Source organism: Saccharothrix mutabilis subsp. mutabilis (assembly GCF_039521145.1).
Lineage (GTDB): Bacteria > Actinomycetota > Actinomycetes > Mycobacteriales > Pseudonocardiaceae > Actinosynnema > Actinosynnema mutabilis.
The window spans coordinates 113,690-218,073 of the sequence record NZ_BAAABU010000011.1 but is presented as its reverse complement, the minus strand read 5'-3'; the positions used below and the strand labels follow the sequence as shown (position 1 = coordinate 218,073).

Annotated in this window: 56 protein-coding genes, 1 tRNA gene and 3 pseudogenes (1 of these 60 cut by a window edge); 29 read left to right on the top strand and 31 right to left on the bottom strand. The window is 72.1% G+C overall.

Annotated features, from left to right (window positions below; genetic code table 11):
- Window positions 1-15: 15 nt before the first annotated feature.
- From ABD126_RS23810 to ABD126_RS23785, 6 genes and pseudogenes are all read left to right on the top strand, one after another.
- A pseudogene (locus ABD126_RS23810) lies at window positions 16-7,848 on the top strand (SDR family NAD(P)-dependent oxidoreductase); the annotation flags it as partial.
- The gene (locus ABD126_RS23805) at window positions 7,845-18,269 is read left to right on the top strand and encodes an SDR family NAD(P)-dependent oxidoreductase (protein WP_425542868.1); all 10,425 of its coding nucleotides are present in this window, start codon (window positions 7,845-7,847) and stop codon (window positions 18,267-18,269) included. The pseudogene ABD126_RS23810 and the gene ABD126_RS23805, both read left to right, overlap by 4 nt.
- 65 nt (window positions 18,270-18,334) lie before the next feature.
- Window positions 18,335-29,020, top strand: a pseudogene (locus ABD126_RS23800) (type I polyketide synthase); the annotation flags it as partial.
- Between the two features lie 62 nt (window positions 29,021-29,082).
- Window positions 29,083-38,169, top strand: a pseudogene (locus ABD126_RS23795) (type I polyketide synthase); the annotation flags it as partial.
- Between the two features lie 94 nt (window positions 38,170-38,263).
- Complete coding sequence (locus tag ABD126_RS23790; RefSeq protein WP_343936097.1) at window positions 38,264-39,463, top strand: alpha-hydroxy acid oxidase; 1,200 nt, start codon at window positions 38,264-38,266, stop codon at window positions 39,461-39,463.
- A gap of 38 nt (window positions 39,464-39,501) precedes the next feature.
- Window positions 39,502-40,371 carry a hypothetical protein gene (locus tag ABD126_RS23785; protein ID WP_343936096.1) on the top strand — a complete coding sequence of 290 codons (870 nt, stop codon included), beginning with the start codon at window positions 39,502-39,504 and terminating at the stop codon, window positions 40,369-40,371.
- A 642-nt stretch (window positions 40,372-41,013) separates the two neighbouring features.
- Here the strand turns inward: ABD126_RS23785 and ABD126_RS23780 are convergent.
- The 8 genes from ABD126_RS23780 to ABD126_RS23745 are packed head-to-tail and all read right to left on the bottom strand — an operon-like array spanning window position 41,014 to window position 51,907.
- Window positions 41,014-42,195, bottom strand: a complete 1,182-nt coding sequence (locus ABD126_RS23780; RefSeq protein WP_343936095.1) for a cytochrome P450 family protein — start codon at window positions 42,193-42,195, stop codon at window positions 41,014-41,016.
- A 43-nt stretch (window positions 42,196-42,238) separates the two neighbouring features.
- A complete protein-coding gene (locus ABD126_RS23775) occupies window positions 42,239-43,933 on the bottom strand; it encodes a phytoene desaturase family protein (protein WP_343936094.1) in 1,695 nt (564 codons plus the stop codon).
- Entirely contained in the window at window positions 43,933-44,955 is a 1,023-nt protein-coding gene (locus ABD126_RS23770) for a TauD/TfdA family dioxygenase (protein ID WP_343936093.1), read from the bottom strand. The genes ABD126_RS23775 and ABD126_RS23770 overlap by 1 nt, the downstream gene beginning before the upstream one ends.
- A gap of 50 nt (window positions 44,956-45,005) precedes the next feature.
- Entirely contained in the window at window positions 45,006-47,651 is a 2,646-nt protein-coding gene (locus tag ABD126_RS23765) for a condensation domain-containing protein (RefSeq protein WP_343936092.1), read from the bottom strand.
- Window positions 47,648-49,354: an amino acid adenylation domain-containing protein gene (locus ABD126_RS23760; protein WP_343936091.1), complete on the bottom strand. Its 1,707-nt coding sequence runs from the start codon at window positions 49,352-49,354 to the stop codon at window positions 47,648-47,650. Before ABD126_RS23760 ends, ABD126_RS23765 begins: the two co-directional genes overlap by 4 nt.
- 5 nt (window positions 49,355-49,359) lie before the next feature.
- Window positions 49,360-50,172, bottom strand: coding sequence for a hypothetical protein (locus tag ABD126_RS23755; RefSeq protein ID WP_343936090.1), 813 nt, complete (start codon window positions 50,170-50,172; stop codon window positions 49,360-49,362).
- A gap of 32 nt (window positions 50,173-50,204) precedes the next feature.
- The gene (locus ABD126_RS23750) at window positions 50,205-50,942 is read right to left on the bottom strand and encodes an ABC transporter permease (RefSeq protein ID WP_343936089.1); all 738 of its coding nucleotides are present in this window, start codon (window positions 50,940-50,942) and stop codon (window positions 50,205-50,207) included.
- Window positions 50,942-51,907, bottom strand: a complete 966-nt coding sequence (locus ABD126_RS23745; protein ID WP_343936088.1) for an ABC transporter ATP-binding protein — start codon at window positions 51,905-51,907, stop codon at window positions 50,942-50,944. Before ABD126_RS23745 ends, ABD126_RS23750 begins: the two co-directional genes overlap by 1 nt.
- A 242-nt stretch (window positions 51,908-52,149) precedes the next feature.
- Between ABD126_RS23745 and ABD126_RS23740 the strand changes: the two genes are divergently transcribed.
- From ABD126_RS23740 to ABD126_RS23730, 3 genes are read left to right on the top strand one after another with little or no spacing between them, the layout of a single operon-like run.
- On the top strand, window positions 52,150-53,022 hold the full coding sequence (locus ABD126_RS23740) for an FG-GAP repeat domain-containing protein (protein ID WP_343936087.1): 873 nt from the start codon (window positions 52,150-52,152) through the stop codon (window positions 53,020-53,022).
- A 1-nt stretch (window position 53,023) separates the two neighbouring features.
- Window positions 53,024-54,466 carry an amidase gene (locus ABD126_RS23735; protein WP_343936086.1) on the top strand — a complete coding sequence of 481 codons (1,443 nt, stop codon included), beginning with the start codon at window positions 53,024-53,026 and terminating at the stop codon, window positions 54,464-54,466.
- On the top strand, window positions 54,463-55,761 hold the full coding sequence (locus tag ABD126_RS23730; protein ID WP_343936085.1) for a cytochrome P450: 1,299 nt from the start codon (window positions 54,463-54,465) through the stop codon (window positions 55,759-55,761). Before ABD126_RS23735 ends, ABD126_RS23730 begins: the two co-directional genes overlap by 4 nt.
- 65 nt (window positions 55,762-55,826) lie before the next feature.
- Here the strand turns inward: ABD126_RS23730 and ABD126_RS23725 are convergent, their stop codons facing one another.
- The 3 genes from ABD126_RS23725 to ABD126_RS23715 form a co-directional block, all read right to left on the bottom strand.
- Window positions 55,827-56,804, bottom strand: a complete 978-nt coding sequence (locus ABD126_RS23725) for a zinc-binding dehydrogenase (protein WP_343936084.1) — start codon at window positions 56,802-56,804, stop codon at window positions 55,827-55,829.
- 36 nt (window positions 56,805-56,840) lie between these two features.
- The gene (locus ABD126_RS23720; RefSeq protein ID WP_343936083.1) at window positions 56,841-57,203 is read right to left on the bottom strand and encodes a MerR family transcriptional regulator; all 363 of its coding nucleotides are present in this window, start codon (window positions 57,201-57,203) and stop codon (window positions 56,841-56,843) included.
- Window positions 57,204-57,957: 754 nt separating this feature from the next.
- Window positions 57,958-59,718, bottom strand: coding sequence for a hypothetical protein (locus ABD126_RS23715; protein WP_343936082.1), 1,761 nt, complete (start codon window positions 59,716-59,718; stop codon window positions 57,958-57,960).
- Window positions 59,719-59,776: 58 nt separating this feature from the next.
- On the opposite strand from ABD126_RS23715, the gene ABD126_RS23710 reads away from it, so the two are divergent.
- A complete protein-coding gene (locus ABD126_RS23710) occupies window positions 59,777-60,340 on the top strand; it encodes an NUDIX domain-containing protein (protein WP_343936081.1) in 564 nt (187 codons plus the stop codon).
- Here ABD126_RS23710 and ABD126_RS23705 read toward each other — a convergent pair.
- Both ABD126_RS23705 and ABD126_RS23700 read right to left on the bottom strand, forming a co-directional pair.
- A complete protein-coding gene (locus tag ABD126_RS23705; protein WP_343936080.1) occupies window positions 60,317-61,408 on the bottom strand; it encodes a tetratricopeptide repeat protein in 1,092 nt (363 codons plus the stop codon). The two genes, ABD126_RS23710 and ABD126_RS23705, sit on opposite strands and share 24 nt — an antisense overlap.
- Before the next feature lie 230 nt (window positions 61,409-61,638).
- Window positions 61,639-62,013, bottom strand: a complete 375-nt coding sequence (locus ABD126_RS23700) for a helix-turn-helix domain-containing protein (protein WP_343936079.1) — start codon at window positions 62,011-62,013, stop codon at window positions 61,639-61,641.
- Between the two features lie 152 nt (window positions 62,014-62,165).
- On the opposite strand from ABD126_RS23700, the gene ABD126_RS23695 reads away from it, so the two are divergent.
- Genes ABD126_RS23695 through ABD126_RS23675 form a run of 5 tightly spaced genes read left to right on the top strand, consistent with a single transcriptional unit; the run spans window position 62,166 to window position 66,070 of the window.
- Window positions 62,166-62,450 carry a helix-turn-helix domain-containing protein gene (locus tag ABD126_RS23695; protein ID WP_343936078.1) on the top strand — a complete coding sequence of 95 codons (285 nt, stop codon included), beginning with the start codon at window positions 62,166-62,168 and terminating at the stop codon, window positions 62,448-62,450.
- Window positions 62,447-62,785, top strand: coding sequence for a WhiB family transcriptional regulator (locus ABD126_RS23690; RefSeq protein WP_343936077.1), 339 nt, complete (start codon window positions 62,447-62,449; stop codon window positions 62,783-62,785). Before ABD126_RS23695 ends, ABD126_RS23690 begins: the two co-directional genes overlap by 4 nt.
- Window positions 62,782-63,111: a hypothetical protein gene (locus ABD126_RS23685; protein ID WP_343936076.1), complete on the top strand. Its 330-nt coding sequence runs from the start codon at window positions 62,782-62,784 to the stop codon at window positions 63,109-63,111. The genes ABD126_RS23690 and ABD126_RS23685 overlap by 4 nt, the downstream gene beginning before the upstream one ends.
- A gap of 14 nt (window positions 63,112-63,125) precedes the next feature.
- Window positions 63,126-63,926, top strand: coding sequence for a hypothetical protein (locus tag ABD126_RS23680; RefSeq protein ID WP_343936106.1), 801 nt, complete (start codon window positions 63,126-63,128; stop codon window positions 63,924-63,926).
- A 59-nt stretch (window positions 63,927-63,985) separates the two neighbouring features.
- Entirely contained in the window at window positions 63,986-66,070 is a 2,085-nt protein-coding gene (locus tag ABD126_RS23675) for a cell division protein FtsK (protein WP_425542867.1), read from the top strand.
- Window positions 66,071-66,304: 234 nt separating this feature from the next.
- Here ABD126_RS23675 and ABD126_RS23670 read toward each other — a convergent pair whose 3' ends face one another.
- The gene (locus tag ABD126_RS23670) at window positions 66,305-66,622 is read right to left on the bottom strand and encodes a hypothetical protein (protein ID WP_343936075.1); all 318 of its coding nucleotides are present in this window, start codon (window positions 66,620-66,622) and stop codon (window positions 66,305-66,307) included.
- Window positions 66,619-66,849: a hypothetical protein gene (locus tag ABD126_RS23665; RefSeq protein ID WP_343936074.1), complete on the bottom strand. Its 231-nt coding sequence runs from the start codon at window positions 66,847-66,849 to the stop codon at window positions 66,619-66,621. Before ABD126_RS23665 ends, ABD126_RS23670 begins: the two co-directional genes overlap by 4 nt.
- A gap of 147 nt (window positions 66,850-66,996) precedes the next feature.
- Between ABD126_RS23665 and ABD126_RS23660 the strand changes: the two genes are divergently transcribed.
- Complete coding sequence (locus tag ABD126_RS23660) at window positions 66,997-68,157, top strand: NsdA family TPR-like regulatory protein (RefSeq protein WP_343936073.1); 1,161 nt, start codon at window positions 66,997-66,999, stop codon at window positions 68,155-68,157.
- Here ABD126_RS23660 and ABD126_RS23655 read toward each other — a convergent pair.
- The 3 genes from ABD126_RS23655 to ABD126_RS23645 form a co-directional block, all read right to left on the bottom strand.
- Window positions 68,154-69,737: a tyrosine-type recombinase/integrase gene (locus tag ABD126_RS23655; RefSeq protein ID WP_343936072.1), complete on the bottom strand. Its 1,584-nt coding sequence runs from the start codon at window positions 69,735-69,737 to the stop codon at window positions 68,154-68,156. The genes ABD126_RS23660 and ABD126_RS23655 overlap by 4 nt on opposite strands.
- Window positions 69,738-69,851: 114 nt before the next feature.
- A tRNA-Arg gene (locus ABD126_RS23650) sits at window positions 69,852-69,924 on the bottom strand.
- Between the two features lie 123 nt (window positions 69,925-70,047).
- Window positions 70,048-71,103 carry a LacI family DNA-binding transcriptional regulator gene (locus tag ABD126_RS23645; RefSeq protein WP_343936071.1) on the bottom strand — a complete coding sequence of 352 codons (1,056 nt, stop codon included), beginning with the start codon at window positions 71,101-71,103 and terminating at the stop codon, window positions 70,048-70,050.
- A 62-nt stretch (window positions 71,104-71,165) separates the two neighbouring features.
- On the opposite strand from ABD126_RS23645, the gene ABD126_RS23640 reads away from it, so the two are divergent.
- The gene (locus ABD126_RS23640) at window positions 71,166-72,347 is read left to right on the top strand and encodes an MFS transporter (RefSeq protein WP_343936070.1); all 1,182 of its coding nucleotides are present in this window, start codon (window positions 71,166-71,168) and stop codon (window positions 72,345-72,347) included.
- Here the strand turns inward: ABD126_RS23640 and ABD126_RS23635 are convergent.
- Window positions 72,313-72,882 carry a DUF3558 family protein gene (locus ABD126_RS23635; RefSeq protein WP_343936069.1) on the bottom strand — a complete coding sequence of 190 codons (570 nt, stop codon included), beginning with the start codon at window positions 72,880-72,882 and terminating at the stop codon, window positions 72,313-72,315. The genes ABD126_RS23640 and ABD126_RS23635 overlap by 35 nt on opposite strands.
- Window positions 72,883-72,962: 80 nt before the next feature.
- Here ABD126_RS23635 and ABD126_RS23630 point away from each other — a divergent pair, with 80 nt between their 5' ends.
- Together ABD126_RS23630 and ABD126_RS23625 are read left to right on the top strand one after the other, a co-directional pair.
- Entirely contained in the window at window positions 72,963-74,915 is a 1,953-nt protein-coding gene (locus ABD126_RS23630; RefSeq protein WP_343936068.1) for a bifunctional copper resistance protein CopD/cytochrome c oxidase assembly protein, read from the top strand.
- 57 nt (window positions 74,916-74,972) lie between these two features.
- A complete protein-coding gene (locus tag ABD126_RS23625) occupies window positions 74,973-75,209 on the top strand; it encodes a sigma factor-like helix-turn-helix DNA-binding protein (RefSeq protein WP_425542866.1) in 237 nt (78 codons plus the stop codon).
- On the opposite strand, the gene ABD126_RS23620 is transcribed toward ABD126_RS23625, so the two are convergent.
- The 4 genes from ABD126_RS23620 to ABD126_RS23605 all read right to left on the bottom strand — a co-directional run bounded on the left by ABD126_RS23620 (window position 75,187) and on the right by ABD126_RS23605 (window position 78,128).
- Window positions 75,187-75,585 carry a hypothetical protein gene (locus ABD126_RS23620; RefSeq protein ID WP_343936067.1) on the bottom strand — a complete coding sequence of 133 codons (399 nt, stop codon included), beginning with the start codon at window positions 75,583-75,585 and terminating at the stop codon, window positions 75,187-75,189. The genes ABD126_RS23625 and ABD126_RS23620 overlap by 23 nt on opposite strands.
- A gap of 203 nt (window positions 75,586-75,788) precedes the next feature.
- Entirely contained in the window at window positions 75,789-76,589 is an 801-nt protein-coding gene (locus tag ABD126_RS23615; protein ID WP_343936066.1) for an ABC transporter permease, read from the bottom strand.
- Window positions 76,590-76,596: 7 nt separating this feature from the next.
- On the bottom strand, window positions 76,597-77,523 hold the full coding sequence (locus ABD126_RS23610) for an ATP-binding cassette domain-containing protein (protein ID WP_343936065.1): 927 nt from the start codon (window positions 77,521-77,523) through the stop codon (window positions 76,597-76,599).
- Window positions 77,520-78,128 (bottom strand): TetR/AcrR family transcriptional regulator, encoded by a 609-nt coding sequence (locus ABD126_RS23605; protein ID WP_343936064.1) that lies wholly within the window; start codon window positions 78,126-78,128, stop codon window positions 77,520-77,522. The genes ABD126_RS23610 and ABD126_RS23605 overlap by 4 nt, the downstream gene beginning before the upstream one ends.
- A gap of 171 nt (window positions 78,129-78,299) precedes the next feature.
- Here ABD126_RS23605 and ABD126_RS23600 point away from each other — a divergent pair, with 171 nt between their 5' ends.
- The 4 genes from ABD126_RS23600 (at window position 78,300) to ABD126_RS23585 (ending at window position 89,627) form a co-directional block, all read left to right on the top strand.
- Complete coding sequence (locus ABD126_RS23600; RefSeq protein ID WP_343936063.1) at window positions 78,300-79,007, top strand: single-stranded DNA-binding protein; 708 nt, start codon at window positions 78,300-78,302, stop codon at window positions 79,005-79,007.
- Between the two features lie 445 nt (window positions 79,008-79,452).
- A complete protein-coding gene (ettA, locus tag ABD126_RS23595) occupies window positions 79,453-81,129 on the top strand; it encodes an energy-dependent translational throttle protein EttA (RefSeq protein WP_343936062.1) in 1,677 nt (558 codons plus the stop codon).
- Between the two features lie 18 nt (window positions 81,130-81,147).
- A complete protein-coding gene (locus ABD126_RS23590) occupies window positions 81,148-84,456 on the top strand; it encodes a hypothetical protein (protein WP_343936061.1) in 3,309 nt (1,102 codons plus the stop codon).
- 206 nt (window positions 84,457-84,662) lie between these two features.
- Window positions 84,663-89,627, top strand: a complete 4,965-nt coding sequence (locus ABD126_RS23585) for an NAD-glutamate dehydrogenase (RefSeq protein ID WP_343936060.1) — start codon at window positions 84,663-84,665, stop codon at window positions 89,625-89,627.
- Window positions 89,628-89,668: 41 nt separating this feature from the next.
- Here the strand turns inward: ABD126_RS23585 and ABD126_RS23580 are convergent, their stop codons facing one another.
- From ABD126_RS23580 to ABD126_RS23570, 3 genes are all read right to left on the bottom strand, one after another.
- Window positions 89,669-89,992, bottom strand: coding sequence for a hypothetical protein (locus tag ABD126_RS23580; RefSeq protein ID WP_343936059.1), 324 nt, complete (start codon window positions 89,990-89,992; stop codon window positions 89,669-89,671).
- 12 nt (window positions 89,993-90,004) lie between these two features.
- A complete protein-coding gene (locus ABD126_RS23575) occupies window positions 90,005-91,261 on the bottom strand; it encodes an amidase domain-containing protein (RefSeq protein ID WP_343936058.1) in 1,257 nt (418 codons plus the stop codon).
- 64 nt (window positions 91,262-91,325) lie between these two features.
- Window positions 91,326-92,975: a carbohydrate-binding module family 20 domain-containing protein gene (locus ABD126_RS23570; protein ID WP_343936057.1), complete on the bottom strand. Its 1,650-nt coding sequence runs from the start codon at window positions 92,973-92,975 to the stop codon at window positions 91,326-91,328.
- A 112-nt stretch (window positions 92,976-93,087) separates the two neighbouring features.
- Between ABD126_RS23570 and ABD126_RS23565 the strand changes: the two genes are divergently transcribed.
- From ABD126_RS23565 to ABD126_RS23545, 5 genes are read left to right on the top strand one after another with little or no spacing between them, the layout of a single operon-like run.
- The gene (locus ABD126_RS23565; RefSeq protein ID WP_343936056.1) at window positions 93,088-94,638 is read left to right on the top strand and encodes a glycoside hydrolase family 13 protein; all 1,551 of its coding nucleotides are present in this window, start codon (window positions 93,088-93,090) and stop codon (window positions 94,636-94,638) included.
- Window positions 94,639-94,649: 11 nt separating this feature from the next.
- Window positions 94,650-95,636, top strand: a complete 987-nt coding sequence (locus ABD126_RS23560; RefSeq protein WP_343936055.1) for a LacI family DNA-binding transcriptional regulator — start codon at window positions 94,650-94,652, stop codon at window positions 95,634-95,636.
- A 17-nt stretch (window positions 95,637-95,653) separates the two neighbouring features.
- Window positions 95,654-96,550, top strand: coding sequence for a DNA glycosylase AlkZ-like family protein (locus ABD126_RS23555; protein WP_343936054.1), 897 nt, complete (start codon window positions 95,654-95,656; stop codon window positions 96,548-96,550).
- A 51-nt stretch (window positions 96,551-96,601) separates the two neighbouring features.
- The gene (locus ABD126_RS23550; protein WP_343936053.1) at window positions 96,602-97,033 is read left to right on the top strand and encodes an acyl-CoA thioesterase; all 432 of its coding nucleotides are present in this window, start codon (window positions 96,602-96,604) and stop codon (window positions 97,031-97,033) included.
- Window positions 97,026-97,652, top strand: a complete 627-nt coding sequence (locus ABD126_RS23545) for a DUF8185 domain-containing protein (RefSeq protein WP_343936052.1) — start codon at window positions 97,026-97,028, stop codon at window positions 97,650-97,652. The genes ABD126_RS23550 and ABD126_RS23545 overlap by 8 nt, the downstream gene beginning before the upstream one ends.
- A gap of 749 nt (window positions 97,653-98,401) precedes the next feature.
- On the opposite strand, the gene ABD126_RS23540 is transcribed toward ABD126_RS23545, so the two are convergent.
- The 4 genes from ABD126_RS23540 to ABD126_RS23525 all read right to left on the bottom strand — a co-directional run bounded on the left by ABD126_RS23540 (window position 98,402) and on the right by ABD126_RS23525 (window position 103,496).
- Window positions 98,402-99,997 (bottom strand): glycoside hydrolase family 13 protein, encoded by a 1,596-nt coding sequence (locus ABD126_RS23540; RefSeq protein ID WP_343936051.1) that lies wholly within the window; start codon window positions 99,995-99,997, stop codon window positions 98,402-98,404.
- Window positions 99,998-100,067: 70 nt separating this feature from the next.
- A complete protein-coding gene (locus ABD126_RS23535; RefSeq protein ID WP_343936050.1) occupies window positions 100,068-100,451 on the bottom strand; it encodes a globin in 384 nt (127 codons plus the stop codon).
- Window positions 100,452-100,481: 30 nt separating this feature from the next.
- Window positions 100,482-101,312: a mechanosensitive ion channel family protein gene (locus ABD126_RS23530; RefSeq protein WP_343936104.1), complete on the bottom strand. Its 831-nt coding sequence runs from the start codon at window positions 101,310-101,312 to the stop codon at window positions 100,482-100,484.
- Between the two features lie 90 nt (window positions 101,313-101,402).
- Window positions 101,403-103,496 carry a prolyl oligopeptidase family serine peptidase gene (locus ABD126_RS23525; protein WP_343936049.1) on the bottom strand — a complete coding sequence of 698 codons (2,094 nt, stop codon included), beginning with the start codon at window positions 103,494-103,496 and terminating at the stop codon, window positions 101,403-101,405.
- 150 nt (window positions 103,497-103,646) lie between these two features.
- Here ABD126_RS23525 and ABD126_RS23520 point away from each other — a divergent pair, with 150 nt between their 5' ends.
- The gene (locus ABD126_RS23520; RefSeq protein ID WP_343936048.1) at window positions 103,647-104,303 is read left to right on the top strand and encodes an HNH endonuclease; all 657 of its coding nucleotides are present in this window, start codon (window positions 103,647-103,649) and stop codon (window positions 104,301-104,303) included.
- Window positions 104,304-104,316: 13 nt separating this feature from the next.
- Here ABD126_RS23520 and ABD126_RS23515 read toward each other — a convergent pair whose 3' ends face one another.
- Window positions 104,317-104,384 carry the final stretch of a DUF2345 domain-containing protein gene (locus tag ABD126_RS23515; protein WP_343936047.1) on the bottom strand. The gene runs 487 nt beyond the window's last position, so only the last 68 of its 555 coding nucleotides appear in the window; its start codon lies beyond the right edge, outside the window — the gene reads right to left on this strand; its stop codon occupies window positions 104,317-104,319.

Here is a 104,384-nt window from a genome sequence, read left to right as displayed (position 1 = left end):
CCCACCGGCGGCGCAATGCTCGCCGTACAAGCCACCGAAGACCAGATCACCGACCTGCTGTCCGACCAGGTCGCCATCGGCGCGATCAACGGCCCCAACTCCCTGGTCCTGTCCGGAGCAGAAGAAGCGGTTCTCGCAGCCGCCGACAAGCTCTCGGCAGAGGGCGTCAAGACCAAGCGGCTCACCGTCTCGCACGCCTTCCACTCCCCACTCATGGAACCCATGCTCGACGAGCTGAAGGCCGTTGCGGCGAGCATCACCCACCACGCCCCCACCACCCCCCTCATCTCAACCGTCACTGGCCAGGCGTTCACACCCACGCCCGACTACTGGGTCCGGCAGGCACGCGAAGCGGTCCGGTTCGCCCAAGCCGTGGAAACACTGCGGGACAACGGCGTGCGCACATTCCTGGAGGTCGGGCCGGACGCGGCGCTCACCGCGATGGTCGACTCCGACGACGTCGTCGCCACCACCCGCCGCGAGCGCGACGAGGCCGTGTCCGCGGTGACCGCCCTGGGCCGCCTGCACGGGCGGGGCGTGGCCGTGGACTGGTCCGCGTTCTTCCCCGGCGCGACCCGCGTCGACCTGCCGACCTACGCCTTCCAGCACGAGCGCTACTGGGCCGAGAACGCGGCGACCGCCGGCGGCGCGGGCCGGTTGGGCCTCGCCGACGCCGAGCACCCGCTGCTGGGCGCGGCCGTCGCGCTGCCCGACTTCGACGGTGTCGTGTACTCCGGCCGGCTGTCGACGGGCACGCACCCGTGGCTGGCGGACCACGTCGTCGCCGGTGCGGTGCTGGTGCCGGGCGCGGCGCTGGTCGAGGTGGCCGTGCACGCGGCGGACGCGGTGGGCTGCGCGGCGGTGGACGAGCTGACCATGCTGTCCCCGCTGGTGCTGCCCGAGGGCGGGGCCGTCCAGCTCCGCGTTCGCGTCGGCGAACCCGACGAGACCGGCCGCCGCGCGGTGGAGGTGCACTCCCGCGCCGAGCGGTCCGACCCGTGGACCACCCACGCGCTGGGCGCGGTCTCCCCGACCGCCGCCACCCCCGACCCCGTCGACTGGCCGCCCGCCGACGCCGACCGGGTGGACGTGGACTACGCCCGCCTGACCGCCCTCGGCTTCGACTACGGCCCGCTGTTCCAGGGCGTCACGGCCGTGTGGCGACGCGGCGCGGACTTCTTCGCCGAGGTCGCCCTCCCCGAGGCGGACGACCGCTTCGCCCTCCACCCGGCCCTCCTCGACGCCGCCCTCCACGCCCCGCTCCTGGCCCAGGCTGTCGGTACCCCGTGGGACGATGGAGACGGGGGCCGGAGGCCGGCCGTCCCGTTCTCCTGGCGCGATGTGGCCCTGCACGCCACCGGCGCCACCGCCCTGCGCGTCCGCGTCACCCCCACCGCGTCGGGCTGGACGATCACCGCCACCGACACCGCCGGCACACCCGTCGTCTCGGTCGGCAGCCTCGAAACCCGCCCGCTGGCCGCCCTCGACCTCCGCCCCACCCACCACGACTCCCTCTACCGCCTGGAGTGGACCCCGGCCGCCGGCACGCCCGCCGACGTCCCGGTCCACCGGGTGCCGGCGGGCGGCGAGGTCCACGCCGTGCTGCACGAGACGCTGCGAGTGCTCCAAGACTTCCTGGCGAGCCAAGCGCCCGTGCTGGTCGTCCGGACCGAGGGCGCGGTGGCCCTGCCGGGCGAGGACGTGGACCCGGTGGGCGCGGCGGTGTGGGGCATGGTCCGCTCCGCGCAGGCCGAGGCCCCGGGCCGGATCGTCCTGGTGGACGGCGAAGTCCTGCTCGTGCCGGACGAGCCGCAGGTCGTCGTGCGGAACGGTGTCGCGCACGTGGGCCGGCTGGCCCGGGTGCCGGTGACGGACGCCCCCGTGGACTTCGGGGCCGGCGCGGTGCTGCTGACCGGCGCCTCGGGCGCGCTGGGCGGCGTGATCGCCCGGCACCTCAAGGAGGAGCACGGCGTCCGCGACCTCGTGCTGGTCAGCCGTAGTGGCGCGGACGACCTCGCCGCCGAACTCGGCGCGAAGTCCGTGGCCTGCGACGTGGCCGACCGCGAAGCGCTGACGAAGCTCCTGGCCGAGCACCGCGTCTCGGCTGTCGTGCACGCCGCCGGTGTGCTGGACGACGGCTTGATCGGGTCGTTGACGCCCGAGCGCCTCGACGGGGTCCTCCGGCCCAAGGTCGACGCGGCCCGGCTGCTGCACGAGTTGACCGAGGACCTGTCGGCGTTCGTGGTGTTCTCGTCGGCCTCGGGCACGTTCGGCAACGCCGGGCAGGCGAGCTACTCGGCCGCCAACGCCTACCTGGACGCGCTGGCCACCCACCGGCGCGCGCACGGGCTGCCGGCGCAGTCGCTCGCGTGGGGCCTGTGGGACGGCGGCATGGCCGGTGAGCTGACCGCCGCCGAGAAGCAGCACCTGAGCCGCGCCGGCATCCGGCCGCTGACCACGCAGGACGGTCTCCGGCTGTTCGACGCCGCCCTGACCTGCGAAGACGCCGCCCTGGTCCCGATCGGCCTGGACCTGGCCGCGGTCGACGGCCCGGTTTACCGCGGCCTGGCCCGCCCGAAGACCCGCCGCGCCGCCGCCGGCAAGGACCTCGGCCTGGCCGGGCTGTCGGCCAAGGACCGCCGGGACCGGCTCGTGGACCTGGTGCGCACCGACGTGGCGGCGGTCCTGGGCCACCAGGGCGTCGAGGCCGTGGACCCGGGCCGCGCGTTCACCGAGCTGGGTTTCGACTCCGTCGCCGCGCTCGAACTGCGCAACCGGCTGGCCGCCGCGACCGGCCTGCGCCTGCCCGCCACCCTCACCTTCGACCACCCCAACACCCACGCCGTCGCCGACTTCCTGGCCGCGCGGATCGCCGGGACCACGACCACCGAGACGGTGACCGCCAAGGCCCGCGACGACGAGCCGATCGCGATCGTCGGCATGGCCTGCCGGTTCCCCGGTGACGTCCGCACCCCCGACGACCTGTGGGACCTGGTCGCGCAGGGCCGCGACGCCATCACCGGCTTCCCCACCGACCGGGGCTGGAACCTGGCCGAGCTGTACGACCCGACCCGCGGCCTGCCCGGCAAGTCCTACACGCGCGAGGGCGGGTTCCTGCACGACGCGGCGGAGTTCGACGCGGAGTTCTTCGGCATCTCGCCGCGCGAGGCGCTGACCATGGACCCGCAGCAACGGCTGCTGCTGGAGACGTCCTGGGAGGCGTTCGAGCACGCGGGCATCGACCCGGCGACGCTGCGTGGCAGCGACACGGGCGTGTTCGCGGGCATGATGTACCACGACTACGAGGGCAACGCGAGCACCGGCGCGGTCGCCTCCGGCCGCGTGGCCTACACGTTCGGGCTGGAGGGCCCGACCCTGACCGTCGACACGGCGTGCTCGTCGTCGCTGGTCGCCCTGCACCTCGCGGCCCAGGCGCTGCGCAACGGCGAGTGCTCGCTGGCGTTGGCGGGCGGCGTGTCGGTGATGGCCACGCCCGAGACCTACGTGGGGTTCAGCCGCCAGCTGGGGCTCTCGCCGGACGGCCGGTGCCGCTCGTTCGCGGGCGCGGCCGACGGTGTCGGCTTCGCCGAGGGCGTCGGCGTCCTGGTCGTGGAACGGCTGTCCGACGCGCGCCGCAACGGCCACCACGTGCTGGCCGTCGTGCGGGGTTCGGCGGTGAACCAGGACGGCGCGTCCAACGGCCTGACCGCGCCCAACGGCCCGGCGCAGCAACGGGTCATCCGCGCCGCCCTGGCCGACGCGGGCCTGCGACCGTCCGATGTGGACGTGGTCGAGGCGCACGGCACCGGCACCACGCTGGGCGACCCGATCGAGGCGCAGGCGATCCTCGCCACCTACGGCCGCGACCGCGAAGCGCCGGTGTGGCTGGGGTCGGTCAAGTCGAACATCGGCCACACGCAGGCCGCCGCCGGCGTCGCGGGCGTGATGAAGATGGTCCTGGCCATGCGCCACGACGTGCTGCCCCGAACCCTGCACGTGGACGAGCCGTCGCCGCGGGTGGACTGGGCGGAGGGCGCGGTGTCGCTGCTCACCGAGCCGGTGGCCTGGGCGCGCAACGGGCACCCGCGCCGGGCGGCGGTGTCGTCGTTCGGCATCTCCGGCACCAACGCGCACGTCGTCATCGAGGAGGCGGACGCCGACGCGCCGACGCCCACGCCGGACCTGCCGGCCACGCCCGTGCTGCTGTCCGCGAAGACCGACGAGGCACTCGAAGCGGTCGCGGCGCGGCTCAAGGACTTCGTCGCGGGCCGGGACGTGCGGGTCGAGGACGTGGCCCGGTCGCTGGCCGGCCGGACCCGCCTGGAGCGGTCGGCGGTCGTGGTCGCGACCGGCCGGGACGACCTGCTCGCCGCGCTGGACGGGGTGACCGGCGAGTCCGCCGTGCCGGGCCGGCTGGCCGTGTTGTTCTCCGGCCAGGGCGCGCAGCGGCTGGGCATGGGCCGTGAGCTGCGGGCGTTCCCGGTGTTCGCCGAGGCGTTCGACGCGGTGTGCGCGGAGCTGGACCGGCACCTCGACCGGCCGTTGCGCGAGGTGATCGACACCGAGGACCTGCACCGGACCGGGTACACGCAGCCGGCGCTGTTCGCGTTCGAGGTGGCGTTGTTCCGGCTGGTCTCCTCGTGGGGCGTCACCCCGGACTACCTGGCCGGGCACTCCATCGGCGAGCTGGCCGCCGCGCACGTCGCCGGGGTGTTCTCCCTGGCCGACGCCGCCCGCCTGGTCGCCGCCCGCGGCCGGCTGATGCAGGCGCTGCCCGCCGGCGGCGCGATGGTCGCGGTCGAGGCGACGGAGACCGAGGTCGTGCCGCTGCTGGCCGACGACGTGGCGATCGCCGCGGTCAACGGGCCGACGGCCGTGGTCGTGTCGGGCGCGCAGGACGCGGTGGCGCGGGTCGTGGCGCGGCTCGACGGCCGCCGGACCAAGCGGTTGACCGTGTCGCACGCGTTCCACTCACCGCTGATGGAACCGATGCTGGACGAGTTCCGCGCGGTCGCCGAGACGATCTCCTACGCCGAGCCGAAGATCCCGATCGTGTCCACTGTGGACGGCTGGGTGGCGGACCTGGCCAAGCCGGACTACTGGGTGCGGCAGGTGCGCGCGGCGGTGCGGTTCGCCGACGCCGTGCAGTGCCTGCGCGACAGCGGGACCACCACGTTCCTGGAGGTCGGGCCGGACGCCGCGCTGACCGCGCTGGCGGCGGGGGAGTTCGTCCCCACCGCGCGGCGCAACCGGGACGAGGTCCGCACGGTCGTGGAAGCGCTGGGCCGCCTGCACGTCCGGGGCGTCCCGGTCGACTGGGACGCGTACTTCGGCGGCGGCACGCGCATCGAGCTGCCCACCTACCCGTTCCAGCGCAAGCGGTTCTGGCTGGGGAGCACGAGCGCGGCCGACCCGAGCGGCATCGGGCAGAGCGGCGCGGACCACCCGCTGCTGAGCGCGGTCGTCGCGCTGCCGGACTCGGACGGGTTGGTCTTCACCGGCCGGTTGTCGCTGGACGCGCACCCGTGGCTGGGCGACCACGACGTGTTCGGGACCGTGCTGGTGCCCGGCACCGCCCTGGTGGACCTGGCGTTGAGCGCGGGCGCGGCCGTGGGCTGCGAGGTGCTGGAGGAACTGACCCTGCACGCGCCCCTGGTGCTGCCGCCGACCGGCGGTGTCGCGGTCCAGGTCGTGGTCGGCGGCGCGGAGACGCGCACGGTCCGCGTCTACTCGAAGGCCGACCAGGACTGGGTCCTGCACGCCGACGGCGTGGTCACCGCCGAGGGCGCGGGCGCCGGGGAGACGTTCGAGTGGCCGCCCGCCGACGCGACCCCGCTGGAGGTCGACTACGCGGCGCTGGCCGAGCGGGGTTACGGCTACGGGCCGGTGTTCCAGGGCGTCCGGGCGGCGTTCCGGCGTGGTGACGAGGTGTTCGCCGAGGTGGCGGTGGACGACGTCGAGGGGTTCGAGGTGCACCCGGCGCTGCTGGACGCGGCCCTGCACCCGGCGATCCCGGCCGACGGCCCGACGCGGCTGCCGTTCGCGTGGGCGGGGGTGCGGCTGCACGCGTCCGCCGCGTCCGTGCTGCGAGTGCGGCTGACGCCGACCGGGGACGACCGGATCGCGTTGACCGCCATCGACCCGGCCGGACGCCCGGTGCTGACGGTCGAGTCCCTGACCACCCGACCGGTGGCCGCCGAACAGCTGGTCGCACGCTCCCACCACGACTCGCTCTACCGCTTGGAGTGGACCCCGGCGGTCGGCGTCGCGTCGGACGCCCCGGTGCACCGGGTTGCTCGTGGCGGTGACGTGCGGGCCGTGCTGCACGAGACCTTGCGGGTGTTGCAGGAGTTCCTGGCGAGCGAGTCGGGGACGTTGGTCGTGCAGACCGAGGGCGCGGTGGCGTTGCCGGGCGAGGACGTGGACCTGGCGGGTGCGGCGGTGTGGGGCATGGTGCGCTCCGCGCAGGCCGAGGCCCCCGGTCGGATCGTCCTGGTGGACGGTGACGTGCTGCTGGTGCCGGACGAGCCGCAGGTCGTGGTGCGGGACGGTGTCGCGCACGTGGGCCGGTTGGCTCGGGTTCAGGTGACTGAAGGTTCAGTGAACTTCGGTGAAGGTGCGGTGTTGTTGACCGGTGCTTCGGGTGCGTTGGGCGGGGTGATCGCCCGGCACCTGGTCGCTGAGCACGGTGTTCGTGACTTGGTGTTGATGAGCCGCAGTGGCGCGGAGAGCCTCGCGGCGGAGTTGGGCGTGAAGTCGGTGGCTTGTGACGTCGCCGATCGGGATGCGCTGGTCAAGGTCCTCGCCGAGCACCGGGTTTCGGCTGTGGTGCACGTGGCCGGTGTGCTGGACGACGGGTTGATCGGGTCGTTGACGCCCGAGCGCCTCGACACCGTGTTGCGGCCGAAGGTGGACGCGGCCCGGGCGTTGCATGAGCTGACCGAGGATCTGTCGGCGTTCGTGGTGTTCTCGTCGGCGTCGGGGACGTTCGGCAACGCGGGGCAGGCGAGCTACTCGGCGGCGAACGCCTACCTGGACGCGCTGGCTGTGCACCGGCGTGCGCACGGGTTGCCGGCGCAGTCGTTGGCGTGGGGGTTGTGGGACGGCGGGATGGCCGGTGAGCTGACCGCCGCGGAGAGGCAGAGGCTCAGCCGGGCGGGCATTCGGCCGCTGTCCGTCGAGGACGGCTTGCGGTTGTTCGACGCGGCCCTGACCTGCGACGACGCCGCGCTGGTGCCGATCGGGTTGGACCTGGCCACCATCGACGGGCCGCTGGTCCGGGGGCTGCGCGGTGCTGCTCGGAACCGCCGGGTCGCCGCTCGGGACAACGTCGACCTCGCGGCGCGGCTCGCCGGGCTGTCCGAGGCGGACCGGCGGGACGCGCTGCTCAAGCTGGTCCGCACGACCACGGCCGGCGTGCTCGGGCACGACTCCGCCGACGCGGTCCCCGCCGAACGCGCGTTCACCGACCTGGGCTTCGACTCGCTGGCCGCGCTGGAGCTGCGCAACCAGCTCACCGCCGCGACCGGCCTGCGCCTGCCCGCGACGCTGACGTTCGACCGGCCGCACGCCCGAGCCGTGGCGGACCTGGTGCACGACAAGCTGTTCGGCGAGTCCGGCCCGGGTCTGCCCGAGGACGAGGTGCGCCGCGTCCTGGCGAGCATCCCGCTGGGCCGGCTGCGCGACGCGGGCCTGCTGGACAGCCTGCTGGAACTGGGCGGCGTGAAGCTCGCCGCCGACGAGCCCGACGACGGGCCGGGGGAGTCCATCGACGACATGGACGCCGACGCACTGATCAACCTGGCGCTCGCCGACCTCGGTGACGTGACGACGGAAACGGGGAGCTGAGAATGGCCGAGGAGAAGCTCGTCGCCGCGCTGCGCGCGTCGCTCAAGGAGAACGAGCGGCTGCGGGAGCAGAACCGCAAGCTCGACTCGACGTTGCGCGAGCCGGTCGCGATCGTCGGCATGGCGTGCCGGTTCCCCGGTGGCGTGCGGACGCCCGACGACCTGTGGGAGCTGGTCGCGCAGGGCCGCGACGGCATCACCGGGTTCCCCACCGACCGGGGCTGGAACCTGGCCGAGCTGTACGACCCGACACCCGGCGCGGCGGGCAGGTCCTACACGCGCGAGGGCGGGTTCCTGCACGACGCGGCGGAGTTCGACGCGGAGTTCTTCGGCATCTCGCCGCGCGAGGCGCTGACCATGGACCCGCAGCAACGGCTGCTGCTGGAGACGTCGTGGGAGGCCCTGGAGAACACCGGGCTCGACCCGGTCGCGCTGCGCGGCGCGGCGGTCGGCGTGTTCGCCGGGATGATGTACCACGACTACGCCGAGAACAACTCGACCGGCGCCATCGCGTCCGGCCGCGTCGCGTACGCGCTGGGCCTGGAGGGACCGGCGGTCACCATCGACACGGCGTGCTCGTCGTCGCTGGTCGCGCTGCACCTGGCCGCGCAGTCGCTGCGCAACGGGGAGTGCTCGCTGGCGCTGGCCGGCGGCGTCACCGTGATGGCGACGCCCGGCACCTACGTCGAGTTCAGCAAGCAGCGCGGGCTGTCGGTCGACGGCCGGTGCAAGTCCTTCGCGGCGGCGGCCGACGGCACCGGGTTCGCCGAGGGCGTCGGCATGCTGGTCGTGGAACGCCTGTCCGACGCGCGCCGCAACGGCCACCCGGTGCTCGCGGTCGTGCGCGGCTCGGCGGTGAACCAGGACGGCGCGTCCAACGGCCTGACCGCGCCCAGCGGTCCGGCGCAGCAACGGGTGATCCGGGCGGCGCTGGCGCAGGCCAGGTTGGCGGCGCACCAGGTGGACGTGGTCGAGGCGCACGGCACCGGCACGACGCTGGGTGACCCGATCGAGGCGCAGGCGTTGCTGGCGACCTACGGCCAGGACCGCTCGCGGCCGTTGTGGCTGGGGTCGATCAAGTCCAACATCGGGCACACGCAGGCGGCGGCGGGCGCCGCCGCGGTGATCAAGATGATCGGCGCGCTGCGGCACGGGGTGCTGCCGAAGACGTTGCACGTGGACAAGCCGAGCGACCAGGTCGACTGGACCGAGGGCGCGGTCTCGCTGCTCACGTCCCCGGTCGAGTGGCCGGCGGGCGACGAGCCGCGCCGGGCGGGCATCTCGTCGTTCGGGGTGAGCGGCACCAACGCCCACGTGATCCTGGAAGAGCCGCCCGCCGAGGACGCCGCGCCGGCCGCTGCCGAGCCGGTGGCCGGTGTTGGGGCGGCCGGTGCCAAGGACGCGCCGGCCGGTGTTGAGGCGGGCGGTGCCGAAGACGCGCCGGCCGGTGTTGAGGCGGTGGCCGCGCCGGCCTCCGGCCCCCATCTCCATTCTCCCACCGGGGTACGACAATTCCCGGGGGCGGCCGAGGTGGTGCCGTGGGTGTTGTCCGCCCGCACCGCCGAGGCCCTGCGCGCGCAAGCGGCCAAGCTCGCCGACCACCTCGCCGCCAGCCCCGCCAGCCCCGCCAGCCCCGCCGGTCCTGCCGACCCCGCCGGTCGCGCCGACGCCGCAGGCCCCACGGACCCCGCCGACCCTGCTGACGCCGCTGGTCCCGCCGGTGTCGCGGCGGCTCTCGCGGCGCGCAGTCGGTTCGAGCACCGGGCCGTCGTGGTGGGCACCGGTGCTGACCTGCGGGCCGGTGTCGAGGCCGTCGCGGCGGGGGAGCACCCCACCACCGGCGAGGCTCTGGAGGACCCCAAGGTCGTCTTCATGTTCCCCGGTCAGGGTTCGCAGTGGGCGGGCATGGCCGTCGAACTCCTCGACTCCTCGCCGGTGTTCGCCCAGCGCATGGCCGAGTGCGCCGAGGCGATCGACAGGTTCACCGACTGGTCGCTGCTCGACGTGGTCCGCAACGCCCCGGGTGCCGCGTCCCTGGACCGGGTGGACGTGGTGCAGCCGGTGCTGTTCGCGGTGATGGTGTCGTTGGCGGCCCTGTGGCGGTCCTACGGCGTCGAACCGTCGGCGGTCGTCGGGCACTCGCAGGGCGAGATCGCCGCGGCGGCTGTCTGCGGCGCGCTGTCCCTCGAAGACGCCGCCCGCGTGGTCGCGTTGCGCAGCAAGGCGATCGCCGCCGGGCTCGCCGGGCGCGGCGGCATGGCGTCCGTCGCCGCCCCGCGCGCCGACGTCGAGGCCCGCATCGCCCGCTGGGACGACCGGATCTCCGTCGCCGCCGTCAACGGCCCGTCCGCGACCGTCGTCTCCGGCGAACCCGAAGCGCTTCAGGAATTGCTCGCCGACTGCGAGGCGGACGGCGTCCGGATGCGGATCATCCCCGTGGACTACGCCTCGCACTCCGCGCAGGTCGAGTCGATCCGCGACGAGCTGCTCACCGTCCTGGCCGGGGTCGAGCCGCGCGCCGGCGACATCCCGCTGTACTCGACGCTGACCGGCGAGGTCGGCACCGCCGTGCTGGACGCCGACTACTGGTACGCCAACCTGCGCGGCACGGTCCGCTTCCAGGACGCCGTCGAGCGCCTGCTGGCCGACGGGCACGACGTGTTCGTGGAGATCAGCGCGCACCCGGTGCTGGGCATGGGCGTCCGCGAGGTCCTCGACGCCGCCGCCGGCCCGACCGCCCTGGTCGGCTCGCTGCGCCGGGACGAGGGCGGTCTCCAGCGGTTCCTGACCTCGCTGGGCGAGGCCCACGTGCGCGGCGTCGCCGTCGACTGGTCCCGGCACACCGCCGGCCCCCGCGCGGCCGTGCCGACCTACGCGTTCCAGACGCAGCGGTACTGGCAGGTCGAGCAGTCCAGTGTGGACGCGGGCGGGCTCGGTGTCTCGTCGGTCGCGCACCCGCTGCTCGGCGCGGCGCTGACCGTGCCCGAGCGGGACCTGGTCGTGCTGACCGGCCGCGTCGACCTCGACACCCACCCGTGGCTGGCCGACCACGCCGTGCTGGACACCGTGCTGCTGCCCGGCACCGCCCTGGTGGACCTGGCGGTCCGCGCCGGCGACCAGGTCGGCTGCCCGGTGGTGGAGGAGCTGACCATCACCACACCGCTCGTCGTCCAGGGCGGTGTGACGCTGCGGATCACCGTGGACGCGCCCGACGACCACGGCCGCCGCGCGCTGGGCGTCTACGCGCAGACCGACGCCGACCAGGCCGCCGGCCTGTGGACCCGCCACGCCACGGGCGTCCTCGCGGAGGGTTCCCCTCGCGCGGATCACCTGACCGAGTGGCCCCCGACCGACGCCACCCCCGTCGACACCACCGACCTCTACGACCGCCTGGCCGCCCTGGGCCTGAACTACGGCCCGACCTTCCAGGGCCTGCGGGCGGCGTGGCGGCGCGGCGACGAGACCTTCGCCGAGGTCGCCCTCCAAGGCGAGCCGGACACCTTCGGCCTCCACCCGGCCCTGCTGGACGGCGCCCTGCACGCCCTCGCGGCGGACATCGGCGACGGCCGACCGCACCTCCCGTTCTCCTGGAGCGGCGTCACCCTGCACGCCGAAGCCGCCACCGCCCTGCGCGTCCGCTTCACCAAGACCGGCCCGGACACGGCGTCCCTGACCATCGCCGACGCGGCGGGCGCACCGGTCGCCACGATCGACGCCCTCACCGTCCGCCCGGTGGCCCTGGACTCCCTCAAGGGCCGCACCGGCTACGTCGAGGACCTGTTCACCCTCGACTGGACCCCGCTGAAACTGTCGTCCCCCCGTGCGACCATGGAGACGGGGGCCGGAGGCCACCCCGACCTCCTCCGCATCACCCCCACCGACGACGTCCTGGCCGCCACCACCGAGGCCCTCACCGCGCTCCAAGCCCGCCTGGCCGACCCGACCGACGCCACCCTCGTCGTCGTCACCCACCCCGGCGACCTCGCCGGCGCGGCCGTGCGCGGCCTGGTCCGCTCCGCCCAGGCGGAGAACCCGGGCCGGTTCGTCCTGCTGGAGGCCGAGGACCCCACGCCCGACGAGATCGCCGCCGCCCTCGCCACCGGCGAACCGGTCCTCGCCATCCACGACGGCGAACTCCGCGCGCCCCGCCTGGCCCGCGTCCCCGACCCGACCGGCGACTCGCCGTTCACCCCGGACAGCACCGTCCTGGTCACCGGCGGCACCGGCACGCTCGGCGCGCACGTCGCCCGCCACCTGGTCACCACCCACGGCGTCCGAAACCTCGTCCTGACCAGCCGCCGCGGCCTCGAAGCCCGGGGCGCGCGGGAACTCCGGGCCGAACTGGCCGAGCTGGGCGCGACCGCGCACGTCGTCGCCTGCGACGTGGCCGACCGGGACGCCACCGCGAAGCTCCTCGCCGAGCACCCCGTCACCGCCGTCGTCCACACGGCCGGCGTGATGGACGACGGCACCGTGGCCTCCCTGCGCCCCGACCAGCTCGCCACCGTGCTGCGGCCCAAGCTCGACGCCGCCCGCAACCTGGACGAACTGACCGGCGACCTGACCGCGTTCGTCCTGTTCTCATCGGCGGCGGGCACGTTCGGCAGCCCCGGCCAGGGCGGGTACGCCGCCGCCAACGCCGCCCTGGACGCCCTCGCCCAGCGCCGCCGCGCCGCGGGCGAGCCCGCCCAGTCGCTGGCCTGGGGCCTGTGGGCGCAGCGCAGCGAGATGACCGCCGAGGTCGGCTCGGCCGAGCTGAACCGCATGGCCCGCACCGGCATGGGCGAGCTGTCCACCCAGGACGGTCTCGCGCTGTTCGACGCCGCTGTCAAGGCCGGTGACGCCCTGCTCGTGCCGGTCCCGCTGGACCTGACCGCGCGCGGCGACGTCCCCGAGCTGCTGCGCGGCCTGGTCAAGGCCCCGGCCCGCCGGGCGGCGAGCGGGTCGTCGCTGACCCAGCGCCTGGCCGAGGTGCCGGCGCAGCGCCGCGCCGAGGTCGTGCTGGAGGTCGTGCTGACCCGCGTGGCCGCCGTCCTGGGCTACGCCCGCGCCGAGCAGCTGCCCGCCGGCCGCACGTTCAAGGACCTCGGGTTCGACTCGCTGACCGCCCTCGACCTGCGCAACCAGCTCAGCGCCGCCACCGGCCTGCGGCTGCCCGCGACCCTGGTGTTCGACTACCCGACCCCGGACGCGCTGGCCGCCCACCTGCTCGACCAGCTCGCCGGCTCCACCACGACCGCGGTCGTCGAGGCCACCCGCCACGACCACGAGCCCATCGCGATCGTCGGCATGGCCTGCCGGTTCCCCGGCGGCGTGCGCACCCCCGAGGACCTGTGGCGGCTGCTGGTCGACGGCGGCGACGCCATCGGCGGGTTCCCCACCGACCGCGGCTGGGACCTCGACGCCCTGTTCCACCCCGACCCCGACCACCCGGGCACGGTCACCACCGACCGCGGCGGCTTCCTGCACGACGCCGCCGACTTCGACCCCGGCTTCTTCGGCATCTCCCCGCGCGAGGCGCTGGCGATGGACCCGCAGCAACGCCTGCTGCTGGAGACGTCCTGGGAGGCGTTGGAACGGGCCGGGATCGACCCGACCACGCTGCGCGGCAGCCGGACCGGCGTCTACGCGGGCGTCATGTACAACGACTACGGCATCGTGGTGAGCGGGTCGGCGGAGTCGGTCGACGGGTTCCTGTCCACCGGCAACTCCGGCGGTGTCGTGTCCGGCCGCGTGTCCTACACGCTCGGGCTCGAAGGCCCCGCGATGACCGTGGACACCGCGTGCTCGTCGTCGCTGGTCGCGGTGCACCTGGCGGTGTCGGCGCTGCGCAACGGCGAGTGCTCGCTGGCGCTGGCGGGCGGCGTGTCGGTGATGTCGCTGCCGGGCACGTTCCAGGAGTTCTCGCGGCAGCGCAACCTCGCCGCCGACGGCCGGTGCAAGTCGTTCGCGGGCGCGGCCGACGGGACCTCGCTGTCCGAGGGCGTGGGCCAACTGGTGCTGGAACGGCTGTCCGACGCGCAGCGCAACGGGCACCGGGTGCTCGCCGTGATCCGGGGTTCGGCGGTCAACCAGGACGGCGCGTCCAACGGGCTGACCGCGCCCAACGGGCCGTCACAGCAACGGGTCATCCGCGCGGCGCTGGCCGACGCGGGCGTTCAACCGTCCGAAGTGGACGTTGTCGAGGCGCACGGCACGGGCACCACGCTGGGCGACCCGATCGAGGCGCAGGCCCTGCTCGCGACCTACGGCCAGGACCGCGCCGAACCGCTGCTGCTGGGCTCGATCAAGTCCAACCTGGGGCACACCCAGGGCGCGGCGGGCGTCGCCGGGCTGATGAAGGTCGTGCTGTCGCTGCGCCACGGCCTCCTGCCGCGCACGCTGCACGTGGACGAGCCGTCGCCGCACGTGGACTGGACGGCCGGGGCGGTGCGGCTGGCCACCTCGGCGGAGCCGCTGACCGCATCCCGCCCGTTGCGCGGCGCGGTGTCCTCGTTCGGGATCAGCGGCACCAACGCGCACGTCGTGCTGGAGCAGGCGGAAGCGGCGCCGGTCGAGGAGTCGACGGAGCCGGGGTTCACGCCGTGGCTGGTGTCCGCGCGCACCGAGGACGCCCTTCGCGACCAGGTCGCCGCCTTGCGGGCGCACGTGGCGGCGCACCCCGAGCGGCCGGTGGACGTCGGTTACACCCTCGCCACCGGGCGGGCCGCGTTCGAGCACCGGGCGGTCGTGCTCGGGGACGAGGTCGTGACCGGGGCGGTCCGCGCCGGGCGGCTCGCGGTGCTGTTCACCGGCCAGGGCGCGCAGCGGCTCGGGATGGGCCGCGAGCTGCGGTCGTTCCCGGTGTTCGCGGACGCGTTCGACGCGGTGTGCGCGGAGCTGGACCGGCACCTCGACCGGCCGTTGCGCGAGGTGATCGACACCGAGGACCTGCACCGGACCGGGTACACGCAGCCGGCGCTGTTCGCGTTCGAGGTGGCGTTGTTCCGGCTGGTCTCCTCGTGGGGCGTTCGGCCGGACTTCGTGGCCGGGCACTCGATCGGCGAGCTGGCCGCCGCCCACGTGGCCGGGGTGTTCTCGCTGGCCGACGCGGCTCGGCTGGTCGCCGCCCGCGCGCGGCTGATGCAGGCCCTGCCGACCGGTGGCGCGATGGTGTCGGTGCGCGCGTCCGAGCCCGAGGTGCTGCCGCTGCTCGTCGAGGGTGTCGCCATCGCCGCCGTCAACAGCCCGGACTCCGTGGTGCTGTCCGGGGCGGAGGCCGCGACCCTCGCGGTGGCGGGGGAGTTGGCGGCGCGCGGGCACAAGACGCAGCGGCTGACCGTGTCGCACGCGTTCCACTCGCCGCTGATGGAGCCGATGCTGGACGAGTTCCGGGCGGTGGCCGAGACGATCGCTTACCGCGCGCCGGAGATTCCGTTGGTGTCGACGGCCGGCCTCCGGCCCCCGTCTCCATCGTCGCATGAGGGTCTGACAGTGCTGGGCGTGGCGGGTGCTGGGGAGTTCGGGGCCGAGTACTGGGTGCGGCAGGTCCGGGAGGCGGTCCGGTTCGCCGACGCGGTGCGGGAGTTGGCCGGTGGCGGGGTGACGACGTTCCTGGAGTTGGGGCCGGACGCCGTGCTCGCCGCGTTGGGGCAGGGTGTCGCCGAGGGCGAGTGGATTTCGGTGTGCCGCAAGGGGCATGACGAGTCCGCGACCGTCGCGACCGCCTTCGCCCGGCTCGCGGTGGGTGGTGTCGCGATCGACTGGGCGGGTGTGGTGCCCGGCCGGACCGTGGAACTGCCGACCTACGCGTTCCGGCGTCAGCGGTTCTGGCCGCGGCCGGGCGTCGGGACCGGGGACGCCGGCGGGCTGGGGTTGCGGCCGGCCGACCACCCGTTGCTGGGCGCGGCGGTTGAGCTGCCCGACGGGGGCGCGGTGTTCACCGGGCGGTTGTCGCCGGCCACCCACCCGTGGCTGGCCGACCACGCCGTCGGCGACGTCGTGCTGCTGCCCGGCGCGGCGCTGGTGGAGATGGCGGCGCACGCCGGCCGGGAGGTCGGGCGCGGCCGAGTCGGCGAGCTGACCCTGGAGGCCCCGCTCGTGCTGCCGGACAAGGGCGGCGTCCGGGTCCGGGTGACCGTCGGGGCGGAGGGCTCGGTGGAGATCCACTCGCGCGCCGAGGACGACGACGGCTGGACCGCGCACGCCGCCGGACACCTGACCGCCGACCTCGGACCCGGCGCCGACCTGCGGGAATGGCCGCCGGCGGGCGCCGACGAACTCGACGTGTCCAGCGCCTACGACGACCTGTTCGCGCGCGGACTCCGCTACGGCCCGGTGTTCCAGGGGCTGACGGCGGCGTGGCGGCGCGGGGACGAGGTGTTCGCCGAGGTGACCGTGCCGGCCGAGGACGCGGGGCGGTTCGGGCTGCACCCGGCGCTGCTGGACGGCGTCCTGCACGCCCTGGCGCTGACCGGTGACGGCGACCTGGTGCTGCCGTTCTCGTGGCGGGGCTTCGCGGTGCACGCGGTCGGCGCGGCCACGCTGCGGGCGCGCATCGTGCCGGGCGACGGCGCGGTGGCGATCACCGTGGCGGACGGGACCGGCGCTCCCGTGGCCACCGTCGAGGCCCTCGCGGTCCGCCCGGTGTCCCCGGACCAGCTGCGCACCGACCGCAACGACCTGCTCCGCCTCGACTGGACCCCGCTGACCGGCCCGACGGCCACCCGCGACTTCACCGTCCTGGGCGAGGACTTCCCGGACCTGGCGGCACTGGCGGCGGAGATCGCGGCCGGCGCGCCCGCGCCCGAGGTGGTGGCTGTCCGCTGGGCCCCGACCGGGGGCGACGCGGCGGCGGTGCGGGCGGCCACCCACCAGGCGCTGAACCTGGCGCAGGAGTGGCTGGCCGAAGAAGCGTTCGCGGCCTCCAAGCTCGCGTTCGTCACGCGTGGCGGGGTCGTCACGGCGACCGACAGCGACATCGACCCGGCACAGGCCGCGGTGTGGGGGCTGATCCGGTCCGCCCAGTCGGAGAACGTCGACCGGTTCGTCCTGGTCGACGCCGACACGACCGACCTGGCCGCCGCCCTGGGCACCGACGAACCGCAACTCGCCCTGCGCGGCAACGACATCCTGGTCCCGCGCCTGGTCCGGGCCACGGCCACGCCGGCACCGCTGGAAGGTCCCGTCCTCGTCACGGGCGCCTCCGGTGCGCTCGGCCGGGTCGTCGCCCGGCACCTGGTCACCCGCCACGGCGTCCGCGAACTGGTCCTGACCAGCCGCGACCCCCGGCCCGAGCTGCGCGACGAGCTGACCGCGCTGGGCGCGGACGTGACCGTCGCCGCCTGCGACGTGGCCGACCGGGACGCCCTGGCCAAGCTGCTCGCCGACCACCCCGTGCGCGGCGTCGTGCACGCGGCCGGCGTGCTGGACGACGGCGTGATCGGCTCGCTCACCCCCGACCGGCTGGACACCGTCCTGCGGCCCAAGGTGGACGGCGCGGCCAACCTGCACGAACTGGCCGACGTCGACACGTTCGTCCTGTTCTCCTCGGCCGCGGGCGTGCTCGGCGGCCCCGGCCAGGCCAACTACGCCGCCGCCAACGCCTACCTCGACGCCCTCGCCGAGCACCGCCGCGCCACCGGCAAACCGGCGGTCTCGCTCGCGTGGGGCCGCTGGGAGCAGGCCGGCATGGCCGACCGGATGAGCGAGGCCGACCAGCGGCGCATGGCCCGGTCGGGCATCGACGCCCTGACCCACGACGAAGGCCTGGCCCTGCTCGACGCCGCGCTCGGCGCGTCCGGCGCGCTCGCGCCGATCAAGCTCGACCACCGGGTGCTGCGCGAACGGGCCGTGGCGGGCATGTTGCCGCCGCTGCTGCGCGGCCTGGTTCGGGTGCCCGCCCGCCGGGCCGCCGAAGCCGACGCCGGCGCGGTCGACGCATTGAAGAAATCGTTGGCGGGCAAGGACGTCGAGGCCGCCACCGCGGTCCTGCTGGACCTGGTGCGCGCCCAGGTCGCCGGCGTGCTGGCCTACCCGGACGCGGGCGCGGTGCCCGCGGACCGGCCGTTCAACGAACTCGGGTTCGACTCGCTGACCGCCGTCGAGCTGCGCAACCGGGTCAACGCGGCCACCGGCCTGCGGCTGCCCGCGACGCTGGTGTTCGACCACCCGACGTCGCGGGCGCTGGCCGCCCACCTGGCCGCCGAACTGACCGGCGAGGGCGCGGAGGCCAACGGCGTGCTCGCCGCGTTCGCCGGGCTCGACCGGCTCGAAGAGTCCCTCGTGGACATCGACGAGCAATCGCGGACGCGGCTCACGCTGCGCCTGCGCGAAGTGCTGACCAGGCTCGGCGCGTCCGAAGCGCCGACCACCGACGACATCGAGTCCGCCACCGATGACGAGGTCTTCGCTCTCATCGACAGCGAACTGGGGATCTCGTGACGTTTCGAGAGGGGCGAGGGGTAGTGGCGAACGAGGACAAGCTCCGGGACTACCTCAAGCGGGTCACCGTCGACCTGCAGAAGACCCGGCAGCGGCTGCACGAGGTCGAGGCGGCGGCGCACGAGCCGATCGCGATCGTCGGCATGGCCTGCCGCTACCCGGGCGGGGTGACCGGTCCCGAGGACCTGTGGCGGCTGGTGGCGTCGGGCGCCGACGCGACGGGCGCGTTCCCGACCGACCGCGGCTGGGACCTGGCGGCGCTGCACGACCCCGAGTCGGCGCGCGAGGACACGTCCTACACCGCGCGCGGCGGGTTCCTCTACGACGCGGCGGACTTCGACCCCGCGTTCTTCGGCATCAGCCCGCGCGAGGCGGTCCGGCTCGACCCGCAGCAACGGCTGCTGCTGGAGGTCGCGTGGGAAAGCCTGGAGCGGGCGGGCATCGACCCGGCGACGCTCGCGGGCAGCCCCACCGGCGTGTTCACCGGCCTGATGTACCACGACTACGCGGGCAGCAACTCCTCCGGCAGCGTCGTGTCCGGCCGCGTCGCCTACACCCTGGGGCTCGAAGGCCCGGCGGTCACCGTGGACACCGCGTGCTCGTCGTCGCTGGTCGCGCTGCACCTGGCCATCCAGGCGCTGCGGCGCGGCGACTGCACGCTGGCGCTGGCCGGCGGCGTGTCGGTGATGGCGACGCCGTTGACGTTCGTGGAGTTCTCGCGCCAGCGCGGCCTGTCCCCGGACGGCCGGTGCCGGTCGTACTCGGCGGACGCCGACGGCACCGGGTTCGCCGAGGGCGTCGGCGTGCTGCTGGTGGAGAAGCTGTCCGACGCGCTGCGCAACGGGCACCACGTGCTCGCCGTGGTGCGCGGCTCGGCGGTGAACCAGGACGGCGCGTCCAACGGCCTCACCGCGCCCAACGGGCCGTCGCAGCAACGGGTCATCGAGGCCGCGCTGGTCGACGCCGGCCTGTCCACCGGGCAGGTGGACGTGGTCGAGGGCCACGGCACCGGCACCACGCTGGGCGACCCGATCGAGGCGCAGGCCCTGCTCGCCACCTACGGCCAGGACCGCGCCGAGCCGCTGTGGCTGGGCTCGGTGAAGTCCAACATCGGCCACACGCAGGCCGCCGCCGGCGTCGCCGGGATCATCAAGGTGGTCGAGGCGATCCGGCACGGCGTGATGCCCGCGACCCTGCACGCCGAGCAGCCGTCCGACCAGGTCGACTGGACGGCGGGCAACGTGAAGCTGCTGACCGCGGCGACCCCGTGGCCGGAGACCGGGCGTCCGCGCCGGGCCGCCGTGTCGTCGTTCGGGTTCAGCGGCACCAACGCGCACGTGATCATCGAGCAGGCGCCCGAACGGGAGCCGGTCGCGACGGCGTCCGCCCCGGTGACCTCGCTGCTGGTGACCGCGCGCGACCCGAAGGCGTTGCGGGACCAGGCCCAGCGGCTGAGCGCGCTCACCGCCGACCCCGCCGAGCTGGGCTACGCCCTGGCCACCTCGCGGGCGCGGTTCGAGCACCGGGCCGCCGTGGTCGGGACCTCCGCCGAGGAGCTGTCGGCGGGGCTGGCCGCGCTGGCGCGGGACGAGAAGGCCCCGAACGTGGTGGTCGGCCGGGTGGCCGGCGGCAAGCCCGCGATGCTGTTCTCCGGCCAGGGCGCGCAGCGACTTGGCATGGGGCTCGGGCTGCACGCGGCGTTCCCGGCGTTCGCGGCGGCGTTCGACGAGGTGTGCGCGGCGCTGGACCCGCACCTCGACAAGCCGCTGAAGGACGTGCTGGAGACCGAGGAGCTGCACCGGACCGGGTACACGCAGCCCGCGCTGTTCGCGATCGAGGTGGCGCTGTTCCGGCTGCTGGAGTCGTGGGGCGTGACGCCGTCCGTGCTGGTCGGCCACTCCATCGGCGAACTGGCCGCCGCGCACGTGGCGGGCGTGTTCTCGCTGGCCGACGCGGCCCGGCTGGTCGCCGCGCGGGGCCGGTTGATGCAGGCGCTGCCGCCCGGTGGGGCGATGCTCGCGGTCGAGGCGACCGAGGACGAGGTCGTGCCGCTGCTCGGGCCGGACGTGGACATCGCGGCCGTGAACGGTCCCCGGTCGGTGGTCGTGTCGGGTGCGGCTGAGGCGGTCGCGGCGGTGGAGGAGCACTTCGCCGACCGGCGGACCAAGCGGCTGACCGTGTCGCACGCGTTCCACTCGCCGCTGATGGAGCCGATGCTGGCCGAGTTCCGGGCGGTCGCGGAGAGCGTGACGTACCACGAGCCGACGATTCCGCTGGTGTCCACGGTCGGCCTCCGGCCCCCGTCTCCATCGTCGCACGGGGGTCTGACAGATTCAGGCGTCGAGGGTGCGGAGGAGTTCGGGGCCCAGGAGTTCGGGGCGGAGTACTGGGTGCGGCAGGTTCGGGCCGCGGTGCGGTTCGCCGATGCCGTGCGGTCGGTGGAGAGCACCACCCTGCTGGAGATCGGGCCGGACTCCGTGCTGGCCACGATGGCGGCGGACAGCGTCGAGGGTGACGTGGCGCTGATTCCTTTGCTTCGCCGGGATCGGGACGAGCCGCGGGCGCTGGTCGAGGCGTTGGCGCGGTTGGAGGTCCGGGGTGTGACCGTGGACGCCGAGGCGTTCTACGGGCGCACCGGGAGGTCTCAAGTCGACCTGCCTACCTACGCGTTCCAGCACGAGCGGTTCTGGATGGACAGCGTCGAGGCGTCCGCGGCGACGACCGACGACGACCTGGACACGTTCATCTCCGCGCTCGACATCGACCCGAACGATCCCGTGAACTCCGTGGTGTCCGCACTGGCGGAGTGGCGCAAGGGCCGCCAGGACCGGTCCCAGTCCGACGCCTGGCGCTACCGGGCCACGTGGGAACGCCTGCCCAGCGGCACCAACCGCACGCTGACCGGCACCTGGCTGGTGGTCGGCGATGGCGCGGAAGTCGCGGAAGCCCTGGCCGCCCACGGTGCGACGCCGGTCATCACGGATCTCGCCGGTGTGGCGGACGCCTTGGCCGATGACGTGACCGGTGTGGTGTCGGTGCTGGGTGCGGCGGACACGCTTCGGCTCGTTCAAGCTGTTGCGCCGCAAGGGGTTCCGTTGTGGGCGGTGACCCGAGGGGCGGTGTCGACCTCGCCCGCCGACCCGGTCACCGACCCCGACCAGGCGCAGGTGTGGGGTCTCGGGCGGGTCGCCGCCCTCGAACTCCCGCAGGTGTGGGGCGGTCTGGTGGACCTGCCCGCCGCGCTGGACGACCGCACCGCCGTCGCCCTCGCGGGCGTGCTCGCGGGCATCGGCGAGGACCAGGTCGCGGTCCGCCCGGACGGCGTGTTCGCCCGCCGCCTGCACCGCGCCCCGGTCACCGGCAACCCCCGCCGGCGGCCGGTCACCGGCACGGTCCTGGTCACCGGCGGCACCGGCACGCTCGGGATCGAGGTCGCCAAGGCCTACGCCGAGGACGGCGCGGACCACGTGCTGCTGCTCAGCCGCCGGGGCGCCGCGCCCGCCGAAGTCCTCGCCGAGATCGGCACCCGGGTCACCGTGGTCGCGTGCGATGTCGCCGACCGCGAAGCCCTCGAAGCCGTCGCCGCGCAACACGACGACATCGACACCGTCGTCCACGTCGCCGGGCTGGCCCAGTTGACGCCGCTCGCCGACATGACCGGCGAGGAGTTCGCGGACGTCCTCGCCGCCAAGGTCGAGGGCGCCCGGAACCTGGACGCGGTGTTCCCCGACGTGGACGCGTTCGTGCTGTTCTCGTCGGTCGCGGGCGTGTGGGGCAGTGGCGCGCAGGCCGCGTACGCCGCCGGCAACGCCCACCTCGACGCCCTGGCCGAGCAGCGCCGCGCCCGCGGCCGAGCCGCGACCTCCCTGGCCTGGGGTCCGTGGGCGGGCAGCAACCTGGTGGACGACGACATCGACGCCGCCCTGCGCAAGCGCGGCCTCACGCCCATGTCCCCGGACCGGGCGATCGCCGCGATGCGCACCGCCCTCGCCGCCGACGACACCGCCGTGGTGCTCGCGGACGTGGACTGGGCGGCGTTCGTCCCGTCCTTCACCGCCCTGCGCCCGAGCCGGCTGTTCGACGCGATCCCCGAGGCGGCCACCGAGGTCGAGACCCCCTCCTCGGACGACCTCGCGCGGCTGCTCGCCGGCGTGCCCGAGGCCGACCGCCTGGACCACGTCACGACCCTGGTCCGCACGCAGGTCGCGCTGACCCTGGGCTACGCCGGCCCCGAGGCCGTGGAAGCCACCCGCGCGTTCAAGGACCTGGGCTTCGACTCGGTCACCGCGGTGGAGTTCCGCAACCGCATGATCGAGGCCACCGGCGTCCGGCTGTCGGCGGCGGTCGCGTTCGACTACCCGACCCCCGAGGCCCTGGCCCGGCACCTGCTGGAGAGCGGCACGGCCGACGTGGTCGCCGCCGCCGGGTTCACCGACGAGCCCATCGCCATCGTGGGCATGAGCTGCCGGTTCCCCGGCGGCGTGGGCACGCCCGACGAGCTGTGGGCGATGCTGCGCGAGGGCCGCGACGGCATCGGCCCGTTCCCGACCGACCGGGGCTGGGACCTCGACGGCCTGTTCCACCCCGACCCCGAGCACCCCGGCACCAGCTACGTCCGCGAGGGCGGGTTCCTGCCCGGCCTGCCCGGCTTCGACGCCGCGTTCTTCGGCATCAGCCCGCGCGAGGCCGAGGCGATGGACCCGCAGCAGCGGCTGGTGCTGGAGGCGTCGTGGACGGCGTTCGAGGACGCGGGCCTCGACCCGACCTCCCTGCGCGGCACCCCGACCGGCGTCTACGTGGGCACCAACAACAACGACTACATCCGGCTGACCGGCGCGGTCGGGGCCAGCGCTGAGGGCTTCATGGCCACCGGCAACGCCGCCAGCATCCTGTCCGGCCGCCTGTCCTACGTGCTGGGCCTGGAGGGCCCGGCGGTCACCGTGGACACGGCGTGCTCGTCGTCGCTGGTCGCGCTGCACCTGGCCGTGCAGGGCCTGCGGTCGGGCGAGTGCTCGGCGGCGGTCGCGGCGGGCGTGACCGCGATGTCCACGCCGGGCGCGTTCGTCGAGTTCTCCAAGATGCGCGGGCTCGCGCCGGACGGCCGCTGCAAGGCCTTCGCGGCCGGCGCGGACGGCACGAACTGGGGCGAGGGCGTCGGCGTGGTCGTGCTGATGCGGCTGTCCGACGCGGTCGCCGCCGGGCACGAGGTGCTGGCCGTGATCCGCGGGACGGCGGTCAACCAGGACGGCGCGTCCAACGGCCTCACCGCGCCCAACGGGCCGTCGCAGCAGCGGGTCATCCGCGCCGCGCTGGCCAACGCCGGCCTCGCGCCGGCCGACGTGGACGTGGTCGAGGCGCACGGCACCGGCACCGCGCTGGGCGACCCGATCGAGGTGGACGCCCTGTTCGCCACCTACGGCAAGGACCGGGACCGGCCGCTGTGGCTGGGCTCGGTCAAGTCCAACATCGGCCACACCCAGGCCGCCGCCGGGGTCGCGGGCGTGATCAAGACCGTGCTGGCGCTCAAGCACGGCGAACTGCCCAAGACCCTGCACGTCGAGGAGCCCACCGGGCACGTCGACTGGGCGGGCGGCGTGCGCCTGCTGGCCGACGCGCAGCCGTGGCCGCGCAACGGCCGTCCGCGCCGCGCGGGCGTGTCGTCGTTCGGGTTCAGCGGCACCAACGCGCACGTGATCATCGAGGAGCCCGCCGCCGAGGTCGTCCCCGACCGGCCCGCCTCGACCGACCCGGTCGCGCTGGTCCTGTCCGCCCGCTCCGACGCGGCGCTCAAGCGGCAGGCGGCGGACCTCCTGCCCCTGCTCGACACGCAGGAGCCGCGCGACCTCGCGTACTCGTTGGCGCAACGGGCCTCGCACTCCCGCCGCGCGGTCGTGGTCGGGGACGCCGAGGCGTTGCGCGCCGGCCTGACCGCCCTCGCGGCGGGCGAGCCGTCGCCGACCGTCGTCACGGGCGGGGCCAACCCGGCGGGCAAGGTCGCGTTCACCTTCCCCGGCCAGGGTTCGCAGTGGGCGGGCATGGCCGTCGAACTCCTCGACTCCTCGCCGGTGTTCGCCCAGCGCATGGCCGAGTGCGCCCAGTCGATCGACAGGTTCACCGACTGGTCGCTGCTCGACGTGGTCCGCAACGCCCCGGGTGCCGCGTCCCTGGACCGCGTGGACGTGGTGCAGCCGGTGCTGTTCGCGGTGATGGTGTCGCTGGCCGCGTTGTGGCGGTCGCACGGCGTCGAACCGTCGGCGGTCATCGGCCACTCGCAGGGCGAGATCGCCGCCGCGTGCGTGGCCGGCGCGTTGTCGCTGGACGACGCCGCGAAGGTGGTGACCCTGCGCAGCAAGGCTTTGCTGCGGTTGTCCGGCAAGGGCGGCATGGTGTCCGTGCCGCTGCCCGCCGAGAAGGTCCGCGAGCGCATCGAGCACTTCGAGGGCCGGGTCACCGTCGCCACCGTCAACGGCCCCCGGTCCACCGTCGTCGCGGGTGAGCCGCCGGCGCTGGAGCGGCTGCTGGCCGAGTGCGCCGAGGACGGCGTCCGCGCCAAGAAGATCGACGTGGACTACGCCTCGCACTCCGCCTACGTCGAGGAGATCCACGACGAACTCCTGGACGTCCTGGCAGGGTTGGAACCCCGCGAGTCGGACATCCCTTTCTACTCCACAGTGGACAGCGGCTGGCTCGACACGACCGTGATGGACGCCGAGTACTGGTACCGGAACCTGCGCCGGACGGTGTGGTTCGAGCCGGCCGTGCGCGCCCTGCTCGACGCCGGGTTCACCGCGTTCGTGGAGTCCTCGCCGCACCCGGTGCTGACCATCGGCGTGCAGGACATCATCGACGACGCCGAGGCCACCGCGTCCGTGGTCGGCTCGCTGCGCCGCGACGAGGGCGGGCTGCCGCGGTTCCTGCTGTCGGTCGGCGAGGCCCACGCGCACGGCGTCAAGGTCCGCTGGCCGCACGGCGACGCGCGCAAGGTGCGCCTGCCCGGCTACCCGTTCCAGCACGAGCGGTTCTGGCCCGAGGCGGGCGCGGTCGTGGCCGACGCGGCGGGTCTGGGCCTGGCCGCCGCCGACCACCCGCTGCTCGGCGCGGCGGTCGCGGTCGCCGACACCGACGGGCTGCTGTTCACCGGCCGGTTGTCGGCAAGCACCCACCCGTGGCTGGCCGACCACGCCGTGGGCGGCCAGGTCCTCGTGCCCGGCACGGCGTTCGTGGAACTGGCGGTCCGCGCCGGTGACGAGGTCGGCTGCGGCAAGGTCGAGGAGCTGACCATCACCGCCCCGCTGGTGCTGCCGGAGAAGGGCGGCGTCCAGGTCCAGATGTGGGTCGGCGCGCCCGACGAGGCGGGCCAACGCCCCGTCAAGATCCACTCGCGCCCGACCGACGACAGCCCGTGGACCCGCCACGCGGTGGGCCTGCTCGGCGAGTCCGACCAGCCGGCCGCGTTCGAACCGGTCTGGCCCCCAGAGGCGGACGAACTCCCCGTCGCCGACCTCTACGACACCCTCTCAAGCGCAGGCCTGCACTACGGCCCGGCTTTCCGAGGCGTCCGCCGGGCCTGGCGACGCGGCGACGAGGTCCTCGCCGAGGTCGGCCTCCCGGAAGCCGCCGGCAAGAACGCCTTCGGCCTCCACCCGGCCCTGCTCGACGCGGCCCTGCACCCGCTGGCCCTGAGCACGACCAGCACCGGCCCGCTCCTGCCGTTCTCGTGGACCGGCGTCTCCCTGCACGCGGCCGGCGCGACCACCCTCCGCGTCCGCCTGCGCCCAGTCGGCCAGAACGCCGTGGAACTCACGGCAACCGACACCACGGGCACCCCGGTGGCCACCATCGAGTCCCTGGTCCTGCGCGAGGCAACCGCACCCACCACCCAGGCCACCCACCACGACGCCCTCTTCCGCCTCGACTGGACTCCGCTCCCCACCGAACTGTCGTACCCCGGTGGGACAATGGAGACGGGGGCCGGAGGCCACCGCTGGGCCGTCCTGGGCACCTGCGACCTGCCCACCAAGGCCGGCCTCGTCACCGACACCTACCCCGACCTGGCCGCCCTCAAGACCGCCCTCGACCAGGGCGCTCCGATCCCGGACCGAGTCGCCCTGCCCTGCCACCGCACCACCGACGACCCGGTCCAAGGCGCCTACCAGGCGGTCAACACCACCCTGGCGGTCCTCCGCGAGTGGCTGGCCGACGAACGCCTGGCCGAGTCCAAGCTGGTCATCGTCACCCACAACGCCATCAGCACCCACGACCCGGCCGACGACCTCGCCGGCTCGACCATCTGGGGCCTGATCCGCTCCGCCCAGACCGAGAACCCGGACCGCTTCGTCCTCCTCGACATCGACGACAACGACCCGCACCGCGCCCTCACCACCGCCGAACCCCAGGTGGCCATCCGCGACGGCGTGGCCCTCGTGCCCCGTCTCGCCCGCGCGACCACCACCCCGGCGCTGGTCCCCGACACCGACCGGTGGCGGCTGGACGTCACCGAGAAGGGCACCCTGGACAACCTCGCGCTCCTCCCCGCCGGCGACCCCCGCCCGCTGGGACCCGGCCAGGTCCGCATCGCCATGCGCGCCGCGGGCCTGAACTTCCGGGACGTCCTGATCGCCCTGGACATGTACCCGGGCGACGGCGTGATGGGCGGCGAAGGCGCCGGCGTGGTCATCGAGACCGCCCCGGACGTCACAACGATCACCACCGGCGACCACGTCATGGGCCTGTTCCACGACGCGTTCGCCCCCGAGGTGGTCACCGACGCCCGGATGGTCGTGCGCGTCCCGAAGGGCTGGACGTTCGCCACGGCGGCGGCCACGCCCATCGCGTTCTGCACCGCCTACTTCGCCCTGGTGGACCTCGCCGAGGTCAAGCCGGGGGAGAAGGTGCTCATCCACGCCGCCGCCGGCGGTGTCGGCATGGCCGCCGTCCGCCTCGCCCGCCACCTCGGGGCCGAGGTGTTCGCCACCGCCAGCCCCGGCAAGTGGGACGCCCTGCGCGCCATGGGCCTGGACGACAACCACATCGCCAACTCCCGCACCCTCGACTTCGAAGAGCGGTTCACAGGCATCGACGTCGTCATCGACTCGCTGGCCAAGGAGTTCGTGGACGCCTCCCTGCGGCTGCTGCGCCCCGGCGGCCGGTTCATCGAGATGGGCAAGACCGACGTCCGCGACCCGGACAGGGTCGCCGCGGACCACCCCGGCGTGGCGTACCAGGCGTTCGACCTGCTCGCCATCGACCCGGACCGGGTCAGCGCGATCCTGCGGGACGTGCTCGCCCTGGTCGAGGCGGACAGGATCACCCCGCTGCCGATCAAGCCCTACGACATGCGCCGCGCGCCCGACGCGTTCCGGTTCATGTCCAAGGCCAAGCACGTCGGCAAGCTGGTGCTCACCGTGCCGCCGCGCCGCGACCCGGACGGCACCGTCCTGATCACCGGCGGCACCGGCACCCTCGGCGGCCTCCTGGCCAGGCACCTGGTGACCCACCACGGCGTGAAGCACCTGCTGCTCACCTCCCGCCGTGGCCCCCAGGCCGCGGGCGCACCCGAACTGGCCGCCGAACTGACGAGCCTGGGCGCGGAAGTCACCATCGCGGCTGCCGACGCGGCCAGCCGGCAGGAACTCGAAACCGCCCTGGCGCAGATCCCCGCCGAGCACCCGCTGACCTCGGTCATCCACACGGCCGGCGTCCTGGACGACGGCGTGGTCACCGCCCTGACCGAGGACCAGGTCGCGAACGTCCTGCGCCCCAAGGTGGACGCCGTGGTCAACCTGCACGAGCTGACCCGCGACCTGGCCGAGTTCACCGTCTTCTCCGCCGCCGCCGGCACGCTGGGCGGCCCGGGGCAGGGCAACTACGCCGCCGCCAACGTCTTCCTGGACACCCTGGTCGCCCAACGGCGCGCGGCCGGGCTCCCGGCGCAGGCGCTGGCGTGGGGCCTGTGGGGCGAGGCCAGCGGCATGACCGCGCACCTGGACGCCAACGACCGCGCCCGCATGGCCCGCGGCGGCCTGCTGGAGCTGTCCGTGGCGCAGGGCATGGCGCTGTACGACGCGGCCCGGCGCATCGACGAGCCGCTGTTGGTGCCCATGCCGGTGGACCCGGCGGCCCTGCGCGAGCTGGGCCGGGTGGACATGCTGCCGGTGCTGCTGCGCGGCCTGGTGCGCGGTCCGGCCCGGCGCACGCTGGAGGCCACGCAGTCCGCCGGCGCGTTCAGGGACGAGCTGGCGCGCCAGAGCGGCCCCCAGCGCCGGCACACCGCGTTGGAGATGGTCAAGGCGCAAGCCGCGACCGTCCTCGGGCACGCCAGTTCCACCGCCGTGGAGCCCACCAAGCCGTTCACGGAACTGGGTTTCGACTCGCTGACCGCCGTCGAGTTCCGCAACCGCCTCAAGGCGGCCACGGGCCTCAAACTGCCCGCGACCATGGTGTTCGACTACCCGACCGCCAACGCCCTGACCGACTTCCTGCTGGCCGAACTGGCGCCGGCCGAGGTGGACCCCGCCGAGGCGCTGCTGGGCGAGCTGGCCGGGTTCGAGCGGTCGCTGGCCGGCGCGGGCGGGCTGGACGAGGCGGTCAAGGAGCGGATTACCGAGCGGTTGCAAGCGGTGCTGTCGAATTGGCGTGGGAGGTCCGACGCGGGCGCCGACGCGGTCGGACCGGACGTGGACACGGTGCTGAAGACCGCTTCGGCCGACGAGCTGTTGCGGTTCATCGACGACGAGCTCGGCGCCGCCTGAACGGGTCGCGCTGAGGAGGGCAACTGATGGCGAACGAAGAGCAGCTTGTCGAGTACCTCCGACGCGTGACGGCAGACCTCCAGAAGACCAAGCAGAAGCTGAAGGAGGCCACCGAGCGGGAGCCGATCGCCGTCGTCGGCATCGGCTGCCGCTTCCCGGGCGGCGTGCGCTCCGCCGAGCAGCTGTGGGAGGTGGTGCGGTCCGGCGCGGACTGCACCACCGACTTCCCCACCGACCGCGGCTGGGACCTCGACGCCCTGTTCGACCCGAACAGCCCGAGCGGCACCAGCTACGTGCGGCGCGGCGGGTTCATCCCCGAGGCGACCGGGTTCGACGCCGGGTTCTTCGGCATCTCGCCGCGCGAGGCCCTCGCGATGGACCCGCAGCAGCGGATGATGCTGGAGGCCTCCTGGGAGGCGTTCGAGCACGCCGGGATCGACCCCGACTCGTTGCGGGGCAGCAAGACCGGCGTGTTCGTCGGGGCCAACAGCGCCGAGTACCTGACCGCGATGCAGCGCAACATGGACGCGTTGATCGGCTACACCATGACCGGTGTGGCGGGCAGTGTGGTGTCCGGCCGCGTGTCCTACGCGCTGGGGCTGGAAGGCCCCGCGGTCACCGTGGACACGGCCTGCTCGTCCTCGCTGGTGGCGGTGCACGTGGCCGCGCACGCCCTGCGCAACGGCGACTGCTCGTTGGCGCTGGCGGGCGGGGTGTGCGTGATCTCCACGCCCGGCACGTTCGTGGAGTTCTCCAGCCAGCGCGGGCTCGCGCCGGACGGCCGGGTGAAGGCGTTCGCCTCCGCCGCCGACGGCACCGCGTTCGGCGAGGGCGTCGGCGTGCTGGTGCTGGAGAAGCTGTCCGACGCACGGCGCAACGGACACCACGTGCTGGCGATCGTGCGCGGGTCGGCGGTGAACCAGGACGGCGCTTCGAACGGCCTCACCGCCCCCAACGGCCCGTCGCAGCAACGGGTGATCCGTGCGGCACTGGCCAACGCCGGCATCTCACCGTCCGATGTGGACGCTGTGGAAGCACACGGCACCGGCACCACCCTGGGCGACCCGGTCGAGGCGCAGGCCCTGCTGGCGACCTACGGCAAGGACCGGGACCGGCCGCTGTGGCTGGGCTCGGTGAAGTCCAACCTCGGGCACACCCAGGCCGCCGCCGGCGTCGCGGGCGTGATCAAGATGATCATGGCGCTGCGCAACGACGAACTACCGCCCACGCTGGGCGTCGACAGCCCGTCCCACCACGTCGACTGGGGCGACGGCGCGGTCCAGCTGGTCACCGAGTCCGTCCCGTGGACGCCGGGGGAGCAGCCGCGCCGCGCGGGCGTGTCGTCGTTCGGCATCTCCGGCACCAACGCCCACGTCGTGATCGAGGAAGCTCCGGCCGCCGAACCCCTCGACACTCAAGAGGTCCCGGACGGCCCGGCGCTGTGGGTGCTGTCGGCCAAGACCGAAGCCGCGCTGCGCGAGCAGGCCGCCCGCCTGCGCGACCACGCCGAAGGCCTGGACACGCACGACATCGCGCACGCCCTGGCCACCACCCGCGCCCGCTTCGAGCACCGCGCCGTGCTGGTCGGCTCCCGCGACGACCTCGACTCCGCTCTCCAGGCGCTGGCCGAGGGCGGTGCCGCCCCGAACATGGTCACCGGCGCCGCCGGGGTCGGCGACCGCACCGCGTTCCTGTTCCCCGGCCAGGGCTCGCAGTGGCTCGGCATGGCCGCCGAACTGCTGGAGACCTCGCCCGTCTTCGCCCGGCGCATGGCCGAGTGCGCGGCGGCCGTGGACCGGCACACCGACTGGTCCCTGCTCGACGTGCTGCGCGGCGTGCCCGGCGCGGCGTCGCTGGACCGCGTGGACGTCGTCCAGCCCGCCCTGTTCGCGATGATGGTGTCCCTGGCGGCCCTGTGGCGTTCGCACGGCGTGGAGCCGGCCGCCGTGGTCGGCCACTCCCAGGGCGAGATCGCCGCCGCGTGCGTCGCGGGCGCGTTGTCGCTGGAGGACGCGGCGCTCGTGGTGACGCTGCGCAGCCAGGCCATCGCCGTGGACCTCGCCGGGCGCGGCGGCATGGTGTCGGTGGCCGCGCCGATCGCCGAGGTCGCCAAGCGCCTGCCCGAAGGCGTCTCCGTCGCCGCCGTCAACGGCCCGTCCACGGTCGTGGTGTCCGGCGACAACGAAGGCCTCGACCGGTTGCTGGCCGAGTGCGCGCGGGACGGCGTCCGCGCCCGGCGCATCGACGTGGACTACGCCTCGCACTCCGCGCACGTCGAGTCGATGCGCGACGAGCTGCTGCGCGTGCTGGCCCCGATCAAGCCGCGCACCTCCGACATCCCGTTCCACTCCACCGTCGTCGGCGAACCGATCGACACCGCCGGGCTGACCGCCGAGTACTGGTACCGCAACCTGCGCCAGACCGTCGAGTTCGAGGACACCGTGCGCGGCCTGGTCGCGGCGGGCGTGGACTCGTTCATCGAGGTCAGCCCGCACCCCGTGCTGGTGCCCGCGGTGGGCGACCTGCTGGCGGACGGCGGCTGCGTCGTGGGCACGCTGCGCCGCGACGACGGCGGCCCGCGCCGGTTCCTGCTGTCGCTGGGCCAGGCCCACGTCCGCGGCGTCCAGCCGGACTTCTCGACGCTGGTCACCGGCCGGCCGGCCGCCCTGCCGACCTACGCGTTCCAGCACCAGACCTACTGGCCCAAGGAGGTGGGCGCGCCCGCCGACGCCGCCGGCCTGGGCCTGGGCTCCACCGGCCACCCGCTGCTCGGCGCGACCGTGGCGCTGGCCGGCGCGGACGGCGTCCTGCTCACCGGGCGGCTGTCGGTGTCGGCGCACCCGTGGCTGGCCGACCACCGGGTCGCCGGCCGGATCTTCCTGCCCGGCACGGCGTTCGTGGAGCTGGCCGTGCGCGCCGGCGACGAGGTCGGGGCCACGGCGGTGGAGGAGCTGACCCTCGAAGCGCCGCTGATCGTGCCGGAGAAGGGTGCCGTCCAGGTCCAGTTGCGCGTCGGCGAGCCGGACGCGGCGGGCGTGCGGCGGCTGACCGTCCACTCGCGACCCGACGACGACGCGGCCTGGGTGCGGCACGCCACCGGCACCCTCACCACCGGCACCCTCACCACCGGCGTCGTGCCTTCGGCGGCGACGCGGGAGTGGCCGCCGGCCGGCGCGGAGGCCGTGGAGATCGGCGAGCTGTACGACCGGTTCGCGGCCCTGGGCATCACCTACGGTCCCGCCTTCCACGGGCTGCGGTCGGTGTGGCGGCGCGGGGACGAGGTGTTCGCCGAGGTCACCGCGCCGGAGCAGGCCGACGTGACCGGGTTCGGGCTGCACCCGGCGGTGCTGGACGCGGCGCTGCACCCGTTGGCGCTGGGCGTGTTCACCGCCGACGCCGAAGGCCCGTGGCTGCCCTTCGCCTGGCACGGCGTGACCCTGCACGCGACCGGCGCCACCACCCTGCGGGTGTCCCTGCGGACGGCCGGGGCGAACGCGGTCGCGGTGTCCGTGGCCGACCACACCGGCGCGCCCGTCGTCTCGGTGGACGCGCTGGCCGTGCGCCCGCTGCCCGCCAACGCGCTGGCCGAGCTGGGCAACCCGCGCCACGAAGCCATGCACGTCCTGGACTGGACGCCCGTCCCGGTCGCCGACGGCGAGGTCTCGCTGGTCGAGGTCACCGACGTGGCAGCCCTCACCGACGTCCCCGACTACGCGGTGCTGCGCGTCCCGACCGACGGCACGCTGGTCGACGCCACCCACACGGCCGTCAACCGGGTCCTGGAGGCGGCCCAAGCCTGGCTCGCCGACGAACGCTTCGAGGACTCCCGCCTGGTCGTGCTGACCTCGGGCGCGACGGACGCCACCAACCCGGCGTCGGCCGCCGTGTGGGGCCTGATCCGGTCCGCCCAGTCGGAGAACCCGGGCCGGTTCGTGCTCGTGGACGCCGACGACACCGCGAACCTCGGCCCCGCCCTGCGGACCGGCGAACCCCAACTCGCGCTGCGCGCCGGGCAGGTCCTCGCGCCCCGCCTGGCCAAGGCCGCCGGCGAGCCGACCTCGCCGACGCTGCGCGGAACCGTGCTGATCACCGGTGCCTCCGGCGTGCTCGGCGGCCTGGTCGCCCGGCACCTGGCGACCCACCACGACGTCGAGCACCTGGTCCTCGCCGGCCGCCGCGGCCTGACCGACGAGCTGGCCGCCCTCCGGGACGAGCTGACCGGCGTCCGGGTCACCGTCGCCGCCTGCGACGCCGCCGACCGCGACGCCCTCGCCGCGCTGGTCGCCGAACACCCGCCCACCGCCGTCGTGCACACGGCCGGCGTGCTGGACGACGGCGTGCTGTCCTCGCTCACCCCCGAGCGCGTGGCGACCGCGTTGCGGCCCAAGGTCGACGCGGTGGTCAACCTGCACGAGCTGGTCGGTGACGTCGAGGCCTTCGTGCTGTTCTCCTCCGCCGCCGGCGTGTTCGGCGGGCCCGGCCAGGCCAACTACGCCGCCGCAAACGCTTTCGTGGACGCCTTCGCCGCCCACCGCCGGGCGCGGGGCAAGCCCGCCGTCGCGCTGGCGTGGGGCATGTGGGAGCTGCGCACCGGCCTGACCGGGGCGCTGGACGACGCCGACCTGGCCCGCATGCGCCGCTCCGGCGTCCGCCCGCTGTCCACCGAGGACGGCCTGGAGCTGTTCGACCAGGCCCTCGGCGCGCCCGAGGCGGCGCTGGTGCCGATCCGGCTCGATCTGTCCGCCCTGCGCGAGCAGGGACCGGCGCTGGCGTCCGTGCTGCGCGGCCTGGTGCGCGTCCCGAACCGCCGCCAGGTCGAGGCCGGCGCCGCCGCCGCGTCCGACCTGGTCTCCCGGCTGGCCGGGCGCGGCGCGGAGGAGCGGCGCAAGGAGCTGCTCGACATCGTCCGCACCCAGGTCGCGGTCGTGCTCGGGCACAGCGACGGCAGCGCGGTCGGCGCGACGAAGGCGTTCAAGGAGCTGGGCTTCGACTCGCTGACCGCCGTCGAGTTCCGCAACCGCCTCAACGCCGTGGTCGGCCTGCGCCTGCCCGCGACCCTGATCTTCGACTACCCCAACCCGACCGTGCTCGCCGAACACCTGGACGCCGAGCTGTTCGACGGCGCGTCCGCCGCGGCCGTCGTGACCGTGTCGCGGGAGACCGACGAGCCCATCGCGATCGTCGGCATGGGCTGCCGGTTCCCCGGCGGCGTCACCTCGCCCGAGCAGCTGTGGGACCTGGTGGCCTCGGGCGTGGACACCGTGTCCGGCTTCCCGACCGACCGCGGCTGGGACCTGGACAACCTGGTCGACCCCGACCCGGAGAAGCCCGGCCGCACCTACTGCGGCGAGGGCGCGTTCCTGTACGACGCGGCCTGGTTCGACGCCGGGTTCTTCGGCATCTCGCGGCGCGAGGCGCTGGCGATGGACCCGCAGCAGCGGCTGTTCCTGGAGACCTCGTGGGAGGCCGTGGAACGGGCGGGCATCGACCCGACCACGTTGCGCGGCAGCCGGACCGGCGTGTTCGCGGGCCTGATGTACCACGACTACACCGCCCACCTCCAGCACCTGCCCGACGAGCTGGACGGGTTCATCGGCACCGGCATCGCGGGCGGCGTGGTGTCCGGGCGCGTGTCCTACGTGCTCGGGCTGGAGGGCCCGGCGGTCACCGTGGACACCGCGTGCTCGTCGTCGCTGGTCACCATGCACCTCGCGGCCCAGGCGCTGCGGCGCGGCGAGTGCACGCTGGCGCTGGCCGGCGGCGTGACCGTGCTGGCCACCCCCAACGCGTTCATCGACTTCAGCCGGCAGCGGGCGCTCGCCCCGGACGGCCGCTGCAAGTCCTTCGCGGCGGCGGCCGACGGCACCGGCTGGGGCGAGGGCGTCGGCGTCCTGGTGCTGGAACGGCTGTCCGACGCCCGCCGCAACGGCCACCCCGTGCTGGCGGTCGTGCGCGGCACGGCGGTGAACCAGGACGGCGCGTCCAACGGCATGACCGCGCCCAACGGCCCGTCCCAGCAACGCCTGATCCACCAGGCCCTCGCCGACGCCGGCCTGCGACCGTCCGAAGTGGACGCCGTCGAGGCGCACGGCACCGGCACCACGCTGGGCGACCCGATCGAGGCCCAGTCGCTGCTGGCCACCTACGGCAGGGACCGCGCCGAGCACCCGCTGTGGCTGGGCTCGATCAAGTCCAACATCGGGCACACGCAGGCCGCCGCCGGGGTCGCCGGCGTGATCAAGGTGGTCGAGGCCATCCGGCACGGGGTGCTGCCCGCGACCCTGCACGTGGACGAGCCGTCGCCGCACGTCGATTGGGCCGGCGGGGCCGTTCAACTGCTCACCGAGTCCGTGCCGTGGCCGGAGACGGGGCGTCCGCGCCGGGCCGGCGTGTCGTCGTTCGGCATCTCCGGCACCAACGCGCACGCCATCATCGAGCAGGCCCCCGAGGCGGTCGTGGTGGACTCGTCCGCCGCCGTCCCGGTGGTGCCGCTGGTGCTGTCCGGCCGGGACCGGGACGCCCTGCGCGACCAGGCCTCCCGCCTGCTGGCCCACCTGTCCGGCGACCCGGCCGACCTCGGCTTCTCGCTGGCCACCACCCGGACGGCGTTCCGCCACCGCGCGGCCGTCGTCGGCACCCCGGACGAGCTGCGCGACCGCCTGGCCGCGCTGTCCCGGGGCGAGTCCGTGCCCGGCGTGGTGGAGGGCGTGGCGGCCGACGCCGGCACGGCGTTCCTGTTCACCGGCCAGGGCGCGCAACGCGTCGGCATGGGCCGTGAGCTGCGGGTCTTCCCGGTGTTCGCGCAGGCCTTCGACGCGGTGTGCGCCGAGCTGGACCAGCACCTGGACCGGCCCTTGGCCGGGGTGCTGGACACCGAGGAACTGCACCAGACCGGCTACACCCAGCCCGCGCTCTTCGCGTTCGAGGTGGCGCTGTTCCGGCTGCTGGAGTCCTGGGGCGTCCGCCCCGACTTCGTGGCCGGGCACTCCATCGGCGAACTGGCGGCGGCCCACGTCGCCGGCGTCTTCTCCCTGGCCGACGCCGCCCGCCTGGTGACCGCCCGCGGTCGCCTGATGCAGGCGCTGCCGACCGGCGGCGCGATGGTCGCCGTGCAGGCCACGGAGGCCGAGGTGACCCCGCTGCTCACCGAGCGGGTCGCGATCGCCGCGATCAACGGCCCGTCCTCGATCGTCCTGTCCGGTGCGGAAGCCGAAACCCTGGCCGTGGCAGCGGAACTCGCTTCGCGGGGCCGCAAGACCAAGCGGCTGACCGTGTCGCACGCGTTCCACTCGCCGCTGATGGACCCGATGCTGGACGAGTTCCGCAAGGTCGCCGAGACGATCGCCTACCACGAGCCGACGCTTCCGCTGGTGTCGACGGCCGGCCTCCGGCCCCCGTCGTCATCGTCCCACGGGGGTCTGACAGATCCCGCGTACTGGGTGGCGCAGGTGCGGCGGCCCGTGCGGTTCGCCGAGGCCGTCGAGACGCTGTCCGGTCGGGGCGTGAAGGCGTTCCTCGAACTCGGGCCGGACGCGGTGCTGACCGCGATGGGCCAGGAGAGCGTGGCCGACGCCGCGTTCGTCCCGACCCAGCGCAAGGACCGCACCGGACCGGCCGTGCTGACCGAGGCCGTGGCCCGCCTGCACAGCCTGGGCGTCACCGTGGACTGGTCGGCGTTCTTCGCCGGCGCCCGCCGCGTCGACCTGCCCACCTACGCGTTCCAGCGCACCCGCCTGTGGCCGGACGCGCCCGCCGGGACCGCCGCCACCCCGACCGACGACTTCTGGGCCGCCGTGGACCGCGCCGACCTGGGCGCGCTGCTCGGCCTGGACGACTCGGCGTCGCTCAAGGACGTCGTCGCCGCCCTGGCCGCCTACCGGCGCGGCCCCGCCCCCGGCCACCAGGTGCGCTGGCGGCCCGTGCCCGCCCTGCCGACCCCGTCGCTGCGCGGGATCTGGCTGGTCCCGGCGGACGAGCCGCAGGTCGGCGCCGCCCTGGCCCGTGCCGGCGCCGACGTCCGCGGCTACGCCGACGCCACCGCCGACGCCCTGCTGGCCCTGGCCCCGGACCGGATCGTCTCCGGCGTCGTGGCCACCTCGGGCACGCCGGCCGCCCTGCTCGCCGAACTCGACCAGGCCCGCCTGGACACCCCGGTCTGGTACCTGACCCGCGGCGCGGTCGCCGTCACGCCGACCGACCGGGTCGCCGACCTCACCGGCGCGGCGGTGTGGGGCCACGCCCGTTCGGCCGCCGTCACCACACCCCGCGGCTGGGGTGGCGTGGTGGACCTGCCGGAGGCATTGGACGACCGTTCGCTCGCGGCCCTGACCGCCGTGCTCACCAAGGGCGTGGGGGAGGACCAGGTCGCCGTGCGGCCCGCCGGGGTGTTCGCCCGCCGGCTGCTCGGCGCGCCCGCCGCGACGCCGTGGACGCCCACGGGACCGGTGGCCGTGCACGGCGGCCCGCTGGCCGACCGCATCGCCGCCCTGCTCGACGACGCCGGCGTGAAGGTCACCACCGGTGCCGCGGAGACCCTGGTCGTCACCAGCGACGCCGACGACCCGATCGCCACCGCCCAGGTCTCCGACGCGGCCCAGTTGATCCTTGTGTCCACCGTGGACGAGCTGTTCGGCCTGGGCGGCTCGCCCGAGACCGCCGCCACGTTCGACGCGCTGGCCCACCAGCGCGAGGGCGCGGTCTCGATCACCGTGGACGCGACCGCGGCCGGTTTCCTGACCGCCGTCGCCCACGGCCGGGTCGCCGGCGCCCCCGACTGGGCCGGGTTCGTGCCCGGCTACACCGAGTTCCGGCCCAGCCCGCTGCTGCGCGAGCTGCCGGACGCCCTGCGGCACGCCGCCGAGGCCGACGACGGCGGGGGAGCCGACGTCGACAGCCCCGACGCGCTGCGCCGCCTGCTCGACGGCGCCGACGACGAGCGGGCGCGGGCCGTGCTCTCCCACGTCGTGCGGACGCAGACCGCGTTCACCCTCGGTCTGCCGTCGGCCGCCGGCGTGGACGAGCACGAGGAGTTCCTGGAGATCGGCTTCTCCTCGCTGACCGCCGTCGAACTGCGGCGCCGGCTCGAAGCCCTCACCGGCCTCGACCTGCCCGCCGCGCTCGTCTACGACCACCCCACACCCGCCGAGGTCGTGGAGCACCTGCTGGGGGACCGCGCGCTCGTCGCGGAGTTGCAGACCCGCGACCGGCAAGCCGCCTGACCGCCCCAGGAAGGATCGATCCCCCATGGCCAAGTCCGCCCAGCTCCGCACCCTGCTCAAGCCGCCGAAGATGGCGTGGAACCCCACCGACCGCAAGCTGCTGCGCGCGGCGGGCATCGAGGACCTGCGCAAGCTCGCCCAGAAGCGGGTGCCGCGCATGGTGTTCGACTACACCGACGGCGCGGCGGACAGCGAACGCAGCCTCAGCCGCGCCCGGCAGACCTTCGCCGACATCGAGTTCCAGCCGTCGGTGCTGCGCGACGTGGCCGAGATCGACACCACCCGCACCGTGCTCGGCAAGCGGCAGGAGCTGCCGTTCTGCCTGGCCCCGGTCGGGTTCACCCGGGTCATGCACCCGGAGGGCGAGTCGGCGGTGGCGTCCGTGGCGGCGCAGTTCGGCATCCCCTACTCGGTGTCCACGCTCGCCACGACGTCCCTGGCCGACATCGCCGCCGCCGCGCCCGGCGGGCGGCACTGGTTCCAGCTCTACTTCGCCGAGGACCGGGCGATGGTCAAGGAGCTGCTCGCGCTGGCGGAGGAGGCGGGTTTCGACACGATCCTGCTCACCCTCGACACGCCCATCTCCGTGCCCCGCCGCCGCGACATCCGCAACGGCCTGACCATCCCGCCGTCGATGAGCATCGGCACGTTCGCCGAAGCCTGGCTGCACCCGGGGTGGTGGCTCAGCCAGGTCCGCGGCGGCGCCCCGTCCCCGAAGGTGCTCGCCGCGACCAGCAACGGCTCGGCGTCCGACCTGATCAAGAAGGTCTTCAACCCGAGACTGTCCATTGAGGACTTGGAGTGGTTGCGCGGCGCGTGGTCGGGCAAGCTGGTCGCCAAGGGCGTCCAGAGCGTCGCCGACGCCGTGCGCGTGGCCGACGCCGGCGTGGACGCGGTGTGGCTGTCCACCCACGGTGGCCGCAAACTCGACCGCGCGCCCGTCCCGGTGGAGCTGGTGCCCGACGTGGTGGACGCCGTCGGCGAGCGCATCGAGGTGTTGGTGGACACCGGCATCACCTCCGGCGCGGACATCGTCGCCGCCATCGCCCTGGGCGCGACCGCGGCCTGCGTCGGTCGGTGCTACCAGTACGGCCTCATGGCCGGCGGCCGGCGCGGCGTGGTCAAGGCGATGGAGATCCTGACCCGCGAGATCGAGGTCACGATGAAACTGCTCGGCGTGACCAGCGTGGACCAGCTCGACCGCTCGCACGTCAGGTTCCGCTGACGCGAGCCACGACACGGAGGTGTGTGACTTTGGCGGAGATGATCGGGAACGGCCTGTGCCACTCGTTCAGCGGTGACGGCAGGCTCGACATCCTCGCGCGCAGCGAGAGCACCGGAGACCTGTACCTGGTGCCCCACAGCGGCCGGTTCCGCGGCACGGGCACCTACGGGGAGCCGGTGAAGATCGCGGAGAACTTCCACCACCTCCGCAACCACTACATGGTTCGGACGATCGACATAGATGGAAGCGGCCGTGCGCACGTCCTGGCCCTGAGCACCCTGAAGTACAACCCGTTCGAGGGTGTCTTCCTGTACCCGAACAAGGGCCTGAACGGCCTCGACACCCTGGGCGAGCCCATCAAGATCTCCGGCCGTCGAGCCGACCGCCGCTGGGAGACGATGGCCATCGGCAGCCTGGGCGAGGGCCCGGACGTGATGTTCGGCAGGGAACAGGACCAGGGCGGCGTGCACGCCTTCTTCAGCCAGGGCGAGGTGGTGGAGTCGGAGACCTACGACCGAACCCCGCACCCGATGGTCACGGTGGACGTGGCGGACTTCCCCTGGACCCTGGCCGACATCACCCGAACCGGCCGCCCGGACCTCCTGGTGGTGCGCGCCAACGGCGACCTGGACGCCTACGAGTTCGGCCCGGGCACACTGACCAACGGCGAGGCCTTCGCCCACCAGGGCACCTGGCACACCATCCGCCGCGACTGGGACGCCAAGGTCTTCGCGGTCACGGACGTCGACCTGGACGGCAACCCCGACCTCCTCGCCCTGACCGAGGACGGCACCCTCCTGGCCTACGTCCACAGCGGCAAGTTCGACCCGGACAACCCGGAAGCCACCTACGCGGCCGAGCCGGAAGTCGTAGCCACCGGCTGGCAGGACTTCAACTCCATCAGCTGACCCAACCCCTCCGCGCAGCGCGCCGCTCTTCGACGCGCGCAGCGCGGAGCACAGGGCCTCGTGAGGCCACAACCCAACCCGGGCTTCTTGCTTGTGTCATCTCCGTATGGCCTGCCCGAAGGGCTACCACGCTTTCCCGGGGTTGGGCCAAAAAGTTTTGCGAGGAACGAGCAAAAGTTTTTCGACCAACCCCGGGAAAGCGTGGTTGGCTCCGCCAGGCCATACGGAGATGACACAAGCAAGAAGCCCCCGCTCTTTCTTTGCTTTTGTGTCATCTTTGGCGGCCTGCCCGCCGGCGAGGCTCTTTTAAGCTTTAAGAGTGACGCTGACGCTCTCAAGCCGAACGCGCTTCGCGCTGAACGCGCGGAGCGCTTGAACGCGCGGAGCGCTCGAAAGATCAAAAGCGCCTCGCCGGCGGGCAGGCCCCCGGGGGTGGAAGGGCGTCGGTTCGTTCCCCGTACGGCCTGCCGGAGGCAACCACACTTGGGTCTTGTTCGCAACCGGTGAAGCGTGGTTGCGAACAAGACCCAAGCGCGGTTGGGCTTCGCCCAGGCCGTACGGGGAACGAACCGAGGCCCTTCCTTGGCTTGGCAGCCCGAAGAAGGGGCGCGCTTCGCGCGAAAGCGGTGGGTTGGGTGGAGGTTAGGCGGTGCGCTTACCCAAGCGGACCGGGAGTGAGCGCATGACGCGGACGAAGTAGGAGGGTGCCCACACCAGTTCTTCCTCGGGCACCGCCAACTCCAAGTCCGGGTAGCGGGTGAACAGGTGCTCCACCGCCACCTGGATCTCCGTCCTCGCCAACTCCGACCCGGGACAGAAGTGCGGTCCGCGGCCGAACGCCAGGTGGTGGTTGTCCTTCCGGTGGAAGTCCATGACGTCCGGGTCGTCGAACTGCCGCGGGTCGCGGCCGGCTGCCGCGATGCCCAGGATGACCGTGTCGCCCTTGGCGATCTTCGTGCCGGCGATCTCCAGGTCCTCCGCCGCGAACCGGCGGAAGCCGGTGTGCACCGACCCGTCCCGGCGGGACAGTTCCTCCACCGCGCGGGCGATCAGGCTCGGGTCCGTGCGCAGCTCGGCCACCTTGTCCGGCCGCTTCAGCAGCGACAGCACGGCGTTGGCGATACCGGCGACCGTGGTGTGGAAGCCGCCCAGCAGCATGAGCAGGGCCAGGCCGACCATCTCGTCGTGGCTGAGGTTGTTGCCGCCCTCGTCCGGCATCGTCGCCCAGCGCGAGATCAGGTCCTGGCCCGGGTTCTCGCGCTTGGCCGCCACGACGCCGTTGATCCACTGGTACAGCTCGGCGAACGCCGCCGCGCTGCGTTGCGGGTGCTCGGTGAACAGCTCCTTGCTCCAGTTGCGGAACGCCTCGTGGTGTTCCTCCGGCACGCCCATGATGTGGCACACCGCCAGGATCGGCAGCGGCACGATCAGCTCGTCCATCAGGTCCACCGTGTCGCCGTCGCGCACGGCGTCGACCATCTCCGCCATCCAGCGCTCGATCAGCGGGCGCATGGCCTCGATGCGGTCGCGGCGGAAGGCCAGGTTGATGAAGCGGCGGAGCCTGGTGTGCTCCGGCGGGTCGGCCAGGACCAGGTTCGCCGACGGGATGCGTTCCACGATCAGCTGCTCGCGGTAGTCCGGGCCGGCCGCTTCCGGGGCGCGGACCAGGCGCGGGTCGCGCAACGCCTCCGCCACCTCGGCGTACCTGGTCACGTACCACGCCGGCACGCCGTTGATCAGGCTCACCCGGTGCACGGGGCCCTCTTCCAGCATGCGGTCGAACAGGGTGTGCGGGTCGCGGAGGTAGCTCTCGTCGAACGGCATCTTGTGCTGGTGCGCTGGGCACGATGACACGGGACTGGTCTCCTCACTTGGTCCGGGCGGCGCGGCGGGGGCGGTCGGCGAGTCTCGGTTTCGAGGCGGTCAGGGGGTCCCAGTCGGGGCCGCCCGCGGTGAGGCGGGTCGGGTCGCCGTAGACGCGGCCCGCCTTGACCTCCGCGAGCAGGTCGCGGCCCAGCACGGCGCTCGCCGTGCCGACCCCGCTGTTCATCACGTTGACGATGCCGTGGCAGAACACGGTCCCCGCCCCGGTCAGGTACAGCCCGCCGATGCCGGTGACCGGACCCGGGCGGTTGCGGCCCAGCTGGTCGATCGCGATCTCCAGGCCGTAGCTGGACCCGTGCGACGACAGCGTGAACCGCTCCTGCGTCAACGGGGTCGCGGCCTCGCGCCACACGACGTGGCCCTCGATGCCGGGGATCAGCTCGGCCGTCCGCGCGATGATGCGGTCGGTGATCTGCTCCTTCAGGTCCCCGTAGGCGGCTTCACCGCGGTAGCTGCCGTCCGCGGCGTCCGCGAAGCTCCACAGCGGGCTGCCCTGCGGCACGACGGCCATGATCTCCATGGTCGAGTGGCCGGGTGGGGCGCTGCGCGGGTTGCCGGGGTCCTTGACGGTGGCCGAGGTGATGAACAGCGGCAGCTCGTCGGGCAGTTCGCCGCGGTACAGGGCCTCGTAGTAGCCGTCCACGTCGGTGTCGGGGAACGTGTAGAAGTTCGTGTTCGGCATCCGGTCCGCGAGGTCCACGTCGAGACCGAGGTAGACCGTCAGGAGGGGCAGCGCCATCCGGTAGTTCGACACGCGGTCGGCCTGGCGGTCGGTGAGGTGTTCCCGGCCGACCAGGTCGAGGAACGTGCGCCGGACGTCGGCGTTGGAGATGACGGTGTCGGCGTGGATCGTCTCGCCGGAGGCCAGCCGCACGCCGGTGGTCCGGCCGTTCTCGATGAGGATCCGCTCGACCTTGGTGTGCGTGCGGACGACACCGCCGTGCGCCTGGATCACGTCGAGGAGGTGGGCGGCGAGGACCTGGCCGCCGCCGCGGGGGTAGTAGGCGCCGCCGCGGATGTACTGGTCCATCGCAGCCGCGTGGACCACCGCGCTGACCCGGTTCGGCGGGGCGGCGTAGGTGGCGCTTTCGCCGGAGATGACGGCCCGTGCGCGTTCGCTCAGGCCGCAGAGCTTGTACAAAGTGGACAGCGGGCGCATGCCCAGCGTGGTCAGCACCGGTGCCCGCAAGGGGAAGAGCAGGGCTTGTTTCGGTGTCGTCGGCAGGCCCTTGCGCAGTTCCGCGCTCATCCGCCGCAACAGCCGGACGCATGATCGCAGGCCGCGTTCCTCGTCGGGGAACGTCTCGACCAGCCGCTCCAGGTAGCGGTCCCACCCGCGCGGCACGCGGAAGGTGAAGTCCGGGAACACCAGCGTGGTGAACCCGTCCGGGTCCATCTCCACGAACTCGACCCGGTCGGCCAGCCCGACGCCCCGCAGGATGCCGGTCAGCAGGCCGTCCTCCTGGCACGCGCCGATGTAGTGCACGCCCACGTCGAACTCGAACCGGCGCTGCCGGCGGAACACCTGGCTGCACCCGCCGGCCACCCGGCCCTGCTCCAGGACCAGCGGGCGGACCCCGTTGGTCGCGAGGTAGGCCGCGGTGGTGAGGCCTCCGAGCCCGGAGCCCACCACCACCGCGTCCCAAGCTTCACTCGATAAGTCCCCCAGGACCGTCATCAGTCACCTTTCGCCGAAGGGTGGGTCGGGCCCGCGCTCCCCAGCACGTGCCCGCCCTCGGGTCGCAGTTCCCGCGACCGCCGGAAGTCGCGGTGCACGAAGATCCGCTGCAACCAGCGGTCCCGGCCGTCGTAGCGCGGGGTGAACTCGGTGCGGCCGTGCAGCGCCAGCCGGTTGTCCACGAACGCCAGGTCACCGGGTTCCAGGACGAACGTGCGGCGGGCGGAGCGCAGGGCGTCGCCGAGCACCGCCATCGCCTGCTCCGCCTCGCCGTCCAGCGGGAAGGAGCTCTCGAAGTCGATGCGGATGTCCGGGTCGTCGAAGCTGCCGCCCAGGATGCCGTGCGGCTGCGGCGCGCTGCGCAGGTCGCCGAACGACGCCGGCGGCTCGGTGAAGAACCGCGGCTCGTGCAGCACCTTGCGCACCGCTTCGGGCAGCATCGGCAGGGCGTTGCGGATGGACGCCACCTGCAACCCGGCCACGTTGTCGTGGTCGTTGCGCAGGCAGTGCAGGCCGACGTAGTCCGGCCGGTACATGTGGAAGGCGTTCTCCACGTGCATGGACAGCATCACCGAGCCCGCGTTGCCCTGGAAGGCCTCCATGCCGGGCACCGGCACGACGTCCTGCACCAGCGCGCCGCTCTTCTCCTCGCGGAACGCGATCAGCTCGCCGAGTTGGAGCCCGACGAGCACCTGCGCGGCGGCGGGCACGGTCGACTCCCGTTGCACGGACCCCGCCACGTTCGGCGTGTCCGGCAGGTCGTCGCGCTCCACCGGCAGGTTGCGCACGAGCAGGACGCCGTCCCGGCCCGCGTCCCAGGTGTAGCGCCGCAGCATCTGCCGCAGCCGCACGGGCAGGTTGCTGGACAGCTCGCGCGCGGTGGCGAGCCACGCGGTCGAGTCCAACCGGCGCGGCGGCCGGCCCGCGAGGTAGCGGGCGATGGTGTCGACCTCGATGTTCTCCTCACTGGTCAGGGTGATCACGCGGTCGGTGCCGTGTGTGGGCTGGACGTCGATGGTCACGCCGAGCCTCCTCTGCTCATGACTTCTCTGGCGGCTAGCGATCGGATCGGTCAGTCGTCTTCGTCGTCCTCGTCGAAGAACGCGGAGTCCAGGTGCTCCGCGAGCTGCCTCGGCGTCGGGTTGGCGAACAGGTCGGCGAGCTGGGCGGGCAGGCCCAGCTCCTTCTTGACCTTCTGCACCAGCTGGGCGCCGAGGAGTGAGTGGCCGCCGCTCGTGAAGAAGTTCGAGTCGGCGTGCAGGCCGGGCCGGTCGAGCAGCTCGGTCCAGACGGCGACGAGCGCGGCGGTCGTCTCGTCCGGCGGCTCGGCGGTGGCGGCGATCGCGGTGGACTCGGCCAGTTCCGCGAGCATGACCCGGTCGAGCGTCCCCGCGGCGGTGCGCGGGATCCTGCTCACCACGACCGGTTCGGGCACGAACGGCAGGGTCGCCTTGGCGTGCTCGCGCACCCGGTCGGCCACGTCGGCCTCGGTGAACACGAACACCGTGCCGTCCGCGTGGGCGGCGGCGACCGGTGCGACCGGGGCCAGCGCCCGCTCCACGTCGGCGAGGTGGAGCCGGTGCCCGGCGACGGTGACGTGGTCCGCCAGCCGCCCGACGACCTCGACGGTCCCGTCCGCGTGGCGGACCGCGAGGTCGCCGGTGCGGTGGAACCGGCCGTGCGCCGGGTGCTCGCCGAACCGCTCGGCGTCCAGGTCGGGCCGGCCGTGGTGGCGGGTGGGCAGCGCGGGACCGGTGGCGCACAGCTCGCCGCGCACCCCGACGCCCAGCTCGTGCCCGGTCCCCGGCTCGGCGACGAACCCGGTCCGGGTGTCCGCGGCCGGCGCGGTGTCGGGGGAGACCACGACCCGGCCGCCCGAGGTGAGCGGACCGAGCACGTCGACCAGCGCGGCCGTGGTGGCGGAACTGCTCTGCCACAACGCCTTGGCCTGCTCGGTCACGGCGCTCGCCAACGCCCGGTGCGAGAACTCGACCCCGACGGCCTCGCCGGTCAGCGGGTACTCCAGGTGGGCCGGGGCGTCCACCGCGACGGCGGGCGCGTCGGACCGGCTCCCGCCGCCGACGGCCGGGATGCGCACCGCGCCCGGCACGGTCACGCCCTCGGCCGCCAGCACCAGGCCCGCGCCGGAGTCGGCGAGCCGCGCCGCGAGGTCGGGCACCGGCTGCGACGGGTCCAGCAGCACGACCTTCGCGCCCGCCGCCCACGCGCCCAGCCACGCCGCCGCCAACCCCGCGCCGCGCGGCGCCAGCACCGCCACGGTGTCGCTGGTGACGAGGTCGCGGGTGTCCAGGGCGGCGGACCAGAGTTCGCCGTAGGTGACCGAGTCCGGCCCGTCCTCGACCGCGACCAGGTCCGGCTGCTCGACGACCGTGCGGTGCACGGCGTCGAGCACGTGCCGGTCCACGGCCTCCGGGACCTCCTGGCGGACGTGGTCCGCGGCGCCCAGCCGCGACAGCTCGGCCACCGGCCGGTCCACCGCGCCACCCAGCTCGACCAGCAGGGCGTCGTACCGCTCCACCAGCCGCACCACGTCGGCCTCGTCGAACGCGTCCACGCAGAACGCGGCCCGGACGGTGGTCCGCTCCGGGCCCGGCACGATGAAGAACTCCAGGTCGAACCGGCTGAACCCGTTCTCCGCCAGGACGTGCCGCACCGGCATCCCGGTCAGCGTCGGCGCGGCCTCGACCGTGCCCGGCACGTAGTTGAACAGGTGCCGGAAGAACGAGCTGCGCCACGACGACGGCGTGTCGCCGAGCACGGCGGGCGAGACCTGCTCCTGCGGCACGCCCGCGTGGCTGATCGCCTCCAGGAACGCAGACCGCGTCCGCTTGACCACCGCCCGGAAGTCGGCCTCGGGGTCGAGCCGCACGCGCAGCGGCAGCAGGTTCGCGTGGTAGCCGATGGCGTTCATGCTCTGCGGGTCCCGCACGTTCACCGGCGTCCCGATGACCACGTCCGAGCCCGCGCCGTGCTGGGTCAGCAGCACGTAGTAGGCCGCCAGCAGCACAACGGCCTCGGACGCGCGCAGCTCCTTCTGGAACCGCCGCACGACCTCCCGCGCCTCAGCGGACAGCCCGTGGTGGATGGTCGAGGCGCGCAGCGAGGACCCGGCGCCCGGCGGCTTGGCGCACCACAACCCGGACTCGCTCGCCCGCAACCCGTCCAGGCTCTTCTGCCAGTAGGCGATGCTGCGCTCGTCGGGCTCCGGTTCGGCGCGCGGGGCCACGACGTCGGCGGAGGGCGTCAGACCGGCGGCCACCTCTTCGTACGCGGTCAGCAGCTCGCGCAGCAGGATCGTGGTGGACATGGCGTCGAACACCAGGTGGTGCACGACGACGCAGCACACGTCGTTGTCGCCGCTGCGCACGCCCACCCGCACCAACGGGCTGCCGTCCAGCGCGAACGGGGTCGCGATGAACGCGGTCAGGTCGGCGTCGAGACCGGCGCCCGTCACCGGGACGTCCAGCAGCGGCACGTCGACGGCGGGCCGGACTTCCTTGTCCAGCGCCACGTCGTCCGCCCGGAACACCGTCCGCAGCACGTCGTGCCGCGCCACCACGGCGTTCACCGCCCGCGTGAGCACCGCGCGGTCGAACCGGCCACCGACCTCGAACGCGACGGTGACGTTGTTGACCCCCGTGCCCGGCACGAGCCGTTCCAGGAGCCACATGGCCGTTTCCTTGCGGCTGACCGTCATTCGTCCCCCTCGGCATCGGCGCAGACCTCGGCGATCCGCGCCACGGTCCGGTTCTCCAGCACGTCCCGCAGCGACAGGGCGAGCCCGAGCTTGCGCGCCTCGTTGACCAGTTGGGCGGCCCCGACGCTGGTGCCGCCGCGCACGAAGAAGTCGTCGTCCACACCCACCGCGGCCACGCCGGTGAACCGCGCGAACAGCCCGCACAGCAGCGCTTCCAGCTCGTTGGCCGGGGCGCGGCCGGCCGCCTGACCGGACGGTGCCGGCAGCGCGGCGGTGTCGAGCTTGCCGTTCACGGTCAGCGGCAGCTCCGCCAGCGCGACCACGGCGCTGGGCACCATGTAGTCGGGCAGGCTCTCCGCGAGGTCCTTGCGCACCTGCTGAACGTCGAGGTCCGCCGGCACGACGTACGCGACGAGCTGCTTGACGTCGGGCGCGTCCTCCCGGACCACCGCCGCCGCGTGCCGCACCTCCGGCGCCCGCAGCAACGCCGCCTCGACCTCGCCCAGCTCGATCCGGTAGCCGCGGATCTTGGTCTGGGTGTCCACCCGGCCGCGGAACTCGTACTCGCCGTCGCTGGTCGGCCGCACCCGGTCGCCCGACCGGTACATGCGGGACCCGGGCGGCCCGAACGGGTTGGCCACGAACCGGCTCGCGGTCAGCGCGGGCCGGCCGAGGTAGCCGCGGGCGAGCTGGGCGCCGGAGATGTAGAGCTCGCCGATCTCGCCGACCGCGACCGGTCGCAGGTCGTCGTCCAGCACGTGGAAGCCCACGCCGGGCATGGGCTGCCCGATGGGCAGGGGACCCGGCGGCACGACGTCGTCGGGTTCGATGACGACCGTGCTGCAGCCGACGGTCGTCTCCGTCGGGCCGTACTCGTTGACCACGCGCGCCCCGGGGTGCCGGCGCCGCCACGCGTCGACCGTCTCGCCGAGCAGCAGTTCGCCGCCGGCCATCAGCTCGCCGGTGGGCGACGCCTCGGCGGGCAGGGCGGTGAGCAGCGGGATGTGCGACGGCGTGACCTTGACGAACCCCGGCCGCGTGCGGCCCAGCGGTCCGGCGGCGGGCGTGCCCATCTCCTCCAACGCGCCGACGTGCACGCACCCGCCGGTGGCCAGCGGCGCGTACAGGGCGGTGACGGTGAGGTCGAACGCGAACGACGAGTGCAGCAGCGCCCGACCGCGCACGCCCCGGTAGGTCCGGACGACGTGGTCGAGGTAGGTGGCCAGCTGCCGGTGCTCGATCACCACGCCCTTGGGTTTGCCCGTCGAACCGGACGTGTAGATGACGTAGGCGGGGTTCTCCGGCCGCGGGTCCACGGTGAGCGGCTCGTCCGAGGTCTCCTCGACCAGCACCTCCCGCGCGTTCGACGCGGGGACGGCGTGCCGGTCCCCGGGGGTGGTCAGCAGCAGCAACGGCTTCGCGTCGTCGAGCATGTGGGTCAGGCGCTGCGCGGGGTAGTCGAGGTCCAGCGGCAGGTAGGCCGCGCCGGACTTGAGCACCGCCAGGGCCGCGGTGACCACGTCGGCCGACCGGATGCCGATGGCCACCAGCCGCTCCGGCCCCGCGCCCAGCGCGACCAGGCGGCGGGCGAGCCCGGTGGACCGCGCGTCCAGCTCCGCGTAGGTCAGGGTGTGCTCGCCCCACGCCACGGCGACCGCGTCGGGCGTGCGGCGCGCCTGCGCGGCGAACAGGTCGGGGAACACCGGGGCTACCCCGCCATCCGCAGCGCGCCGGTCATCAGCTCGGACACCGCCGCCGCCACGTCGGGGTGGCGCAGCATCTGGTCGTGGTCCACGTCCAGGCGGATCTCGCGCGCGAACTCCGCGCCCCGCCGCGTCGAGTGCGCCGAGGTGATCGCGGTCGCGCCCGCCCACCGGGGCAGGGGGTCCAGCTCGGTGGCCGCGCGCAGGTAGCCGACGAACGACGCGAAGCTGCCGCCCAGCTCACCCCGGATGTCCTCGTCCAGGCCGAGGCGCTGCCCGGCCACGTCGATGGCGTCGCGGAAGATCCCGGCCAGCGCCGGGCCGATCAGCGACAGGTCCTCGAACCCGTACCGCTCCTGCACCGCCTGCCCGTCGGCGTGGAACTTCGTGATCTCGTCGGGGGACAGGATCGTCCTGAGCGCGTCGGCGGCGGCGTGGAAGTCCCGGTAGAGGCCCACGATGTTGGGCAGCTCGGGGTCGAGCAGGACCAGCCGGGGCGCGACCTCCTGGGCCTCGGCCAGGCGCGCGGCCAGCGGCGCGGCGAACACCGCGCCCGCGCAGTACCCGATGACGGTGTCCACGGTCCGCTCGCGCTTGCGCACGGCCTTGGCCCAGCGCTCGACGTAGTCCGCGCCGGACATCGTCTCCTCGGCGCCCGCGGCCGGCGCCACGGTCTCCCAGACCTCGCCGGGCGCGGTCAACAAGGGGACGAGGTCGCGGAAGCACGCCTGGGTGCGGCCGGTGCTGGTGAAGTCGACGGTCAGCGTGAGCCCACCCTGCCCGCCCTTGCGCAGTATCTGCCAGGAGTTCTTCTTCACGTGGGATTCCCTTGTCGTAGCAGTGGAAGACGTCAGACGCGGGCGCTGTCCCGCACGTACCGCATGACGACCGCGCCGCCGAGCACGACGGTCCAGCCGGCGAGCACCACGGCCGCCGTCGCGCCGGACCCGCCCTCGCCGACCGCCGCGTGCCCGATCTCGGCCAGCCAGCGGCTCGGCATGACCGTCGAGACCGCCTGCATCCACTCGGGGAACGCCACCGACGGGAACAGCGCGCCGCCGAGGATGCCCAGCAGCATGTGCGACATCGTGGTGAACACCTGCACGCTCTCCGCGGTCGCGATCTGCCCGATGAACACGCCCAGCAGCGCGAACGGCAGCGTGCCCGCCCAGATCCCCAGCACCAGGTGCAGCCAGCCGGCGGCGGGCAGCCGGACGCCCTCGACCAGCGCGCCCACCAGCGCCACGGCGGCGATCGCGGGCAGCGCCACCACCATCGCGGCGGCGAGCTTGGCCACCAGGTACGACGGCGCGGACAGCGGCGTGATGCGCAGCTGCCGCTGCCAGCCGGTGGACCGCTCGATCGCGACCCGGGTGCCGACGTTGAGCGCCACGAAGAACGCGCCGAACGCGGCCAGGTTCCCCAGCAGGTACTCGCTGAAGTCCACGCCCGCCCGGTCGGCGATGTCGCCGCGGAACAGGTTGGCCTGCATCAGGTACATCAGGGTGGGGAACAGGAACGCGATGATCCAGAACTTGCGCGCCCGGACCACCCGGCGCACTTCGAACAGCAGGAAACCGGGGTTCATCAGGCAGCCTCGTCCTCGGTCGCGGTGAGGGCCAGGAACGCCTGCTCCAGGCCGATGGACCCGATCTCCACGTCGTGCGCCTGCGGGTGGCGGGCGAACAGCTCGCGCGCGGCGGCGTCGGAGTCGGAGCACACGAGTTCGACCCGCCGGCCGCGCGCCTCGGCGGCGACGACCCCGGGCAGCAGCCGCAGCTGGTCCGTCGTCACGCCGGGGACCGTGGCCGACAGCGACCGGCCGGCGACCACCGAGCGGATCTGGGCGACCGTGCCGTCGGCGACGACCTTCCCGCCGCGCACCAGGACCACGCGGTCGGCGAACTCCTCGGCCTCCTCCAGGTAGTGGGAGGCGAACACGACGGTGCGGCCGGTGGCGGTGAACCGGTGGATCGACGTCCAGAACACGTTGCGGGACTCGACGTCCATGGCGACGGTCGGCTCGTCCAGCACCAGCAGGCGCGGGTCGGACACCAGCGTCATGGCCAGCCGCAGGCGCTGCCGCTGGCCGCCGGACAGCGGGCCGCGGCGGTCGGCGAGGTCGGTCAACCCGGTGCGGTCCAACACCTCGTCCACCGGCAGCGCGGCGCGGTACAGGCCCGCGGCCATGGTCAGCAGCTCGCGGATCGACACGTCGTCCAGCAGCGCGCCCTCCTGGAGCATCGCGCCGACGACGCCGCGGGTCACGGCCTCGCGCGGGGTGTGCCCGAACACGCGGACCTCGCCCGCGTCCGGGGTGGCGAGCCCGAGGACCAGGTCGACCAGCGTGGACTTGCCCGCGCCGTTGGGGCCCAGCAGGGCGACCACCTCGCCGGGCGCGATCTCCAGGTCCAGGCCGTTGACCGCGCGCACGTCGCCGTAGCGCTTGTGCAGGCCCCGAACGCTGATCGCGGCGTCGCCGGTCGCCGGCGCCGGCCGCGCGACCACGGCGAGCGCGGGCGGGGTCGCGGTGTGCCCGATTCCTTTGTCCATGTGGATTTCCCCATTTGGGTCGGCGCGGGTATGCGCTTATTGTTAGCAGCACCTCCCCGGTGGTCGGCCGGAAATAGTGGGCGACGCCGCGCGATGTGTGGTCGGGGGGCCTTTCTTGTGGGGGCGCAGGGGTTGCGGTAGGGGTACCCCCGGGTCGCCGCCACCGGTCATGATCAGGGCTGTTGTGGTGGTTGGGTGCGCGTTTCGGCCGCGCCCGCTCGGGGAGGTGCTTCGTGGCACGCATGAAGGGGAACGGTCACTGTCACTCGTTCAACGGTGACGGTCGGATGGACGTCATGGCCCGTGACGACGTCACGGGGGAATTGTTCGTCTTTCCCCACCGGGGCAGTTTCCAGGGCACCGAGACCTTCGGTGAGCCGGTGCTCATCGGCACCGGTTTCGACCCGCTGCGCGACCACTACCTGGTGCGCACGATCGACATCAACGGCAACGGCTACGCCGACGTCCTCGGCCTGAGCATGCGGCCGGTGAACGAACACCACGGGATCTTCCTGTACCCGAACAAGGGCGGCCTCAACGGCCTGGACACCCTCGCCGACCCGATCCGCATCTCCGGCGCCCGCGACGACAAGAAGTGGGAGACGCTGGGCATCTACGACGTGGACCTCGACGGCTGCGACGACATGTTCGGCCGCGAGCAGGACGCGGGCAACGTGGACGCGTTCTTCAACCGCCGCGAGGTCAAGGAGAACGAGACCTACGACAAGTCGGCGCACCGGCTGGTCACCGTGGACGTGGACGACTTCCCGTTCGCGATGGCCGACATCACCGGCACCGGCCGCCCGGACCTGTTGGTGCGCCGCAAGAACGGCGACCTGGACGTGTACGAGTTCGCGCACGACGAGTCCGGCGACGGGCCGTGGTGGCGCGGCGAGGGCCGGTGGTCCACCCTCGGCCGGGGCTGGCAGGAGTACGAGATCATCACCGTCACCGACCTGGACCTCAACGGCCGCCCGGACCTGATGGGCCTGCGCGGCGACGGCACGCTGGTCGCCCACCTCAACAACGGCTGGGACCCGTCCGCGCCACTGGACACGTTCGGCGCGCCCGAGGTCGTCGCGACCGGGTGGCAGAAGTTCTCGGTGGTGAGCTGACGTGGACGACCTGCTGGGCACCTTCCTGCACCGGTTCCCCGACGCCGAGTCCGCCGTGGACGGTCCGCTGACCGGCGTGACCGTCGGGGTCAAGGACATCATCGCCGTGGCCGGCGCGCCGAGCACCGCGCAGAGCGCCGTCCACGACCCCTCCTGGTGGGAGGACCGCGACGCCCCGGTCGTCGCGCGGCTGCGCGCGGCCGGCGCGACGATCGTCGGCAAGACCACGATGGCCGAGCACGCCCTGTCCCGGCCCGACCCCGCCGCCGCGTTCCCCGTGCCGCGCAACCCGTGGGACCCGAACCGGTGGACCGGCGGGTCGAGCTGCGGCAGCGCCAACGGCATCCCCGCCGGGCTGTTCGACGCCGGCATCGGCACCGACAGCAACGGCAGCATCCGCATCCCGGCCGCCCTGTGCGGGGTGACCGGCCTCAAGCCGACCCAGGGCCTGCTGCCGGCGGCCGGCATCCGGCCGTTGACGCGGTCGATGGAGACGGCCGGCCCGCTGGCCCGCACCGCCCGCGAGTGCGCCCGGCTGCTGGCCGTGATGGCCGACCGGCCCTACGAGGTCTCCCGCACGGCGCTGGACGACCTGTCCGGCGTGCGCGTGGGCGTGCCCGGCGACCTGGTGAAGTACGCCGCCGCGCTGACCGGTGACACCTCCGCCGCGTTCGAGGCCGCGCTGGACGAACTGCGCGCGGCGGGCGCCGAAGTGGTGGACGTGCCGGTGCACGAGGGCTTCCCGCTGGTCGCCGCGCAGCTGGTGACGTTGCTGGTGGAGGCGTTCGAGGTGCACGGGACGCACCTGCGGTCCCGGTGGGCGGACTACGGGCGGCCGTTCCGGTGGAACGTGGCGCTGGGCGGCGTGCTGACCGCGGAGACGTACCTGCGGGCGCAGCGCGTGCGCCGGTGGGGCGCGGACGCCCTGCGCGCGCGGTTCGGCGACGTGGACGTGATCGCCACCCCGACGTGGCCCGGCGGCGCGCCGCGGTACGACGACGCCGCCGGCCTGCAGACCATCTCGTGGCTGCCCAGCGTGTGGAGCGCGGTCGGGTTCCCGGCGCTGGCCCTGCCGATGGGTTTCGACGCCGACGGGCTGCCGCTGTCGCTGCAACTGGCCGCCGCGCCGGGCCAGGACTTCGAGCTGGCCGCGATCGGCGACGTCTACCAGCGGCGGACCGGGTGGCACGAGCGCGAGGCGCCGCCGTTGTCGGGGGAGGACTTCGCGGCGGTCGCCGCGCCCGAGGCGCCCACCGACACCGTGGACCCCAACGCCCGCAAGTGGCTGGCCGACGCGTTCGGCGAATTGGAGGTGCCCGTCGGCGACGACGACCTCGACCAGATCGCGATGACGTGGTCCAAGGTCACCGCGCTCACGGCCGTGCTGCCCGAACCACCCGTGGACGTCGAGCCGTTCCACGCGGACCCCAGGAGAAACCGATGAGCACCGTCCCCGGGCCGGCCGGCCACCCGTTGCTCGGCGTGGTGCCCGCGTTCGTCGCCGACCTGCTGGGCACGCTGGAGGCCACGTTCGCCGAGCACGGCGACCTGGTGGCGTACCGGTTCGGCCCGAAGTGGCCCAGCCGCACGGTCTACGGCGCGTACCACCCCGACGACGTGGCCCGCGCGATGACCGACCCCGAGGTGTTCGGGCGCGACACGGCCGGGTTCAAGGTGATCCGGGAGAGCATCGGCGACGGCCTGCTGACGCTGGACGGCGAGACGTGGAAGCGCCACCGCAAACTGGTGCAGCAGCTCTTCACGCACCGCCGGGTCATGGGTTACACGGCGTTGATGGCGGAGGAGGCGGCGAAGATCGTCGACGACCCGTCGCTGCGCTCGGGCACGGTGGACCTGCACGACCTCATGCAGCGCTACACCCTGCGCGTGGTCGGCCGGGCGCTGTTCGGCGACGCCATCGACGACATCGTGGAGGAGCTGCAAGAACTGGTGCAGCAGCTCGGCGAACTCTCCACCGCCCGCCGGTTGCAGCTGTTCACCCTGCCGCTGTCCCTGCCCACCCCGCGCAACCGCAAGCTGCGCGACGTCCGCCGGCGGCTGTTCGCCATCGCCGACCGGGTGCTGGACCTCCCCTCCGACCCGGACGCCGACGACCTCCTCACCCGCCTGCGCGGCGCACGCGACGAGGAGACCGGCGCGGGCCTGTCGGAGCAGGAGATCCGGGACGAGGTGCTGGGCTTCCTCCTGGCGGGCCACGAGACCACGGCGGGCGCGCTGACGTTCACCCTGCACGAGCTGGGCCGCCGCCAGGACGTCCAGGCGGACATCGCCCACGCCACCGACGACACCCTCGTCCGGGCGACGATCCAGGAGGGCATGCGCCTGTACCCGCCGGCGCACAGCACCGAGCGCATCACGTTGGTGGACACCAAGATCGCCGGCTACGACGTGCGCGCGGGCAGCCAGATCCTGATCTCCCCGTGGGTCACGCACCGCCACCCGGACTTCTGGCCGAACCCGACCGCGTTCGACCCGGCCCGCTTCCTGGACGGCGGCCCGACGCACCGGTACGCGTACATCCCGTTCGGCGGGGGCGCGAGGGCGTGCATCGGGATGCAGTTCGCCCTGATGGAGTCGACGATCCTCCTCAAGACCCTCCTGCGGTCCTACCGCTTCGACACCACCGCGCACGAGCTGTCGGTGAACCCGCTGCTCACCCTGCGCCCGAACGGCCCGGTCCGGGCCACGGCCACAGCCACCACCCCACAACCCGTGTAAGCCGCCCCCTGCGGCACGCACGGCCAGGTGGCCCCGGGAACCCCCGTCCCGGGGCCACCGCCTTGTCAGGGCTTCAACGCCAACTTCCCGACGGTCCGCCCCGCCGCCAGGTCGGCCAACACCCGCGGCCCGTCAGCCAGGTCGAACACAGTGGGCTCGCCGGGCTCATAGACGCCCGCGTCCCTGAGCGCCCCCAACTCCCGCATCACATCGGCATACACCTCGGGCGCTTCCCGAGCCATCTCCGCGATGTGCAGCCCCATCACTTGGACCTGGTGCTTGAACACCAACTCCCAGTTGGTCACGGCCGCTTCCCCCGCGGCGGCCCCGAACACGACGACCCGCCCGGTGACCCGTTTCGCGAGGGTGAGGCTGTCCCGGAACGCCGTGCCGCCCACCGACTCCAACACGAGGTCCGCACAACCCGCGACCCGCCGCACCTCGGCCACCACGTCGCCGCCCCGGTGGTCGATCACGTGGTCGGCCCCGAGCCCGCGCACCACGTCGAGCTTGGCCGCGGAAGCCGTGCCGATCACCGTGGCGCCGTAGTGCTTGGCCATCTTGACCGCGGCCTGCCCCACACCCCCGGCGGCGGCCTGCACCAACACGGTCTCCCCGGCCCCGATCCGCCCCAACGGCTTGAGCGCCGCCAACGCGGTGGCCCAGTTCAACACCAGCCCCAGGGCCTGCTCGGCGGACCACCCGTCAGGCACCGGCACCACCCCGTTCACCGGCATCACCACGTACTCGGCGAAAGCGCCAGACCCGGCGCCGATGACCCGGTCCCCGACCCCGACCCGCCCGTCCCCACCGGCGACCACCTCACCGGCGGCCTCGAACCCGGCCAGGTAGGGCGGCCGGGGACCACCGTCATAGGTCCCGAGGGTCTGCATGACATCGGCGAAGTTGACCCCGGCAGCCCCCACCCGAACCAACACCTCGCCGTCCCGAGGAGAAGGCACCGGCACCTCGACCAGCTCAAGATCCGAAGGCCCACCCCAAGACCCCTGCCGCAACGCCCGCATGGTTCGCACACCACTCATGCGGTCGACGCTAGAACCCTCACGCAAGCGTGAGGGTCAAGCCAACTGGCGGGCGGCTTCCAGATAGGCGTTCAACGCGTCCCGGTTCCGGGTGAGACACGTGATCCGCCGCTCCAGCGCCTCCAGGTGCGAGGCCACCTCACCCAACATGTGGTCACAAGGCACCTCGGGCATCAACGCCCCGGGACCGTCGAGGAACGGCAACAACTCCCGGATGATCCGGGTGGGCATGCCCGCTTCGATCAACCCGCGGACCTGCCGGACGACCTCGACATCGGCGTCCTGGTAGCACCGATACCCGTTCTCCCCACGAGAGGGCCGAACCAGCCCTTCCTCCTCGTAGTACCGCAAGGCCCGCACACTGACCCCGGTAAGCCGGGCAAGGTCACCGATCTTCACCCTCCCAAGCTAACCCGAGGCCCCCCATGTCCCTGTACGAGCGCTGGCTCACCACCTACCAAACGGCCTACCGCAAGCCGTCCACAACACCCACCCTCCCCTGCCCCACCTGCGCCGCCCGCACTCTCACCCTGCTATTCGTGGTGCGCAGAGCGGACACCCTCAGAGCCACCGCCCTCTTCTGGTGCAACACCTGCCAAACAGGCCTAGCCCCCAACCGGGCACCACTCCCACCCAACGCCCCTCAGGTCCGCGAGGGCGAGGAACAGGTCCCCAATTACACGATCGTCCCCCCACCCTGACCACCCCAGCGCAAGCAGCAACGAGCGCACGGCGCTGCTCAAGACGCACCATAAGCACCCGGTCGCCGTCAACGAACAAGCCAGGAGCGGCCATACGGGGTGTGGCGACTCGGACCGCAGCTCTGCTCACCCTGGAGGCTCATGCGGTCAACGCGACACCGAAATCACTGGATGAAAGCTGGGCCGATCTTGGTGGAGATCGGCACCCAGCGGTACTACCAGCGCACAAGCGCCCCCGGCAGGATTCGAACCTGCGACCTCGGGATTAGAAGTCACTGTGCCTAGGCGGCATAGCGCTTCTACCTGCGGTTATAGCGTGGAGCAGTGTGGCATCTGAGGCGACATTGGCTCCACGCAGCACAGGTTGGCTCCACGCATGGCTCCACGATCATCTCCCTCCCTGTGGCATGCTCACGCGACTTCAGTCCTTGCTGAGCATAGGAACCGGAGGTTCACTCAGCGGAAGGGTCAGTTGAGTCCTCGGCTGGGTCAGGGTCTGCCGTTGCTTTAAGCAGAGACAGGAATCCGGCGGCTTGCAGCAGCAGTGCAGCCACTACCGCGTCGTGACCAGCAATAAAACCGTGCGCGATTTCATTGCGTGTGTTCATTCCTGAGATATTCGAACAAAGCGTATGGAGATATCTATACCAGGAGATGTCGAGTCCTGCATCGCGGAGTACGGACAATAGTGAGCCTAGCCCCGGGTATTGGCCAGGGCTCTCTTGTCGCTGGAGTCGGTATACGCCCGAATTTGAGTCTATTGCAAGCTTCCTGGCAAGTGCCTCGATCATAGGGCTGATGCTGAACATCGCGCCCTCGTAATCTCCAGTCCAATACCGGATATGGCTACGGGCCATCACGCCCGCGACTACATCAGATACGATATGGCGCTCAGCGAAGTGAGCCGTTATGGCCGCTTCTGACGGGAAGCCGTGCTTGCCGGGAATCCTGTAGAGGGCGGAGGCGATCCATGGACCTTGGAATGCGATCTGCCGACTCTCGTGATTCGACAACATGTGTTGCTGTCGCCGTTCCTCCGTGTCGGCGAAAAACCTGGGCAGTCCGTCACCTCCATAAATGTGTGGCGGCATGAGTGCTTGCAACGGGAACTCTGCCGCCTGTTGGGCAATGGCTTGGAGGTTGGTGTTGTAGTCGCCCGATAGTGGGCCGAAGGAGGCGAAGTTGCGCAGTGCGGTCCTCCAATCCGGCGCGTCGATTATCGGGGCCAGGTACTCGTCTATTTGCTGCTCTGAGAGGTGCGCCGTAGCCGAGAAGCGCATGAATTCAAGGTCTTCAGGATCTGTTCGTTGGAGGGCGGACGCCGCCCGGTCGATCAGGTCCTTGCGTCCGAGCTTTTCCGCGACCTCCAGTGCTTTTCGTGTGTGTTCGACTCGAACTAGTCCGGAACTTGCTTCTGCGGCCGAGAGCCATATCTCCACTCTGGCGGCTTCAAGGGAAGTTTTCTCGCTACTACTTGCCGCGATTTGAAGCTGTAGTTCAATCATTTCATCGCTTATCCACGGGTCACCTTCGTATCGAACCTTGACAGCTTCGACCACTTCGTTGAAGTTGTTAGGTCGCATCCTCTCAAAGACGATCGGTTTGATCAGTCGAAGTGCTACTCCAGGGAGGTTCTCGCTGCTTTCGATTGCACTGGACGCAGCGGCCAGCATTTCGCCCATGACTTCGAGAGCGATATCGCCTGACCCTATCGACCTGCTGAGGCGAAGTGCAATGGTTAGGTCGTTAACTTGATCCAACGACCTTTTCCACTGACTTGCTGAGCGGCGGTACGCTTCGATGGCCGCAAGAGCGTGGTCGCGGGCGTTCCCATGCCCCCGGGCGAATAGCAGGTGTTCGAGTCGGGCGCGTGCGTATGGCGCAGACACTTTCGAAGATATTGCGACCCAATGATCAACCAGTGAGTCGGGCAGGCTCTTGATTGGGGGCGGGGTCTGTGTTCCAAATGAGTCTTGGTACTTTCCTTCTATGGTTAGGCGCGGTGTGCCGTTGGTGTATTGTTGCTTGATCTTGTAGTTGAATGCGAATGCGACGCTCGTGCGCGCTTCATTCGCCCCGGGTTGATATGAGCTGTCGATAGTGATAGGTGACAGTGTGGTCGAGAGACGTGACTCGATCTCAAAGAGGCTGTCGGCTGTGCCGAGGCTGTCGAGGAGTCCGGCCATCTCTGTCGTGTCATCTGTCAGCGTCATGCAGGAGTCATCGTTCCGAACCCTCGTTCTGCAACACCTCTGCTTGTACGCTGCACGTGTGACTGGGTACCCAGACGAACTGAGCTGGACGACTCACGGCGAGCGGGTTGTCTATGACAACCGATGGGTCAGGCTGAAGCTCGTTGACGTCCAACCTCCCGATGGCAGCAGGTTCGAGCACCACGTGGTGGAGTTGCACCATGTGGCGGTCGCCTTGCTACTCAACGACCAAGAGGAAGTTCTAACGCTATGGCGATACCGCTTCGCGGTGGACCAGTGGGGCTATGAACTTATTGGCGGCCTCGTGGAGGAGGGAGAGGATCCGGCTGCGACCGCTGCCCGTGAGGCGGAAGAGGAAACTGGGTGGAGGCCGATCGGCGAGCCTGAACACATTGCAACTTTCCAACCGCTTCCGGGTATGGTGGATGCCCCTGTAAACGCCTACATCTGGCGGCAAGCGGAAAAGATCGGTGAGCCGACAGACGGCGAGGAGGCCGCGCGTATCGAGTGGATTCCGATTGATCGGATGTTGGGACTCATTAAGCGCGGCGAGGTTCTTGGCTCCGGGGCCATTGTGCCGTTGCTGTTCTACCTAGCTTCACGCAACGCCGGAACCTCCTGACTGGGGTAGCTCCAGATTTGCGAGCCGCCGCCGTTGGCGGTCGGAGCCGATTTGGGTTGCGAGTCGGCGTGCCTTGCGCGCGTACTCGACTGCCATTCGGCTGTCGCCTGCGGCGGCGTACGCAAAGGCTAGGTCGGTGAGCATCCCTACCTGGCCGCGCACTGCTGAGGCTGGTGACTGTTCTAGGCGCTGCGCTGCGGCTTCTAGTTCGTTGATGGCGTCGTGGTCGCCAAGGCGTAGGAGCGCACTTCCCCGCCACCGCAGAAGGTGTGCGTCGTTGAGGAGCAGGAACGGCATTTCAGGATCTATCGGGTTGGCCGGTAGGAGCGACTGGGCTTCATCGAACGCGCGTAGGGCGTCGTCGTGGCGGCCGGCAGCGGCAAGGCCCTCTCCGTGGGCGGCGGCTAGCCATGTCCGCAGGAGTGACGGCGCGCGGTTCTCCGCCACGTACCGCGCGAACTCCAGCAGCTCCACGGCGGACTCGGGTTCGCCGATGTCGAGCAGGATCACGGCTTGCTGCGCCGCCGCGTGGGCCAGGAGGTAAGGGGAGTCCGCTTCGCGGGCGGAGACCTTGGCGTCTTCGTGGTACTGCCATGCCTGCACCTGAGAGCCACGGTCGAGGGCTGTCCAGCCGGCTAGGGTGCGCGCGTCGGTGAGGGTTGCGGCTAGGCGTTGTCGGCTGGCGGTGTTCACGCTGAAGGTTCGGACTTTCTCCATTTGGCCGATGAGGGTGTTCAGTTGGTCGAGCACCGGCAACGAACCGAACCGCTTGTCGGAACCGCGGATGCTATTGACCTGACTTTGGAAGAGGTCGAGCGTTTCGCGGTCAACGCCGCGAGCTATGACTAGTCGATCGCGTAGCTCTTCGGTGCTTTCGCTCAGTAGGTCTGGCGGAAAGCCTAGTTCTTCATTGGTTCGGCCGTAGAACTCGCGGAACAAGCGGCGGTAGCCCGGATCGGTTACCTCGACGTGGCCGTTCTCCCAGCGGGACAGCATGATCGGTAGTGAGGACTCGGACGCTACGGCTACGCCGATCTGTGGACCGCGCTTCAGGAGGAAGCGGATCACCTGGTCTTGGGTCTTGCCTTGCTCCTCCCGCACGCGCTGGAGGCGCGTGCGCGGTGGTTCTCCTTGCCTTCGCCTCGCCACGTTCTCCCCCCGTTCTGAGGCCGTGACCTGCGGACTTAACTCCACCTAACAGGCAGGGTGTTAGTCGCTGGCAATTATCTCGACCCCCTTGTTGGCGGTCTGCTGTTGCCATGACAGCGACACAGAAACCGCCGGGAAGGAACCGCGGGCTACTCCTTTCTTCGCGGCCCTTCGTCCAATCGGTTCGTCAGGGTTCCGAGTTGCGCTCGGAGTCCGCGAATCTCGCGGATGATGGTGTTGAGCAGGGGAATGATCGGGTTGTCCACCGGTGCGGCGGACGGGTCCGCATCGGGCGGCGTTTGGCCGGTCAGCACCGCCGTCAGGTGCTGCGGGTGCCAGTCCAGCGCGATGGACAGCGCTTCGAGCGTTCGCGGGTTGCGGCGACGCTGGATTCGGCCCTGCTGGATCTCCCGGACGATCGCCAGCGAGACGCCCGACTTCTCCGCCAGTTCCCGCTGCTTCAACGCCAGTTCAGCGGCGCGGGAGTTCACCGCGTCCGCGACCGCCGACCAGTCCTCTTTCACGTACGCCTCCGTGCTCCGCCCTCAGCGCCGACGTTAGCGCGCGGTTCGCATTCATCACGGAGTTACGGACAAGATCAGCGGCCTTTCGTCGCAAATCAAAGCTTATGTCAGCGCTTACGAGCGGTGACATCAGTCTTTCGGAGGCGTATCCGATGAGTACGACCAGTAGTGCGGGCGACGGCTCGCCTTCCTTCTACACAGTGCGCGAAGCCGCGCGGCTGATGCGCATCGACCCTTCCACCCTGTACCGGGCGATCAGGGAGGACGCCTTCCCCGCCGTTCGTGTGCGGACTCGGTACGTGGTTCCCGCCCGAGCGGTTGAGGAGATCATCCGGCGGGTTGTGGAGTCCGGCGGGGTGCTCGACGTGGCGGACATCGCTGCTGAACGGCGCACCGCTCGGGAACTCGCTCGCAGGACCGGGGGTGCCCTGTGGTGACCCCAGGAGAGAAGTACGAAGCGATCGCTGCGGACCTCGACCGGTTGGCGCACGTGCCGAACGAGGTGCTGCAAGACATCGTCCTCGACGGTGCCGAGTGCTTGTGGGCCTACGCGGAGGACAGCGAAGGGCCGGGCGTTCCGGCGAGCGGCAGGCCGCTGTCGGAGATCGGATGCCCGGTGTGGCGGGCGTGTCTGGAACTGGAGTTGCGGACACCGGGGCCGTACAGCGGCGGTGTGTGCAGCGGCCTGTCTGATGAGGACTTCGTCGCGCTGCACCAGGTGTGGTTCGCCCGCCGGGTACGGATGGGTGGCGAGAGGGGGCCGTTGACATGACGGTCAACCTCACCGCCACCCAAGTGTTGGCCGGGTTCGGTGCATTGGTGGCCTTGGTGCTCGTGTGGCGGGCTGGCTCGCGGCGGGCGAAGGCTGCGGCGGATGCGGCGCGCACGGGCGCTCGACTGCTGTCCCTGACGGGGCGAGTGCTCGTGACGGCCGGGGCGATCGTCGGGGTGCAGTGGCTCGTGATCACCCACGGTCGGGACACCACGCTGCTGTGGGTGGTGCTGGGTCTGCCGGCGCTGTTCGCCGCGTACACGCTCACCAAGGCGTTGACGGTGACTGCGGTGGACGGCCCGCGTCGCAGGGGTGATCGACGGTGAACACCCCGAAGGGTGTGGGGAGGGTGGTCGCCTTCGGGCGGCCACCCGCCACCCACGCGGAGACGAACGCGAGCAGGCTCGCGCGGGAGGCCGCGGAAGCGGCGGAGTTGCGGGCGCACCGGGCGCGGCCCGATGTGGTGGCGTTGCGGGTCGAGCGGGTGCGGGCGCAAGTGGACCGGTTGTGTTGGGCGGGGATCGTCCTGGGCCTCGGGTTCACGATGACCAACGTTCAGCACTTCGCGGCAGCGGGGACGGCGGCGTGGTCGTTGCCGTGGTTGGCCGCATGGTTGCTGGACCCCACGGTGTCGCTAGTGCTGTTGGCGATCCTGCGGGCCGAGCAGATCACGGCGCGGTACCGGGTGCGGACCGGGCCGTGGGTGCGGCGCGCGAAGTGGTTCACCTTGGCGGCCACGTACGTGATGAACACCTGGGCGTCCTACGCGGCCGGGTCGGTCTCCGGGATCGTGCTGCACTCCGTGCCACCTCTCGTGGTGTTCGTGGCGGCAGAGGCGGTGACGGACCTGCGGGACAAGCTCACGGAGGCCGTGTTGGCGGCGTTCACGGAAGCGCGTTCACAGGTGCCGGAGACGACGGACCGGGTTCATGAACCGACTCCGGTCAGGGCCGCCAGGCGCACGACGACAGGCCGGACGTCCTTCGGTGACTACCTGACGGTCGCGCGGGCCGCGTGGCGCCCAGGGACGACGGTGACGCCGGCGTGGGTGCGTGAGGTCACCGGATGCTCTAGAGGTCTCTCATCACGGCTGGCGGCCACGCTCGCGCGGCAGATCGACGCTCGTGGAGGTGAGTCGTGAACTGGAGCGAGGAGGCCGTGAACGGTTCGCTGCCGGTCCCAGCGACGCCAGCGCGACTGGTGGGCGCTGAAGGCGAGTACACGGAGAGCCGTTCGCGGGCGAGCTGGTCACGACGGACCGCATCCTGGTGGCTGCATTCGCGGCGTGTGCCGGCCGTGCTGAAGTCGCGGCGGTTGGCCGTGCAGGCGCTCAAGGACCTCTTGGTGGCCTGCGCACTGTCGCCGTTCCGCTTCTTGGGTGCGGTGGTGCGCGGGCTGGTCGTCGCCGGTCGGTGGTGGCGCTCGTGGGTGCGGGTTGCCGACTACCGAGCGGCGGCGGAACAAGCGGAGAAGCTGGCGGACAAGTTCGGCGATATCCGGGCGCTGGCGCTGTTCCGGTGGAAGGTCACCGGTGCCGTTGTCGCAGTGATCATCACCGCGGGAGCGGTGCTCGACCTCCTGTACGGGCACTGGGTCCTCTGGATCGGCGGCAGCGTTCTCGCCGTTGGGTTGGCCGTCCTGGGACGGAGGAAGGACGGCTCGCCGGGACGGACGGCCGTGCTGTCGGGGCCGCGCACGCTGACGTGGACGATGGACCCGCAGGTGCTCGTGGACGCGTTCCGGGACGCGAAGCTCATCGGCAAGGACGAGACGCTGCGCCTGGTCGAGCGAGCGACGCGCCAGGGTGACGGGTGGGCTGTGACGGTGGACCTTCCCGCGACCCGCAAAGCGGCCGATGTGATCAAGAATCGGGAGGCGTTGGCGTCCGCACTCGCGGTGGACGAAGTACAGCTCACCGTCGAACGGGTGCGGGGCAATGGCGGCCACGCCGGACGGGTCGCCCTGTGGGTCGCGGACCACGACCCCTACGGCACACCTCCGCAACGGACGCCGTTGCTGGGCGTCGAGCGGTGGGACGCGTGGCGGCCAGTGCCGTTCGGGCGAGACGCGCGGCAGCGGCGGGTGGACCTACCGCTGGTGTGGACGTCGTTGCTCGTGGGTGCGATCCCGAGGCAGGGCAAGACTTTCGCTGCACGGTTGGCAGCGGCGGGCGTGATCCTCGACCCGTTCGTGCGGCTCTACGTCGCCGACTTCAAGTCCGGTAAGGACTGGTACGCCGCCGGGCAAGTGGCACACCGGTTCATGTCGGGCGACGAACCTGAACACGTCCTGGTGCTCGTTGACTGGCTCGTGGAACTCGTAGCGGAGGTGCAGGGCCGCTACCGCAGGATGCAGGACCTCGACGACACGGTGTGCCCGGAGTCGAAGATCACGCCGGCCATGTCACGTGATCCGCACCTGAACATGCCGGTAACCGCGATCTTCGTAGATGAAGTGCAGGTGCCGCTGGAAGACCGAACACCGTTGGAGGTGCAGGGGAAGCGGCTCACGGCAGGGGAGTACGTAGGAGAGTTGCTGACGTGGCTCGCCCGCAAGGGGCCGGCCGCGGGCATCGTGCTCGTGCTGGCGACGCAGCGCCCGGACAGCAAGACCATCCCGAGCAGCCTCCGCGCTGTAATGGGGTCCAGGTTCGCCCTGCGCGTCATGGACTGGCGTGACAGCAACATCGTCCTTGGCGAGCAGATGAACACACGCGGCTACGACAGCAGTCGGCTTCTCGCGTCACACAAGGGAGTGGGCATCCTCCGGCCCGACGGGCAGATCAGTGCAGGCGGTGAACTCCTCGCCATCACCGTGCGGACCTACTACATGCCGAACGAGGACTGGCGGGTGATATGCGAGCGGGGTCGGGCGCTTAGGGAGGCCGAACGGACGTTGAGCGGTCACGCGGCCGGACAGCACTCCAGTCCCGTGCTCGACTACGCGGCGGTCGCGCGTGCGATCGGCACCGTGGCGGAGCGGGCCGACCGGGTGGGGTTGCCCGAACCGCTCGCGTCCGTTGTGGAGTGGCTGGGCGTGGATCTTCAACCGGGTGGGCGTGAGTTCGTTCCCACGGCCGAACTCGTGGCAGAACTGGAGGTGGACCCGAAGGCCTTCGGGCTTCAGATGGGAGAAGTCGGCTGCAAGCCGACCCGGAACCGTGTTGTGACGCCTGACGGCGTCCGGCAGGTTCGGGGCTACCTGACGGCCGACCTCCGGGCCGCTGTGGTACGCCTGCGTGAGGGTGGCGCGGTGGACGGGGAGGTGATCGAGGATGACCGATGACCCGTCACACCCAGCGTCTTGTGTCACAGGGCGTGTGACAGGTCCAGCATCGCTTCCCACCAGCGCAGACCGCCCGCCGTGACAGAAGGGCCGTGTGACGGGTTACCCGTCACACGGCCACATATACGGCGGTGAACCGGCCTTGGAGATAAGGACGCGGTCCACAACCGTCACCACACGTTGTCAGCGGTCAGCGTGAGCGGTCATCCCCACGACGCTCACGCCGACCGTCGGTCACTCCGTGACCTCTGCAACGAAGGCGTCGAACCACACGAAGTGAGTGATCGCTTCGGGGTCCGCGTACATGAAGCGGACCCGTTCAACGGACCTGAGGCTCATGCGATGCGAGCCGTCGGACGAGACCGCCTCGACGTGGTCGGCAAATTCCATACCCCACGCGACCAGCGACACGCCGTCGCGGTCCGTGTGTTCGGACAGCACCGCGAACAGCCGGGGTGAAGCCTCCACGGCTATCTGCCGAAGCCTCTCCGCGAAGTCCACTTCCTCCGCCGGATCGTTGCTCGGGTCGATCACCAGAGCCAGTGATGTCATGGTGTCCCTTTCGTGTCGTGGAGGAGCGCCGTCAAGGACCCCTCCAAGTCGGTGAGGCTGTCGTGGACGTTGCGCAAGTCGTCGCACGTCAACACGGCGATCTCGGCGCTCTCCCGGCACTGCCGCGCGTAGTGCCGCCCGATCACCACGGTGTAGAGCGGTGGCAGCACCAGCCAGATGAGGAAGAGGACAACTCCGCCAAGGTCGGTTGCGAGTGCGCTCCACACGGCTACCACCCTCTGATCAATCACCTGATCCGCCGAGATCAGCGTCTCGTGTGATCGACTTTCAGTAAACGACCAGCCTGTGACCTTTGGCGACCAATGGCGACCTATACTCATCAGCGCTGACATTGGTGACACGGAGGCTGGCCGATGACACCGGAACCCAAGCGTGAACGAACACTGTTCGGTGAGTTGTTGCGTCAACGCGGCCAGACCGCAGAGGAGTTCAGCGAGGACGCGGAGCGGTTCGCGCGGGAACATGGTCTGAACGCCACGCTGGGACCTCGTCACGTGCAGCGGCTAGCCACTGGCAAGCGCGCCGACGGCAAGCCGTTGACCTCTGTCCGGCCGGTCACTCGACGCCTCTTGGAGGCCATGCTCAGCCTGCCTGTTGACCAACTCCTCAAGCCGATAGCGGCTGAGCCTCAAGCGGCTGAGGGGTGGACGGCTGAGGCGCTGGAACTCCGCGCCCGGATCGCCTCCGGGAGGGCGGTCGATCGGCAAACGGTGTCACTTCTCCAACAGAAACTTGATCTCACCAGGGTCATAGACCGCCGCCTTGGAGCGTCGGCGTTGCTGGGGGAGTTGCGGGCACAGATCGACCAGATGTGGCAACTACTGGCCGTCGTGCTCGACCACAGAACCCGCGTCAGCCTCGCGGAGGTGTTGGCCGACGCGTCCACGCTGGCGGGCTGGCAATCGCTGGACCAAGGGCAGATCAACGAATCATGGAAGCACTACGAGCAAGCACGCAGCGCCGCCCGCGTGGCGGAGTCCGAGGCGCTTGAGGCGTACGCCTGCGCGGGCCAAGCCGTAGTGCTTCTGGACATCGGCGATACCGAGTCGGCGGTGGAATTGACGACCTATGCCCGTGCGATCGCCGCTGACAAGTCGCCCGCGTTGCTATCGGCATGGCTGTCGGCCGGCCACGGGGAGGCGCTGGCCGCTAACGGGGATCGGAAGGGGAGCGCTGATGCGTTCGAGGAGGCGTCGCGTGCGCTTCCTCGGGAATCGGCTGACGTGGACGCTCGCTATCTGGTGTTTGACCGAACGCACCTGGCCAGGTGGCGGGGAAGTGCGCTCGCGCGTGTCGGTGACCCGGAAGCGGTGACGGTGATCGCTGATGTCCTAGACCGTCTTGACCCGACGTTCGCGCGGGCGGAGACGGCGTTGCGGGTCGATCTCGTGCGGGTGCTCGCCGCGACCGGCCAGCGTGAGGAAGCATCCGCGCACGCCGAACGCGCGAGGCTCCTCGCTGCGCAAGTGGGGTCCAAGCGGCAGCGTCGGCGGCTTGACGCCGTGTTCGGTTAGCGAGCGCGCTTTTCGGGGTTGAGTTGGACTACGGCGGCGTCTGACCGGGGCACACCGGGGTCGAGGACAACGGCACGCTTGCCGCGACTTGCCGACACCAAGCCCGCTGCCTTGAGTTCCGCCACCGCCCTGTTCGCCGTGCCCGCCGACACCCCGTAGCGGGTGCGGATATCGGTGACGGTCGGCAGGAAATCGCCCGGTCGCAGCACACCGCAGGCAATTGCGCCCCGAAGGTCAGCGGCGATCTGCCGATAAGGGCCGGTGATCTCCGGCGCGGTGAGCCGGGTTATGCCGTCGTTCTCATCGAGTGCGATGGGTGCCGCAGGCATCCGTCCCGTCAGCGTCTTCGCGGCCCGCTGGTCGGCTTCGGACTGCCACGCCGCGTAGACGCGGAGGGTGGTCGTACCGCCACCACTGTGGCCCACCCGGCCCGCGACAGTGCGCGGGTCCACGCCGGCGGAGATCAGTTCCGTGACGCTGTAGTGGCGCAGCGCGTGAAGCTTGGACTCGATGCCCAGACGGTCGCAGGTACGCGAGTACCGCTGCGACATGGAGTCCGGCTTCACGTACGTCGTGTGGTCTGTCGAGGTCGAGAAGATGCGGCCCTTCCGGTCGATCTGCTCGCCCATTTCAGCCGCTAGATCGTCGCGGTACTTGAGGTACACCTTCAGCAGTTGCACCGTGACGTCATCGAGCGCGATCCGTCGTTGCTGGTGGTCCTTGAGGTCTTTCTCCCAGGTGTCCCCGCCTTCCTGGGCGATCGAGGTCTTCAGGAGCAGCGTCTGCCGGATGAGGTCGAGGTTGTCGAGCGTGGCCGCGCAGAGTTCGCCGCGTCGAGCGCCTGTGACCATCGCCAGCCACAAGAACATGCCCCACGAGATGTCGCGGAACGCATCGTTGACGATGGCTGCCGCTTCTTCGGGCGTGGGCGGGTTGGGCTTCGGCTTCGGGGCGGTGGGTGCCTTCGCCCGGTCCATCGGGTTGACGGAGATCCAGTCCCAACGGAGTGCCATTTCCAGTGCACTGTTCAGGCACGAGTGGATCTTGAGGATGGTCGAGTTAGAGAGACCCTTGCACTCGTGTCGCCGGCACTTGTCCGTGCAGTCATGATCGCCGGACTTGCGGTGCTCGATGAAGTCACCCTTGCCGCCGCAGTGCGCGGAGCACTGCCGCAGGGTCGCGTCAAAGGAGTCCAGCACTTCGCCGGTGAGGCCCTTGCCGATGTCGAGGTGTCCGAGGAGTGGCCGGATGTGCAGGCGGATGTTCCGCCGGTACCCGATTTCGGTGGTGCGCTCGACCGTGCCCGGTAGTTGCTCCTCGTACCGGTCGAACAGCATGTTGACGGTCGCCTTGACCTTCGGTGCGCGGCGCTCGTCAACCTGGTTGAGGAATCGCGTGCGGATGCGCTCCGCCTCCCGCTCGTAGTCGGGGGTGAGGTGCGACACCGTCTCGGTGAGGTAGTGCTTCTTGCCGGTCAGCGGGTCGATCCCGGCGTACACGCGGACCTTCAGCGAGCCGCTCGGGAGGGTCAGGATCTCGCCCCGCTGCTTCGCCTTGCGGCGTGCCTTCGCAGCGCTCATGGAGCCAGTCTAGGGGCAGTTGGCTCCACGTGTGGCTCCACGCGGCCGGTCAGTCGTCATGATCGGGAATATCCCCTGACCTGTTTTTGCAGGTCAGGGGCCTTGCCAGTCGAGCGCCCCCGGCAGGATTCGAACCTGCGACCTCGGGATTAGAAGTCCCTCGCTCTCTCCACTGAGCTACGGAGGCTTGAGGGCAGCGACCACGCGCAGTAGCAGGGTAGCTGCCCCACCGGACACATCGTCCGGAAGGCGCGGACCGTTTCGTCCAGGCACCAGAAGAGTGATCAAGACGGCCTAAAAGTGAGGTGGATCACTCCGGTGGGGCTGTCGAGTCGCGTTCCACGAGCGAGACCGGCAGTCTGGACGGCTCGCCTGGTCTCCCTCCGTCGAGCAGGCGCAGTGCCAGCTCGCCGGCGCGTCGGCCCTTGTCCGTCAGAAGTTGACGCACAGTAGTCAACGGTGGGTCTGAGTGTTCGGCGAACGGCACGTCGTCGAAGCCCACCACCGACACGTCCCGCGGCACCCGCAGGCCCAGTTCGCGAGCCGCCTGCAACGCGCCGAACGCCAGTTCGTCCGAAGCGCACAACAACGCCGTCGGACGCGGCTCCGAGCGCAGCAACGCGCGGCCCGCCGTTCGGCCCAGGTCGCGTCGGCTGCCGGGCACCTCGAACACCGGCGTCGACGGCCCCGCCACCGCCAGGAACCCGGCCAGCCGGTCCCGGCTCACCCGGAACACCCCCGACGACTGCCGGGACGGCGGCGCGAAGCCCGAGAAACCGTCCGGGTTCAACCCGAACGTGATCACGCCGAACCGCGTGTGCCCCAGCGACCGCAGGTGGGACGCGGCCATCCGCGCGCCGCCCTCGTCGTCCACCTCCACGCGCGCCGTGTCCGGCAGGACGGGCTGGTCGATCACCACCAACGGCAGGCCACGGGCCCGGACCGCGTCCAGGGCGGGCGCGTTGTCCGGCAGCGAGTAGGCGACGACCACATCGGCGGCGGCCCGTGCGACGGTCGACGGGCGCGGCCCGCCCGTCTCGTTGCCGGGCATCAGCACCAGGCAGTGGTCGTGACCGTCCACGGTCGAGGCCAGGCCGTCCAGCACGATGGACACCGCCGGGTCGGAGAACGCCGCCGACAGCTGCTGCCCGAGCATGAACCCGACGGCCGCGCTGTGCCGGGTGGCCAGGCTCCGGGCGACCGGGTCGGGCCCTGCGTACCCGATGGACGCCGCCGTCTCCAGGATGCGTTCCCGCAGCGCCGCGGACAGCTGGTCGGGCCGGTTGTAGGCGTTGGAGACCGTCGCGCGCGAGACCCCCACCGCACTGGCGACGGTGTCGAGGGTCGGCTTCCGGGGACGGTCCACGTGATGAGGTTAACCGGGTAATCGATTGGACGTTCTGAAGCGCTTCAGCCACACTCGGACGCGTGTCCCGTGCAGCCGTCTTCGCCGTCTTCCTGTTCAACGGTGCCCTCTTCCTGTCCTGGGCTGCCCGGATGCCCGCGCTCGCGGCCCAGGTCGGCGCGACGGAGGGCACCCTGGGCCTCGCCCTCCTCGGCGCGAGCATCGGCCTCGCCCTGACCGCGCCCTTCGCCGCCCGCGCCTGCGCCACGCTCGGCGCGCGCAAGCTGGTGACCGCCGGCGTCGCGGTCACGGTCGTCGCCGTGCCGTCGCTCACCCTCGCCGACACCCCGCTGCAGCTCGGCCTGATCCTGTTCGTCCTGGGCTCCTGCGGCGCGACCCTCGACGTCGGCATGAACGTCGCCGCGGTCGCCGTCACCCGCGCGCTCGACCGGCCGCTGATGCCGCAGTTCCACGCCGGCTTCAGCATCGGCGGACTGGTCGGCTCGCTCGGCGCGGCTGCCGCCGCCGGGGCCGGCTGGGGTCTCCAACGCCACCTCATCACCGCCGCGGTCGTCGGGGTCGTCGCGATGGCCGTGCTGATCAGGCACGTCCCGGGCGCGACGGGCGAGACGCCCGAAGCGCGGGAGGACCGCCGACCCGTCCTGCGCCGCCCGGTGCTGTGGCTGCTGGCCGGCATCACGCTGTTCTCCGCCATCGCCGAGGGCGCCGCCTCCGACTGGTCCGCCCTGTTCTTCGTGCAGGAACGCCAGGTCGGCGAGGCCGCCGCCGCGGCGGGCTACGCCGGGTTCTCCGTCGCGATGGCCATCGCCCGGCTGGGCGGCGAACCCGCGCAGCGCCGCCTCGGCCCGTACCGGCTGCTCGCGGGCGGGGCGATCGTCGCCGCCACGGGTCTCGCGCTGGCCGTCGCGGTGCCCGTCCCCGCCGCCGGGTACGCGGGCTTCGCGCTGGTCGGCCTGGGTCTCGCGTTCTGCTTCCCGGTGGTGATGGACCTCGCCGGCGACGCGGGCAGGCGGGCCGACGGCACCGGCGGCGAACGCGAGATCGGCCTGGTGACGACCGTCGCCTACACGGGCTTCCTGGCCGGACCGCCGCTGGTCGGCGGCATCGCGCACGCGAGCAGCCTCAGCGTCTCGCTCGGCTGCGTGGCGCTGATCATCGCCCTGATCGTGCCCACGGTCTTCGCCGCGCGCGCCGCCCGGACCAGGGAGCTCAGCCCGCGGGAAGCCGGTTCACGGCAGCCTTGATCATCGGCTGCAACACGGCGACCATCTGGTCCTCCTTGCCGCCGTTGAGCGACATGGCGACCAGGACACTTCGGTTCGGGTTCACCGCAGTGGTGGTCGTGCACACGGTCGCGTTGCCGTCCCGCTCGCACAGCACCCAGGACGAGTGACCCTCCACGACCACCTCCCGGCCCTTCGGCTGCCGGTCCCGCACGTGCTCGTACTTCTGGTACAGCGCGGCCACCACGCTGCCGTCGGGCAGCACGTACTGGCACGACTCCTGGATCAGGTCGTCCTTGCGCGCCGGGTCCTTGACCAGCGACCCGACCGGCTTGAGGTCGTCGCCGGTGAGCAGCTTGCACGGGTCCACCCCGGCCACGGACCGCTGCTTGGCGATCTTCGGCGCACCACCGGCCGTGCCGGACGCGGTCGTCGAGGGCGTGGCCGACGGTGTGAAACCGGCCTCGGGCAGCGCGTCGCCGTTGATGGTGTAGCTGCACCCCGAGAGGACGAACGCGGACAGGGCCACCAGGAGCAACGTGCGAGTGCTGGTCACGACAGGCAACCGTAGCCGGTGTGATCGCCGCACGTCCGGCGGTTGGTGGTCGTGCCACCGCTCCGCCTACGCTCGACGGCGTGCCCATCGACGCGCCCTCCCGAACGCAGCGCACCGGTCTGATCCCCCTGCTGGTGGTCGGCACGGCGATAGCCGCGCTGGTCGCGGCGGGCCTCGCGACGCTCACCGGCGCGGACCGGGTCGGACTGCTGGTGGTGCGGGTGCTCACCGAGTCCGCGGCGGCCGTGACGATCGGCTCGCTGCTGCTCGCGGCCTTCCTCGTCCCGCCCCAGGAGAACGGCAACCTCGCCGCCGACGGCTACGCGGCGCTGCGCACGGCGGCCTGGACGGCCCTGGTGTGGACGGTGGGCGCGGTGGCGTCCGTGCCGTTCACCGTCGCCGACGCCCTGGGCCAGCCGGTGGGCGCGGTGATCGAGCCGTCCGTGCTGTTCCAGCTGGCCGGGTTCATGGAGCAGGCCAAGGCGTGGATGATCACCGCCGTCGTGGTCGCGGTGCTCGCGCTGGGCTGCCGCCTGGTGCTGTCGTGGGGCTGGACGGTGGCGTTGTTCCTGCTGTCCGTGTTCGCCCTGATGCCGGTCGCCGTGACCGGGCACTCCTCGGGCGGCGGCGCGCACGACGTGGCCACCAACAGCCTGCTGTACCACCTGGTGGCGGCGGCGCTGTGGGTCGGCGGGCTCATCGCGCTGCTCGCGCACGGCCGGCGCGGCGGCGACCACCTCGGGCTCGCGACGTCCCGGTTCTCCAAGCTCGCGCTGGTGTGCTGGCTGGTCATGGCCGTTTCCGGCGTCATCAACGCCAAGGTGCGGCTGCCGTGGAGCGTGCTGTTCACCAGCGAGTACGGCGTGCTGGTGCTGGCCAAGGTCGCCGCGCTGGTCGTCCTGGGCGTCTTCGGCTACCTGCACCGCACCAGGAGCGTCAAGGAAGTCGTGGCCACCGGCGCCGGTCGCTCGCTGCTCAAGCTGGCCGGTGTCGAGATCCTGCTGATGTTCCTCACCCTGGGCCTGGCCGGCGCGCTGAGCCGGACGCCCCCGCCGCCGGAGGGCCGGGCGTTCCCCAGCACGGTGGAGATCCGCATCGGCTACGACCTCGCCGGCGCGCCGACGCTCACCCGGCTGCTGTTCGACTGGCGGTTCGACCTGATCTTCGGCGCGGGCGCGATCGCGTTGGCCGTGGTGTACCTGCTGGGCGTGCGGCGGCTGCGCAAGCGCGGTGACGCGTGGCCGGTGGGGCGCACGATCGCGTGGGTCGCGGGCTGCCTGACCGTGCTGCTGGCCACGTCGTCGGGTATCGGCCGGTACGCGCCCGCGATGTTCAGCATCCACATGGAGAGCCACATGCTGCTCTCCATGCTCGCCCCGATCCTGCTCGTCCTGGGCGGCCCGGTGACCCTGGCGCTGCGCGCGCTGCCGGTGGCGGGCAAGGGCAACCCGCCCGGTCCGCGCGAGTGGGTGCTGGCGGTGGTGCACTCGCCGGTGGCGCGGGTGCTGACCAACCCGTTCGTGGCGCTGGCGCTGTTCGTCGGGTCGTTCTACGGGCTGTACTTCTCGGGCCTGTTCGACTGGGCGCTGGACTTCCACTGGGCCCACCTGCTGATGAACCTGCACTTCATCCTGGTCGGGTACGTCTTCTACTGGCCGGTGATCGGCATCGACCCGGCCCCCAAGCGCCTGCCGCCGCTGGGCCGGCTGGGGCTGCTGTTCGCGTCCATCCCGTTCCACGCGTTCTTCGGCATCGTGCTGATGAGCTCCCAGACCGTGATCGGCGAGAACTTCTACCGCGGGCTGGCGCTGCCGTGGGTGACCTCGCAGCTGGAGGACCAGCGGCTGGGCGGCGGCATCGCGTGGGCGGCGGGCGAGGTGCCGCTGATCGTGGTGATGGTGGCCCTGCTCGTGCAGTGGGCGCGCTCGGACGACCGGGACGCGCGCCGCGCCGACCGCAAGGCCGACTCCGACGGGGACGCCGACCTCGCCGCCTACAACGCCATGCTGCGCAAGCTGTCCGAACGGGAGTAGCGCCGCGCTGTCAACCGCCCTCGCCGACCAGGTCGTCTGGGAGTCGGAGGGGATCACATGCGGGAGCACCCGACGGCGGACGACGACTTCGCGGAGTTCGTCCGGACGAGCACCGGTCCGCTGCTGCGCGCGGTGCTGGTGCTGCGCTTCTTCGAAGACCGCTCGGTCGAGGCCACGGCGGAGGCGCTCGGGTGCTCGACCGGTTCGGTGAAGACCAACACGGCCCGCGCGCTCGCGGTCCTGCGCGCCGACGAGACCCTCCGCGAACTCGTCACCGGAGGAGGCAACCGATGAGCGTGCGCCAGTTGTTGACCGACGTCGTGCCGGACCTGCCCGACGACCCGGACCGGTTGGAGGGCGTCCGCCGCCGCTTGCGGGCCCGCCGCCGGCGTGGCGCGGTCGCGGCCGTGTCCGCGATCACCGCGGTGCTGGCGACCGGGGCGGTCGCGGTGTCGGGGAGCACCGGCTCGTCCGACCCCGGCCGGGTGGTCACCGTGCCCGCCGAGTGCCCGCAGCGGGCCGCGGGGGAGTCGTCGCCGGCGAAGACCGTTCCCGCTGATGAGCCGCTGCCGCAGGGCGGGGTGGTCGGGGCGACGCTGTGCGTCCACCTGCCCGACCTGCGCCCCCGGCCGTTGCCGGACGGGCCGACGACCCTGGAGTGGACGTCCAAGCAGTTGGGGCACGTCGGCCGTGACGTCGGCGAGGTGGTCGAGTCGGTCGAAGCGCTGCCGACGGCAGGCGGGGCCCCCGCGTGCCGGCTGGTGCTGGCTCCCGACTACGAACTCGTGCGGAGACCGGCAACGACATCCCGTCCCAGGGTTGGGGCTGGTAGCCCCGGGGCGCTCCGCGCGGTGGGCGGAGCGCCCGCACGGCCTAGAGCGGCTTGCGGAAGCCCCGCACCGCGAACACCCAGCCGACGACCGCGAGCCCGGCACTGGTCACCAGCGCGCCCACCAGACCGCTCACCGGGTGCGCCAGGGCCAGCGCGCGGGCCGCGTCCACGGCGTGGGTCAACGGGTTGACGTTCGCCACCGCCTGCAACCAGCCCGGCAGGCCGGACACCGGCACGTAAGCGCTGGAGGCGAACATCAGCGGGAACATCGCCAGGAAGCCGACGGTCTGCATCAGCTCGGCGTTGCGCACCCAGGTCGCGATGGCGAGGAACACCCAGCCCAACCCCCAGCCGACCGCCAGCGACAACGCCAGCGCGACGGTCACGCCCGCCACCCCGCCGGCGGGGGAGAAGCCGAAGATCGTCACCGCGAACAGCAGCATCAGCACCAGTTGCGCGGCCGTGCGGACCAGGTCGGACAGGCTGCGGGCGACCAGGACCGAGCCCAACCGGATCGGCAGCGACCGGAAGCGCGCCAGCACGCCGTTCTTCATGTCGGTCACCAGGCCGACACCGGCCTGCAGGGCCGACTGCATCGCGGTGTTCACCAGGATCGCGGGCATCAGGTAGTCGATGTAGGCGACACCGGCGGGGAAGCCCGGGGTGTTCGCGATGCTCGCGAAGATCTGGCTGAACAGGGTCAGCATGATCAGCGGTTGCAGGACGCTGAAGACGATCATGCGCGGGTCGCTGACCAGGGTGCGCAGCGACCGCTGGGTCAGCACCAGAACCTGGGTGCCGAAGTCCGTGCCACGCCAGCGCGTGGCCGTGAGGGTGGTCATGGCTCTCCTAAGCGGCGTGCGCGAGGGTCAGGTAGACGTCGTCCAGGGTCGGTTCGGCCAGGGCCAGCTCGGTGGCTTCCAGACCGACCTCGTCGAGCGCGCGGACCACCACGGCCAGCTCGCGGGACGACGTGACGGGGGCGGTGAGCGTGGCGCCGGCCGCGACCGGCTGCATCCCCGCCCGTTCCAGGGCTTCCTGCGCCTTGGGCACGTCCGAGGCGTCGGCCAGGGTGACGGTGACCGTGCGGCGGCCGACCTGGGCCTTCAGCTCGGCGCTGGTGCCGGCCGCGACGACCCTGCCCTGCGCCAGCACGGTGATCCGGTCGGCGAGGCGGTCGGCCTCGTCCAGGTACTGGGTGGTCAGCAGGACCGTGGTCCCGTCGTCCACCAGGCGTTCCACGACCTCCCACAGGCCCAGGCGGCTGGCCGGGTCCAGGCCGGTGGTCGGCTCGTCCAGGAAGACCACCTCGGGGTGGCCGACCAGACCGGCGGCGAGGTCGAGCCGGCGCCGCATGCCGCCCGAGTACGTGCGGGAGGGGCGCTTGGCGGCCTCGGTGAGGTCGAACAGCTCCAGCAGCTCACCGGCCCGCGCCTTGGCCTCCCTGGTGGACGCGCCGAGCAGCCGGGCGATGAGGACCAGGTTGTCCAGGCCGGACAGGCCCTCGTCCACGGAGGCGAACTGGCCGGTGAGCCCGATCCGGCTGCGGACCTGGTGGGCCTGGCGGACCACGTCGAAGCCGGCGACGCGGGCGTGGCCCGAGTCCGGCGGGAGCATGGTGGTGAGGACGTTGACCAGCGTGGTCTTGCCCGCGCCGTTGTGGCCCAGCAGGCCCAGGACGGTGCCCTTCGGGACGGAGACGCTCACCCCGTCCAGCGCCTTGTGCGCGCCGAACGCCTTGCCGACGTCCGTCGCCTCGATCATCGGGTCGTTCACCGGTCTCCCCTCAGTACGCCGTGCAGGAAAAGCTCCACGAGTTGGTCGGTGTCGGCGGCGGAGTCCCCGAACCCGTCGCCTTGCATGCGGTTGGTGAACACCAGGCCGAGCAGCAGGCGGGCGGCCAGTTCGGCGTCCACGCGCAGGTCCGCCGCGTCCGGCTCGAACAGCCGCGCCACGCCCTCGGAGATGCGCTGCATCTCGACCGGCGGGCCCTTCTGCTTCTGGTGGTCGGGGTGGTAGCCGGAGTCGCGCAGGACGCTCATCAGCTTCCACATCCGGTCGAGGTAGCCCGAGACGGCGCTGATGGCCCAGGACAGCCGTTCGGGGAGCGTGGCGGCCTGGCGGGCGTCGTCGAGCAGGGCCAGTTCGGCGTCCACGGCGAGGACGGACTGCACGCAGGTGGCGAGCAGTTCCTGCTTGTCCTTGAACGCGCGGAAGACGGTGCCCTCCGCGATGCCCGCGGCCTTGGCGATCTGGCTGGTGGTGACGTTCGCGCCCTGGTCGAACAGCAGCGGCACGGTGGCTGCGACGATCGCCTCCCGGCGGTCCTCGGGGCTCATCGCGGGGGCGCGCCTGCGCTTCTGCGTCGTGTCCTCGGGCATGGTGCCGACTGTATGAGTGAGTCCTCACTCATGTCAACGAGTGAGGACTCACTCATTCGCGGTTGTCCACAGGTCCCGAGTTGTCCACAGATCGCCGGCTCGTGCTTCCCGCCCTGCTCAGCGCCCAGGAACCTGGTCTCACGGAGATCGCTTCGATTCGAGGAGGACGTCATGGCCTACAACGAGACGCGCGTCACGCTGACCGGTTCGGTGGCGAGCGAGGTGACGTGCACGAAGGTGGGGACGGGCCACAGCCGCGCCAACTTCCGCATGCTGACCCGCGAGCGCCTCTGGGACGTCGAGCGCAGGCTGTGGGTGGACGGCAACCACATGTTCCTGTCGGTGACGTGCTGGCGCGACCTGGCCGACAACGTCAAGGCGTCGCTGGCCAGGCACGACCCGGTGGTGGTCGCGGGCAAGCTGACGGTGAAGGAGCTGCCGGAGGGCGAGCGCTACCGCCAGTTCATCGACGTAGAGGCCTACGCGGTCGGCATAGACCTGACGAGATGCTCCGCCGCCATCACCAAGCCCCAAGCCCCAGCCGACACCACTCCCACACCGCCCGACACGCCGGCGCGCGGCAAGCGGCCCGCAAAGCCATCCGAACCCGACAGCGCCGCCACCCCGCCCGCTGCTGCCACCCCGCCCGCTGCGGCGAGCCCGCCCGCTGCGGCGAGCCCACCCGCTGCCGCCAGCCCACCGGCCGCCGACGCCCCGGCTGCCGCCCCGCCCGCCGCCGACAGCCCACCCGCCCCCACGACCCAGCCCAGCCCTGCCGACACACCCGCCGTCGCCACGCCGCGCAAGGAAGGCGAAGTCCCCCGAACCCGCTCCAAGACCCGCTCCCCCCTCAAGGAGGCGGACAAGGTGCCCTTCTAACCCCCACCCGTCCCACCACGTGGACACCACACGCGAATCCACCGCTAGTGGAGCAGTCGGCAGCCGGTGCGCGGTGACGCTCGGCAGCGGGCTCGCGCAACCGAAGTCGCGGCCTGAGCCGTTCGGGGCATGAATGGCCGAAACGGGTCCGGCCACCGGCCGAGGTTGCACAATGCCCGTCGAGTGTCGCCGTCACCGAGCTGTCGAGGAGGGAGGTCGTGGGGTCGGCGTCCGTCGGCGGGTCCCGTGCAGGCATGAGGGCTTGACACCGCACCGAGTTCGCGCATCAGGCCGGATCCGCTGGTCACAGCGCCGCACCTGAGTGGTCACCGCACGCTGTTACAGGTGTGGGTGACCCACGTTCGCGTTAACTCTGCGTTGTCGCACCCTTCGTTGCCGGCGTCCGAGGTACTTGCCCGATCGGCACCGCTCTACGATCGCGGGCATGGCCGAGTTCATCTACACCATGAAGAAGGTGCGCAAGGCGCACGGGGACAAGGTCATCCTCGATGACGTAACGATCATGTTCTACCCCGGTGCGAAGATCGGCGTGGTCGGCCCGAACGGCGCCGGCAAGTCGAGCGTGCTGAAGATCATGGCCGGCCTGGACACACCGGGCAACGGCGAGGCGTACCTCTCGCCGGGCTACACGGTGGGCATCCTCCAGCAGGAGCCGCCGCTCAACGAGGAGAAGACCGTGCTCGGCAACGTCCAGGAGGGCCTGGGCGAGATCAAGGTGAAGCTCGACCGCTTCAACGAGATCGCCGAGAAGATGGCCGTCGACTACTCCGACGAGCTGATGGAGGAGATGGGTGCCCTCCAGGAGGAGTTGGACCACGCCAACGCGTGGGACCTCGACTCCCAGCTGGAGCAGGCGATGGACGCCCTGCGCTGCCCCCCGCCCGACGCCGAGGTCAAGAACCTCTCCGGTGGCGAGCGCCGCCGCGTCGCCCTGTGCAAGCTGCTGCTCAGCAAGCCCGACCTGCTGCTGCTCGACGAGCCCACCAACCACCTGGACGCGGAGAGCGTCCTGTGGCTCGAACAGCACCTCGCCCAGTACGCCGGTGCCGTCCTGGCGGTCACCCACGACCGGTACTTCCTGGACAACCTCGCCGAGTGGATCCTGGAGCTGGACCGGGGCAAGGCCCACCCCTACGAGGGCAACTACTCCACCTACCTGGAGAAGAAGGCCGAGCGCCTCGCCGTCCAGGGCAAGAAGGACCAGAAGCTCCAGAAGCGCCTGAAGGACGAGCTGGAGTGGGTCCGGTCCGGCGCCAAGGCGCGCCAGGCCAAGTCCAAGGCCCGCCTCGGCCGCTACGAGGAGATGGCCGCGGAGGCGGAGAAGACCCGCAAGCTCGACTTCGAGGAGATCCAGATCCCGCCGGGCCCGCGTCTGGGCAACGTCGTGGTCGAGGTGGACAACCTCAAGAAGGGCTTCGGCGACCGCGTGCTGATCGACGGCCTGTCGTTCAGCCTGCCGCGCAACGGCATCGTCGGCGTCATCGGTCCGAACGGCGTGGGCAAGACGACGCTGTTCAAGACCATCGTCGGCCTGGAGGAGCCCGACGCGGGCACGGTGAAGATCGGCGAGACGGTCAAGCTGTCCTACGTCGACCAGAACCGCGCCGGCATCGACCCCAAGAAGAACGTGTGGGAGGTCGTCTCCGGCGGCCTGGACTACATCCACGTCGGCAACGTCGAGATGCCGTCGCGGGCCTACGTCAGCGCGTTCGGCTTCAAGGGCCCGGACCAGCAGAAGCCCGCGGGCGTGCTGTCCGGCGGTGAGCGCAACCGGCTCAACCTGGCGCTCACCCTCAAGCAGGGCGGCAACCTGATCCTGCTCGACGAGCCGACGAACGACCTCGACGTCGAGACCCTCGGCTCGCTGGAGAACGCCCTGGAGCAGTTCCCCGGCTGCGCCGTGGTCATCTCCCACGACCGCTGGTTCCTCGACCGCGTCGCCACGCACATCCTCGCGTGGGAGGGCACGGACGAGAACCCGGCGCAGTGGTACTGGTTCGAGGGCAACTTCGAGGGCTACGAGAAGAACAAGGTGGAACGCCTGGGCGCGGAGGCGGCACGTCCGCACCGCGTCACGTACCGCAAGCTCACACGAGACTGAGCCGAGGTAGGGACGATCGTGGCGGCGAGGGGCGAAGCGCAGGCGGACGTCGAGGTGAGCACGCTGGTCGTGCCCGCCTGGCGGCTGCGTTGGCGGGCACCGGAGCTGGCTCTGGTGCTGGGCGAGCGCGCGGTGGCGCTCGCCTCCGCCCGCCGCGACGAGGTCGACCGGTTGCGCGCGGAGTCGTTGGTGGTCTTCGCGAGCAACCAGGTGGGCCGGAGCGTCAAGGTCGCCGACCGGGCGTTGGACGCCCTGAAGGCGGCCGAGGCCGAGTCGGAGCACGAGACGGCGTGGCGGCTGCGGGTCGAACTGGCCCACAGCGCCCGCGCCGTCGGCGCGCCGCTGACCGGGTTCGCCGCGGTCCGGCCGGTGCTGGAGGCCGAGGGCGTCCCGGACGCGCTGCGGGCCTCGGCGCTGGTCCAGGCGAGCGAGTGCCTGGTGTCGGTCGGGCGGGGTTCGGCGCTGACCCAGGCGCTGGAGGAAGCCGACCAGCTCTACACCGCCGACCCGGTGCTCGACCACGACACGGCGTTGCTGCTGCGCGGACTGCTCCGCGCGGCGGCGGCCGGTCAACACCGCCGCTGGGGTGACCTGGAGGCGGCGATCGCGGCGGCCCGCGAGGGGATCGAGCTGCTCGACCAGCTGGGTGACGCCGAGGCCGACAGCGGTCAGGTGCGCGGCAGCCTGGTCGTGGAGCTGGTCTGCGCGCTCATGGACGCCGACAAGCACGCCGAGGCGTCCGAGGCGGGCACCCCGTTCCTCGAACGCCCGGTGCGCTCGCCGTCGGCCACGCCCGCGGGGTGGCTGCGGCTCGCGCTGGCGACCCGCGTGCACCTGCCGGCGGGCCGCGTCGACCAGGCACGCGACCTGTTGCGCGAGGCCGCCGACAGCGCCGAACGCCACCAGTTGGACACCCTGCTGGCCGAGAGCCTGTTGGCGTTGGCGCACGTGCACGAGGTGTCCGGTGACCTGACCGAGGCGCTGGCGAACCTGCGTTCGGCGCACGCGGCGGAGCGCAGGCGGGCCAGGTCCGTCTACGCGGTCCGCGCGCGGCTGGCCGCCGAGTTCTCCGGCGTGCACCGCCAGCCGGCCGGCCTGCACGACCAGTTGGCGGCCGTGCTCCGCCGGGAGGCCGCGTCGGGCGAACGCCGGGAAGCGGCGCTGCCCCCGGAGGTCAAGCAGCAACTGCGGCAGTGGCGCCCGGTCCAGGTCCACCGCACCGAGGGCCTGCGCGTGAAGCGGGCGCGGCGGGCCGCCGAGGACATGACGGTGGAAGGCCTCTCGGCGGCCAGGGCCCACGCCGCCGACCGCTGGAGGCTGGTCCAACCCTTCGGCGACCCGGCGGAAGCCGAACGCAAGCCAGGGGGCCGCCGCCGAGCGCCAGAGCCGGACGCCCAGGCTCCCGACACCACCACCGCCCAGGCGGGCGCGACCCCGGAAACCACCCAGGGCCGCCCGGAACACACCAGCACGGCCGAAGCACGCCCGCGCCCCCGCGGCGGCACGTACCTGGAACAGGCCTTCGCCCACCACGAGCCGCCCACCCCACCCCTCTTCCCACCCCTACCCCCGGCGCTACAGCCACAACCCGCCACCCAACCCACACCCGCGCCACCGCCGCTGCCCGCTCAGCCCGCGCCGACCCAGGAGCCCGCCGCGCCCGCAACGCCGCCGCTGCCCACACAGTCCGCGCCCACCCAGGAGCCGGCCGCGCCCGCGACGCCACCGCTCCCGCCGCCTGCTCAACCCGCGCCCACCCCGGAGTTCGCCGCACCGCAACCTCCGCCGACGTCTGTGCCGCCGACGTCTGTGCCGCCCGCGACAACGGTTCTGCCCGCGCCCGCCGCGCCGGCCAGCGCTCCGCCACCTGCGCCGGCGACCCCCGCGCCGCAACCTCCGCTGGCGACCCCTGCGGCGCAACCTCCGCTGGCGACCCCTGCGGCGGCGAGCCCTGCGCTGGCGAGCCCTGCGCCCGCCGCTGCTCCCACGACTCCAGCTGGTCCGGCCACTCCAGCTGGTCCGGCCACTCCGGTCGGTCCGGCCACTCCGGTCGGTCCGGCCGCACCTGCTGCGACCACCCAAGCCGAGAGCGCCGCGCAGTTCCCGCCGCCCGCTCCGCCCTTCCCGGGAACGTCCTTCCCGGCGACCCCTTTCGCCTCGACGCCCATCACGTCCGCTGCTTTCTCCGCGTCCGAGCCGCCGACCCAGCCGGCCGAACCCGAAGTGTCCGAGAATCCGCCCTCGCCGAAACCCGAGCTTCCCGCGCAACCCGAAGTCGCGCCGGAAGGAAGCGGTGAGCGGACTGTTTCCGCTGCCGGTCTGATCGCCGCCGCCGGTGCGGTGCGCAGTGGCCGGCGGCGGGCGGCTCGGGAGGCTGCTGAAGGGGAGGAGCAGGCCGTCGTTCCGCAGGGCTCCGATGGCGGGAGCGTGCTGGAGACCCTGAAGGCCGCCGGGCTGTTGGACTCCCAGCGCGCCGGTGGCCGGCGGCGTGCGCCCGAGGTGGAGGAGTCCGGGCCGGCGGACGAGGTCCAGTGGCGGGTCGAGGCACCCCAGCGGTTGCGGGAGGGGGGCGACGTGGACATGTTCGACTCGCCCGCCATGGTCAAGCCCTCCGAGCCGGACGAGGACCTGCCGCCGGTCGGGCTCGGGGCCGCGTTCATCAAGGGGCCGGTCATCCCCACGGCGCGCGTGCCCGAGCCGCTGCCCGAGGCGGAGGCCGGGACGTCGGACAGCTTCCTCGGGTTCGGCGATGTCGAGCCGGACGAGCCCACCCCGACCGAGTCGACGCAGCCCGAGCCGGTGGAGAGTGTGCCTGCGGAAACGCCGGAGGCCGAGACGCCGGTGACCGAAGTGCCGGTGGCCGAGACGCCGGTGACCGAAGTGCCGGTGGTGCCCGAGCCGATCGTCGAGGAAGAGCCTGAGCCGGCGACCCGACCGGAACCGGTGTCCACGCCCGAGCCCGAACCGGTCGAGGAGCCGGCAGCGGAAGGCGAGCCCGGGGAGCCGTTCGTGCGCACGGTGGTCGTCGGCGGGCGGACCATCGACCTCACCGACGGGTCGCCCAGCGCCACGCGCGCCTCGCGCCGGCCCAAGAGCGACCTCAGCCTCGCCGAACTGCTCGCCGAAGCCCTCGTCGCCTACGAAGCCGGCCGCCGCGAGGACGAAGCCGCCCAAGCCCAGCACCAGCACCAGCACGGCCACGAGGACAGCGCCGAGAGCACGGTCCCGATCACGCCGGTGGCCCCTCCGGTTACCGACAGCGAGACGACCGCGCCCATCGAGCGGGTCACCGCGGAACCGCCCCGGTGGACGTTGCCCGAAAGCTGACAAAAGGCAATTGAGGTTTTATTGAGGTTTCCCGCGGGTAACTTCCGCGGGACGCCGAAAATAGTCCGTGTGGCCCGACTTTTCCACTTGACCGCAAGTGGCTCGATTCAGTGTCCAGGGTTGCTCCGACAGGGCGGAGCGAGTCTGGTTAAGTGGTGCGCGGACCCGGCACACAGAGGTGCCGGATAGCGTGGAGTCGCCTGAACATGACCTCGACTGGAGTCCCGTCCCGATCGGACCTCCCCACTCGCCACGACGCCGGTGCCGGCCGCACCCAGGCCAGTCCCGAACAAGCGCGTGACGAATTGATCGAACGGGCCGCCGCCGGCGCCCCCGAACTCGCCGACCTGATCCGGCTGTACTACCGCCACGTGCCCGCCGAGGAAGTCAACGACGACGACCCGGTGGACCTGGTCGGCGCGGTGCGCTCGAACTACCAGCTCGCCGAGACCCGCGTGCCGGGTCGCCCGGTGGTGCGCATCCTCAACCCCACCCGCGCCCACGACGGCTGGACGTGCCCCGCGACCGTGGTGCAGGTCGTCACCGACGACATGCCCTACCTGGTCGACTCGGTGGCCTCCGAGCTGACCCGCGGCGGCGTGCAGGTGCAGCGGGTGGTGCACCCGATCGTGGTGGTCCGCCGCGACCCGGTGACCGGCGTGCTCAACGAGGTCCTGCCCACCGCCGACCCGGCCGACCCGCCGGGCGACGCGATGGCCGAGTCGTGGATGTACATCGAGGTGGACCTGCTCACCGACCCGGACCGGGCGCGGGAGCTGGAGACCAAGCTGCACACCGTCCTCAACGACGTCCGCGAGGTCGTCGAGGACACCAGGAAGATGACCGACACGGCCCTCCACCTCGCCGACCAGCTCCAGGCCACCCCGCCCCCGCTGGGCCGCGAGGAGGTGGACGACGGCGCCCGCCTGCTGCGCTGGCTGGCCGCCGACCACTTCACCTTCCTGGGTTACCGCCGGTACGAGCTGGTCCGCGACGACCCGTCGACCGGCGGCGAACCCGCCCTGCGCGCGGTCCTGGCCAGCGGGCTGGGCGTCCTCAGACAGGACAGCCTCGCGGCGCGCAGCCTGACCGCGGGCCCCGACGCGGGCGCGCAGGCACTCTCGCCCGAACTGCTGGTGCTGACCCAGGCGAGCGCCCAGTCCAGCGTCCACCGCAGCGTCTACCCGTACTACGTCGGCGTGAAGACGTTCGACGCGGACGGCAACGTCACCGGCGAGCACCGGTTCCTGGGCGTGTTCTCCACGACCGCCCTGCACGAGGACGTCCTGGACATCCCGGCCATCGAGCGCCGGGTCCGCGACGTCATCCACCGCGCCGGCTTCCCGCTGCACTCCTACTCGGGGCAGCGGATGCTGGAGGTGATCCAGAACTACCCGCGCACCGAGCTGTTCTCGGTCGACACGGACACGCTCTACCAGACCGTCACCGGTGTCATCGCGCTCGCCGAACGCCGCCGCCTGCGGCTGTTCCTGCGCCGCGACCCGTACGGCCGCTTCTACTCGTGCCTGGTCTACCTGCCGCGCGACCGCTACACCACGACCTCCCGCCTGGCCATGCAGGAGGTGCTGATCGCCGAACTCGGCGGCGTCAACCTGGAGTACAGCGCCCGCGTCGGCGAGTCCGCGTTGGCGCGCGTGCACTTCATGGTGCACACCGACCCGAGCCGCCAGGTCGAGCCGGACACCGGCTACATCCAGAACCTGCTGGCCGAGGCGGTCCGCTCGTGGGACGACCGCATGGTCGAGGCGGTGCTGGAGGCGCAGGGCGACGGCCTGGGCGCGGAGTCGGCCTCCGAGCAGGGCCTGCGGTTCGCCGCCGCGTTCCCCGAGGCCTACAAGGAGGACTTCACCGCCGCCGAGGGCCTGGAGGACTTCCGGCGCATCGAGGCGCTGGGCCGGGGCGACCTGGACATGCAGTTCTACGTGCCGCGCGACGCGGAGCCGGGGGAGCGGCGGTTCAAGCTGTTCCTCGCCGGCGCCCGGATCACGCTGTCGGACGTGCTGCCGATGCTCCAGCGCATGGGCGTGGTCGTCGCCGACGAGCGCCCGTACGAGCTGGTCCGCGAGGACGGCACGGAGTGCTGGATCTACGACTTCGGCCTGCGCATCGACCAGGTGACCCTCGACCGGCTGTCCCAGGACGACCTGGAGTCGGTCCGCACCCGCTTCCAGGACGCGTTCGCCGCCGCGTGGCGCGGTGAGGCGGAGGTCGACGGCTTCAACACCCTCGTCCTGAAGGGCGGTCTGACCTGGCAGCAGGCCGCGATGCTGCGCGCCTACGCCAAGTACCTGCGCCAGGCCGGTGTCGCCTACAGCCAGGACTACATCGAGGACGCCGTCCTGGGCCACACCGAGGTCGCCACGGCCCTGGTGCGGCTGTTCGAGGCCCGGTTCACGCCGACGCTGGACGACGCCCACCGCGCGTCGCGCACCGAGGCCCTGGTCGCCGACATCACGGCCATGATCGACGACGTGACCAGCCTGGACGCGGACCGCATCCTGCGCAGCCTGCTCACGCTGGTGCAGGCGACGTTGCGCACCAACTACTTCGTGCGCGACGCCGACGGCAACCCGCGTCCGTACCTGGCGGTCAAGCTCGACCCGCGCGCGATCCCGGACCTGCCGCAGCCCCGGCCCCGGTTCGAGATCTTCGTGTACTCGCCGCGGATCGAGGGCGTGCACCTGCGGTTCGGCCCGGTCGCGCGCGGCGGGTTGCGCTGGTCCGACCGGCGCGAGGACTTCCGCACCGAGATCCTGGGCCTGGTCAAGGCGCAGGCGGTGAAGAACGCCGTGATCGTGCCGGTCGGCGCGAAGGGCGGGTTCGTGGTCAAGCGCCCGCCGGCCCCCACCGGCGACCCGGGCCTGGACCGCGAGGCCTTCCTGGCCGAGGGCATCGCGTGCTACCGCATGTTCATCTCCGGCCTGCTGGACCTGACCGACAACCTCAGCTCGGGCACGGTCATCCCGGCCCCGCAGGTGGTCCGCCACGACGGCGACGACACCTACCTGGTGGTCGCGGCGGACAAGGGCACGGCGTCGTTCTCCGACATCGCCAACGAGGTCTCCCAGTCCTACGGCTTCTGGCTGGGCGACGCGTTCGCCTCGGGCGGCTCGGTCGGCTACGACCACAAGGCCATGGGCATCACCGCCAAGGGCGCGTGGGAGAGCGTCAAGCGGCACTTCCGCGAGCTGGGCGTGAACACCCAGGCGCAGGACTTCACGGTCGTCGGCGTCGGTGACATGTCCGGTGACGTGTTCGGCAACGGCATGCTGCTGTCCGAGCACATCCGCCTGGTGGCCGCGTTCGACCACCGGCACATCTTCATCGACCCCAACCCCGGCGCGGCGACCAGCTACGTCGAGCGCAAGCGGCTGTTCAACCTCCCGCGCTCCTCGTGGGACGACTACGACCGCTCGCTGATCAGCCCCGGCGGCGGCGTGTGGCCGCGCACCGCGAAGTCCATCCCGGTCAGCGAGCAGGCGCGCGAGGCGCTGGGCCTGCCCGAGGGCGTGGTGAAGCTGTCGCCGCAGGAGCTGATGAAGGCGATCCTGCTCGCCCCGGTGGACCTGCTGTGGAACGGCGGCATCGGCACCTACGTCAAGGCCGGGGCCGAGTCGCACGCCGAGGTCGGCGACAAGGCCAACGACGCCATCCGCGTCAACGGCGCCGACCTGCGGGTCAAGGTCGTCGGCGAGGGCGGCAACCTGGGCCTGACCCAGCGCGGGCGCATCGAGTTCGCCCGCGCCGGCGGCAAGGTCAACACCGACGCCCTGGACAACTCGGCCGGCGTGGACTGCTCCGACCACGAGGTCAACATCAAGATCCTGCTCGACGAGCTGGTCCGCGAGGGCAAGCTCGACCAGCGGCAGCGCAACGAGCTGCTCGGCCAGATGACCGACGAGGTCGGCGAGCTGGTGCTGGCCGACAACTACTCGCAGAACCAGGTCCTGGGCGTGTCCCGGGCGCACGCCGCGCCGATGCTGTCGGTGCACGCCCGCCTGGTGGCCGACCTGGAGCAGCGCGGGCACCTGGACCGGGCGCTGGAGGCGCTGCCGTCGGCCGCGGAGTTCCGGGCGCTGGAGAAGGCCGGCGACGGCCTGACCTCGCCGGAGCTGGCGACGCTGCTCGCGCACGTCAAGCTCGCGCTCAAGGAGGAGGTGCTGGCCAGCGACCTGCCGACGATCGACGTGATCGCCCGCAGGCTGCCTGACTACTTCCCGACCGAGCTGCGCGAGCGCTTCGCCGACGCGATCGGCAGCCACCCGCTGGCCCGCGAGATCATCACGACCGTCCTGGTCAACGAGGTCGTGGACGGCGGCGGCGTGTCCTACGCGTTCCGGCTGGCCGAGGAGATCAGCGCGTCGGCGACCGACGCCGTCCGGGCCTACACGGTCGTCACGGCGATCTACGACCTGCCGTCGCTGTGGCGCGACATCCGCGCCCTGGACACCAGGATCGCCACCGACGTGCAGGACGACATGGTCCTGGAGAGCCGCCGCCTGCTCGACCGCGCGTCGCGGTGGCTGCTGACCAACCGCCCGCAGCCGCTGGCGGTCGGCTCGACCATCGCCCGGTTCGCCGGCGTCGTCGGTGATCTGGCGCCCAGGACGCTGGACCTGTTGCAGGGCCGGGAGAAGGAGTCGGTGCTCGCGCACGTCGAGCGCCTGACGACGGCCGGCGTGCCGGAGGACCTGGCCCGCCGGGTCGCGGTGCTGCTGTTCACCTACGGCCTGCTGGACGTGACCGAGGTGGCGGAACTGGCCGAACGCGAGGGCGAGGGCCACGGCGTCGGCCCGGAGCGCTCGCACCTGGAGACCGCGGAGCTGTACTTCGCGCTGTCCGAGCACCTGGACGTGGACCGGATGCTCAGCTCGGTGAGCGGCCTGGAACGCGGCAACCGCTGGCACGCCCTGGCGCGGCTGGCCCTGCGCGACGACTTCTACTCGTCCCTGCGGTCGATCACCATCGACGTGCTGCGCTCCAGCGAGCCGGGCGACACCCCGGCGGAGAAGATCGCGACGTGGGAGCAGGCCAACACCTCGCGCCTGGCCCGCGCCCGCGCGGCCCTGGAGGAGATCAACCGGGCGAGCCGCCTGGACCTGGCGACCCTCTCGGTGGCCGCCCGCCAGGTGCGCAGCATGATCCGCTAGGCACGAACCGGCGGGCCGGGGTTCCGCGGGACCCCGGCCCGTCAGCGGGCGGCCATGTTCCCCAGGACGTCCTTCAGCCGCGCGGCGGTCTCCTGGTCGGCGGCGTGGTACGCCCGAGCCGACCGCTGGACGCTCGACGCCAGCGCGGCGGTGCCGTTGACGAGTGCGCTCACCCGGTGCTTCCACCGGTCACCGCAGGCCGTGGCCGCCGGCGCGGACGCCCACCCGGCGTTGGCCGTCGCCGCCGCGGCCGTCCGGTCGAACAACCCGGTCGTCACCCGCCGGGCCTCGTCGCTGAGCACCCCCAGTTCCCCGCCGACCGCGTCGACGTCGGCCGGTGCCAGGTGCACGTCCGGTGGCGCCACGAAGTCCCTCCCTCACCACGTCTGCCTCGGCCGGACCACGACGACCCGCTGCTGCCCGGCGGACAGGTCGTAGGCCGCCGTGCCGCCGTTCAAGCTCTCGTCGATCGCCGGGTCGGTGTGCTGCGTGTAGTGCACGTCCCCGTCCGGGGTGACGCCGGTGACCACGGCCGCGTGGTGCGCCTGCCCGACGGGCGTGTGCCCGCCGCCCTCCTGCACCCAGTACACGACGTCACCCGGCCGGGCCTCCGACAGCGGCACCTCCTGACCGCCGTTGTCGAGGAAGAACTGCCGCTGCGTCTCGGCCTGCGCCCAGCTCGGGGTGTTCAGGTAGGCGTACCGGTCGATCCCGTCGATGCCCGTGCCGGCGTCGCTCGCCCAGTTCTCGCCGTTGAGCGTCCCGCCGAACGCGTCGGTCTTCATCGGCAGCCCACCGCCCTGGTGCAGCGTGTGGGAGACGAAGTTGGCGCAGTTGTCCTCGAACCGGTCGGTTTCCAGGTCGTCCCAGTTCTCCCGCGCCCACCGCACGGCCTCGACCGCGTTGTAGCCGTTGTCGCCGCGCAGCCGGTCCTTGACCTCTTCGGGGATGCCGTCGAGGTCGTGCAGCTCCACCGGCACCGCCCGCTCGAACTCGGCCCGGTCCCGCGGGGACAGCGCATCCCACCACGCCCGCACCGCCTCCGCGCCCTGCCCGATCGGCAGCGCCTCCCGGTAGAGGTCGAGCTGGTTGCGGGCGGCGGAGCTCTGGTAGCGGTTGGCCTCGTCCACGCTGGTGTTCTCGGTGGCGCCGGCCAGCGCGGCCAGTTCGGCGCTCGCCTCCTGGTCGATCCGCGCGGCGGACGTCAACGCCTCGCCGATCAGCGTGTTGGCCAGCGCGTGCGCCCGGACCTGGTCGTCGGTGTACGGCCCGGCCTGCGCGTAGTACGCCCGCCCGGTGGCCTCGTCCACCGTCAACCCGTTCACCCGGGCGTAGTCCACCGCCGCCAGCAGCGCGCGCTTCGTCGTCTCGGCCGCCTCGCCCAGCCCTTCCAACGTCATCGCGACGCCCCGGATGGTGAGGCCGGCGACCTGGTAGGAGTTCGCCAGGTCGGCGAGCCGGTCGACGGCGAGGTCGCCGACGGCGTCCTTCCAGCTGTCGTCCAACGCGGAGCTGCCCCGCCGGTAGATGTCGGCCGCCGACTGCTCGCAGTGCCGCGCCAGGCTCACCCAGTCGTCGGCGGCGGCCTTCAAGGCGGTCGGGTCGGCGTCGCGGAGCGCGGCGAAGCTCACCATGCCCCCACGAAAGCACCGTGGCCGGAAGCCGCGCGTGCCGCGGCAGCTTCCGGCCACGCGGCCATCAGGTTCGCCAGGTGTCGTTCAGCGTCGCGGGCGCGGTCGCCGTGCGGTTCGTGCCGCTCTCCCACGTCACCGCGCCGGACGAGTCCTTGCGGATGTACTTGTACTGGAACGTCGTCCCGGCCGGCACCGCCACCGAGCCGCGCCACACCGGGTAGGACGCCGACGACAGCGCCACCGCGTTCGCCGTGTTCCACGCGCCCAGCGACGGGTGGTCGCCGACCACGAAGATGTTCTGCCCCAACGACGTCGTGGCGTTCACCGCGAACGACGTGCCCGACGTCGACGAGGTCGCGCCGACGTGCAGCGCCAACGCCCCACCCGCGCCCACGGTGGCCGTGAAGCGGCCGGCCGAGTCCACGGTCACCGGCGAGCACCCGGACTTCTGCACGTCGCAGTAGGTGCCGGCGGGCAGCGAGGTCTGGAAGGTCCGCGTCAACGCCGAGGTCTCGCGGTTCACCACCACGTACCCGCGCGTCCCGCGCCCGAACGCGATGGCGTCCGCGCCGTTGTCCCACCAGTTCACCACCGACGTCCCGGCGACGGTGTTGCGGAACTCCACCATGTTCGCGATCTGCGTCCACCGGTGCTGGCACTTCCAGCCGACGTAGCACTCCGAACCACCGGGCGGGCCGGCGTCGTGGTCGGTGAACTCGTAGCCCGAGTACACGTTCGGGGCGCCGTAGGGCCACGCCAGCATGAACACGTTCGCCAGCGTGTAGGTCGAGCCGTCCTTGTACGTCAGCGTCGAGCCGTTGCGCTCGGTGTCCCAGTTGTCCACGAACGACCGCGCCTGGCCCGACGGCAGGTAGCCCCACGCCTGCCCGAAGTTGCTCAGGTAGGCCAGGTTCTCGTTCTGGAACACCCGCTTGAGGTCGTAGGCGTAGCGGAACTCGTCCACGTCGCCCGACCCGGTGTACTCGCCGGGCTGCACGGCCTCGCCCGTCCCGTAGATCACCTCGTGCACCCAGAAGATCCCCGGGTTGGTCAGCTTGCCCTTGATCGCGGCCAGGTCGGCGGCGGCCATGTGCTTCGCCGCGTCCACGCGGAAGCCGTCCACGCCCATCGCGATCAGCCGGTTCAGGTACGCGGCGATGGTGTTGCGCACGTACTCGCTGCCCGTGTTCAGGTCGGACAGCCCGACCAGTTCGCAGTTCTGCACGTTGTCGCGGTTGCGGTAGTCGGTGATGTGGGACCGGCAGGAGTGGAAGTCCCAGTCGCTGTAGTAGCCGGGGTAGTTGTACTTCGAGTACGCCGAGCCGCCGGTCCCGACGCCGGACCCGGCGCTCATGTGGTTGATCACCGCGTCCGCGATGACCTTCACGCCGGCGGCGTGGCAGGTGTTGACCATGTTCCGGAACGCGGCCTCGTCACCGAGCCGGCCCGCGATCTTGTAGCTGACCGGCTGGTAGGAGGTCCACCACTGGTGGCCCTGGATGTGCTCGGTGGCGGGCGAGACCTCGACGAACCCGTACCCGGCGGGACCCAGGGTGGACGTGCACTCGGCCGCCACGCGGTGGAACGGCCACTGGAACAGGGTCGCGGTGACGTCCTTCGGACCAGGTGGTGTTGCAAAACTTTGCGGAACCACCAGCAGGCTGAACAGCAGGGCCGCGCACAGCAGGAAGGCGCGTTTGGCTGAGGAAACCACTTTGTCTCCTTCGGCAGGGATGTGCTCTAGGTCATACCACCTGCGGGACTTGCTGAAAACACTTGCAAAGTATTTCATCGGTCCCGCCACTCCCGGAGGAAGGACGGAACCCATGAGCCAGGACTGGTGGCGCGAGGCCGTGATCTACCAGGTCTACGTGCGCAGCTTCGCCGACTCGAACGGCGACGGCGTCGGTGACCTGCCCGGCATCCGCTCCCGCCTCCCGTACCTCGCCGACCTGGGCGTGGACGCGGTGTGGATCACCCCGTTCTACTCCTCGCCGCAGGCCGACGGCGGGTACGACGTCGCCGACTACCGCGCGGTGGACCCGGTGTTCGGCGACATCGAGGACGCCCGCGCCCTCATCGCCGACGCCCACGACCTCGGCATCCGGGTCATCGTGGACCTCGTCCCGAACCACACCAGCAGCGAGCACGAGTGGTTCAAGCAGGCCCTCGCCGCCGCCCCCGGCTCCCCGGAACGCGCCCGCTACCACTTCCGCGACGGCGACGGCGACCAGCCGCCCAACGACTGGGAGTCCATCTTCGGCGGCCCGGCCTGGACCCGCGTCCCCGACGGCCAGTGGTACCTGCACCTGTTCGCGCCCGAGCAGCCCGACCTGAACTGGGAGCGCCCGGAGGTCCGCGAGGAGTTCCTGGACGTCCTGCGCTTCTGGCTGGACCTGGGCGTGGACGGCTTCCGCATCGACGTGGCGCACGGCCTGGTCAAGGCCGACGGCCTGCCCGACGTGGGCCGCACCGAGCAGCTCAAGCTCCTGGGCACCGAGGCGCTGCCGTTCTTCGACCAGGACGGCGTGCACGAGATCTACCGCGACTGGCGCAAGGTCCTCGACTCCTACCCGGGCGTCCGGGTGGGCGTGGCCGAGGCGTGGACCCCCAGCCCCGAGCGCACCGCGCGCTACCTGCGCGCGGACGAGCTGCACCAGGCGTTCAACTTCCACTACCTGACCGCCGAGTGGGACGCCGAGGCGCTGCGGACCGTCATCGACCAGTCCCTGGCCGCGATGGCCCCGGTGCAGGCCCCGACCACGTGGGTGCTGTCCAACCACGACGTGCAGCGCCACGTCACCCGCTACGGCAGCCTGGCCCGCGCCCGCGCCGCCGCGCTGCTCATGCTGGCCCTGCCCGGCTCGGCCTACGTCTACCAGGGCGAGGAACTGGGCCTGCCCGAGGTGCTGGACCTGCCCGAGGAGGTCCTGCAGGACCCGGTGTGGGAGCGCTCGGGCCGCACCGACCGGGGCCGCGACGGCTGCCGCGTCCCGATCCCGTGGACCACCGACGGCCCGTCCTACGGCTTCGGCGACGGCGGCTCGTGGCTGCCGCAGCCCGACAGCTGGGGCTCGCTGAGCGTCGCCGCCCAGCAGGAGGACCGGTCCTCGACCCTCCACCTGTACCGGGACGCCCTGCGCATCCGCCGCGACCACCCCGCGCTCGGCCAGGGCACGGACGTCGAGTGGCTGGACACCCCGGCCGGCGTCCTCGCCTTCCGCCGCCGCGGCTTCACCTGCGTGGTCAACCTGGGCGCGGAGGAGGTCGAGGTGCCCTTCGACGGCGAGGTCCTGCTCGCCTCGGGCGACCACCGCACCACCGACACCACGCTGGTGGTGCCGTCTGACACGACGGTGTGGTGGCACCGGCCGTAGAGTCACCCGGTGTGACAGCGCGGCTCAGTGACATCGCGACCCAGGCAGGCGTGAGCGAGGCGACGGTCAGCCGGGTGGTCAACGGCAAGCCGGGCGTCTCGCCCGCCACCCGCCAGGCGGTCGTCGCCGCGATGGACGTGCTCGGCTACGAGCGCCCACCCCGCCTCCGGCAGCGCAGCGCCGGGTTGATCGGGCTCATCACCCCCGAGCTGAACAACCCGATCTTCCCGGCGTTCGCCCAGGTCATCGAGCAGGTGCTCAGCCGCGACGGGTTCACCCCGGTCCTGTGCACGCAGACCCCGGGCGGCTCCACCGAGGACCAGCTGACCGAGATGCTGGTCGACCGGGGCGTCACCGGCATCGTCTTCGTCTCCGGCCTGCACGCCGACACCACCGCCGACACCGACCGCTACGTCAAGCTGGCCGGCCGCGGGGTGCCGTTCGTGATGGTCAACGGCTACACCGACCGCATCAAGGCCCCGTTCGTCTCGGTGGACCACCGGGCCGCGGTCCGCCTGGCCGTGAGCCACCTCCAGGACCTGGGCCACGAGCGGATCGGCCTCGCGGTCGGCCCGTCGCGGTTCGTCCCGGCCCAGCGCATGGTCGAGGCCTTCACCCAGCTGGACCGCGACCTGGCGTGGGTCGAGCACTCGCTGTTCACCGTCGAGGGTGGCCAGGCGGCGGCGGACAAGCTCTACGACCGGGGCTGCACGGCCGTCGTGTGCGGCAGCGACCTGATGGCCTTCGGCGCGATCCGCGCGGCCCGCCGCCGCGACCTGCACGTGCCCGGCGACATCTCCGTGGTCGGCTTCGACGACTCCCCGCTCATCGTCTTCGCCGACCCGCCGCTGACCACCATCCGCCAGCCGGTGGAGGCGATGGGCCAGGCGGCCGTGCACGCGCTGCTGGAGGAGATCGGCGGCACCCCGGCCCCGCACGCGGAGTTCGTCTTCCAGCCGGAACTGGTGGTCCGGGGTTCCACCGGGGCCAGGCGGTGACCGTTCTGGCGCAACGCATGCGCGCCCAACGCCTGTCCGAGCAGGCGACCACCACCGGGGAACTGCTGGACTCCGTCCTGGCCCTGCAAGCCCAGGACGTCAACGCCCTGCGGTTGGCCGCGCGGGCCAGGGGCGTCCACGACCTGACCGGCGACGTCGTCCGCACCTGGGCCATGCGCGGCACCCTGCACCTGCTCAGGTCGGACGACCTCTGGGTGCTGGGCCCGCTTTCCCCGGTCAACGTCCAACGCGGCAAACGCCGGCGCGAGGAACTCGGCCTCACCGACGACCTCTGCGCCCGAGCCCTCCCGGCGCTGCGCGAGGTCCTCACCGACCCCCTGCCCCGGCGGGACGTCGTCACCCGCCTGACCGAGGTCGGCATCGCCCTCGACCCGAAGTCCCAGGCCCCGGCCCACCTGATGGCCTACGCGGCGGCCAACGGCGTCCTGTACCGGACCTTGGACGACCGGTACGCACTCCTCGCGGACATCCCGGAACCCGGCACGGTGGAACAGTTGTGGCGGCGCTACCGACGCGCCTACGGCCCGGCCACGGTCGCCGACTTCGCGGCGTGGAGCGGCCTGCCCAAGGGCCTGCTCCGCGACCTGCCCGAGATCGAGGACGAACCGGCCACCCCCGCCGGCACCACCCGCATGCTCGGCCACTTCGACACGTACCTGTTGGGCTACAAGGACCGCGGCCTCGCCCTGGACCCGGCGCACGCGCGCCGGGTCCAGACCGGCGGCGGCATCCTGACCCCGCACGTCGTCGTGGACGGCCGCGTGGTGGCGACGTGGCGGCGCACCGGAACCGGTTTCGAGGTCAACCCCTTCGGCCCGCGCCCGGACCTGGACCGGGAGATCGCGGACCTCAGCCGGTTCCTGGGCGTGGACGGCGCTCTAACCTGGGCTTAGCGGTCGGATAGGGTCACGTGGATACGTCCGACAGTGGGAGGCGCGTTCAAGTTGGGTGTGTTCGTCACGGGAGTGCGTCCGAGGTGGTCGGACATGGACGCGTACGGCCACGTCAACCACGCCAACACGGTGACCCTGCTGGAAGAGGCGCGGATAGACCTCCTGTTCACCGAGGCGGTGCGGCACGGCGTGCCGGACATGGCCGAGGGCGTGGTGGTGGCCCGCCTGGTGGTCGACTACCTGGCCCCGCTGGTGTTCACCGGTGACGAGATCGTGGTGGAGATGTCGGTCCGGGAATTGAAGTCCGCGTCCTTCACGTTGGACTACACCGTACGCAACGGGCGGCGGGAGGGGAGCCCGGTGGTCGCGACCGCCGAAACACTGATGGTGCCCTACAACCTCACGGCCGGACGCCCGCGCCGTCTATCAGAAGCCGAACGCGACTTCCTCGCGGGTTGGCGTGCCGGAGGCAACGGTGCCTGAACTGGTCCTGGCCGACCCGTCCGAGCGAGACGACCTGGGCGCCTTCGTGGCCCGAGCGGTCCGCTTGGACGCGACCACCGTCGTCCGCCTGCGCAACCGCCCGTCCGGCGACCTCCTGGACGCCTGGGTGGCGACCCCGTTCGACACCCTGGCCACCCGCACGGTGGCGGGCCGGATCAACCCCGGCGACGTCACGGTGTCCGGCACGGACCTGCTGACGGGCCTGGCGGTCGTGCGCAGCGAAACCATCGACCCGGGCGCGCCGAAGGACCTGCTGTGGCGCTCGGCCCTGCCACCGGCCGAGGGCTGGCAACAGGTGGACCGACTGCCGGGCGACGTCGTCTCGGACCTGGCGGAACAGGGCGTGGCGGTAGCCCGCGAGAACACCGGCCCGCACGGGACGCCACCGGCGTCGTTGCTGGACCAGACGGTGCTGACGGTCAGCGGGTCGGGGTTGGACGTGAAGGTGCCGTTGCGTTGCCTGTTCGCGTTGTCGGGGATGGGTTTCCTGGGCGGCGACGACGTGCGGGTCACGGCAACGGACTCGTGGCTGCGCATCGACGCCCGCTTCGGCGCGGTAGTCCGCCGCCGCCACTCCATGCTCCCCCTCCTGGTCTGACCCCCACACCGCCACACCCCCGCACCGCCACACCCCTGCACCGCCTCTCCGCGCGCAGCGCGCTTCGCCGCGCAGCGGCGTGCTTTTGGTTTGGGCTCCCAGCCACAAGGGGCCTTCGTGTTCCCCACCGTATGACCTGCCCGAAGGGCTACCACACTTTTCGGGGGTCGGGCCAAAAAGTTTTTGCGAGGCACGAGCAAAAAGTTTTTCGACCGACCCCCGAAAAGTGTGGTCGGCTCCGCCAGGTCATGCGGTGGGGAACACGCAGGCCCTTCCCCCCACTGGAGGCCTCCCGGCCGCTTTTCAGCTTTAGAGCGCTTCGCGCAACGCGCGAAGCGCTCCCAAGCGCGAAGCGCGTCCGAGCTTGAGAGCGCGGAGCGCGTTGCGTGAAGACCCGCGAAGCGAGGGCTTGAGAGCGACAGCGTGAGTTCAAAGCGTAAAAGAGCCTCGCCGGCGGGCGAGCCACCGAAGATGGACACAACTGCCAAAGCGGGGGCTTCTTGCTTGTGCCATCTCCGCATGACCCGGCAAAGCCGACCACATTTTCCCGGGGTTGGTCGAAAAACTTTTGCTCGTCCCTCGCAAAACTTTTTGGCCCAACCCCGGGAAAATGTGGTAGCCCTTCGGGCGGGCCATACGGAGATGACACAAGCAAGAAGCCCGGCTTGAGTTGTGTCCCCTCCGGTGGACTGCCCGCTCGGCGGCTTCGCCGCTGAAGAGCGGCGTTGCGCGCCAAGAGTGCAATTGTGTTAGACGAGCCAGACTGCTGTGTCCGGGGGCAGTTGGGGGCCGTCCATCGGGCCGCTGGACAGGAGGACCTCGCCCGGAGGCAGCGGAACCGGGCCGCCCGAGGTGTTGAGGGCGCAGATCAGGCCGCCGCCCTTGCGGCGGAAGGCGAAGCAGCCGGCGGGCGCGCCGTACCACTCGACCTCGTCGCCGGTGATCTTCGGGTGCGACTTGCGCAGTTCCAGCGCGTGCCGGTACAGCGACAGCATCGACTCCGGGTCTTCCAGCTGCGACTCCGCCGTCAGCGCGCCCCACTCGTTCGGTTGCGGCAGCCAGGTGCCGACGCCCGCGGTGAAGCCGAACGGCGGCGTCGCGCCCTCCCAGGGCAGTGGCACGCGGCAGCCGTCCCGGCCGCGTTCGGTGTGGCCCGAGCGCAGCCACGTCGGGTCCTGGAGGGCCCAGTCCGGGAGTTCCACGTTCGGCAGGCCCAGTTCTTCGCCGTTGTAGAGGTAGACGACGCCGGGCAGGGCCAGCTCGACCAGAGCCATCGCCCGCGCCCGCTTCGTGCCCAGCTCGCCGCCGCCGTAGCGGGTGACGTGCCGCACCACGTCGTGGTTGGACAGGGTCCACGTCGGGGGCGTGTCGTAGGGCTGCACGGCCGCCAGGGAGTGTTCGATCGCCGAACGGACCGCGTCCGCGTCGAACGCCGCCTCCACCAGCCGGAAGTTGAAGCCCAGGTGCAGCTCGTCCGGTCGGATGTAGCGGGCGAAGCGCTCGTCGTCCTTGACCCAGATCTCGCCGACCGCCATGCGGCCCGGGTACTCGTCGAGCACCTTGCGGATCAGGCGGTGCACGTCGTGGACGGCGTCGTTGTCGAAGCGGGGGTCCAGCGCGTTGTCGTGCAGCACCCCGGAACCGTGGGCCGCCCGCGGTTCCATGTTCGGCAAGCCGTAGGGCTTGGCCATGCCGTGGGCGACGTCGATCCGGAACCCGTCCACGCCGCGGTCCAGCCAGAAGCGCAGCGTCCGGACCAGGTCCGCGGGCACGTCCGCGTTCTCCCAGTTCAGGTCGGGCTGCTCGGGCGCGAACAGGTGCAGGTACCACTGGCCGTCCGCGACCCGGGTCCACGCCGGGCCGCCGAAGACGCTGGTCCAGTTGTTCGGCGGCTGCGAGCCGTCGTAGCCCTGGCCGTCGCGGAAGAAGTACCGGTCCCGCTCCGCGCTGCCCGGACCGGCCCGCAGCGCCGCCTGGAACCACTCGTGGCGGTCGCTGGTGTGGTTCGGGACGAGGTCGACGGTGACCCGGATGTTGTGCTCGTGCGCCTCGGCGACCAGGCGGTCGAAGGCGGCCAGGTCGCCGAACAGCGGGTCCACGTCGCGGGGGTCGGCCACGTCGTAGCCGTGGTCGGCCATCGGGGACGGGTAGAACGGCGTGAGCCACAGGGCGTCCACGCCGAGCAGTTCCAGGTAACCCAGCCGGGAGCGGATGCCCTCCAGGTCGCCCACGCCGTCGCCGTCGGAGTCGGCGAACGAGCGCACGTAGACCTGGTAGAAGACGGCGTCACGCCACCAGGCGGACTCGTCGGCGATCTCTGGTTGGAGGTCGGAGGATCGTCGCACGAGGTGTCATCCTGCCACCCGCACCGCGATCACCCGTCCCCGTTCGGGTGATCGCGGTGCGGGTCGGCGGTCACACCCAGGCGTTCATGAGGCTGTTCGCGGCCATCTCCAGGTACGCCCACAGCTGGTCGCGGTGCTGCGGCGACAGGTCGGCCTCGTCCACCGCGACCCGCATGCACCGCAGCCACGCGTCCCGCTCGACGGGACCGATCACGAACGGCGCGTGGCGCATCCGCAACCGCGGGTGGCCGCGCTGGTCGGAGTAGGTGTGCGGGCCGCCCCAGTACTGCATCAGGAACAGGCGGAAGCGCTCCTCGGCGGGGCCGAGGTCCTCCTCCGGGTAGAGCGGGCGCAGCACCGGGTCGTCGGCGACCAGCTCGTAGAAGCGCGCGACGATCTTGTGGAACGTCTCGTACCCGCCCACCGCTTCGTAGAAGTTCTCGGTACTGGTCACGCTTCCATCCTGCCTCAAGTCCGGGGGGACTCACGCCTTGAGCGGGATCCCCGCGTCTTCCAGCGCCGGCATCAGCTTGGCCCGCAGCGCCCGCTGCACCGCCCACTGCCGCCCCGGCCGCACCTTCACCGTCACCCGCATGGTGATGCCCTCGGGCGTCACCTTCTCCACGCCCAGCACCTGCGGCTTGTCGATGGTGTCCTTCTCCAGCGACTCCTCCGCCACGGCCTCCAGCGCCGCCGTGGTCAGCACCTCGCTCGCCGAGGCCAGGTTCGCCCCGTAGGCCAGTGGCAGGTCCACCACCGCGACCGCGAAGCCCTGCGAGGAGTTGCCGACCCGCAGGATCTCGCCGTTGCGGACGTACCAGACCGTGCCGTTGGTGTCGCGGATCGTGGTGATGCGCAGCCCCACCGACTCGACGGTGCCGGTCGCCGGCCCCAGGTCCACGACGTCGCCGACCCCGTACTGGTCCTCCAGCATCATGAACATGCCGGACAGGAAGTCCTTGACCAGGTTCTGCGCGCCGAAGCCGATGGCGACGCCGAGGATGCCGGCGGAGGTCAGGATCGGCGCCACGTTCATGCCCAGCTCGGTGAGCACCTGGATGAACGCGATGCCGAACACCACGATCGTGGTGACCGACTTCAGGACCGAGCCGATGGTCTTGGCGCGCTGCTCCCGCCGCTCGGACACCAGCCCGTTCAACGCCTGGGGGGCGCGTTCGCGCAGGGGCTTGAGCAGCTTGGGCTTGCGGCCCTCCGACGAGCCCCTGGTCAGCCGATCGATCAGCCGCCGCAGCACGAAGCGGACGACGACCGCGATGAGCACCGTGAGCGCGATCCGCAGCGCTCCCTCGGCCATCTTCGGGCCGTTCTCCACCCACCAACTGACTGCCAGCGTCGACTCGACGTCCACCGACAGAACCACCGGCTCATTCCTCCTCGGACTACCTCACGCGAACTCCAGCCCGGTCGCACCGGCCAGGAAGGTCAACTGGTCCACGGCGAGGGCGAGCGACCGGCTCACCGATCGCCCCGCGTGCCCCACCTCGGTCTCCCGGCGCAGGAGCACGGGGTGCTTGGTCGGATCACTCGCCGTCGCGTGCTGGAGCGCGGCGCACATCTTCCGGGCGTGGTTGGGGTCCACGCGGCTGTCCGACTCGAACACCGTGAACAGCACCGAAGGGTACTCAACGCCGGCCCGGACCCGGTGGTACGGGGAGTAGGACAGCAGCCACGCCAGCTCCTCCGGGACCGCCGCGCTGCCGTACTCCTCCGCCCACAGCCGCCCGAGCAGGAAGTTCTCGTACCGCACCATGTCCAGCAGTGGCGCTGAGCACACCACGGCCGCGTACAGCTCCGGCCGCTGGGTCAGGGCCGCCCCGACGAGCAGGCCGCCGTTGGAACCGCCCATGATCGCGAGCTGCTGCGGCGAGGTCCACCCGTCGGAGATCAGCTTCAGCGCCGCCGCGTGGAAGTCGTCGAACACGTTCTGCTTGCGCTCGCGCATCCCGGCGCGGTGCCACTCCTCGCCCTCCTCGTCGCCGCCGCGCAGCGAGGGCAGCGCCCACACACCGCCGGCCTCGACCCACGCCAGCGCCGTGGCGCGGTAGCCCGGCCCCTGCCCGACGGCGAAGCCGCCGTAGCCGGTCAGCAGCGCGGGCCGGGGCAGGTCGGGGGTGGCTTGGCCGGACACCACGAACATGCGCACGGTCGTGCCGTCCGGCGACGTGTACTCGACCTGCTGGGTGGTCAGCTCGGGCAGCTCCACCGCGCCCGGCGCGGCGGCGTGCAGGACCGTCCGCCCGGTCGACTTCGAGAACCGGTAGACCGACAGCGGCGTCACGAAGTCCGACCAGCCGAACCACAGGACGTCCCGGTCCGCGTCGGTCCGGTCGTCCACAGTGGACCAGCCGTGCAGGGAGCCGGTGCCCGGCAGGGGCACCTCGCCCAGCCACTCGCCCGTCGCCGGGTCGTGCAGGTGCAGCTCCGACACCGCGTGCCGGGTGCGCAGCAGGACCAGGGTCCCGTCCAGCCAGGTCGCGCCGTCGAGCACGGAGTCGGGCTGCTCGGGGACCAGCTCGGTCCACTCGGTCGGCCGCGCCGGGTCGGCCACGCACAGCCGGAACCGGGGCGCGTCGAGGCTGGTGCGCAGGTAGAGCCGGTCGCCCTCGACCCATGCCGAGCACTGCGCGCCGGCGTCGGCGGAGACGACCTCGCGCAGCTCGCCGTCGCCGTGCAGGTCCGCGATCCACACCGAGTCGCGCCGGACCGTGCCGGGTGCACCGTTGACCACCAGCCACCGGCCGTCGTCGGTCAGCGACAGCCCGTAGTAGTAGGTGTGGTCGAGGCCGTCGCCGTGGACGTTCACGTCGTGCGCCGGGTCCGTGCCCACCCGGTGCCGCCAGACCCGCCGGTGGAACTGCCGCTCGTCCTCGGGCACCAGGTCGGGGTCCAGGCGGCGCACGTAGAAGAACTCCTCGCCGCCGGGCAGCCAGCCCACGGGGGAGTAGCGGCACCGGTCGATCGGCCCCTCGACCAGCTCGCCGGTCGCCACGTCCAGGACGTGCAGCAGCGAGTGCTCGTCGCCGCCCACGGACACCTGGTAGGCCAGCCGCGTGCCCTCCAGGGACGGGGTCCAGCGGTCCAGCGTGGTGCGGCCGGACGGGTCGAGCGCGGTGACGTCGAGCAGCACGCGCTCCTCCCCGCCCTCCAGCACGTAGAGGACGGGGAAGTCCTGCTCCGGCCCGCGCCGGGTGTAGAACGCCCGTCCGGCGCGCCACACCGGCGTGCCCACCGAACCGGTGCGCATGAGTTCGGCCAGGCGTTCACCGAGGGCGTCGCGGCCGGGCTGGGCGTCCAGCCACGCGCGGGCGAGCGCGTCCTGGGCCGTCGACCACTCGGCCGTGCGCGGGTCGGCGGGGTCCTCCAGCCAGCGGTAGGGGTCGGGCACCGGGTGCCCGTGCAGCCGTTCGACCAGGTCGAGGCGCTCCGCGGCGGGGTAGGCGATCGTCGCGGGCTGCGCCGCGGGTGAAGGGTGCGTCACCCCGCCGAGGTTAGCGCGGGATGAAAACCATGTGCGATAGGAGGGTGTTCACCGAACTTTCGGCCTCGGCTCCGCGACGCGTCAGGTATCACACGTGATTTTTGGGGGTGAAGTGTGGTCTGCTATGGCTGAACCGGTGGAGGTGGTCGCGTGCCAGACCGACAACCCACCCCGATCGGCGCCCTGGTGAACGCCGGGATCGCGTCGTTGGCCCCGTCCGGCCAAAAACAGGTGGCGGTGCACGCCGTCGCGGACGGGGAAGGGGCCGGTCCGGCGCCCAAGACCTTCCCCTGGGGAAGACGGAAGGTCCTGCTGCTCAACGCCACCTTCGAGCCCCTGACCGCGCTGCCGCTGCGGCGCGCGGTGGTGCTGGTGGTGTGCGGCAAGGCGGAGGTGGTGCACGGCGACCCGGCGGGCGCCGTCGTCCATTCCTCCACGTCCGCGGTCGTCGTGCCGTCAGTGATCAGGTTGAGCAACTACGTCCGCGTGCCGTACCGGGGGCGGGTGCCCCTGACGCGCGCCGGTCTGATGCACCGGGACCGGTACCGCTGCGCGTACTGCGGCGGACGCGCCGAGACGATCGACCACGTGGTGCCCCGGAGTCGGGGTGGGGCGCACTCGTGGACCAACTGCGTGGCCTGCTGCGCCAAGTGCAACCACCGCAAGGCCGACAAGCTGCTGTCCGAACTGGGGTGGCGGCTGCGGGTCGTGCCGGCCGCGCCGCGCGGGCCGCACTGGCGGCTGCTGGCGGGCGTGACCGAGGCCGATCCGCTGTGGCTGCCCTACCTGGGCGAGCCGGCGGCGTAGGTCGGCGGCGCGGTCAGGCGGCGAGCGCGAGGTCGTCCCGGGTGGCGGTGATGCGGACGCTGTCCCGAGCGGTGATGCGCA

Excerpts from the sequence above, each read along its gene's own strand:
- ABD126_RS23725 (WP_343936084.1), bottom strand. The coding sequence starts at position 56,804 with ATGAGTGGTGTGCGAACCATGCGGGCGTTGCGGCAGGGGTCTTGGGGT.
- ABD126_RS23740 (WP_343936087.1), top strand. The coding sequence starts at position 52,150 with ATGAAGGGGAACGGTCACTGTCACTCGTTCAACGGTGACGGTCGGATG.
- ABD126_RS23785 (WP_343936096.1), top strand. The coding sequence starts at position 39,502 with ATGATCGGGAACGGCCTGTGCCACTCGTTCAGCGGTGACGGCAGGCTC.
- ABD126_RS23745 (WP_343936088.1), bottom strand. The coding sequence starts at position 51,907 with ATGGACAAAGGAATCGGGCACACCGCGACCCCGCCCGCGCTCGCCGTG.
- ABD126_RS23685 (WP_343936076.1), top strand. The coding sequence starts at position 62,782 with ATGACGGTCAACCTCACCGCCACCCAAGTGTTGGCCGGGTTCGGTGCA.
- ABD126_RS23660 (WP_343936073.1), top strand. The coding sequence starts at position 66,997 with ATGACACCGGAACCCAAGCGTGAACGAACACTGTTCGGTGAGTTGTTG.
- ABD126_RS23555 (WP_343936054.1), top strand. The coding sequence starts at position 95,654 with ATGCGCGCCCAACGCCTGTCCGAGCAGGCGACCACCACCGGGGAACTG.
- ABD126_RS23765 (WP_343936092.1), bottom strand. The coding sequence starts at position 47,651 with ATGACGGTCAGCCGCAAGGAAACGGCCATGTGGCTCCTGGAACGGCTC.
- ABD126_RS23670 (WP_343936075.1), bottom strand. The coding sequence starts at position 66,622 with ATGACATCACTGGCTCTGGTGATCGACCCGAGCAACGATCCGGCGGAG.
- ABD126_RS23780 (WP_343936095.1), bottom strand. The coding sequence starts at position 42,195 with ATGCCGTTCGACGAGAGCTACCTCCGCGACCCGCACACCCTGTTCGAC.
- ABD126_RS23615 (WP_343936066.1), bottom strand. The coding sequence starts at position 76,589 with ATGACCACCCTCACGGCCACGCGCTGGCGTGGCACGGACTTCGGCACC.
- ABD126_RS23715 (WP_343936082.1), bottom strand. The coding sequence starts at position 59,718 with ATGACGCTGACAGATGACACGACAGAGATGGCCGGACTCCTCGACAGC.
- ABD126_RS23575 (WP_343936058.1), bottom strand. The coding sequence starts at position 91,261 with ATGGTGAGCTTCGCCGCGCTCCGCGACGCCGACCCGACCGCCTTGAAG.
- ABD126_RS23565 (WP_343936056.1), top strand. The coding sequence starts at position 93,088 with ATGAGCCAGGACTGGTGGCGCGAGGCCGTGATCTACCAGGTCTACGTG.
- ABD126_RS23655 (WP_343936072.1), bottom strand. The coding sequence starts at position 69,737 with ATGAGCGCTGCGAAGGCACGCCGCAAGGCGAAGCAGCGGGGCGAGATC.
- ABD126_RS23750 (WP_343936089.1), bottom strand. The coding sequence starts at position 50,942 with ATGAACCCCGGTTTCCTGCTGTTCGAAGTGCGCCGGGTGGTCCGGGCG.
- ABD126_RS23530 (WP_343936104.1), bottom strand. The coding sequence starts at position 101,312 with ATGGCCGAGGGAGCGCTGCGGATCGCGCTCACGGTGCTCATCGCGGTC.
- ABD126_RS23625 (WP_425542866.1), top strand. The coding sequence starts at position 74,973 with ATGCGGGAGCACCCGACGGCGGACGACGACTTCGCGGAGTTCGTCCGG.
- ettA (WP_343936062.1), top strand. The coding sequence starts at position 79,453 with ATGGCCGAGTTCATCTACACCATGAAGAAGGTGCGCAAGGCGCACGGG.
- ABD126_RS23585 (WP_343936060.1), top strand. The coding sequence starts at position 84,663 with ATGACCTCGACTGGAGTCCCGTCCCGATCGGACCTCCCCACTCGCCAC.
- ABD126_RS23790 (WP_343936097.1), top strand. The coding sequence starts at position 38,264 with ATGGCCAAGTCCGCCCAGCTCCGCACCCTGCTCAAGCCGCCGAAGATG.
- ABD126_RS23605 (WP_343936064.1), bottom strand. The coding sequence starts at position 78,128 with ATGCCCGAGGACACGACGCAGAAGCGCAGGCGCGCCCCCGCGATGAGC.
- ABD126_RS23600 (WP_343936063.1), top strand. The coding sequence starts at position 78,300 with ATGGCCTACAACGAGACGCGCGTCACGCTGACCGGTTCGGTGGCGAGC.
- ABD126_RS23695 (WP_343936078.1), top strand. The coding sequence starts at position 62,166 with ATGAGTACGACCAGTAGTGCGGGCGACGGCTCGCCTTCCTTCTACACA.
- ABD126_RS23775 (WP_343936094.1), bottom strand. The coding sequence starts at position 43,933 with ATGACGGTCCTGGGGGACTTATCGAGTGAAGCTTGGGACGCGGTGGTG.
- ABD126_RS23730 (WP_343936085.1), top strand. The coding sequence starts at position 54,463 with ATGAGCACCGTCCCCGGGCCGGCCGGCCACCCGTTGCTCGGCGTGGTG.